99 protein-coding genes and 1 pseudogene (2 of these 100 running past the window's edge) are annotated in these 114855 nt (G+C 71.3%); 39 read left to right on the top strand and 61 right to left on the bottom strand.

The window, feature by feature from the left end; all coding sequences use genetic code 11:
• From M4V62_RS38200 to M4V62_RS38185, 4 genes and pseudogenes are all read right to left on the bottom strand, one after another.
• On the bottom strand, positions 1 to 158 hold the 5' portion of the coding sequence (locus M4V62_RS38200; RefSeq protein WP_249591768.1) for a PIG-L family deacetylase. It extends 676 nt beyond the left edge of the window; the window shows 158 of its 834 coding nt (coding positions 1–158); it begins with the start codon at positions 156 to 158; the stop codon falls past the left edge of the window.
• Positions 159 to 510: 352 nt separating this feature from the next.
• Positions 511 to 1452, bottom strand: coding sequence for an endo-beta-N-acetylglucosaminidase H (locus M4V62_RS38195; protein WP_249591767.1), 942 nt, complete (start codon positions 1450 to 1452; stop codon positions 511 to 513).
• 165 nt (positions 1453 to 1617) lie between these two features.
• Complete coding sequence (locus M4V62_RS38190; RefSeq protein WP_249591766.1) at positions 1618 to 2283, bottom strand: NUDIX domain-containing protein; 666 nt, start codon at positions 2281 to 2283, stop codon at positions 1618 to 1620.
• A 44-nt stretch (positions 2284 to 2327) separates the two neighbouring features.
• Positions 2328 to 2414, bottom strand: a pseudogene (locus tag M4V62_RS38185) (DUF4406 domain-containing protein); the annotation flags it as partial.
• A 49-nt stretch (positions 2415 to 2463) separates the two neighbouring features.
• Here M4V62_RS38185 and M4V62_RS38180 point away from each other — a divergent pair.
• Complete coding sequence (locus M4V62_RS38180; protein WP_249591765.1) at positions 2464 to 3237, top strand: DeoR/GlpR family DNA-binding transcription regulator; 774 nt, start codon at positions 2464 to 2466, stop codon at positions 3235 to 3237.
• Here M4V62_RS38180 and M4V62_RS38175 read toward each other — a convergent pair.
• The 3 genes from M4V62_RS38175 to M4V62_RS38165 form a co-directional block, all read right to left on the bottom strand.
• Positions 3208 to 4014: a class I SAM-dependent methyltransferase gene (locus tag M4V62_RS38175; RefSeq protein WP_249591764.1), complete on the bottom strand. Its 807-nt coding sequence runs from the start codon at positions 4012 to 4014 to the stop codon at positions 3208 to 3210. The two genes, M4V62_RS38180 and M4V62_RS38175, sit on opposite strands and share 30 nt — an antisense overlap.
• 177 nt (positions 4015 to 4191) lie before the next feature.
• Positions 4192 to 4623, bottom strand: coding sequence for a DUF4267 domain-containing protein (locus M4V62_RS38170; RefSeq protein ID WP_249591763.1), 432 nt, complete (start codon positions 4621 to 4623; stop codon positions 4192 to 4194).
• 68 nt (positions 4624 to 4691) lie between these two features.
• Positions 4692 to 5138 (bottom strand): anthrone oxygenase family protein, encoded by a 447-nt coding sequence (locus M4V62_RS38165; protein ID WP_249591762.1) that lies wholly within the window; start codon positions 5136 to 5138, stop codon positions 4692 to 4694.
• Positions 5139 to 5228: 90 nt separating this feature from the next.
• On the opposite strand from M4V62_RS38165, the gene M4V62_RS38160 reads away from it, so the two are divergent.
• From M4V62_RS38160 to M4V62_RS38145, 4 genes are all read left to right on the top strand, one after another.
• Entirely contained in the window at positions 5229 to 5807 is a 579-nt protein-coding gene (locus M4V62_RS38160) for a TetR/AcrR family transcriptional regulator (protein ID WP_249591761.1), read from the top strand.
• A gap of 141 nt (positions 5808 to 5948) precedes the next feature.
• Positions 5949 to 7418 carry a sensor histidine kinase gene (locus M4V62_RS38155; protein WP_249591760.1) on the top strand — a complete coding sequence of 490 codons (1470 nt, stop codon included), beginning with the start codon at positions 5949 to 5951 and terminating at the stop codon, positions 7416 to 7418.
• A 12-nt stretch (positions 7419 to 7430) separates the two neighbouring features.
• Positions 7431 to 8075, top strand: coding sequence for a response regulator transcription factor (locus M4V62_RS38150; RefSeq protein WP_249591759.1), 645 nt, complete (start codon positions 7431 to 7433; stop codon positions 8073 to 8075).
• Positions 8076 to 8244: 169 nt separating this feature from the next.
• Entirely contained in the window at positions 8245 to 9669 is a 1425-nt protein-coding gene (locus M4V62_RS38145) for a PP2C family protein-serine/threonine phosphatase (protein WP_249591758.1), read from the top strand.
• Positions 9670 to 9753: 84 nt separating this feature from the next.
• Here M4V62_RS38145 and M4V62_RS38140 read toward each other — a convergent pair whose 3' ends face one another.
• Complete coding sequence (locus M4V62_RS38140) at positions 9754 to 11253, bottom strand: DNA-binding protein NsdB (RefSeq protein ID WP_249591757.1); 1500 nt, start codon at positions 11251 to 11253, stop codon at positions 9754 to 9756.
• 234 nt (positions 11254 to 11487) lie between these two features.
• On the opposite strand from M4V62_RS38140, the gene M4V62_RS38135 reads away from it, so the two are divergent.
• Positions 11488 to 12627, top strand: coding sequence for an aminoglycoside phosphotransferase family protein (locus tag M4V62_RS38135; protein WP_249591756.1), 1140 nt, complete (start codon positions 11488 to 11490; stop codon positions 12625 to 12627).
• 78 nt (positions 12628 to 12705) lie between these two features.
• On the opposite strand, the gene M4V62_RS38130 is transcribed toward M4V62_RS38135, so the two are convergent.
• From M4V62_RS38130 to M4V62_RS38105, 6 genes are read right to left on the bottom strand one after another with little or no spacing between them, the layout of a single operon-like run.
• A complete protein-coding gene (locus tag M4V62_RS38130) occupies positions 12706 to 15849 on the bottom strand; it encodes a ThuA domain-containing protein (RefSeq protein ID WP_249591755.1) in 3144 nt (1047 codons plus the stop codon).
• A gap of 53 nt (positions 15850 to 15902) precedes the next feature.
• On the bottom strand, positions 15903 to 16775 hold the full coding sequence (locus M4V62_RS38125; RefSeq protein ID WP_249591754.1) for a sugar phosphate isomerase/epimerase family protein: 873 nt from the start codon (positions 16773 to 16775) through the stop codon (positions 15903 to 15905).
• Complete coding sequence (locus M4V62_RS38120; protein ID WP_249591753.1) at positions 16772 to 17989, bottom strand: substrate-binding domain-containing protein; 1218 nt, start codon at positions 17987 to 17989, stop codon at positions 16772 to 16774. Before M4V62_RS38120 ends, M4V62_RS38125 begins: the two co-directional genes overlap by 4 nt.
• A gap of 11 nt (positions 17990 to 18000) precedes the next feature.
• Positions 18001 to 19029 (bottom strand): ABC transporter permease, encoded by a 1029-nt coding sequence (locus M4V62_RS38115; protein ID WP_249591752.1) that lies wholly within the window; start codon positions 19027 to 19029, stop codon positions 18001 to 18003.
• Positions 19026 to 20045 carry an ABC transporter permease gene (locus M4V62_RS38110; RefSeq protein WP_425575157.1) on the bottom strand — a complete coding sequence of 340 codons (1020 nt, stop codon included), beginning with the start codon at positions 20043 to 20045 and terminating at the stop codon, positions 19026 to 19028. The genes M4V62_RS38115 and M4V62_RS38110 overlap by 4 nt, the downstream gene beginning before the upstream one ends.
• A complete protein-coding gene (locus tag M4V62_RS38105; RefSeq protein WP_249593179.1) occupies positions 20042 to 21571 on the bottom strand; it encodes a sugar ABC transporter ATP-binding protein in 1530 nt (509 codons plus the stop codon). The genes M4V62_RS38110 and M4V62_RS38105 overlap by 4 nt, the downstream gene beginning before the upstream one ends.
• 191 nt (positions 21572 to 21762) lie before the next feature.
• Here M4V62_RS38105 and M4V62_RS38100 point away from each other — a divergent pair, with 191 nt between their 5' ends.
• Positions 21763 to 22956 carry an ROK family transcriptional regulator gene (locus M4V62_RS38100; protein WP_249591751.1) on the top strand — a complete coding sequence of 398 codons (1194 nt, stop codon included), beginning with the start codon at positions 21763 to 21765 and terminating at the stop codon, positions 22954 to 22956.
• Between the two features lie 117 nt (positions 22957 to 23073).
• Positions 23074 to 23910 carry an alpha/beta hydrolase gene (locus M4V62_RS38095; RefSeq protein WP_249591750.1) on the top strand — a complete coding sequence of 279 codons (837 nt, stop codon included), beginning with the start codon at positions 23074 to 23076 and terminating at the stop codon, positions 23908 to 23910.
• 79 nt (positions 23911 to 23989) lie between these two features.
• Here M4V62_RS38095 and M4V62_RS38090 read toward each other — a convergent pair whose 3' ends face one another.
• Together M4V62_RS38090 and M4V62_RS38085 are read right to left on the bottom strand one after the other, a co-directional pair.
• On the bottom strand, positions 23990 to 24151 hold the full coding sequence (locus M4V62_RS38090) for a hypothetical protein (RefSeq protein WP_249591749.1): 162 nt from the start codon (positions 24149 to 24151) through the stop codon (positions 23990 to 23992).
• On the bottom strand, positions 24148 to 24690 hold the full coding sequence (locus tag M4V62_RS38085) for a hypothetical protein (protein WP_249591748.1): 543 nt from the start codon (positions 24688 to 24690) through the stop codon (positions 24148 to 24150). Before M4V62_RS38085 ends, M4V62_RS38090 begins: the two co-directional genes overlap by 4 nt.
• A gap of 479 nt (positions 24691 to 25169) precedes the next feature.
• Between M4V62_RS38085 and M4V62_RS38080 the strand changes: the two genes are divergently transcribed.
• Positions 25170 to 27167, top strand: coding sequence for an N-acetylmuramoyl-L-alanine amidase (locus tag M4V62_RS38080; RefSeq protein WP_249591747.1), 1998 nt, complete (start codon positions 25170 to 25172; stop codon positions 27165 to 27167).
• A 68-nt stretch (positions 27168 to 27235) separates the two neighbouring features.
• Here M4V62_RS38080 and M4V62_RS38075 read toward each other — a convergent pair whose 3' ends face one another.
• From M4V62_RS38075 to M4V62_RS38065, 3 genes are all read right to left on the bottom strand, one after another.
• On the bottom strand, positions 27236 to 29578 hold the full coding sequence (locus tag M4V62_RS38075; RefSeq protein WP_249591746.1) for a glycoside hydrolase family 95 protein: 2343 nt from the start codon (positions 29576 to 29578) through the stop codon (positions 27236 to 27238).
• A 136-nt stretch (positions 29579 to 29714) separates the two neighbouring features.
• Positions 29715 to 30215 carry a hypothetical protein gene (locus M4V62_RS38070; protein WP_249591745.1) on the bottom strand — a complete coding sequence of 167 codons (501 nt, stop codon included), beginning with the start codon at positions 30213 to 30215 and terminating at the stop codon, positions 29715 to 29717.
• Positions 30216 to 30299: 84 nt separating this feature from the next.
• Positions 30300 to 33203: an ATP-binding protein gene (locus M4V62_RS38065; protein ID WP_249591744.1), complete on the bottom strand. Its 2904-nt coding sequence runs from the start codon at positions 33201 to 33203 to the stop codon at positions 30300 to 30302.
• Positions 33204 to 33361: 158 nt separating this feature from the next.
• On the opposite strand from M4V62_RS38065, the gene M4V62_RS38060 reads away from it, so the two are divergent.
• The gene (locus M4V62_RS38060) at positions 33362 to 34093 is read left to right on the top strand and encodes a leucine-rich repeat domain-containing protein (RefSeq protein WP_249591743.1); all 732 of its coding nucleotides are present in this window, start codon (positions 33362 to 33364) and stop codon (positions 34091 to 34093) included.
• A 24-nt stretch (positions 34094 to 34117) separates the two neighbouring features.
• Here M4V62_RS38060 and M4V62_RS38055 read toward each other — a convergent pair whose 3' ends face one another.
• From M4V62_RS38055 to M4V62_RS38030, 6 genes are all read right to left on the bottom strand, one after another.
• Positions 34118 to 35047 (bottom strand): universal stress protein, encoded by a 930-nt coding sequence (locus M4V62_RS38055; protein WP_249591742.1) that lies wholly within the window; start codon positions 35045 to 35047, stop codon positions 34118 to 34120.
• Between the two features lie 169 nt (positions 35048 to 35216).
• On the bottom strand, positions 35217 to 35480 hold the full coding sequence (locus M4V62_RS38050) for a DUF397 domain-containing protein (protein ID WP_249591741.1): 264 nt from the start codon (positions 35478 to 35480) through the stop codon (positions 35217 to 35219).
• A gap of 107 nt (positions 35481 to 35587) precedes the next feature.
• The gene (locus M4V62_RS38045) at positions 35588 to 36754 is read right to left on the bottom strand and encodes a thiolase domain-containing protein (RefSeq protein WP_249593178.1); all 1167 of its coding nucleotides are present in this window, start codon (positions 36752 to 36754) and stop codon (positions 35588 to 35590) included.
• 8 nt (positions 36755 to 36762) lie between these two features.
• Positions 36763 to 37851 carry a thiolase domain-containing protein gene (locus M4V62_RS38040; protein WP_425575158.1) on the bottom strand — a complete coding sequence of 363 codons (1089 nt, stop codon included), beginning with the start codon at positions 37849 to 37851 and terminating at the stop codon, positions 36763 to 36765.
• Positions 37852 to 38799 (bottom strand): Zn-ribbon domain-containing OB-fold protein, encoded by a 948-nt coding sequence (locus M4V62_RS38035; RefSeq protein ID WP_249591740.1) that lies wholly within the window; start codon positions 38797 to 38799, stop codon positions 37852 to 37854.
• 111 nt (positions 38800 to 38910) lie between these two features.
• The gene (locus M4V62_RS38030) at positions 38911 to 39711 is read right to left on the bottom strand and encodes a crotonase/enoyl-CoA hydratase family protein (RefSeq protein ID WP_249591739.1); all 801 of its coding nucleotides are present in this window, start codon (positions 39709 to 39711) and stop codon (positions 38911 to 38913) included.
• 214 nt (positions 39712 to 39925) lie between these two features.
• On the opposite strand from M4V62_RS38030, the gene M4V62_RS38025 reads away from it, so the two are divergent.
• Positions 39926 to 41545 (top strand): acyl-CoA synthetase, encoded by a 1620-nt coding sequence (locus M4V62_RS38025; protein WP_249591738.1) that lies wholly within the window; start codon positions 39926 to 39928, stop codon positions 41543 to 41545.
• Between the two features lie 158 nt (positions 41546 to 41703).
• On the opposite strand, the gene M4V62_RS38020 is transcribed toward M4V62_RS38025, so the two are convergent.
• Together M4V62_RS38020 and M4V62_RS38015 are read right to left on the bottom strand one after the other, a co-directional pair.
• On the bottom strand, positions 41704 to 42273 hold the full coding sequence (locus M4V62_RS38020) for a chorismate mutase (RefSeq protein ID WP_249591737.1): 570 nt from the start codon (positions 42271 to 42273) through the stop codon (positions 41704 to 41706).
• A gap of 64 nt (positions 42274 to 42337) precedes the next feature.
• Positions 42338 to 43183, bottom strand: coding sequence for an alpha/beta fold hydrolase (locus M4V62_RS38015; RefSeq protein ID WP_249591736.1), 846 nt, complete (start codon positions 43181 to 43183; stop codon positions 42338 to 42340).
• A 177-nt stretch (positions 43184 to 43360) separates the two neighbouring features.
• Here M4V62_RS38015 and paaK point away from each other — a divergent pair, with 177 nt between their 5' ends.
• The gene (gene paaK, locus M4V62_RS38010) at positions 43361 to 44647 is read left to right on the top strand and encodes a phenylacetate--CoA ligase PaaK (RefSeq protein WP_249591735.1); all 1287 of its coding nucleotides are present in this window, start codon (positions 43361 to 43363) and stop codon (positions 44645 to 44647) included.
• Between the two features lie 11 nt (positions 44648 to 44658).
• On the opposite strand, the gene M4V62_RS38005 is transcribed toward paaK, so the two are convergent.
• Positions 44659 to 46158 (bottom strand): acyl-CoA synthetase, encoded by a 1500-nt coding sequence (locus M4V62_RS38005; RefSeq protein WP_249591734.1) that lies wholly within the window; start codon positions 46156 to 46158, stop codon positions 44659 to 44661.
• A 140-nt stretch (positions 46159 to 46298) separates the two neighbouring features.
• On the opposite strand from M4V62_RS38005, the gene M4V62_RS38000 reads away from it, so the two are divergent.
• The gene (locus M4V62_RS38000) at positions 46299 to 48719 is read left to right on the top strand and encodes a penicillin acylase family protein (protein ID WP_249591733.1); all 2421 of its coding nucleotides are present in this window, start codon (positions 46299 to 46301) and stop codon (positions 48717 to 48719) included.
• A gap of 74 nt (positions 48720 to 48793) precedes the next feature.
• Here M4V62_RS38000 and M4V62_RS37995 read toward each other — a convergent pair whose 3' ends face one another.
• On the bottom strand, positions 48794 to 49198 hold the full coding sequence (locus M4V62_RS37995) for a MarR family winged helix-turn-helix transcriptional regulator (RefSeq protein WP_425575182.1): 405 nt from the start codon (positions 49196 to 49198) through the stop codon (positions 48794 to 48796).
• A gap of 157 nt (positions 49199 to 49355) precedes the next feature.
• Between M4V62_RS37995 and M4V62_RS37990 the strand changes: the two genes are divergently transcribed.
• Positions 49356 to 50264: a nitroreductase/quinone reductase family protein gene (locus tag M4V62_RS37990; RefSeq protein WP_249591731.1), complete on the top strand. Its 909-nt coding sequence runs from the start codon at positions 49356 to 49358 to the stop codon at positions 50262 to 50264.
• Between the two features lie 97 nt (positions 50265 to 50361).
• On the opposite strand, the gene M4V62_RS37985 is transcribed toward M4V62_RS37990, so the two are convergent.
• Together M4V62_RS37985 and M4V62_RS37980 are read right to left on the bottom strand one after the other, a co-directional pair.
• On the bottom strand, positions 50362 to 51927 hold the full coding sequence (locus tag M4V62_RS37985) for an acyl-CoA synthetase (RefSeq protein ID WP_249591730.1): 1566 nt from the start codon (positions 51925 to 51927) through the stop codon (positions 50362 to 50364).
• A gap of 24 nt (positions 51928 to 51951) precedes the next feature.
• Positions 51952 to 53055, bottom strand: coding sequence for an NAD(P)H-dependent flavin oxidoreductase (locus M4V62_RS37980; RefSeq protein ID WP_249591729.1), 1104 nt, complete (start codon positions 53053 to 53055; stop codon positions 51952 to 51954).
• 175 nt (positions 53056 to 53230) lie between these two features.
• Between M4V62_RS37980 and M4V62_RS37975 the strand changes: the two genes are divergently transcribed.
• Positions 53231 to 55036: a serine hydrolase domain-containing protein gene (locus M4V62_RS37975; protein ID WP_249591728.1), complete on the top strand. Its 1806-nt coding sequence runs from the start codon at positions 53231 to 53233 to the stop codon at positions 55034 to 55036.
• Between the two features lie 58 nt (positions 55037 to 55094).
• Here M4V62_RS37975 and M4V62_RS37970 read toward each other — a convergent pair whose 3' ends face one another.
• From M4V62_RS37970 to M4V62_RS37935, 8 genes are all read right to left on the bottom strand, one after another.
• Positions 55095 to 56645: a phytoene desaturase family protein gene (locus M4V62_RS37970; RefSeq protein ID WP_249591727.1), complete on the bottom strand. Its 1551-nt coding sequence runs from the start codon at positions 56643 to 56645 to the stop codon at positions 55095 to 55097.
• Positions 56646 to 56765: 120 nt separating this feature from the next.
• Positions 56766 to 59003 carry a serine/threonine-protein kinase gene (locus tag M4V62_RS37965; protein WP_249591726.1) on the bottom strand — a complete coding sequence of 746 codons (2238 nt, stop codon included), beginning with the start codon at positions 59001 to 59003 and terminating at the stop codon, positions 56766 to 56768.
• A complete protein-coding gene (locus M4V62_RS37960) occupies positions 58985 to 59938 on the bottom strand; it encodes an oxygenase MpaB family protein (protein ID WP_249591725.1) in 954 nt (317 codons plus the stop codon). The genes M4V62_RS37965 and M4V62_RS37960 overlap by 19 nt, the downstream gene beginning before the upstream one ends.
• 42 nt (positions 59939 to 59980) lie before the next feature.
• Positions 59981 to 61024, bottom strand: a complete 1044-nt coding sequence (locus tag M4V62_RS37955; RefSeq protein ID WP_249591724.1) for a 2-hydroxyacid dehydrogenase — start codon at positions 61022 to 61024, stop codon at positions 59981 to 59983.
• Between the two features lie 48 nt (positions 61025 to 61072).
• The gene (locus M4V62_RS37950) at positions 61073 to 61699 is read right to left on the bottom strand and encodes a histidine phosphatase family protein (RefSeq protein ID WP_249591723.1); all 627 of its coding nucleotides are present in this window, start codon (positions 61697 to 61699) and stop codon (positions 61073 to 61075) included.
• On the bottom strand, positions 61696 to 63210 hold the full coding sequence (locus M4V62_RS37945; RefSeq protein ID WP_249591722.1) for an FGGY-family carbohydrate kinase: 1515 nt from the start codon (positions 63208 to 63210) through the stop codon (positions 61696 to 61698). Before M4V62_RS37945 ends, M4V62_RS37950 begins: the two co-directional genes overlap by 4 nt.
• A complete protein-coding gene (locus M4V62_RS37940) occupies positions 63203 to 64765 on the bottom strand; it encodes an FGGY-family carbohydrate kinase (RefSeq protein WP_249591721.1) in 1563 nt (520 codons plus the stop codon). Before M4V62_RS37940 ends, M4V62_RS37945 begins: the two co-directional genes overlap by 8 nt.
• A gap of 13 nt (positions 64766 to 64778) precedes the next feature.
• Positions 64779 to 66095, bottom strand: a complete 1317-nt coding sequence (locus M4V62_RS37935; RefSeq protein ID WP_249591720.1) for an MFS transporter — start codon at positions 66093 to 66095, stop codon at positions 64779 to 64781.
• 277 nt (positions 66096 to 66372) lie between these two features.
• Between M4V62_RS37935 and M4V62_RS37930 the strand changes: the two genes are divergently transcribed.
• Positions 66373 to 67185 (top strand): DeoR/GlpR family DNA-binding transcription regulator, encoded by an 813-nt coding sequence (locus tag M4V62_RS37930; RefSeq protein ID WP_249591719.1) that lies wholly within the window; start codon positions 66373 to 66375, stop codon positions 67183 to 67185.
• Here M4V62_RS37930 and M4V62_RS37925 read toward each other — a convergent pair.
• The 5 genes from M4V62_RS37925 to M4V62_RS37905 all read right to left on the bottom strand — a co-directional run bounded on the left by M4V62_RS37925 (position 67139) and on the right by M4V62_RS37905 (position 73491).
• Positions 67139 to 67816, bottom strand: a complete 678-nt coding sequence (locus M4V62_RS37925; RefSeq protein WP_249591718.1) for a TetR/AcrR family transcriptional regulator — start codon at positions 67814 to 67816, stop codon at positions 67139 to 67141. The genes M4V62_RS37930 and M4V62_RS37925 overlap by 47 nt on opposite strands.
• A 100-nt stretch (positions 67817 to 67916) precedes the next feature.
• A complete protein-coding gene (locus M4V62_RS37920) occupies positions 67917 to 69749 on the bottom strand; it encodes a bifunctional sugar phosphate isomerase/epimerase/4-hydroxyphenylpyruvate dioxygenase family protein (RefSeq protein WP_249591717.1) in 1833 nt (610 codons plus the stop codon).
• A gap of 27 nt (positions 69750 to 69776) precedes the next feature.
• Complete coding sequence (locus tag M4V62_RS37915; protein WP_249591716.1) at positions 69777 to 70637, bottom strand: shikimate dehydrogenase; 861 nt, start codon at positions 70635 to 70637, stop codon at positions 69777 to 69779.
• A gap of 88 nt (positions 70638 to 70725) precedes the next feature.
• A complete protein-coding gene (locus M4V62_RS37910) occupies positions 70726 to 72099 on the bottom strand; it encodes an MFS transporter (protein ID WP_249591715.1) in 1374 nt (457 codons plus the stop codon).
• A gap of 201 nt (positions 72100 to 72300) precedes the next feature.
• Positions 72301 to 73491 (bottom strand): acyl-CoA dehydrogenase family protein, encoded by a 1191-nt coding sequence (locus M4V62_RS37905; RefSeq protein ID WP_249591714.1) that lies wholly within the window; start codon positions 73489 to 73491, stop codon positions 72301 to 72303.
• A 289-nt stretch (positions 73492 to 73780) separates the two neighbouring features.
• Between M4V62_RS37905 and M4V62_RS37900 the strand changes: the two genes are divergently transcribed.
• Positions 73781 to 74680, top strand: a complete 900-nt coding sequence (locus M4V62_RS37900) for a hypothetical protein (protein ID WP_249591713.1) — start codon at positions 73781 to 73783, stop codon at positions 74678 to 74680.
• Between the two features lie 80 nt (positions 74681 to 74760).
• Here M4V62_RS37900 and M4V62_RS37895 read toward each other — a convergent pair whose 3' ends face one another.
• Positions 74761 to 76980 carry an NADP-dependent isocitrate dehydrogenase gene (locus M4V62_RS37895; protein WP_249591712.1) on the bottom strand — a complete coding sequence of 740 codons (2220 nt, stop codon included), beginning with the start codon at positions 76978 to 76980 and terminating at the stop codon, positions 74761 to 74763.
• 227 nt (positions 76981 to 77207) lie between these two features.
• Here M4V62_RS37895 and M4V62_RS37890 point away from each other — a divergent pair, with 227 nt between their 5' ends.
• Positions 77208 to 78521, top strand: coding sequence for a cytochrome P450 (locus M4V62_RS37890; RefSeq protein ID WP_249591711.1), 1314 nt, complete (start codon positions 77208 to 77210; stop codon positions 78519 to 78521).
• Here M4V62_RS37890 and M4V62_RS37885 read toward each other — a convergent pair.
• Both M4V62_RS37885 and M4V62_RS37880 read right to left on the bottom strand, forming a co-directional pair.
• Complete coding sequence (locus tag M4V62_RS37885; protein WP_249591710.1) at positions 78511 to 80094, bottom strand: phosphodiester glycosidase family protein; 1584 nt, start codon at positions 80092 to 80094, stop codon at positions 78511 to 78513. The genes M4V62_RS37890 and M4V62_RS37885 overlap by 11 nt on opposite strands.
• A 142-nt stretch (positions 80095 to 80236) precedes the next feature.
• Complete coding sequence (locus M4V62_RS37880; RefSeq protein WP_249591709.1) at positions 80237 to 80770, bottom strand: CGNR zinc finger domain-containing protein; 534 nt, start codon at positions 80768 to 80770, stop codon at positions 80237 to 80239.
• 26 nt (positions 80771 to 80796) lie between these two features.
• Here M4V62_RS37880 and M4V62_RS37875 point away from each other — a divergent pair, with 26 nt between their 5' ends.
• The 3 genes from M4V62_RS37875 (at position 80797) to M4V62_RS37865 (ending at position 82906) form a co-directional block, all read left to right on the top strand.
• Entirely contained in the window at positions 80797 to 81288 is a 492-nt protein-coding gene (locus tag M4V62_RS37875; RefSeq protein WP_249591708.1) for a GNAT family N-acetyltransferase, read from the top strand.
• Entirely contained in the window at positions 81285 to 82553 is a 1269-nt protein-coding gene (locus M4V62_RS37870; RefSeq protein ID WP_249591707.1) for an MFS transporter, read from the top strand. Before M4V62_RS37875 ends, M4V62_RS37870 begins: the two co-directional genes overlap by 4 nt.
• 104 nt (positions 82554 to 82657) lie before the next feature.
• Entirely contained in the window at positions 82658 to 82906 is a 249-nt protein-coding gene (locus tag M4V62_RS37865) for a hypothetical protein (RefSeq protein ID WP_249591706.1), read from the top strand.
• Positions 82907 to 82951: 45 nt separating this feature from the next.
• On the opposite strand, the gene M4V62_RS37860 is transcribed toward M4V62_RS37865, so the two are convergent.
• Entirely contained in the window at positions 82952 to 83350 is a 399-nt protein-coding gene (locus M4V62_RS37860) for a VOC family protein (protein WP_249591705.1), read from the bottom strand.
• A gap of 147 nt (positions 83351 to 83497) precedes the next feature.
• Here M4V62_RS37860 and M4V62_RS37855 point away from each other — a divergent pair, with 147 nt between their 5' ends.
• The 6 genes from M4V62_RS37855 to M4V62_RS37830 all read left to right on the top strand — a co-directional run bounded on the left by M4V62_RS37855 (position 83498) and on the right by M4V62_RS37830 (position 89048).
• A complete protein-coding gene (locus M4V62_RS37855) occupies positions 83498 to 84238 on the top strand; it encodes a hypothetical protein (RefSeq protein ID WP_249591704.1) in 741 nt (246 codons plus the stop codon).
• 258 nt (positions 84239 to 84496) lie between these two features.
• Positions 84497 to 86293: a sensor histidine kinase gene (locus M4V62_RS37850; RefSeq protein WP_249591703.1), complete on the top strand. Its 1797-nt coding sequence runs from the start codon at positions 84497 to 84499 to the stop codon at positions 86291 to 86293.
• A gap of 116 nt (positions 86294 to 86409) precedes the next feature.
• Entirely contained in the window at positions 86410 to 86829 is a 420-nt protein-coding gene (locus M4V62_RS37845) for a roadblock/LC7 domain-containing protein (RefSeq protein WP_249591702.1), read from the top strand.
• Complete coding sequence (locus M4V62_RS37840) at positions 86826 to 87191, top strand: DUF742 domain-containing protein (RefSeq protein ID WP_249591701.1); 366 nt, start codon at positions 86826 to 86828, stop codon at positions 87189 to 87191. The genes M4V62_RS37845 and M4V62_RS37840 overlap by 4 nt, the downstream gene beginning before the upstream one ends.
• A complete protein-coding gene (locus M4V62_RS37835; RefSeq protein WP_249591700.1) occupies positions 87172 to 87786 on the top strand; it encodes a GTP-binding protein in 615 nt (204 codons plus the stop codon). The genes M4V62_RS37840 and M4V62_RS37835 overlap by 20 nt, the downstream gene beginning before the upstream one ends.
• Positions 87783 to 89048: a cytochrome P450 gene (locus M4V62_RS37830; protein ID WP_249591699.1), complete on the top strand. Its 1266-nt coding sequence runs from the start codon at positions 87783 to 87785 to the stop codon at positions 89046 to 89048. The genes M4V62_RS37835 and M4V62_RS37830 overlap by 4 nt, the downstream gene beginning before the upstream one ends.
• A 49-nt stretch (positions 89049 to 89097) precedes the next feature.
• Here M4V62_RS37830 and M4V62_RS37825 read toward each other — a convergent pair whose 3' ends face one another.
• From M4V62_RS37825 to M4V62_RS37815, 3 genes are all read right to left on the bottom strand, one after another.
• Positions 89098 to 90324: a cytochrome P450 gene (locus tag M4V62_RS37825; protein ID WP_249591698.1), complete on the bottom strand. Its 1227-nt coding sequence runs from the start codon at positions 90322 to 90324 to the stop codon at positions 89098 to 89100.
• Between the two features lie 195 nt (positions 90325 to 90519).
• On the bottom strand, positions 90520 to 91260 hold the full coding sequence (locus M4V62_RS37820) for a chitinase (RefSeq protein ID WP_249591697.1): 741 nt from the start codon (positions 91258 to 91260) through the stop codon (positions 90520 to 90522).
• A gap of 217 nt (positions 91261 to 91477) precedes the next feature.
• Positions 91478 to 92245, bottom strand: a complete 768-nt coding sequence (locus M4V62_RS37815) for an aminoglycoside adenylyltransferase family protein (RefSeq protein ID WP_249591696.1) — start codon at positions 92243 to 92245, stop codon at positions 91478 to 91480.
• Positions 92246 to 92635: 390 nt separating this feature from the next.
• Between M4V62_RS37815 and M4V62_RS37810 the strand changes: the two genes are divergently transcribed.
• Entirely contained in the window at positions 92636 to 94111 is a 1476-nt protein-coding gene (locus M4V62_RS37810) for a UDP-N-acetylmuramoyl-L-alanyl-D-glutamate--2,6-diaminopimelate ligase (RefSeq protein WP_249591695.1), read from the top strand.
• A 179-nt stretch (positions 94112 to 94290) separates the two neighbouring features.
• Positions 94291 to 95832: a purine-cytosine permease family protein gene (locus M4V62_RS37805; protein WP_249591694.1), complete on the top strand. Its 1542-nt coding sequence runs from the start codon at positions 94291 to 94293 to the stop codon at positions 95830 to 95832.
• A gap of 48 nt (positions 95833 to 95880) precedes the next feature.
• On the opposite strand, the gene M4V62_RS37800 is transcribed toward M4V62_RS37805, so the two are convergent.
• Positions 95881 to 96384 (bottom strand): SRPBCC family protein, encoded by a 504-nt coding sequence (locus M4V62_RS37800; RefSeq protein WP_249591693.1) that lies wholly within the window; start codon positions 96382 to 96384, stop codon positions 95881 to 95883.
• Positions 96385 to 96503: 119 nt separating this feature from the next.
• Here M4V62_RS37800 and M4V62_RS37795 point away from each other — a divergent pair, with 119 nt between their 5' ends.
• Positions 96504 to 98552 carry an ATP-binding protein gene (locus tag M4V62_RS37795; RefSeq protein ID WP_249591692.1) on the top strand — a complete coding sequence of 683 codons (2049 nt, stop codon included), beginning with the start codon at positions 96504 to 96506 and terminating at the stop codon, positions 98550 to 98552.
• 42 nt (positions 98553 to 98594) lie between these two features.
• Here the strand turns inward: M4V62_RS37795 and M4V62_RS37790 are convergent, their stop codons facing one another.
• The 3 genes from M4V62_RS37790 to M4V62_RS37780 are packed head-to-tail and all read right to left on the bottom strand — an operon-like array spanning position 98595 to position 100170.
• Entirely contained in the window at positions 98595 to 98942 is a 348-nt protein-coding gene (locus M4V62_RS37790; protein WP_249591691.1) for an Asp23/Gls24 family envelope stress response protein, read from the bottom strand.
• Positions 98939 to 99592, bottom strand: coding sequence for an Asp23/Gls24 family envelope stress response protein (locus tag M4V62_RS37785; protein WP_249591690.1), 654 nt, complete (start codon positions 99590 to 99592; stop codon positions 98939 to 98941). The genes M4V62_RS37790 and M4V62_RS37785 overlap by 4 nt, the downstream gene beginning before the upstream one ends.
• Positions 99583 to 100170: an RNA polymerase sigma factor gene (locus M4V62_RS37780; RefSeq protein ID WP_249591689.1), complete on the bottom strand. Its 588-nt coding sequence runs from the start codon at positions 100168 to 100170 to the stop codon at positions 99583 to 99585. The genes M4V62_RS37785 and M4V62_RS37780 overlap by 10 nt, the downstream gene beginning before the upstream one ends.
• Positions 100171 to 100396: 226 nt before the next feature.
• Here M4V62_RS37780 and M4V62_RS37775 point away from each other — a divergent pair, with 226 nt between their 5' ends.
• From M4V62_RS37775 to M4V62_RS37760, 4 genes are all read left to right on the top strand, one after another.
• The gene (locus M4V62_RS37775) at positions 100397 to 100915 is read left to right on the top strand and encodes an Asp23/Gls24 family envelope stress response protein (RefSeq protein ID WP_249591688.1); all 519 of its coding nucleotides are present in this window, start codon (positions 100397 to 100399) and stop codon (positions 100913 to 100915) included.
• 68 nt (positions 100916 to 100983) lie between these two features.
• A complete protein-coding gene (locus tag M4V62_RS37770; RefSeq protein WP_249591687.1) occupies positions 100984 to 101169 on the top strand; it encodes a hypothetical protein in 186 nt (61 codons plus the stop codon).
• Positions 101166 to 102146 (top strand): DUF6286 domain-containing Asp23/Gls24 family envelope stress response protein, encoded by a 981-nt coding sequence (locus M4V62_RS37765; RefSeq protein ID WP_249591686.1) that lies wholly within the window; start codon positions 101166 to 101168, stop codon positions 102144 to 102146. Before M4V62_RS37770 ends, M4V62_RS37765 begins: the two co-directional genes overlap by 4 nt.
• Positions 102143 to 102727, top strand: a complete 585-nt coding sequence (locus M4V62_RS37760; RefSeq protein WP_249591685.1) for an alkaline shock response membrane anchor protein AmaP — start codon at positions 102143 to 102145, stop codon at positions 102725 to 102727. The genes M4V62_RS37765 and M4V62_RS37760 overlap by 4 nt, the downstream gene beginning before the upstream one ends.
• Positions 102728 to 102752: 25 nt before the next feature.
• On the opposite strand, the gene M4V62_RS37755 is transcribed toward M4V62_RS37760, so the two are convergent.
• The 6 genes from M4V62_RS37755 to M4V62_RS37730 form a co-directional block, all read right to left on the bottom strand.
• The gene (locus M4V62_RS37755; protein WP_249591684.1) at positions 102753 to 103319 is read right to left on the bottom strand and encodes a rhodanese-like domain-containing protein; all 567 of its coding nucleotides are present in this window, start codon (positions 103317 to 103319) and stop codon (positions 102753 to 102755) included.
• Positions 103320 to 103451: 132 nt separating this feature from the next.
• Positions 103452 to 104810 (bottom strand): cryptochrome/photolyase family protein, encoded by a 1359-nt coding sequence (locus tag M4V62_RS37750; protein WP_249591683.1) that lies wholly within the window; start codon positions 104808 to 104810, stop codon positions 103452 to 103454.
• A gap of 36 nt (positions 104811 to 104846) precedes the next feature.
• Entirely contained in the window at positions 104847 to 105602 is a 756-nt protein-coding gene (locus M4V62_RS37745; protein WP_249591682.1) for an anti-sigma factor, read from the bottom strand.
• Positions 105599 to 106183: a sigma-70 family RNA polymerase sigma factor gene (locus M4V62_RS37740; RefSeq protein WP_249591681.1), complete on the bottom strand. Its 585-nt coding sequence runs from the start codon at positions 106181 to 106183 to the stop codon at positions 105599 to 105601. Before M4V62_RS37740 ends, M4V62_RS37745 begins: the two co-directional genes overlap by 4 nt.
• A gap of 73 nt (positions 106184 to 106256) precedes the next feature.
• A complete protein-coding gene (locus tag M4V62_RS37735; protein ID WP_249591680.1) occupies positions 106257 to 107774 on the bottom strand; it encodes an SDR family oxidoreductase in 1518 nt (505 codons plus the stop codon).
• A gap of 67 nt (positions 107775 to 107841) precedes the next feature.
• On the bottom strand, positions 107842 to 108831 hold the full coding sequence (locus tag M4V62_RS37730; RefSeq protein ID WP_249593176.1) for a LacI family DNA-binding transcriptional regulator: 990 nt from the start codon (positions 108829 to 108831) through the stop codon (positions 107842 to 107844).
• 278 nt (positions 108832 to 109109) lie between these two features.
• On the opposite strand from M4V62_RS37730, the gene M4V62_RS37725 reads away from it, so the two are divergent.
• The 5 genes from M4V62_RS37725 to M4V62_RS37705 all read left to right on the top strand — a co-directional run.
• Entirely contained in the window at positions 109110 to 110036 is a 927-nt protein-coding gene (locus M4V62_RS37725) for a carbohydrate ABC transporter permease (protein WP_249591679.1), read from the top strand.
• Between the two features lie 4 nt (positions 110037 to 110040).
• Positions 110041 to 111009, top strand: coding sequence for a carbohydrate ABC transporter permease (locus M4V62_RS37720; protein ID WP_249591678.1), 969 nt, complete (start codon positions 110041 to 110043; stop codon positions 111007 to 111009).
• 68 nt (positions 111010 to 111077) lie between these two features.
• Positions 111078 to 112418 (top strand): ABC transporter substrate-binding protein, encoded by a 1341-nt coding sequence (locus M4V62_RS37715; RefSeq protein WP_249591677.1) that lies wholly within the window; start codon positions 111078 to 111080, stop codon positions 112416 to 112418.
• A 59-nt stretch (positions 112419 to 112477) separates the two neighbouring features.
• Positions 112478 to 114526, top strand: a complete 2049-nt coding sequence (locus M4V62_RS37710) for a beta-galactosidase (protein ID WP_249591676.1) — start codon at positions 112478 to 112480, stop codon at positions 114524 to 114526.
• 106 nt (positions 114527 to 114632) lie between these two features.
• Positions 114633 to 114855, top strand: the 5' end (the start) of a protein-coding gene (locus M4V62_RS37705) for an RICIN domain-containing protein (protein ID WP_249591675.1). 1817 nt of this gene lie beyond the right edge of the window; the window shows 223 of its 2040 coding nt (coding positions 1–223); the start codon lies at positions 114633 to 114635; its stop codon lies beyond the right edge, outside the window.

The raw sequence follows: 114855 nt of genomic DNA, 5'->3' as shown, positions 1-114855 counted from the left end.
ACGCCTCCCGGTCCATCACCGCAACCGCCGTCGGTACAGGTCACGAGAACCGTGCGGATTCCTTCCGCCGCGTACCGCGCGAGGACGCCTCCCGTTCCGGTGGCCTCGTCGTCGGGGTGTGCGTGTACTGCCATGAGCGTCAAGGGCCGGTCAGTCATGAAAAACAGTCCTCCTGCGGAAATACGTCGTGCTTCGAGTGCGCGGCGGGCGTACCGCGCACTTGGGGCCCGAATCCCGGCAGGGGGACGACCTCGCGGCCTCCGTGTTCCCCGCCGTGCGGCGCCGGTCCCTCGGTCGATGCAACAGCGCCGACCGGACCAGCTGTTCCCGACTCGGCCCCCGGCCTTCCAGGCATCGACGCTTCAGCGCGAACGAGGGTGCGTCGCAAGGCTCGGCCGCCCCGCACCGCGCCTCCGACATCGTTGTCGAAGGCGCGGCCCGCGCGGATCTCGGCCCTACGGGATGCGGCAGGTCCAAAGGGAGCGCCGCGCACCGGGGCGTGCGGTCGCCTTACGGCTTGTAGACGGCGTCACTGCCGTACAGCTCCCTGGTGAAGGCGGAGACATCGGCGCTGCGGTCGGAGCCGTCGAGGTTGTACGTCAGAAAGACGCCGTACCCCTCGCTGACGGTGCGGCGGGCGAGGTCGGCGACCGTGCTCTGCGAGGTCCCGCCGATCTCGACGGCCGCCGGCGACAGCTTCGACTTGGGCAGTGCGATGCCGGGGACCTGCCAGGAGCCGTAGTACGGGTTCCAGGCGTAGTCGAACTTGGACGAGACGTCGACACCGCCGTAGGAGAGGCGCGACGCGGCCGGGCCGATGTTGTAGAGACTGATGATCTTGTCCGGCATGTTCGCGCGCAGCGCCGTCACCAGGTGCACGAACGAGCTGGCGTTGGGCTGGCCGGTGCCGTTGTTCCCGTACTCGGCGTACTCGTCGTCGAAGTCGATGCCGTCGAGACCGTACTTGGTCACGGTGTCCGACATCTGCTTCGCGAACCCCGAAGCCGCCTGCTGGGACGGGAAGTTGGCGAAGCCCGCGCCCTGGTGGTTGCCGAGCACCGAGAGGACGACCTTGATGCCCTTCTCCTGCAACGGCCGTATCTGTGTGTCGGCGTTGTCGAGGACTCGCTGCACGTTCTCGTTGAAGTGCAGATACGCCTCCTTCTTGCCCGTGTCGTAGTTGATGTTCGCCGCGAAGATCACGGCGACGTCGAAGACGTTGTCGCCGCCGTTGGCGAGGGTGTACTTGCCGACGTTCAGCATGCTGTTGTTGTTCACCTCGACGTACGCCACCGAGGTCGGCCCCTGTTTCGCGGAAGCGGGCGCAGGGGCGGGAGCGGGGGCGGGGGCCGCTGCCGCGCCGGCCGTGGCGGTCGTGCCGAAGGCGAGGGCAGCGACGGCCGAGAGCGCGAGCGCGGCCGTCCGTGCTCTGCTCCGTACCAGAGTGAACATCGTTGATCGGTCTCCCATCACATGGGTCGGCGCCCGACCTGTTCGAAAGCGCCGAGTGAGCCTCAGAGTTTTCCTCTCCCGTGACCGAATCCCAAGAATCATGCGCAAACTCTTTACGACTCCTGCGCACATCGCGTCACAGCACCGGCCGGTTGAGGAGCACCTTCACTGCCGGGCGAAGGGCCCGTCGAGGGCCGCCCATTGCAGGAGCAGGATGGTCTTGCCGTCGGTGATGCGTCCGTCGCGGGCCATGGTCAGGGCCTCGGTGAAGGGCAGTTCGAGGACCTCGATGTCCTCGCCGTCTTCTTCGAGTCCTCCGCCGGTGCCGGTCCGGTCGGCCGGGGTGTAGGGGGCGGCGAAGAAGTGGAGGCGCTCGGTGACGGAGCCCGGGCTCATGTAGGCGTCGGTGATGTGGGTGAGCGGGCCGAGTGTGACGCCGAGTTCCTCGGCGCTCTCGCGGCGGATCGCGGTGTGCGGGTCGTCCGCGTCGAGCAGTCCCGCGGCGGCCTCGATGAGCATGCCGTCGGGGTGGTCGTTCACGTAGGCCGGGTAGCGGAACTGGCGGGTGAGCAGGACACAGCCGCGTGCGGTGTCGTAGGGCAGGACGACGGCGCCGTTGCCGCGGTCGTAGGTCTCGCGTTGCTGGGTCTCCCATCGTCCGTCGCTGCGCCGGTAGTCGAAGGTGGTGCGGCGCAGGACGTGCCAGCCCCGGGAGGTGAGCTCGACATCACGCACCCGGACGTCGGGGTTGCGGTCCAGGCCGCGTCCTGCCCGGTCGAGACCGGTGCGACCTCGGTGGTCGGGGGCGTCGATGCCAGGACGGCTCGTCACGCGGTCCCCTGCGGGGCGTGGCGCGGGATCTCGGCGACGTCGTGGAGGTTGGCGGCCATGGCCTGCGGGTCGCCGTTGGTACCGGAGCGGTAGGGCCCGGCGATCAGGATGAGCATGGGCTTGTCGGTCATGAAGGGCTACGATACATGCAGAAACGTGCAAGAACAGGAGAGAGTGTGCATGCTGGCTGCTGAACGACGCGACCACCTGCTCGATCTGCTCGCCCGCGAGGGCAAGATCGTCGCCAAGAACGTCGCCACCGAACTGGGCATCTCCGAGGACAGCGTGCGCCGCGACCTGCGCGATCTCGCCGCCGAGGGACTGTGTCAGCGGGTCTATGGCGGCGCGCTGCCCGTGTCGCCGGCGGTGGTGGACTACGCGGCGCGCCAGGGCGTGGCCACGGACGGCAAACAGAAGGTCGCTTCGGTGGCCGCGGGGCTGGTCCGGCCGGGCGGCACGCTGATCCTCGACGGCGGCACCACCGCCCTCGCGGTGGCCCACGCGCTCCCGCGGAACCTCGCCTGCACCGTGATCACCCACAGCCCGACGATCGCCGCGGCCCTGCTCGACCATCCGCAGGCCGAACTCTTCCTGCTCGGGGGGCGCGTCTTCAAGCATTCCGCGGTCGCCTGCGGTGCCGCCGCGGTCGAGGCCGCGCAGAACGTCTCCGCCGACCTCTGCCTGCTCGGTGTCACCGGCGTGCACCCCGAGGCGGGGCTGACCACCGCGGACGCCGAGGAGGCGGCGATGAAGCGCGCCCTGTCCGCGCGGGCCGCGGACACCTACGTCCTCGCCTCCTCCGAAAAGATCGGCACGGCCTCGCAGTTCCGTGTCCTGCCCTGGGAGAAGGTCAGCGGTCTGATCACCGACGCCGATCCCCATGGCACGGTCATCGAGCAGCTCAAGGCGCTCGGCGTGGAGGTCCTAGGGGGTGGCGCGCAGGAGGACGAGTGATCCGTCGTAGGTCGGGCGGTTGCGCAGGTGGCCGAAGGCTTCGTCCCAGGCACCTGAGCCCAGGGCGCGGCGCAGGGAGGTGTCGAAGTCCTGGCGGGCGCGGTCGTCGATGAAGCTCCAGGCCGAACAGGCCTGGCGGACGGCGGGGTTCAGGAGGAGTTCGGGGCGGCCGTAGTACGCCTCGTTGAAGCCGTCGGTGCAGTCCAGCGGTACGGGAACGGGCTCGACCGCGGTGGTTCCGCCGAGCGCGGTCGTGAGCCGGTCGAGGGACGGGTAGCGCCGGGCTTCGGCCTCCAGGACGTCGGGGGCGTATTCGTAGAGCCAGAAGTCGCGTACGCGTGCGGGGTCGCAGGTCAGTACGGCGACGGGGCCACGGGTGACCCGGCGCATCTCGCGCAGCCCGGCCTCGACGTCGGACCACTGGTGGACGCTGAAGAGGGTCATCGCGGCGTCGAACTGCCCGTCGGCGAAGGGGAGGTCTTCGGCGACGGCGTCGATGGCGGTGGCGAGCCGGGCGGGACGCCGGGCTCGCATCGCCAAGGAAGGTTCGACCGCGGTGATCGCGTGCGCCGCGATCTCGTACGATCCGGTGCCCGCACCGACGTTGAGGACGGTGCGCGCGCCCCCGAGGGCCTGGGCGATGACGTGGGCGATGCGCTCGTCGGGGCGGCGGAAGGCGGTGTACGCGGGGCCGACGCCCCCGTGGCCGACGCCCGCGTGGTCGACGCCCGCGTGGTCGACGTCACCGGCGCTGCCGTCGTAGGTGCGCATGACCATGGGGGACCTCGCCTTTCGGGCCTGGCCGGAGCTGCCGTATCCGCGCCCCGATCAACGGATTCCATCTTGCATCTGCGGCACGCAAACTCATAGCCGCCTGGCTAATGCTTGGCAGATCGACCAAAGAGTGCTGCATGTGCGTCGCTGCGCTTGGAGGTTGTGTCGGCCGAGGCGGCGTCAGGCGGGCTGCGGGGCGGGGGCGGGCGCTGCCGGAGCAGCCGCGACCTTGCGGGTCTCGCGCAATATCAGCAGGCCGTTGACCACCATCAGCGTCGCGGTCAGGGCGTGGACGCCGAGCGCGGTGGCCACGGAGCCGTGGTGGGCCAGCACGGTGGCCATGTCGCCGTACGCGACGAAGGCCTCCACCACCAACACCCAGCCCAGCGCCCGGCGGTGGCCCGTCACCAGCAGGACGCCCAGACCCAGGGCCATCATGACATCGCGGATCCCCTTGACGATCAGGAAGCCGCCGCCGTCGCCGGACGGCCAACTCGGCAGGCCGAAGCCCGGCGCCGTCGTCTCCGGGCTCAGGATGAACTCCGTCCCGAACCAGAGGATGAAGAGGATGAAGGCGGCGGTCATCACGGTGTTGATCTTCTTCAGCGACATTGGTCTTCTCCTTGCGAGTCTTCGTGAGCTTGCTGAGCTTGGTGAGCTTCTGGAATGAGCCCGCAGGCTCAGGCGAGGGCGGCGACCAGCAGGGCGAAGGCGGCGATGATGACGGCGACGCGGACGTAGTGATAGCGGTCCCAGCGGTTCATCTGCTCCTTCCAGTCCTCGGGCCGGTTCTCGGGGGTCCACGTCTTGCCCTGGTTGTTGATCGGGACGAGCAGCAGGAGCGACATGACCACGCTGAGGATGAGCAGCGCGCCGGCGGTGACGACCAGGCCGGTGCCGTCGTGGTGCCACCCGGCGACGGCCCAGACCGCGACGAGGACGAGCGAGCCGATGTACCAGAAGGGCATGACGGCGCCGAGCATCCGGCCGCCGTGGGCACGGGCGAGTTGGTCACTGTCCTCGGGGAGGGCGTCGAAGATCCGGTTCATGACGAAGGCGACGGAGAACTCCACCCCCACCATCACGCCGACGATCACGGTGGTGACGATCTCAAGTGCGTTGAGCATGACGACCTCTCAGGAATCTAGCGCCGCTAGGTGATGAGGCAACGCTAGTACTACTGCCGCTCGCTTGTCTAGCGGTGCTAGGATCGAATCATGTCGGTAAAGGAACGCAAGGAGCGTGAACGGGCGGCCCGCGAGCGCCTCATCGTGGCGACGGCCCGCGAACTGGCCGAGCAGCAGGGCTGGGACGCGGTCACCACCCGCAAGCTCGCCGAGCGCATCGAATACAGCCAGCCCGTCCTCTACAGCCACTTCCGCGGCAAACGCGAGATCATCGGCGCCGTCGCCCTGGAGGGCGCCGCCGAGTTGGCCGTGGCGGTGCGCGCCGCGACCGGCGCCGCCAAGGGCCCGCGCGAGCGGGTCACCGCGCTTGCCCGCGCCTACCTCGACTTCGCCGCAGGCAACCCGGCGGTCTACGACGCCATCTTCCAGCTCGACGGCGGTCTCCCGTACGCGCAGGAGGACACCCCGGAACCTCTCAAGGACGCCTTCGCCGCGCTGCTGGAGTGCCTGGGCGAGGTCGCCGGGGACGGCGTCCACCCGGGGCTGTACACCGAGGTGTTCTGGGCGTCCCTGCACGGGGTGGCCACCCTGACCCGGTCGGGCCGGCTGCCGCCGGAGGAGACCGGGCGGAGGGTGGAGCTGCTGGTGGACCGGCTCGCCATGATCTGACGGACCGTCCTGGCGGGAGCGCGGGCGCCCGACGTGGGCCGGCTTTGCCATGATGTGCCTGTACGCCGCTCTCGCCCTCGGCGCGGGATGGCGCACGCTCGCCCGCCGTGACGCCTGACAGGGCAGTGGACACTGGACACCATGCACGTCACACGTCCGAAGGCTGCCGGGACCACTGGCCCAACCCCCACCGGCACCCCCACCGGCACGGCCACTACCCCCGGCACGCCGGTGCACCCCGGGACAGCGGGCGGCACCCGAGGGGCGCGCGCGCTCGTGCGAGCCGTGGGGCGCGCCCCGCTCACCCGGCGGGCGTGGGCCGAGGCCGCGTACTGCCTGATCGGGTTCACGCTCGGCCTGGTGGGTGGCGTGCTGCTCGCGGTGGCGCTGGCCCTGGGCGCGGGCTTCACCGTGTCGGTGGTGTTCGCCGTGCTGGGCGCGCTTCTGTTCATCACAGGGCTCCAGCTGGCACGCGCGCTGGGCGGCGTCCACCGCCGCCTCGCCGCCCTGTTCCTCGGGGACCGGACGCCGGCGCCGGAGCCGCTTCGTCCGAGCGGCCGCCTGGTCAGCCGCCTCGACGCCCGGCTGTGGGACGGGACCGGCTGGCGGTCGGCGGCCTATGTGCTGGCGAAGCTGCCGGTCGGCCTTCTGGGGGCGTACGCCGTCCTCTGGTGGCTGACGGGGCTCGTCAACCTCACCGCACCACTGCGGTGGGCGGTGTTCGGACAGCACCCCGAACCCGGTTCCCCCGAGGGCATGACGGTGCTCACGCCGATTCCCTTCGGCGGCAGCCCGGACGCGGACACCTTCGCCGGCACGTTCCTCGCGGTGGCCATCGGTGCGGTCACCCTGCTGTGCGCGCCCTGGGTGACACGGCTTGTGACCGAGGCCGACCGCCGGCTCATCGGAACCCTGCTCGGACCCGGACAACTTGCCGATCGTGTAAGGGACTTGGAGGAGACGCGGGCGCTCGCCGTGGATGACTCGGTGGCGTTGCTCCGGCGCGTCGAGCGCGATCTGCACGACGGAGCCCAGGTCCGCCTCGTCGCGGTCGCGATGAGCCTCGACATGATCAGACAACGGCTCAACGAGCACGAGACCGAGGGCGCGGGCAAGGGCGCGGGCAGCGGGCCGCTGGATGTCGCCCGCCTGCGTCAACTCGTCGACGGGGCGCACCACAACGCCACCGAGGCCCTGACCGAACTGCGTGATCTGGCCCGCGGCATCCATCCCCCGGTCCTCGACGACGGCCTGCCGGACGCGCTCGCCACGCTCACCGCACGCAGCAGCGTCCCCGTCGACCTGGTGACGGACATACCGGAGCGTCCGACGCCTGCGATCGAGACCATCGCGTACTTCTGCGCGGCCGAACTGCTGGCGAACGTCATCAAGCACAGCGGGGCCGGGCGGGCGGCCATCACGGTGGCGCGGTTGGACGGAAGGCTTCTCCTTCAGGTCGGTGACGACGGGCACGGCGGCGCGGACGCCGGCGCGGGGAGCGGCCTGACGGGACTCGTGCAACGCGTACGTACGGTCGATGGGCGGATGAAAGTCGAAAGTCCTGCAGGCGGGCCGACGGCGGTCACCGTCGAGCTGCCGCTGCACGCGTGAGAGCATGCCGCCATGCGCGTCGTGATCGCTGAGGATGCCGCGGTACTGCGGGAGTTGCTGGGCCAGATGCTCGTGGAGCGCGGGCATGAGATCTGTGCGTCGGTGAGCGACGCGAGCACCTTGCGCGCCGCGGTCGCCGAGCACCGCCCGGACGTCACGGTGACCGACATCCGGATGCCTCCGACGCACACGGACGAAGGCCTTCGTGCGGCCATCGACATCCGGCGGGACCACCCCGGCACGGGAGTGCTCCTCTTCTCCCAGTACGTGGAGACGAAGTACGCCACGCGGCTGCTCGCCGCGGGTTCGGCGGGCGTCGGCTATCTGCTCAAGGACCGCGTCGCGAACATCGCGGAGTTCACCGACGCCCTGGAGCGGGTGGCCGCGGGCGGGACGGCGCTGGATCCCGAGGTCGTCACGCAGCTGGCCGGGGCCGGTCGCCGGGCGGAGGAGCTCGCACCCCTCACCGAGCGCGAGCGCGAGGTTCTTTCCCTGATGGCCGAGGGTCGGTCCAACGCGGCGATCGCGCAGAGCCTGGTCGTCTCCGCGGGCACCGTCGAGAAGCATGTGGCCGCCGTCTTCGACAAGCTCGGACTGCCCGCGTCACATGACCACAACCGCCGCGTTCTGGCTGTGATCCGTTACTTGCGCGGGTGATCGGCACCGTGCCGCCGGAATGCACTGCTCCGAAGGACATAGGCATATACCAGAGACATGACCGCGTCGTGTGTTGCCAAATCCCTTACGGGGCACCCCCGGCTGTGCGAAAGTCATTAGCGGTCCATCCCGCCCGTTTGGTCGCACCGCATCCTCAACGGAGCACCTCATGCCGTCCCATGTCTTCGCGGACCGCCCTTCCGCCCAGCCGCCCGAGCGCGGCTCGGTCGAAGCGCTGATCACGCAGACGCGTCGGCTCCGCGGCGAAGTCGACGCCGTGCGCCGTGACACCGGGGCCGACGACGGCGACCCGCAGGATCGCTGGCAGCGCGCCCTGTGCGACCTGGCGGTCCATCAGCTGAACGATCTGGACGACCACCTCGCACAGTTGAGGGACGGACCCGTGCCGTCGGCCGCGGCACCCGCCGCCCCGGCTGTGCCCGCGCCCCTCGAACCGCAGCGCGGTTCACTGCTCAGCCGGGTCGGCAGCGCGGAGTGGAACCTCCTGAACGACGAGGCGAGTTGGTCGGGCGAGCTCTACCAGATCCTCGGGCGGGACCCGCAGGCTCCCCCGCTCTCCCTCGACGAGCTGCCCTCCCTGGTGCACGTCGACGACCAGCCGAGGCTGACGGCCATGGTCACGGACTGCCTGATCGACGGCAAGCCGATCGACGGCGAGTTCCGTATCGTGCGGCCCGACGGCGGCGTACGACAGGTGCACATGATGGGCGAGCCCGTGCTCGCCGCTGATGGCAGCACCGCCTCGATGTGGGCGGTCTTGCGGGACGTCAGCGAACTGCGCCGCAGCCAGCGAGTGGTGCGCGAGACCCGTGACTCGTTGCAGCGCCAGCGGCACATCGCGCAGACAGAGCACCGGCTCGCGGTCGAACTGCAGGAGGCTGTGCTGCCGCCGTGGCGCGGCTCCCTGCGGTTCCCGCACGGCGGACCCGCGGCGCTCGACCTCGCCGCGCACTACCTCCCGTCCTCGACGAGCTCACTGATCGGCGGTGACTGGTACGACGCGATGGAGCTGCCCGACGGCCAGTTCCTGCTCAGCATCGGCGACCTCACGGGGCACGGCGTCACCGTCACGTCCGGCATGGCGATGCTGCTCGGCGCCGTACGCGGCATGGCGGTCGCCGGAGTGCGGCCGGGCCAACTCATGGGCTGGCTCAACCAGTTACTGGACACCACCACGCAACCCGCACTCGGCAGCGCCGTCTGCTGTCAGTACACCCCCACGACCCGCACCCTCACCTGGGCGCAGGCAGGCCACCCCGCCCCGCTGCTGTTCCGCGACGGGACGGGGCGCGCGCTGACGCCACCGGGAGGAGTGATCCTCGGGGCGACCTCCGGAGCCACGTACGAGCAGGCCGAAGTGCAACTCGAGCCCGGCGACCTGCTGTTGCTGCACACCGATGGCCTTGTCCCCCGGCGCTCCAGGGACGCGGCCACGAGCCGGCTGCTCGCGCTCGCGCCACGCTTCACGGAGACGCGGGGTGCGCAGGACTGTGTACGGACGGTCGTCGAAGAGTTCGGCGTGGCCCCACGTGAGGACGACGCCTGCCTGTTGATCGCACGGATCAATTCCTGACCCTCGCCCGAGTGACACGCGGCCCACGCGACCTGAGTGACAGGCGGTCCGAGTGGCGCACGCCCGAGCGAGCCGTGCCGGGTCCTATGCGCGGACCCGGCTGCCACCTCCGGACTTGGCCGTCGCCTTGGGCAGGGCCAGCTTGATCTCCTCACGCAGATCCTGGATCTTCGGGTAGCCCGAGTACTGAGCGGTCAGGCGGTACATCTCCCGCAGGCGGTCCCACGTGCGGTGCGAGGAGTTCGACCCCATCGAGACCAGCGCCAACCGTGCGTACCGATCGGCCTGTTCGGGGTCGTCGCCGATGAAGCAGGCCGACGCCAGCGAGATGTAGTCGAAGATCTGCGAGCGATCGCGGCCCTTGGACCGCAGGTCGATCGCCTCCTTGGCATGACGCTGGGCGGTGTTGGCGGCGGACGAGTCGTGATCGGCGAGGGTGCGGAAGGCCAGGGCCTGCATGCCGTGCATGTCCGCCTCGTCGAACATCTGCATCCAACTGGGCGGCGGCACATCCCCCTTGTCGGAGACGAACAGGTCCTCCGCGATGCCGAGCGTGCGCCGCATCGCCTGGCCCTTGCCCATCGACGCCTGTGCCCAGGCCTCGATGGTGTAGAGCATGGCCTGCGTGCGCGGCAGCATCTCCTCGCCCGATCCCGACTGGGCGAGCTTCATGAGGTCCAGGGCGTCGTCGGGCCGCCCGAGATGCACCATCTGGCGCGCGGCCCGGGACAGGGCCTCACCGGCGCGCGGCCGGTCGCCCCCCTCGCGAGCCGCGTGCGCGGCGATCACGAAGTACTTCTGAGCCGTGGGCTCCAGGCCGACGTCGTGCGACATCCAGCCCGCGAGGACGGCGAGATTGGCAGCGACGCCCCACAGGCGCCGCTGGAGATGGTCGGGGTGTCGGTAGGCGAGCATGCCGCCCACTTCGTTGAGCTGTCCCACCACAGCCTTGCGCTGCAGTCCGCCACCACGGGCCGCGTCCCAGGCCCGGAACACCTCGACGGAGGTCTCCAGTTCCTCGATCTCCTGCGACCCGATGGGGGCGGCCTCATAGCGGTCGAACCCAGCGGGGTCGGCGTGCAGGGGATGGTCGGTACGGGGGGCGTCGGCAGCAAGGGCCGGATCGGTGTGCAGCCAGTCGTGCATGGCGCCGGTCAGTGCGGAGCCGGCGGCGAGCGCGGCACCCGCGCCCACCAAGCCGCGTCGGTTGAGCATGAGGTCCATTCCCGTGAATTCGGTGAGGACCGCGGCTGTCCGTTCGGGCGCCCACGGCACGCCGTCGGGGTGCTCCACACCACCGTCGCCACGCCGTTTCCCCACGCGCCCGTGCCGGACCAGACCAAGATCCTCAATGGTCACGACACGGCCGAGACGCTCGGTGAACAGAGCCGCCAACACCCGGGGCACGGGATCGCGGGGGATTTCTCCCATGTCGATCCAACGCCGTACCCGCGAGGTGTCGGTGGCCAGTTGCGGATGGCCCATGGCCGCCGCCTGCCGGTTCACCAGTCTCGCGAGTTCCCCTTTTGACCAGCCTGCCAGGCCGAACAGGTCCGACAGTCGGGTGTTGGGTTGTCCGTTCACGTCAAGCCCCCAGGTTCTCGGCTGAGTTGACAGTAACCCTCTGTCAGTTGCTGAGCGACTATTCGCCACGGTTCGCCAGGGTGCGCCACATGGTGTGCCAGGGGACGCCGGGTGTCAGGTAGGAATGCGCCACCCCGACCCGGCCCGCCGCGGGACATTCCCCAGGGTGCTCCCAAGGGGGCCGGGGCGGGAGGCGCAGCAACTCGCAGGCACACGAAGGGATCTGTATCGCCCATGTACACAGCATCGTCCTCCGTGTCCGCCCCGCCCCGGCCACTGCACAGCCGACAGCCCGGCAGCGGCCCGTATCTGGAGCCCGCGCGCCCCGCGGCCGGGTCGCTCGGCGCCGGCCGAACGCGACGCGTTCCGGGGCCCGGCACGCAACCGCTCAGCGGGAGACTCGACTTGTCAGGCCCCCAGGGGGCGCAACTGCGCACCGCGATCGCCTCGGTGCACCGCATCTGTCCCGAGTTCAATCCGGTACAGGTGCTCCGCCGCAGCGGACGCACCGTGCTGCTCGTGGGGACAACAGGACGCAGCACCGCGATCGCCAAGTGTTTACTCGACCACTCGCCGGTGTGGGCCGAGCGGATCCGGCACGAGATAGCTGCCTACCGCTCGTTCGTCCGGCACCGTCCTCCGGTCCGGGCCCCGCGGCTGATCGCCGCGGACCCCGAGGACTGCACGCTGGTGATCGAGCGGATGCAGGGACGCGTCGCCGCGCTGTCCCGCCACCCCGTGGAGCCGCCGCCGCGCGCGGACGTGCGTCTTGCGCTCAACGCGATCCGTCACCTCAACCGGTGGCGCCCGCCGCAGGAGTTGTTCGGCAGGCCCATGGACTACGGCAAGCGAATCTCCCGCTTCCACGATCTTGGCCTGCTCACCGACCGGGACATGGGCGACCTGCAGAAGCTTCTGCACGGCATCGCGCACTCGGCCGGACAGCACGGCACATGGCAGTTCTGCCACGGCGACGCGCTGCTCTCGAACATCCTGCTGTCCCCCGCGGGCCCGGTGTTCGTGGACTGGGAGCACGCGGGCTGGTACCTGCCGGGCTATGACCTGGCGACGCTGTGGTCGGTGCTCGGTGACGCGCCGGTGGCGCGGCGCGAGATCAGCCAGCTGGCGCAGGAGCAGGGACCGGCGGCGCGTGACGCGTTCCTGGTCAACCTGATGCTGGTCCTGACCCGTGAGATCCGTACGTACGAGATGGCCGTGCAGCGATCGATGCACGACGCGGCCCCGGCGGCACCGGGCCCGGCCCATCCCGGTGCTGCGCCGTCCGGTGAGGAACAGCGGCTGCTGCTGAGGCGGTTGCACGACGACTGCCAGCTGGCCCGTCGGGCCGTGCGCGCGGCGGTCGGTACTCGCTGACGGGGATGACGGTCCGCAGTGCGCCTTGGACAGCGGCGCACTGCGGGCCTTCGTATGCCCCCGGCGACTACCGAGTGACTATGACGTCGTGAACTGCACGGCGTCCAGGTCGAAGGAATTGTTCTGTGGCGACTTGAAGACCACGTACAGCTTGTGGGTGCCTGCCAGTGCTTCGACCGGCACGTCGGGTGTGGCCTGATAGGTGTCCCAGCCCCCGGTGTTGGGGACGGGTGTCGTGGCGAGCAGCTTGCCGTCGGGAGCGTCCGCGCGCAGTTCGACCGAGCCGACGCCGTAGGGCGAGGACAGCTTGTAGCTGACCTTGCTGACGCCTTCGACGCTCATCGGGCTGTACGCGATCCAGTCGCCGTCGCTGACGTCGCCGATGCGTTTGCCGTTCTCGGCGCCCTCCTGGGAGACGATGCGGGTTCCCGACTGGTCGTCGTGGTACTCGGCCTGCTTGTGCTTGGGGTGCAGGACGGAGCGGCCGTAGCCGGTGAGGGCGCTGACGCCGTCGCCGCCCTTGTCGGTGTACTTCGCGTTGAGGACGTACGTGAGGTCGGCGCCCTCGGGGTGTCCGCCGAGGTCACCGGTGTCCACGGTGCCTTCGCAGCCGGGGATGTCGGTGGTGGGGTGCTCGTGGTCGTCGTGGCCGAGGGCCGGGTTGACGGTGACCTTGGAGCAGTCGATCGTGCCGTCCTCGGGGTCGGTGACCGTCACCTTGTAGGGGATCTTGTCGCCGAACTCGATGAGCTTGCCGTCGACCGGGGTCTCGACCTTCACCTTGGGTGCCGTGTTGCCCGCGGTGACGGGCACGTTGGCGTAGCCGGACTTGCCGGTGGAGTCGGTGACTTTCAGCTGGGCGTTGAAGTCTCCCTTGGCGTCGTACGTGTGGGAGGGGCTGGCCTCGGTCGAGTCGTACGTGCCGTCTCCGTCGAAGTCCCAGGAGAAGGTGAGCGGATCGCCGTCCGGGTCCTTGCTGCCCTCGCTGGAGAAGTCGACCTTCAGCGGGGTCGGGCCGTTCGTGGCGGACGCCTTGGCCTGGGCGAGCGGGGTGCGCTGGCCCTGGGCGTAGTCGATGCGGTAGAGCCCGGAGTCGTTGTTGCCGCCGCCGAACTCGCTGCCCCACTCCAGGACGTACAGCGAGCCGTCGGGCCCGAAGGTCATGTCCATGGGCTTGGCGAACTTGGCCGACTTCAGGAAGTCGTTGATCTTCAGGAGCTTGCCGTCCTTGTCGAAGCGGATCTCCTTGACCGAGTCGCGGGCCCACTCGTAGAAGAAGCTCGCCTTGTCGAAGTAGGCGGGGAACTTCGTCTTGGAGGGGTTCTTGGCGTCGTAGTGGTAGACGGGTCCGCTCATCGGGGCCGAGCCGCCCGCGCCCATCTCCGGGAACTCCTTGGACTCGCCGTAGCCGTACCAGATCTCGGGCTGCTGGATGGTGGGCAGGTCCCCCAGGCCGGTGTTGTTCGGCGAGGGGTTGGTGGGCTTGGTGCAGTCGAACTTGGCGCCGACTTCCTGGGTGTCGGGGTTGTAGGGGGCGTACGCCTGGTTGTTGCCGTGGCAGAAGGGCCAGCCGAAGTTGCCCGCCTTCTTGATGACGTTGTACTCGACGAGGCCTTCCGGACCGCGGTTGGTCTCGGGCGCGCCGCGGTCGGGGCCGTAGTCGGAGGCGTGGACGTAGCCCGTCTTGGGGTCGACGGTGAAGCGGAAGGGGTTGCGGAAGCCCATGGCGTAGATCTCGGGGCGGGTCTTCGCGGTGCCCTTGGCGAAGAGGTTGCCCTTGGGGATGGTGTAACCGCCGCTGTCCGTGGGCTTGATGCGCAGGATCTTGCCGCGCAGGTCGTTGGTGTTGCCCGCGGTGCGGGCGGCGTCGAGGCGCTCCTTGCCGGGGCGCCAGTCGATCGGGGCGTAGCCCTGCCAGTTCGGGTCGAGGTTGGGCGGCACGTCGTCGCCGACGCCGAGGTAGAGCGTACCGTTCGGGCCGAACTCGACGGCGCCGCCCGTGTGTCCGGGCTCGGGGAAGCTGCGGTCGCGGTAGGCGGGGACGTCCAGGAGCTTCTTCTCGCTGGCCAGGTCGAGGGTGTTGTCCTTCTTGACCGTGAAGCGGGAGAGGCGGTTGACGTCGTCCGTCGCCTTCGCGGGGGCGTAGTAGAGGTAGATCCAGCGGTTGGTGGCGAACTTCGGGTCCAACTCCATGCCGACGAGGCCGTCCTCGCCGCCGGTGTAGACGTCGAGCTTGCCCGCCGTGGACGTGGAGTGGCTCTTCGGGTCGAAGATCTTCACCTCGCCGCTGCGCTGGACGTAGAAGACCTTGCCGTCCTTGGCGACGTCCAGCTCCATCGGGTCGGCGGTGTTGTCGTCGAGCGCCGTCTTCTCGTAGCCGGACCAGACCGTGCCGCCGCAGTCGCCGGGCTTGTTGCCCGCTGCCCACTGGATGCCGCCGAGCACGTGCTCGCGGAAGGCGGGCTCGGTGTACGACGCCTTGTCGTGGCCCATGGCGGTGGCCCAGACCTTGCCGCCCTCGGCGTTGCGGCACCAGGAGATGGGGTGGTCGGCGCCCATCTTGGAGCCGCCCGGGTCGTACGTGGTCTCGTCGGCGGTGACCAGGACGTGCACGTCACCGCGGGGGTTCTTGTCGAAGTTGTACCACTCCTCCGGGCGCTCCCAGCGCTCGGGAAGACCCTTGGTGGAGGGGTGCGCGCGGTCGGCGACCTTGGCGGTGCCCTTCAGGACGCCCGGTGAGTGGGCCGGCATGTGGGCACCGGCGTTGATGAGGTCGTCCCACCAGGGGAAGGAGTCCTCGACGCCCATGTCCAGGGTGTTGTGCAGGGCGACGACGCCCTTGCCGCTCTTCACGTACGCCTTCATGGCGTCGCGCTGGGCCTCGGTGTCCCAGACCATGCCGGAGTTCTGCAGCATGATGATGACGTCGAAGTCCTTGAGCTTCGCGTCGTCGAAGACCGTCGCGTCGTCGGTCGTGACGAGCTCGAAGTTGTTCGCGGCTGCCTGCTCCTTGACCATCTGGACGCCGGCCGGGATGGAGTCGTGGACGTAGCCGACGGCCTTGGTGAAGAGCAGTGCACGGAAGGCGGGGGCCTTGTCGGCGGCGCTCGACGTGGCGGGCAGGAACCCGACCGCGAGCAGCAGTGCCGCGACGAAGGCGATCACCGTTCTTCGTAGACCTTTCGCGTCATGCGGTCTCCTGTCACGCACATGACAGTCCATGGGGTGGTCCTCTCTGCTGGGAAGGACGGACGGACGTGCGGGATTGCCGGATGTCAGAGGGCGGCCAGGGCGCGGCGCAGAAATGCGAGCCCGTCGGTCGCGAGGGCGTCCTGGGTGGGCGCGAGGGGCCGCCAGACGGAGGCGGCGACGGCGATGGCGTCGTTGTGGGCCGTGAACGACTCGATGCAGAGCGCCCCGCGGTAGCCGGACTCACCCAGGGCGCGCAGGAAGCCGGGCCAGTCGAGGTGGTCGGCGCCCGGGGCGCCGCGGTCGTTGGCACACACCTGGACATGGGCGATGCGGTCCGCGGCCGTGCGGACCGCTTGCGGCAGGGAGTGTTCCTCGATGTTCTGGTGGTACGTGTCCAGGGCGATGCCGATCGACGCCTCGGGGAGACCTGCCAGGCCCTCCAGGGTCTGCGCGACCGTGTTGAACAGGCTGGTCTCGTAGCGGTTGAGGGGCTCGACGGCGATACGGACACCGGCGCGTGCCGCGTACTCGACGACCGGTGCGATGTGCTCGCGCCACTCCTCGTACGCCGCCGCGCGCGCGGCCCGGTCCATGCGCCAGGTGCGGCCGACCGCCGCGTAGACGGGGCCTGCGACAACGGGGGCGCCGATCGCGTGGGCCGCGTCGACGCACCGGCGCAGGTAGTCCTGGGTGGCGCGCAGCGTGCCCTGGTCGGCGCGGACCAGGTCGCGTCCGTCGGGCATGACGGCGACGACGGCCGCGGGCGTCAGGCCCGTGGCGTCCAGGAGCTTGGCCGCCGCGGCGGGCTCCCAGTCGTCGGGCTGCTCCAGGGGCAGTTCCACGGCGTCGAAGCCCCATCCCGCGAGGCGGGGCAGCGTCTCGCCGAGCGCCTCGGTGGTGACCGGCGAGTGCCAGATCCAGGGGTTCGCGCCCAACTGCCAGGCCGTGTACGTCACTTCTTGCCTCCCCAGTCCTTGGGGAAGCCCGGCATGTCCTGGCAGCCGCACATCGCGTAGTGCAGCGGCGGCATGCCCTCCTGGAGGTACTCGTCCAGGTTGGCCTGCGTGACCGTGGGCTGCGGCAGCTTCCACTCCTTGGGGACCTGCTTGCCGTCGAGGATGCGCAGGGCCGCGATGACCGGTGTGCGCCACTGGAAGGTCGGGTAGGTGGGGGCGATCGCGGTGAGGTCCTTGTCCTTCCATGCCTGGAGGAAGTCCTGCTGGTCCTCGCCGGTGATCGGCGGCACGTCGACGCCCGCGTCCTCGAAGGCCTCGACGGCTGCGACGGCCGTGGCACCGGAGTCCATCCAAACGCCGTCGATGGAGCCGTGCCGGGAGATCGCGTCGGAGACGATCGACTTGGTCTTGGCAGGGTCGCCGTCGGTGAACTTGGCGTCCACGACGTCGAGTTCGCTCTTGTCGAAGGCCAGCTTCGCCGCCGACCAGCGGGTCTCCAGGACGTCCACTCCGGGCGAGATGCGCAGGGCGAGGATCTTGCCCTTGGGCTTGACCTTGTCGACGAGGAAGTCGGCGGCGACCGCGCCGTAGCCGTACCCGCCGATGGGGTTCACGAAGGTGACCGCGCAGTCGGTCTCCACGCCGCGGTCGAAGACGATCACGGGGAGCTTGCCGCAGGCCTCCTTCACCGCGGGGGTGAGGGTGGCGGTGGTGTTCGGCGAGACGATGAGCGCGTCGCAGTCCTTGTTGCCCGCGAGCTCCTGGATGTCGGAGATCTGCTTGTCGTCCTTGCCCTGGGCGTCCAGGACGGTGAAGTCGCTGATCTCCTTGTGGAGTTTCACCTCGGCCTTCATGTTCTTCAGGCCGACCTGGCGCCAGGGGTTGAAGACACCGGCGTTCGAGAAGCAGAGATGGGTGCCGCCCGAGCCCTTCTTCTCGTACTGGGCGGTGTCGGTCATCTCCGGTTCCAGCATCTGCTCCCAGGGCTTGGCGGCAGGGCCCTGCGGGGTCTCCTTGCCCAGCTTCAACTGGCGCTCGTACTCGGCCTGTTCGAAGAACTTGGACGGCTTGTCCCCGCCCTTGTCGGACTCGGCGGCCTGCGAGGCCCCGGCGGGCGAGTCGGGCGGTGTGTCGCTGGAGCAGGAGGTGAGCAGGGCGCCCGCGAGGAGGGCGACCGCGGGTACCAGCGCGCGCCTGCGCGTCAGAGGGTTCATGGGGCTGTGCATCACGAGGGTCTGCCTCCCGAGGAGTGGATACGACGGCGGCGCAGCCGGGACCAGTCGGCGGCCCCGAGCCCGACCGCGGCGATGACGATGACGCCCTGGACGGTGGACTCCAGGGCGCCCGATACGCCCTGGAGGTTGAGCAGCGTGAACAGTGCCTGTAGCGAGAAAGCGCCCGCCATCGCGGCGACCACGCTGCCCCGGCCGCCGCCGAGCACGACCCCGCCGAGGACCACGGCGGTGATCGCCTCGAACTCGTAGCCGCGGCCCGCTTGCGCGGAGACCCCGGAGAAGCCGCCGACGAGGACCGCGGCGAGTGCGGCCGCCGCGCCGGACAGGACGAAGGCGATGACGCGGGCGCGGTGCACGCGGACTCCCGCCAGGGCGGCGGCGCGTTCGCTGTCCCCGGTCGCGATCAGGGTGCGGCCGAAGTCGGAGCGCATGAGCAGGACGGCGACCAGGCCCGCGACGAGGCAGGCGAGAACCGCCCAGGGCAGCCAGCCCATGGCGGTGCCGCGCCCCATCTGGCGGAATCCTTCGGCCAGTTGGCCGTGCGGGGAGCCGCCCGTCCAGAAGAAGACGGCGCCCTCCAGGATCAGCATCATGCCGAGCGTGGTGATGAAGGAAGGCACTTTGAGGCGCGTGGTGATCAGCCCGCTGACGAGGCCGGTGGCCGCCCCGGCGAGCAGCAGTCCCGCCGTGATGAGCGGCCAGGGCGCGTCCGGGAACGAGCCGTACACCTCGGCGGCCGCGACGACGCCCGCGGTGACGATCGCCCCGACGGACAGGTCGAACTCGCCGCAGACGATGACCAGATACTGGCCTGCGGCGAGGATCACCAGGGGCGCCGCGCGCTTGACGAAGGCAAGGAAGCGGTCGGGCTCGTAGAAGCCGGGGTCGGTGGAGGCGAGCGCGACGAGCAGAATCACCAGGAGCGCGTAGACGGGTGCCCCGGTGCCGAGCGAGCGGACAACGCGCTTGTACGGGGCGGCCGTTGACGCCTGGGCCTTCTCGGCCGTCTGGCTGCTCATGCGGACCTCCTGCTGCCGCGCCGGGCGTAGATCGCGACGGCAGCGATGATCACGATGCCGCGGACCACGTTCTTGAAGAACGGGTCGACGCCGAGCTGGTTGAAGACGGAGTCGAGCACCGCGAGCACCAGGACCCCGCCGAGGGTGCCCGCCACTCCCCCGCGGCCGCCCGCCAGGACGGTGCCGCCGAGCACGACGGCGGCGATCGACTCCAGGTCGTAGCGCGCTTCCGTACCCGCCCAGGGGGCGCCCGCGCCGAGCCGTGAGGCGAGGAAGAGGGCGGCGGCGCCCACGCACAGCGAGCACAGGACGTGGGCGGCGATGATCGTGCGGCGGGTGCGGACGCCGGAGAGCCGGGCCGCGTGTTCGTCGCCGCCCGTCGCGTACAGGTGGTGGCCGAAGCGGGTACGGCGGGTGATCAGCCACATCGCGGCGGCGACGGCGGCCAGCAGGAAGAGCGAGACGGGGATCGGGCCCATCCGGTCGTAGCCCAGATGCTGGAAGGAGGCCGGGACCTTGCCCGCCGGGCCCGTGTAGTTGTCCTCGATCCAGCCCCGCAGGATGAACGCGGTGCCGAGCGTCGCGATGAACGCGTTGACCTTGAGCCCGGTGACGATCAGGCCGTTGGCGAGCCCGACGGCCGCCGACAGGGCGAGGACGGCGAGCACCGCGGTGACGACGCTGCCGTCCTCCATGGTGGTGGCGGCGACGAGCGTGCCGAGGCTGATCAGATACGCCACCGACAGGTCGAGGGAGCCGGTGAGGATGACGGCGGTCTGCCCCACGGCGACCAGGCCGAGGGCGACGCAGTTCTGCAGGATGCCGACGACGTTCGAGAGCGTGAGGAAGTCGCCGCCGCGCGCGGCGACCACGATCCACCCGAGCGCGGTGACGCCCGCCGCCGCGAGCCAGACGCCGACGGCGGGATCGGTGAGCCTGCTGCGGCTCGGCGCACGGGTCTTCACGGCGGGCGGTGGTGCGACGGTGGTGCCGGTGGTACCTGTAGTACCGCTCACGCGGCGGGCTCCTCTCCGGACGGGGCGCTCGTGTCTGCGGACGGGGCGCTCATGTCTGCGGACGCGTCGGTCGTGGCGAGCCGCATCACGTCCTCCTCGGCCGCCCCCGGCGGGAGTTCGCCGGCGATGCGGCCTTCGGACATGACGAGGATGCGGTCGCTCATGCCGATGAGTTCGGGCAGTTCGGAGGAGACGATCAGGACGGCGATGCCCTCGCGGGCCAGCTCCCGGACGAGGGTGTGGATGGCGGCCTTGGCGCCCACGTCGACGCCGCGGGTGGGTTCGTCGAAGAGCAGGATGCGGGGGCGGGCGGCCAGCCACTTGGCGATGACGACCTTCTGCTGGTTGCCGCCGGAGAGGTACTGGGCCTGCTGGTCCTCGCCGCGCGCCTGGAGGCGTACACGCTCAAGGAGTGCGGTGAGTTCGCGGGCGGCGGGCGGTCCCCCGCGGGCCGGTACGGCGCGGGTCACGAGCAGGGCGTTGTCCCGCACGGACTGCCGCAGCGCGAGCCCCTCGGCCTTGCGGTCCTCGGTCACCAGGGCGATCCCGGCGCGGATGGCCTGCCGCGGGGTGGTGGGCCGCAGAGCTTCGCCGCTCACCGTCATCGCCCCGCTGGTGAACGGCGCGGCTCCGAACAGGGCCCGCGCGAGCGACGTACGGCCGGAGCCCTCCAGGCCCGCGATGCCGGTGACCTCGCCGGCGCGCAGCGTCAGGTCGATGCCGCGCAGGCGGTCGTTGCCGCCGCCGGTGACCGTGAGGCGTACCTCGCCGATGTCGTCGGGGTGGGCGCGCGGCGGGTAGTAGGCGCTCAGCTCCCGGCCGACCATCGCGCGTACGACCTGGTCGGTGTCCGTGTCCTGGGTCCGCACCGTGGTGACGTGGCGGCCGTCCTTCAACACCGTGATCCGACGGGAGAGTTCGAAGACTTCCCGCAGGCGGTGCGAGATGTACAGGATGCCGAGGCCGCGGCCCGCGAGGCGGCGCACGAGGTCGTGCAGGAGGCCCGCCTCGTGGTCGGCGAGCGGCGCGGTCGGCTCGTCCATGACCAGGACGCGGACGTCGGAGGCGAGCGCCTTGACGATCTCGACGGTCTGCTGCCGGGCCACGGACAGATCGCGGATGTACGTGCGCGGCGTGATGCCCGATACGCCGACCTCGGCGAGGAGTTCGGCCGTGCGGGCCTCCATCGCGCGGCGGTCGACGAGGCCGTAACGGGTCGGTTCGCGGCCCAGGAAGACGTTCTCGGCGACCGTGCGGTGCGCGAGCAGCGCGAACTCCTGGTGGATGATGCCGATCCCGGCGGCCTGGGCCTGTGCGGGATGGCTGAAGGCATGCTCCGTTCCGTCGAGCACGATGCTGCCCTCGTCCGGGACGTGTTCGCCCGCGAGGACCTTCATCAAGGTGGACTTGCCGGCGCCGTTCTCGCCGACCAGCGCGTGCACCTCGCCCGCGGCGAGGTCGAGGGACACCCCGTGCAGCACACGCACTCCGAGAAAGCTCTTGGAAACCCCGCGCATCGCCAACATCTCTTGCGTCGCCTGCATCGCCTGCACCCTCGGCTCCTTCGGCAGCGGTCTGCAGAGCAATGTGATGAGGGAGCTTTGACCTGTCAAGGGCTCAAGCAGCTTTCTACACAAGCAAGTTGATGAGTACTTAGGTCGATCGTCGAACAGCATCAGCCTTGTGAGCAGCCAAACTCGTCCCTAAGGTGGCTGCCATGTCTGGAGCGCCGGATCACCCCGTTTCCCTGCCGTCGTCACCCGGCGAAGTCCTCGCCCTGCTCCGCACGGGGGCGGCGGAGACCCGCGCCGACATCGCCCGTGTGACGGGTCTCGCGCGGTCCACGGTGTCGCAGCGGGTGGACGCGCTGATCGCGCACGGCTTCCTCACCGAGGAGGCGGACGGCGGGTCGACGGGCGGTCGGCCACCACGCCGCCTCCGCCTGCGCACCCGCGAACACGCCGTCGCGGGCGTCGACTTGGGCGCGTCGCACTGTCGGGTCGCCCTGCTCGACATCGGCGGCGAGATGCTCGCCCTGCGCGAGGACCCGCTCTCCATCGCGGACGGCCCGCAGGAGGTTCTCGGCCATGTCGAGCGCACGCTGCACGCCCTGCTGGAGGAGGCCGGGCGCGATCCCGCGTCGCTCCAGGCCATCGGGGTCGGGGTGCCCGGACCGGTGGAGTTCTCGACGGGCCGCCCGGTGGATCCGCCGATCATGCCGGGCTGGCATCAGTACCCCATCCCGGAGTTCTTCGCCGAGCGGTTCGGCCCGCGGGCCCTCGTCGACAACGACGTGAACGTGATGGCGCTCGCCGAGCAGCGCCGCGCCTTCCCCGACACGCGCTATCTGCTCTACATCAAGGTGGGCACGGGCATCGGCTGCGGCATCGTCGCCGACGGCCGGCTGCACCGGGGTGCGCAGGGCAGTGCGGGCGACATCGGGCACATCCGGGTCGGCGACATCGAGGAGCCCTGCCGGTGCGGCAACTCCGGCTGCCTGGAGGCGGTGGCGGGCGGCGCGGCGATCGCCCGCAAGCTGGCCGGGCTCGGCCTCGACGCGACCTCGGGCAGCGATGTCGTACGCCTGGTGAAGTCCGGCAACCGCGATGCCGTACGCATGGTGCGCGAGGCGGGCCGCGCGGTGGGCGAGGTGCTCGCGGGCCTGGTGAACTTCTTCAACCCGGACACGGTGGTGGTAGGCGGGGCGCTGGCCGCCGTCCACGACCAACTCCTCGCGGGGGTACGGGAAGCGGTGTACCGCCGCTCGCACCCGCTGGCCACCCATGTGCTCCGGATCGAGCCGAGCCGCACCGGCGAGAACGCGGCGGCGATCGGTGCGGGCATCCTCGCGGTCGAGCACGCGCTGTCCCCGCGGCAGGTGGACCGGGCCCTGTCGGGCGCGGTGCGCTGAGAAGCCCCCCTCTACACGCGCCCCCGGTCCACGCAGACCGGACAAGCACCATGCAACACCGGCCATACCGCCGACGGCCCTATATCGCAGGGGGACTTACGCCCATAACGTCGGGCTATGTCCCTCAATGACGCACAGCAGATCGACCGTGCCAACGCCGCCCCCGAGCGCGTTCCGGTCGTGTTCGTGCACGGTCTGTGGATGCTGCCCAGCAGCTGGGACCTCTGGACGGCCCACTTCGAGGCCGCCGGATACATGCCCGTCGCCCTGTCGTGGCCCGACGACCCGGACTCGGTCACCGAGGCGAGGCAGCGCCCCGACGCCCTCGCGGGCAAGACGGTCGGGCGGATCGCCGATCACCTGGCCGGCCTGATCGACGGCCTTGAGCGCAAACCGGCCATCATCGGACACTCCGTCGGCGGGCTGCTCACGCAGATCCTCGCGGGGCGCGGTCTGTCCGCCACCTCGGTGGCGATCGACCCGGTGCCGTTCCGCGGCGTCCTCGCGCTGCCCCTCTCGACGCTGCGCTCCCTGCGCCCCATCATCGGCAACCCGGCCAACCGCAAGCGCGCGCTGCCGCTCACCTTCGAGCAGTTCCGCTACGCCTACGCCAACGCCGTCAGCGAGCAGGAAGCCAAGGAGCTCTACGAGAAGTACGCGGTCCCTGCCCCCTGCGCACCGCCCTTCCAGGCGGCCGGGGCCAACATCAACCCCCGGACGGAGATGAGGGTCGACTGCCGCAACCCCCGGCGCGGGCCCCTCCTGATCATCTCCGGGGAGAAGGACAACGCCGTGCCCTGGGCGCTCGCCAACGGCGCGTACAAGAAACAGCGGGAGAACTCCGGCGTCACCGAGATCACGGAGATGGCCGGCCGCGACCACGCGCTGACGATCGACAGCCGCTGGCGGGAGGTCGCGGACACGGCACTGACCTTCGTACGCCGCTTCGTCTGACGGACGTCTCATCGGTCACGCCCCCCACACAGCGCGTGCTCGATCGGTGTGCTGTCCGGGCGACTGCGCGCCCGAAACGTCACCCGGCCTTCAGTACCTTCGTGGCGGCCTCGGCCTCCCGCTGGCGCAGGGAGCGCCATTCGATCGCCGACTGTGGGTTGGCGTCGAGCCAGCGCTGTTGCAGCACGGCGAGCCTGGCGTACGCGCGCTCCAGGTAGCCGGTGGCGTGCTTGCAGGTCACGTCGGCGCGGGCTGCGGGTTGTTCGGCGAGGGGGTGTCCGGGCGTAGCGCCGCCGCAAGCCGCTGTGGGTCCTTCGCGGCGGGGAATCCCGCCTGCCGCATGCAGGAACGCCAGCGTGCCGTCGCTCCGCGGAACGCGCGATCCTTTCCCAGCGTGCGCAGTGCGTCGCGCTCCCCCTGGTCGAGCCGCAGCTGCAGAGTGAGAGCGCGTCGCGGCCCACCCGCGCCCAGGAGCCGTCGCTCGGCGTCAGCCAAGCAGCCTGTGGCGGGCCGACTTACGGTGATCTCCTTGTTGCGGGCGGAGATCTTGCGTTGCGGGTCCCCATAGAGCGCCCGGCCGAATGCCTTCCCACGGGGTCGTTCTGCGGGCTGCGTGACAGGCCGGCCGGCCGAGTCCGGCAGGTTGAGGGCCTCGATGCCGAACTGCGCCGGGCCTGAACCGGCGTCTGCCGAGGGCGTGGCATCGACGGGAGGTGCCTCGTAGCGGAAGCCGCGCTCGGTCATGCAGTGGGTAATCAGGCGTTGCCGGGCCTCGTGCACGCGGCGGGAGGTGGCGGTCGGTGCGTGCAGCAGGGGAGGGAAAGGGAGCCGGGAACGCAGTACGGCAGGCTCGGGACGGGACTGCTGTGCGGACTGTCGGGACGATCCGACCGACCAGCGGAGCACGCGTATCCACAGTCTGTCCACCATCCTTGCTGACCGCATCGCAGAGGCCGGCGCCCGCAAGACCCCGTAGGCAGCGAGGGCCTGCCGCCCGTTGCGCACGCGAGGTGGACCGGACCTCTGACGTCCCGGGCGGTCCGCCAACCCGTCGGCATGGTGTTCGACCTGCTCATTGGTCCAATCCACTGACGCGTCGCAGGCCGTGCGGCCTCCCGGGGCGAAACCCGCCGGGACCGGCGCTGACGTGCGAAATCCCGTCTCCTGGGCATGATTGACGGATCGTCGGAGAGCCGGTACCACTGACGCACGCCCGGCCCCGCACGCCCCATCACGCTTCACCGTCCCAGGAGGCTGCATTGCGAGGATCCGCCACCGCCCGCACCCCTGCCGCGCGCAGACGCGCCGTCAGGACCGCAGGCGCTCTTGTCTCCGCCGGTCTGCTGCTTCCGCTGCTCGGTGCCGCCCCGGCCGCCCCTCCCTCGACGTCGTCAGACGAGGGGCTGCAGGGCGCCTTCGCGGCAGCGGCCGCCGAGTACCGCGTACCGCAGAGCGTGCTGCTCGGAGTGTCCTATCTGCAGTCCCGCTGGGACGCGCACGGCGGCGCGCCGAGCGTGACCGGTGGCTACGGCCCCATGCACCTCACCGACGCGCGCACCGCCGTCGCCGGCGCCCCGCATCACAGCGAGGGCGATGAGGACCCGCGCGGCGACGCGTCACGGGGCGTCCTCAAGCCGAAGGAGTTCACGGCCAAGATGCCGAAGAACTCCCAACTGCCCGCCCGGCTCAAGACGTTGCCCCGCGCCGCCGAAGTCAGCGGGCTCTCCGCCGAGCGGCTGCGCACCGACCCCGCGGCCAACGTACGCGGCGGCGCCGCCCTGCTCGCCGCCGCACAGCAGAAGCTCGGCAAGCCGCTGAGCGAGAACCCCGCCGACTGGTACGGCGCGATCGCCCGCTTCTCCGGCGCGGACGACCAGGCCACCGCGGCGACGTACGCCAATGACGTCTTCGCCGTCATCCACGACGGTCAGGAGCGCACCACGGACGCGGGCCAGCACGTGGCCCTGCCCGCGGTCAGCGGTCTGAAGCCGGACGCCGCACAGGTGCGGGGCATGGGGCTACGGAAGGCCCCGAAGGGCGAGACCGAGTGCCCCTCGACCGTGTCGTGCGAGTGGATCCCTGCGCCGTACGAGGAGTTCAAGGACCCGAACGGCAACGACGACTACGGCAACCACGACCTGTCGGACCGGCCGGGGAGCCAGAGCATCGACACCATCGTCATCCATGACACCGAGGGCCGCTGGGAAGGCGTCCTCAACATGGTGCAGGACCCCACGTACGTGTCCTGGCAGTACACCCTGCGCTCCACCGACGGCCACATCGCCCAGCACGTGAAGGCCAAGGACGTCGCCTGGCACGCGGGCAACTGGTACGTGAACTCCAAGTCGATCGGCCTGGAGCACGAGGGCTTCCTCACGGCGCCCGACACCTGGTACACGGAGGCGATGTACCGCTCGTCGGCGCGCCTGGTGAAGTATCTGTCGAAGAAGTACGACATCCCGCTGGACCGCCAGCACATCATCGGCCACGACAACGTGCCGGGCACGCTGCCGTCGACGATCGCGGGCATGCACACCGACCCAGGCCCGTACTGGGACTGGCAGCACTACTTCACCCTGATGGGCAAGCCGTTCAAGCGGACGGCGGGCCCCAGCGGCGGTCTGGTGACGGTGGCGCCCGTGTACTCCAAGAACCGCCCCGAGTACACGGGCTGCGTCAAGCCGGGCGAGAAGTGCGAGACGCACGGTTCGGCCGCGGTGCGCGTCCACACCGAGCCGCGTGACGACGCGCCGCTCATCAAGGACATCGGCCTGCGGCCCGGTGGCGGCGACTCGACGACCGGCGTGAACGACACCGGCGCGCGCCTGTCCACCGGCCAGCAGTACGCGGTCGCCGACCGCAAGGGCGACTGGACCGCCGTCTGGTACCTGGGCCAGAAGGCATGGTTCAAGAACCCGAAGAAGCAGCCGACCGCCGTCGACGCGTCGGGGCTCGTGGTGACGCCGAAGGGCGACGCCAAGGAGGTCCCGGTGTACGGGCGCGCCTATCCGGAGAAGGAGGCGTACCCGGCGGGCGTTCCGGTGCAGCCGGTCACTCCGCTGCCGTACAAGCTCCTCGCGGGCCAGGAGTACGCGATCGGCGACAAGGTGCCGGGCGAGTACTTCTACGCGCCGACGTTCGACACCGCGCCGCACAAGGTGGTGCGCGGCAAGGACACCTACTACGAGGTCCAGTTCGGGCACCGCGTTGCGTATGTCAGGGCGGCCGACGTGAAGGTGGTGCGCTCGGGCTCCTAGAGCCGTCGAGGCCGTTCGGGGCCGGGTCCGCGTGGGGCGGGCCCGGCCCCGACCGATGAGGTGCCTGCTCAGTCGAAGACGTACCGCTGTCCTGCCCGCGCCTTGAAGGTCTTCTCGCCTCCCTTCAACAGGCCGCTGCGCAGGGTTAGTTCGCGGGTGCGTGAAGCGGTGAGCACGATGCGTGTGGCGCGTCCGCCCTTCCACTCGATGTCGAGGCGTGCCCCGCCGCGCGCCCGCAGGCCGCGCACCGAACCCTCGGGCCAGCTCGCGGGCAGGGCGGGCAGCACTTCGACGACGTCGAACTGGCTCTGCAGGAGCATCTCCACGATGCCCGACGTCGCGCCGAAGTTGCCGTCGATCTGGAACGGCGGGTGGGTGTCCCAGAGGTTGGGCAGCGTCGAGGACTTGAGCTGCTCGCCGAGCATCTTGTGCGCGTGGTCGCCGTCGCGGAGCCGCGCCCAGAAGTTGACCTTCCACGCCTTGGACCAGCCGGTGCCGCCATCGCCGCGTGCGGTGAGGGAGACCTTCGCGGCGTCGGCCCACTTGCTGCCCGGCTGGATCTGGCGTCCGGGGTGCAGGGCGTAGAGGTGCGAGACGTGCCGGTGGTCGTCGGTCTTGTCGTCCAGGTCCGCCTTCCACTCCTGGAGCTGGCCCCAGGACCCGACGCGCAGGCCGGGGTCGAGCTTGCCCAGGGTCTTCTCAAGATCGGCGCGGAAGGCGGCCGAGTCGCCGAGGATCCGGGCGGCTTCCAGGGTGTTGGTGAGCAGGTCGTGGACGATCTGCTGGGCCATGGAGTCGCCCGCGGTGAAGTCGCCGTGCTCGGGCGAGTAGCTGGGGGTGACGACGAGGGTGCCGTCGCGCGGGTCGGTGCGGAGGTTGTCGAGCCAGAACTCGGCGGCCTCCTTCATCGCGGGATAGGCGGTGGAGCGCAGGTACTGAGTGGAGCCGCCGAAGCGGTAGTGCTCGTAGAGCTGCGCGGTGAGCCAGGCCGCGGCCTCGGGGAACCAGAAGGCGGTCGACCAGTCGTGGACGCCGGTGAAGCCGTAGGGGTTGGTCTCGTTGTGCACCACCCAGCCCCGCGAGCCGAACATCTCCTTGGCCGTGCGCCGTCCCGGCGCGCGCAGCGCCTCGACGAAGCGGTCGTAGGGGGCGGTGGTCTCGGCGAGGTTGGCGGCCTCGGCGAGCCAGTAGTTCATCTGGAGGTTGATGTTGGTGTGGTAGTCGGCCGACCAGGGTGGCGTGGTGCTGTTGTTCCACACGCCCTGGAGGTTGGCGGGCAGCGAGCCCGCGCGGGACGAGGCGATGAGGAGGTAGCGCCCGTACTGGAAGAAGAGGGCTTCGAGGGCGCGGTCGGCCGCGCTCGCTCCTGTCCCGTACCCCTTGAGCAGCTGGTCGGTCGGGACATCGGCCGGCGCGCTCTGGCCGATGTCGAGGGCGACCCGGGCGAACAGGTCCGCGTGGTCGCGCAGGTGGCGGGCGCGGAGTGCGCCGTGCCCCTGGGCGACGGCCTGGTCGACGGTGCGTACGACGTCGGCGTGCGGGTCGTCGCCGCGGTAGTCGGGGTAGGTGTCGGCGTAGTCGGTGCCCGCGGCGAGCGCGAACCAGACGTGGTCGGCACCGCTGACGGTGATGCTGCCGTCCGCGTTCGCCGTGCGGGTACCGCCGTGGTGCACGACGCGCAGCTGTGCCTCGAACTTCAGTCCGTTGTCGGCGAGTTCACCGCGTACGGCGATCCGGTCGCCGTCGGCCTTCGCGGTGAAGTCGGCGCGGGGCGAGGTGTGGCGCAGGGTGCAGCTGACGCTCGCGGGGCGGTCGGCGGTGAGCCGCCCGACGATCACGCCGTCGGGATACGAGGCGAAGAACTCCCGCTCGTGGCGCACTTGCCGGTGGGTGTACGTGACGGTCGCGAGGCCCGTGCGCAGATCGAGGGTGCGGCGGTAGGTGGCGTCTGGTGCTTCCGGGGCGTCCGCCATGTCGAGGTGCAGATCGCCGAAGGTCTGGTGGGCGCCGTAGCCGCGGCGGGACTGGCCGAGCTCGGCGGCGACCGCGTCGGGGGCCAGGGCGCCCTTCTCGTCCAGCTGCTCGCGCACCGCGTCGAGGGCGCCGGGCCTGGCCTCGCGCCAGTCGCCGTGGTCGTAGCCCTCGCGGGAGCCGGGGCCGCCGGTCCACAGGGTCTTCTCGTTGAACTGGAGCCGCTCGGAGGCGAGGGTGCCGAAGACCATGGCACCGAGTGCGCCATTGCCGATGGGCAGGGCCTCGCGCTCCCAGTCGGCGGCAGGCGCCGCGTACCAGAGCAACGATTCATCGGATGTGTCGCTTACGTCGTGCCGTCCCTCGGCTGCGGCCGCGACACCGGAGAGAACCCCTCCGCCCGATGCCAGTACGGCTGCTCCGCCTACGGCAGTCTTCATCGTGGTTCTTCGCGAGATCCCGGGAGTCATGACCGGTCACGTTAAAAGTCCGATGACTGGCCTGGCAAGGCGCATGACAAAACCCACCCCTCCGGCAGAAGGGGTGGGTGCGTGGCGTGCGGTGGTCCGGGGTGGGTCAGCCCTGCTGGAAGAGCTCGGCGGGCAGCGGCTTCAGAAGGGCGTACAGATCGTCGGTGATCGGCCGGTCCCAGGCGGCGATGGTGACCAGGACGCCGTCGCTGCGGTCGAACTGCACGCAGGAGATACGGCTTTCGGAGAGCTTGAGGCGGCGCACGATGAGGAGGTTGTCACCCTGCATCACCGGCATGTCCTCGGTGGTGACGACGGTGATCTCCTCGTCGTTCTCCAGCGCGAGCATCAGCTGGGCCACCTCGAAGGGCACCTCGTCGTCGGCGATCTCGCGTGCCGGGGAGCCCTCGGGCAGATTGCCGATGATCATCGCGGGGCCGCGCCCGCCGAAGAGGTCGTAGCGCAGGAAGACGCCCTGGCAGCTGCCGTCGGGGGCGGGCAGCAGGCCCGCGCCGAGGTTGCCGGGCCAGTCACCCGGGTCCATGGCCAGGACATCGAAGTCCGGGCCAGCGGGAGTGGCGGAGCTGCGGCGGCGGAGGAAGGACATGCGCCAATGGTACGTGGCCCGCGGTGCTTGTCGGCGCGGGGGCGGCGCCGGTCCGCGCGGGGCGGCCACGGCGCGGTCCGGCGTTCAGCGCGAGGTCAGCGGGGGTGGCGGGACACCGAGCGCGGCGGCAAGACCGGAGTGATCCGTTCCCACTTTCCGGTACACGGCGGACAGCAGCCGGACGACGGCCGCCTCGTCGGTGTGCAGCTCCTCGGCGATGCGGGCGGCCGGCTCCCCGCGGACGGCGAGCGCGGCGGCGCCGCGCTCGCGCGCGGTGAGCGTGTCCCTCTCGGTGCTGTGCAGCAGCCGGGGGCGAAGACCTGCCGCCGCCAGCTCCTCGCGGGCCCGCTCGACCAGGCCGTCCGCGCCGCACTGGACGGCCGCTTCGAGCCCGCGGTAGAGGGGGTCCGCCGCGTCCTTCGGGCGGCCGACGCGACGCAGCTCGGCGCCCAGGCAGACCAGCGCACAGGCGAGTTCGTACGCCGCGGGCGACCGCTCCAGATGGCTGACGGACTCCTCCAGGAGCTTGACGCGCGCGGAGCCCGGCGCGACCTCGGCGGTGATCCGCAGCGCCTGGCCGATCGCCGAAGCGGTGGCGAACCTGCGGGCGCGTCGGACCGCTTCGTAGGCGGTGGTGAGCGCGCGCTCGGGGGCGTCGTCGGCCTCGGCGAGCGCGAGGTGGAGCTGCCAGGGGCACCAGGCGGGGTTGCGCATGCCCCGCGGGTCGAGGCGGCGGCCCGCCGCGGCGAGTTCGGCCGCCGCGTCCTTGGTGAGGCCGCGGGCGAGGAGCAGTTCGCCGTGCACGGCCTGCGCGTCGGGGAAGACGACCGCCGAGGGGAACGGCTCCCCGAAGCCGTACGCGTCGGCGGTGCGCGTGGCCTCGGCGACACGGCCGCGGGCCAGCAGGATCTCGATGAGGATGCCGACGGCGTACCAGTGCGCGGGCGTTCCCGACCCCACTCGCTCGGCGATCCGCAGCCCGGCGCGCACGAAGTCCTCGGCTTCGGCGAGGCGTCCGCGCCGGAAACGTACGTACGCGAGAAGGGTGTACGCGAACGACAGATGGGCGCCGCGCCAGCCCTGGCGCTCGAAGTCGGCGATCCCGGCGGCGAACAGCTCCTCGGCCCGGCCAGGACGGTCGGCGTACAGGAAGGTGAGCGCGACCAGGACGGGGACTTCGAAGCCCCGGTCCTCCTCGGCCCAGCCGAGCCCGCCGACCAGGGCCCGCTCGGCGTGCCGGACGGCGGTCCGGGCCGGCTCGGCGCGCAGCGTCGCGTCCCAGGCGCGGAGCCCGATGATGTACCGCTCGGTGAGATCGCGGCCGGGCAGCCGGTCGGCGAGCCGGGCGAGGCGCCGTGAACGGGCGGGCGAGTCCGGCTCGTCGGCCCGGAAGGCGTCCCACATGAACTGCTCGGCCTGCATCCGGATCCGCACCCGTGGCTCGGTGGTCACCCGGATCTCGCGGGCGAGGGTGTCCGAGGCCTCGCCCAGGCGGTCGGAGTGGGCGAGGACCTGGGAGAGGCGGTAGACGATGCCGTTGCGCAGGACGGGGTCGGTGATGGGCTCTTCGAGTGCGGCACGCAGGTGGTTGACGGTCGTCGCCGGTTCGGTGAGGTAGGACGCGCAGCCCAGTTCGTAGAGGACCGCGGCGCGGTCCTCCCAGGGCGGGGGTTCGCGCAGGGCGCGGGCGAGATAGCGGCGGGCCGCGTCGGGGGCGCCCGCGCGGACGGTCTCGCGGGCGGCGGCGCGCAGTTGCTGCACGACCCAGGTGTCGCCGTCGGGGTGGACCTCCAGGAGATGCCGGGCCGCGGCGGACGCGCCGAGTCCCGCGTTGACCACGCACCAGGCCGCCTGACCGTGCAGGGCGACGCGGACACCGCCGGGGATGGCGCGGTAGACGGCGGTGGCGATCAACGGGTGCACGAACTCCAGGGTGTGGGCGCCGGTCAGGACGCGGGCGCGGCGCAGCCGGTCGGCGCAGTCGGCGGCCTCCCGCTCGCCGATGCCCGCGACGGCGGCGGCGAGCGCCGGGGGGACCGAGATCCCGAGGACGGCGCAGGCCCAGGCGAACCGGACGGTGGAGGTGCCGAGCCGCTCCAGGCGGGCGACGAGGCCACTGCCCTTCACGGCTGCGGCGAGATCGCGCAGCAGATGCGCACCGGCCTCGTCGGGGGTGAGCCCGCGGTCGTGCACCTTCGCGGCCAGCTCCACGGCCTCGAACGGGTTGCCCGCGGTGACCGCCCAGCATTCGCGGCAGAACGCGTCGTCGGCCCGGGTGCCGAGCGCGTCGCGTACGAGGCGGGCGACGGCGGTGGCGCTGAGCGGTTCGAGTCCGATGGGCCGCTGCCCGGCACGTCCGGGCAGGCCCCTGAACTCCTCTGCGTGGTCGGGCAGTTCCTCGGGGCGGTAGGCGACGACGAGCAGCAGCGGCAGGGCCTCCGCGCGGGGCGCGAAGGCGGACAGCCAGCTCAGCGACTCGGCGTCGGCCCAGTGCGCGTCGTCGATCACGACCACCAACGGGGCACGCTGCACGGCGAGATGAGTGAGCACCCAGTCAAGACCGTCGCGCAGCCCCTGCGGGTCGGGCGGCGCGCCGTCCGGCGGGGCACAGAGCCCGAGGGCGGGGCCGACGATGGCGTACCAACTGCCCAGTACGTCCCGCAGTTCCGCGTCGGGGACGGAGGCGAGCAGGGGCTGCACCAGCTGCCGCGCCACGTGGAAGGCGACCCGCTGCTCCTGGTCACCGCCGCGTGCCGATGCCACGGTGCAGCCCTTGACGGCGGCGCGGCGGCGCGCCTCGGCAAGAAGGGAGGTCTTGCCGAGGCCCGCGCGCCCCGCGAAGGCGATGAGTGCTCCCCGGGGCCTGTCCGGGGGCTCGGAGCCGTCCCGCGACAGACCGCACAGTTCACTCAACGCCTCGTCGACTGCCGCGAGTTCGCTTTCCCGCTCGAAGAGGGTCCGCTTGCCATGGGGAACGTGATGCACCATGGGACACCCTCCGCCATGGTGGTGCGCCGGACGCTTCCTGCTGCGCGTGCCTTGACCTTCAGGCACCTCAGATTACGCCCGCAGGGCCCGCCGGGAGCCGATTCGGTCACAGCGATGCGGTTGGCTGTGGCATCCACCCCGGACGAAGGGACCCTCACGTGGCGGTCGGCACCGAGAACGTACTCAACTACTGGCACGGCGGCCTGCGCGAGGTGCCCGACGAGGTGTGGCACCACCCGTCCCTGGAGGTCCTGCTCCTGCCCGACAACGCGCTCACGCATCTCCCCGCGCGGATCGGCTCCTTGACCTCACTGCACACACTGGACCTGGGCCACAACCAACTCAGCGCGATCCCGGTCGAGTTGGGAGACCTGACGGCTCTGAGCCGCTTCCTCTACCTCCACGACAACCGCCTCACGTCACTGCCTCAGTCGCTGGGCAACCTGAAGCGGCTGACGTACCTCAACGTCGGCGAGAACCGGCTGACGGCGCTGCCGGACACCCTGGGATCACTGGAGGCCCTGGTCGAGCTGCGCGCCCAGCACAACCGCCTGGACTCGGTCCCCGCGTCGCTCGGCGGCCTCGCGGCCCTGCGCGAACTGTGGCTGCGCGGCAATCGCCTCACCTCGCTCCCCGCCCCGGTCGGCCACCTGGGCAACCTGCGCGAACTGGAGCTGCGCGAGAACCGGTTCACGACGGTGCCGGAGGCGCTGCGCGGTCTGCCCTTGCTGCGGAGGCTGGACCTGCGGGCGAACCTGCTGCGCGAACTCCCGCCCTGGATCGGCGACCTGCCCGCGCTGGAGAAGCTGGACCTGCGCTGGAACGACGTCACCGTGCCGCGGGAGCTGCTGGTGAGGCTGGAGGGGCGGGGGTGCGTGGTGCTGCGGTGAGCCATGGGACTCGTACCTGTGGCCCTACCGGGACTCCAGAGGCACCACGGCCACCGCACCCCGCGCATGCAACAGCACCGCGTTGGTCACCGACCCCATCAGCCTCCCCAGCGGCATCCGGGTCTGGTGCCGCCCCACCACCACGAGCTCCGCGTCCCGTGACGCCTCCACGAGCAGCCCCGCCGCGTCCCCCGGCAGGATCTGCTTCTCGACGTTCACCTGGGGATACCGCTCCTGGAAGGGCGCGAGCTGCTCGCCTGCGAGTTCCGTGTACCGCGCCGATGTCGCCGCGTCCGCCTCCGCCGACGTCACGAAGTCGCCGGTGGCGGTGTAGACGAGGACGGGCCCGGGATAGGCGCAGACGACCCGGAGCACCGCGCCCCGCAGCGCCGCCTCCTCGAAGGCGAAGCCGATCGTCTCGTCGTGCGGGGAGAGCGCGTCGAGGCCTAGGACCACGCACGGCTCGGCGCCCGCCGCCAGCTCGTCGCCCGCCGTCAGCTCGTCGCCCGCCGTCAGCTTGTCACCCGGTCGCACCACCACCACGGGGCACGCCGCCTCCCGCGCGCTCGCGAGCCCCTTCGAGCCGAGCAGCAGACTGGCGAAGCCACCCCGCCCGCGTGAGCCGAGCACCAGCAGCCGCGCCCCGTCACCGAGCCTGGGGACGTCACGCCCCGGGGCGCCCTCCACTACGGCGAAGTCCAGGGGAGGCAGTTCCGGGCGGCGTTCCAGGGCCCGGCGTGTGCGGTCGATGACCGGGTCGGCGTCGAGCCGGTGGTCGATGGTCGGCATGTGCGGACCGTCGGCCAGCGGCATCGCGTACTGCCGCACATGCACGATCCGCAGCGGCGTTCCCCGCAGTCGCGCCGCGGTCAGCGCCCATTCCAGGGCGTGGTCGCTGCCTGCCGAGCCGTCGACGGCCACCACAACAGGTTCAACGGGCGCGTCGCCACTCATGGCTTTCCTCGTCTCCGGCGCAAGGCCAAGGTCGACCGGCTCTGCTTGTGGTCCCGGCCTCGCCCAGGAGGCGGGCCGGGGGCAGAGTCCAAAGTCACCAGGTCAGCACGGCAGGGGCCGTGAGTGGTGGCGACAGCCGGAGACGAGGGTCCACAACGCCCCACACGGCCTACGTCAGGTCGAACTCCCCCGCACGCGCGCCGTGCACGAACGCTCCCCACTCCGCCGGAGTGAAGATCAGGGACGGGCTCTCGGGGCGGCCCGCGTTGCGCATCGCGATGAATCCTTCGACAAAGGCGATCTCCACATCACCCCGACCTTCACTGCCCGATTGCCAGTCTGCTGTGCTGAGGTCGAGCTCCGGCTTGTCCCAGCCTGCGAGCGGGCGCTGCTGACCTGCGAGCGGATGCTGCTGAATGGTGCCTTCGGCCACGTCCGTGCTCCTCCCGATGCGTCGTCCGCCCGCCAGCCTAGCTTTCGGTTCCGATGCCGGACAGGCCGCGGAAGGAGGACGGCCGCCTGTCCGGCCCGGCGGCCCCCTCACGTGGTGGGCGGCTCCGCGCCGACCAGCCACATGGAGAAGAACTGCGAGCCGCCTCCGTAGGCGTGCCCGAGCGCCCTGCGGGCCCCGTCGATCTGGTGCTCGCCCGCCTGGCCGCGCACCTGAAGTGCCGCTTCGGCGAAGCGGATCATGCCCGAGGCGCCGATGGGATTGGTGGACAGGACACCGCCCGACATGTTGACGGGCAGATCGCCGTCCAGCTCCGTCACGCCCGACTCGGTCAGCTTCCAGCCCTCGCCCTCCGCGGCGAAGCCCAGGTTCTCCAGCCACATCGGCTCGTACCAGGAGAACGGCACGTACATCTCGACGGCGTCGATGTCGCGCCGCGGGTCCGTGACCCCCGCCTGCCGGTAGACGTCGGCGGCGCAGTCCTTGCCCGCCTGCGGCGACACGAAGTCCTTGCCCGCGAAGAGGGTCGGTTCGCTGCGCATGGCGCCGCCGTGCATCCAGGCCGGCGGCCGGGGCGAACGGGCCGCGCCCGCACGGTCGGTGAGGATCATCGCGCAGGCCCCGTCGGACGACGGGCAGGTCTCGGAGTAGCGGATCGGGTCCCAGAGCATCGGCGACGCCTGGACCTTCTCCAGGGTGATGTCCTGCTCGTGCAGATGGGCGTAGGGGTTCTTCAGGGCGTTGCGCCGGTCCTTGTAGGCGACGAGCGAGCCGACCGTGTCGGGGGCGCCGGTGCGCCGCATGTACGCGCGCACGTGCGGGGCGAAGAAGCCGCCCGCACCCGCGAGGAGCGGCTGCTGGAAGGGGACGGGCAGGGAGAGCCCCCACATCGCGTTGGATTCCGACTGCTTTTCGAAGGCGAGGGTCAGGACGGTGCCGTGGACCCGGCCCGCGACCAGGTTCGACGCGACCAGTGCCGTGGAGCCGCCGACGGAGCCCGCCGTGTGGACGCGCAGCATCGGCTTGCCCACCGCGCCGAGCGCGTCGGCGAGGTACAGCTCGGGCATCATCACGCCCTCGAAGAAGTCGGGCGCCTTGCCGATGACCACGGCGTCGATGTCGGCCCACGTCAACTCGGCGTCCGCGAGGGCGGCTTGAGCGGCCTCGCGGACGAGTCCCGCGATCGAGACGTCCCGCCGGGCCGCGACGTGCTTGGTCTGGCCGATACCGACGACGGCCACGGGCTCCTTGCCCACCCCATTCATCACGAATCTCCTTCGAGGACGGCGACCAGGTTCTGCTGGAGGCAGGGGCCGGAAGTGGCGTGCGCGAGGGCCCGGTCCGACTCGCCCCGGTGGATCCGGGCGGCGGCCTCACCGAGCCGGATGAGCCCGGCGGCCATGACGGGGTTCGCGGCGAGCGCACCCCCGGAGGGGTTCACCGCGACATCGGCGCCCAGTTTCAGCGCCTTGCGCAGGACGACCTCCTGGGAGGTGAACGGCGCGTGCAACTCGGCGGTGTCCACGGGCCGTTCGAATGCTCCGGCCCGCTCGGCGGCCAGGCGGCTCGACGGCGAGTCGGTGAGGTCGCGCACGCCGAGGCTGTGCGCCTCGACGCGGTGGTCGATCCCGCGGATCCACGCGGGCCGCTCGCACAGGTCACGGGCCCGCTCCCCTGCCGCGAGGATCACGGCGGCGGCCCCGTCCCCGATGGGCGGGCAGTCGCCGGTGCGCAGCGGACGTACGACGTAATCCCCTTGGGCGACCGAACCCCTCAGCTGCGCATGGGAGTTGGCGGAGGCGTCCTGGCGGCTGCGCGCCGCCACCCCGGCGAGCGCGGGTTCGTCGGCGTCCCCCGCGTCGATCAGGGCCTGCGCCTGGAGGGCCGCGAGAGCGACCGAGTCCGGCCAGAGGGGCGCCACGTAGTACGGGTCGAGCTGCCGGGTCAGCACGTCACGCACCGACCCGGGGGACGACTTTCCGTAGGAGTACACGAGCGCGGTGTCGGCCTCGCCGGTGAGCAGCTTGGTCCACGCCTCGTACAGCGCCCAGGCCCCGTCCATCTCGACGTGCGACTCGGAGATCGGCGGCCAGGCCCCCACCCCGTCGAGCGCCATGGTGAAGGAGAAGGCGCGCCCGGCGAGATAGTCCGAGGAACCGGAGCAGGTGAAGCCGATGTCGCTCGTCTTCAGGCCGGTGGCGGCGAGGACCTGGTGCAGGACCGGCATGAGCATCTCCACCTCGGAGAGCTCGTCGGTGGAGCGCAGATGGTCGGTCTGCCCGAAGGCCACGATGGCGATGTCGCGGACGGGCCGCATCACGGACGGCCTCGCGGACGGCTTCGCGGACGGCATCTACACCAGCTCCTTGTACGTGTCGTAGGCGGCGTCCGGCTCGCCCGTGGGCCGGTAGTGATCGGGGAAGCGGCCGCCCTCGGTCCACACCGGTTCGACGCGAAGGCCCATCCGCACCTGGTCGTAGGGGATGCCCGCGATGCGGGCGTGCAGGGCGAGGTCGGCGCCGTCGAGGGCGATGTGCGCGTAGACGTAGGGCACTTCGATGTCGAGGTTCTTCGCCTTGATGTTGACGATGCAGTACGTGGTGACGGTGCCGCGCGGCCCGACCTCGACCCGCTCGGTCGTGGCGACGCCGCAGGTGGGGCAGGCGCCGCGCGGCGGGACGTAGACCTTGTGGCAGGAGGGGCAGCGCTCGCCGACGGTCTTTTGGTCGGAGAGGGCGTTGATGTAGGCGGTCTGGGCGCGGCCCGGCGCGTAGGTGTAGTCGAGGCGGGCGTGGGCGACGATGCCGGTGACGAGGTCGCTGAACTCCCCGTCGTGCGGCCCCACTTCACCTCCCACCGCCCCTTCGTACGCCTCGAAGCAGGCGATGTCGGTGATGGCACCGGTGCGCTCGGCGGCCCAGCGGATCCGGACCCGCATGCCGGTCCTAACCTCATCGGGGCCAGGGGCGTCCAGGGCGTGCAGCAGAGCGGTGTCGGCGCCGTCGAGCCGCACCAGGACCCAGGCGAAGGGAGTGTCCAGGGGCTGGCCCCTGCGGGGTTCGTGGTTCCAGGCCCAGGTGGTGACGGTGCCGGTGGCACCGACCTCGACGAGGTCACGGATCTCGTCGGCGGTCACGGGGTCGTACTCGACGGGCGGGACGAGTGTCCTGCCGTCCTTGGTCTTCACGCCCAGCACGGTGCGTTCGCGCAACCCGGTCAGGAACGCGCTCTGCACCGGCCCGAGGGACCGGGTGAAGGGAAACTCGACCACAAGAGGGGCACGCAGCACTTCGGTTGGCATGGGACGGACTCCGTTTCTCGGCGACGATGGGGACGGAGAGGGAGGGTCGCCCCGTCAGGGGCGCGGGGAACTGCGCGACCAGCCACGACGGACCCGCAGGCGAAACGAGACCTAGGCGCGCCGAAACTCCGGGGGACGCTTCTCCGCAAAGGCTCTGGAGCCCTCCTTCGCATCGGCGGTGTCGAAGATGGGCCACCCCCGCTTCAGCTCGGCCGCCAGGCCGTCCGCCTCCGTCATCTCGGCGGCCTCGTACACGGACGCCTTCACCGCCTCCACGGCGAGTGGCCCGCAGGCGTTGATCTGCTCGGCGATGACGAGCGCCTTCTCCAGGGCGGTGCCGTCCGGGACGACGTGGCCGACGAGGCCGATCGAGGCGGCCTCGGCCGCCGAGTAGGGCCGCCCGGTGAGCAGCATCTCCAGCGCGTGCGTACGAGGAATCTGGCGCGGGAGCCGCACGGTCGAGCCGCCGATCGGGAAGAGGCCGCGCTTGACCTCGAAGAGCCCGAACGTCGCGGACTCGCCCGCGACGCGGATGTCGGTGCCCTGGAGGATCTCCGTGCCACCCGCGACGCAGTACCCCTCGACCGCGGCGATGACCGGTTTGCGGGGGCGGTGGTGGCGCAGCATCGCCTTCCAGTGCAGATCGGGGTCGGCCTTCATCCGGTCCCGGTACTGCTCGCCGTCCATCCCCTTGCCCGCGAGGGCCTTGAGGTCCATGCCCGCGCAGAACGCGCCGCCCGCCCCGGTGAGCACGACGGAGCGGATCGTGTCGTCCTCGTCGGCGGCCACCCAGCCGTCGTAGAGACCCACCAGCATCGGCAGCGAGAGCGCGTTCTTCGCCTCCGGCCGGTTGAGCGTGAGTATCAGTGTGGCGCCTTCGCGCCGTACAGCGAGATGTTCCGTCCCACCCATGGCCGTGCTCCCTCTCGTGACGGCTCGTCGACGGCCGGCCCGCGTCGGCCATCTGCTGTCGGCTTCGGACCTGGAACAGGTTGCAGTAGGCGGGGAGCCAGTTCAATAGTTTTCTGACAGTCAGTCAGATTTCTTGAACGAGCACCCTTCCCACTTGTGGGTGCCTCTGCTCTGATGACCGCCAGAAGAGATGACTCCGGGGTCAGGAGGAGCGGTGGAGTACAACCTTGCCGACCTGTTCGAGTCGGTCGTCGACGTGGTCCCCGACCGCGAGGCGCTCGTGTACATCGATCACCCCGGCACCGGGGCGGAACGCAGGCTGACGTACGCCGAGCTCGACCGGGCCGCCAACCGCCTCGCGCACCACCTGATCGACAGCGGCCTCAAGCCGGGCGAACACCTGGGGCTCCACCTCTACAACGGCGTCGAGTACCTCCAGACGGTGCTCGCCTGCCTCAAGGCTCGCCTCGTCCCGGTCAACGTCAACTACCGCTACGTGGAGGAGGAGTTGGTCTACCTCTACCGCGACGCGGACCTCGCCGCCCTCGTCTTCGACGCGGAGTTCACCGAGCGGGTCGCGGCCGCGCTGCCGCGCGCGGAGAAGCTGCGGCATCTGGTGCGGGTGGGGACCCCGCCGGCCGACGCGCCCGCGCTCGACGTGGTGGCCTTCTCCGAGGCGGAGGCCGCAGGTTCGCAGGAGCGCGGGTTCCCGGCGCGCTCGGCCGACGACCTGTTCATCATCTACACCGGCGGCACCACCGGCATGCCCAAGGGCGTCATGTGGCGCCAGGAGGACCTGTTCTTCGCCGGGCTCTTCGGCGGCGAACCCGCGGGCGAGCCGGTGAAGCGCCCCGAGGAACTGGCCGAGCGCGTCGCGGCGGGCGGCCCCGGCATCACGTTCTTCCCCGCTCCCCCGCTGATGCACGGCACGTCGACGCTGACGTCGTTCATCGCCTTCAACTACGGCCAGCGGGTGGCCATTCACCGCAAGTACGTCCCCGAAGAGGTGCTCCGCACCATCGAGCGGGAGAAGGTCTCCAGCGTCTCGCTGGTGGGCGACGCGATGCTCAGGCCCCTCATCGACGCCCTGCACGGCCCGCTCAAGGGAACCGACCTGTCGTCGCTCTTCAGCGTCTCGTCCTCCGGGGCGATCATGTCGGAGACGGTGCGCGCCCAGTTCCAGGAACTGGCCCCGAACGTCCTGCTCCTGAACAACTTCGGCTCGTCCGAGTCGGGTTCCAACGGCAAGGCGACGGACGACTCGGGCCCCGAGAAGGGCTTCCGCCTGGAGGTCAACGAGCGTACGCAGGTGGTGGATCTGGTCACGCACGATCCGGTGCCGGTGGGCGTACCGGGCCGCCTGGCCCAGCGCGGCCATGTGCCGCTCGGCTACTACAACGACCCGGTGAAGACCGCCGAGACCTTCTTCCAGAAGGGCGACGAGCGCTGGGTGCTGCTCGGCGACATGGCGACGGTCGACGAGGACGGCATAGTCACCGTCCTCGGACGCGGCTCGCAGTGCATCAACACCGGCGGCGAGAAGGTGTATCCGGAGGAGGTCGAGCAGGCGCTCAAGTCCCATCCGGACGTGTACGACGCGCTGGTCGCCGGAGTCCCCGACGAACGCTGGGGCAATCGGGTGGCCGCGGTGGTCCAACTCCGGCACGGTGCCGCCCCGTTGGACCTGGAGGCCATCCAGACCCACTGCCGTACGCGCCTGGCCGGCTACAAGATCCCGCGAGCGGTGGTCTTCACCACGGAGATCCAACGCTCACCGAGCGGCAAGGCGGACTACCGGTGGGCGAAGGCGGTGGCGGCGGGGGCGGGCCACTGAGATCGCGGGCAATCGGGCAACGCCCCTCCACCCCCCACCAACATCGCCCCTGTGCATCGGGCAACCCCACCCACCCCCGCCCCAACCGACTCCACCACGGGGCAATCGGGTGGGTGGGCGGGAGAGAATCCGCCGCGAAGCGGCGGCCCGGAAGCGAGTCAGCCCGCACACACAGACCGAAGCGCACGCTCCAGAGCCACGGTGTGCAGCAGGTCAAGCTGCCGCTCATGGCGAACCCGTACGCCCGCCACGGTCACAAGCCCACGGCAGGACGGCGCCGAACGCGCGGCAGCAGAGTCGGCGATCCCCCGCACCAACTCCCCGTTCACCCGGTTGATCTCCTTGCGAACCTCCCCGAGGTCCGGCTTCTCCGCAGGCACCTGCGAAGGATCGGCGTCCCACCGCCGGTGCAGCTCCCGCTGCACCACCTTGTTGGCCTCGATCTGGTCCCGGAAGATCCGCACGGTCGCCTCGGGATCGGCACCCAACTCCCGTGCCTGCCGCGCGACATCGTCAAGGACCTGCTTCTCACGGGCAGGGTCGTCGACGGGGCTGCCGGTGCCGTACTTCGCGGCGGCGACGAGATCGGCGGTGGCCAGCCGCTGGGCGGCGAGATCGACCAGCGGATGGAGCCGCTCGTACGACCCCGCGGGGGCTACGGCCGCGGACCGCGGCGACGGAGCGGCAACGGCAGCACCCCCGCTTCCGGCCAGCAGAGCCACACCCACGGCCCCAGCGGTGAACAAACGCCCCACGGACGCGGAAAAACGCACTGTGCTCTCCTCGGTCTTCTCAGTCCTGCGCGAGGAATCCTGCCACGCGCCGCGCGAACCACTCCGGATCGTCCAGCCACGGGAAGTGCCCACCGCCCGGCTGCACTTGGCGCACGCCGCCCGGGAAGTACCCGGCGAACTCCTCCGCGTGCGCGGGGTTGGGCGCACCGTCGTACTCACCCGCGAGCACGAGCACCGGCGCCGCCAGACCGGCCAGGGCTTCGCGCGTGGCGGGCGGGTCGAACGCGCCGTCGCCGTAGAACAGGGCGGCCGCCTCGGCGTTCTTCTCCCTCGCGCTCGCCGCCTGGTGCGCCCGCGCCGCGTCGTCCCAGCGGCCGTAGGCGAGGGGGACGATCGCGTCCCACACCTCAAGGGGGCTGCGCCCGCCCTCGATCTCCTTCAGGGCGGCCTCGGCGGCCGGGTACCAGGGCTCGCCCTTGTGCGCCGCCGCGGCGTCACGGTGATCCCGCGCGCCCGGCGTGAGGCCGAGCGACTGGGTGGCCGGGGTGATCAGGACGAGGCGGCGGACCCGCTTCGGATGGCGCGCCGCGTACAGCGTGGCGATGTTGCCCGCCGCCGAATGGCCGAGCAGGTCGATCTCGTCGAGGCCCAGATGCTCGCGCAGCGCCTCGACGTCGTCCACGAGCCGGTCGCAGCGGTACGTCGCCGTGTCGGCGGGCACCGCGGAGTCGCCCGTGCCGCGCAGATCGAGCAAGATCAGGCGGCGGTGCGCCGTCAGGCCGCCGAGGTCGCCGAAGTAGGCGGAGGCGCGCATGGGGCCGCCCGGAACACAGAGCAGCGGCTCGCCCTCCCCCTTCTCGTGGTAGGCGAGCTCGGTCCCGTCGTATGCGGTGAATGTCGGCATGGGGGTGATCATCACATCTCGCGCCGCACCCGGACAATGCCGTTCGGAGACAGCGCCCCAGCTCAATGCGGCCCTGCGCGATCTCTTGACGGCCGCCCCCGGGGCTGGATTACTGACCTCGACAGAAGATCCACGACCGAATGATCGGTCGCCCGTTTGGGACGGGAGAGCATCCATATGACGGCCATGCTGGACGCGGCGGAGCGCCTCGGGCGCGAGGAGCTCGAGGCGCTGCAGCTGGAACGCCTGCAGGACACCTTGCTGCACGCGTACGAGAACGTGCCCTTCTACCGGGCGGCGTTCGACAAGGCGGGACTGCGCCCCGACGACTGCCGTTCACTCGGCGACCTGGCCCGCTTCCCGTTCACGGCCAAGACCGATCTGCGGGACAACTACCCCTTCGGTATGTTCGCGGTCGAGCAGTCCGAGGTGCGGCGCCTGCACGCGTCCAGCGGCACCACGGGGCGGCCCACGGTCGTCGGCTACACCGAGCAGGACCTGTCGATGTGGGCGGACGTCGTCGCCCGCTCGATCCGCGCGGCGGGCGGCCGCCCCGGCCACAAGGTCCATGTGGCGTACGGCTACGGCCTGTTCACCGGCGGCCTCGGCGCGCACTACGGCGCCGAGCGTCTGGGCTGCACGGTGATCCCGGCGTCCGGCGGCATGACGGCGCGCCAGGTCCAGCTGATCCAGGACTTCCGCCCCGAGATCATCATGGTGACCCCGTCGTACATGCTGACGCTCCTGGAGGAGTTCGAGCGCCAGGGCGTCGACCCGCGCACGACGTCCCTCAAGGTCGGCATCTTCGGCGCCGAGCCGTGGACGGAGGAGATGCGCCGCGAGATCGAGGAGCGGTTCGCGATCGACGCCGTCGACATATACGGGCTCTCCGAGGTCATCGGCCCCGGTGTCGCCCAGGAGTGCGTGGAGACCAAGGACGGCCTGCACATCTGGGAGGACCACTTCTATCCGGAGGTGGTGGACCCGATCACCGGTGAGGTGCTGCCGGACGGCGAGCGCGGCGAGCTGGTCTTCACCTCCCTCACCAAGGAGGCCATGCCCGTCGTCCGCTACCGCACACGCGACCTGACGCGCCTCCTGCCCGGCACCGCACGCACCTTCCGCCGGATGGAGAAGGTCACGGGCCGCACGGACGACATGGTGATCCTGCGCGGCGTGAACCTCTTCCCCACGCAGGTGGAGGAGATCGTCCTGCGGACCCCGGGCGTCGCCCCGTACTTCCAGCTGCGGCTGACCCGCGAGGGCCGCATGGACGCGCTGACGGTCCGGGCCGAGTCCCGCGCGGACACGACGCCCGAGCGGCGCGAGGCGGCGGCACGGGAGATCGCGTCGGCGGTGAAGGACGGCATCGGCGTCTCGGTGGCGGTCGAGATCGTCGATCCGGAGACGATCGAGCGGTCGGTGGGCAAGTTCAAGCGGATCGTGGACCTTCGGGACAAATAGACCAGGAGCGCCTACGACGCGCTGAAGCGGTCCCGCAGCTCCCGCTTGAGGATCTTCCCGCTCGCGTTGCGCGGCAGCTCGTCCACGAAGAGGACCCGTTTGGGCGCCTTGAAGTGGGCGAGCTTCTCGCGCGCGTGGTCGATGAGTTCGGCTTCGGTGACGTCTCCGTTGCGTACGACGACGGCGGTGACCGCCTCGATCCAGCGCTCGTCCGGCAGGCCGATCACGGCCGTCTCGGCGACCCGCTCGTGGGTGTAGAGCGCGTCCTCGACCTGGCGCGACGCGACGAGGACGCCGCCGGAGTTGATGACGTCCTTCACCCGGTCGACGACCGTGAAGTAGCCCTCCTCGTCCCGCACGGCGAGGTCCCCGGAGTGGAACCATCCGTCACGGAACGCCTCCTTGGTCTCCTCGGGCTTGTCCCAGTAGCCCTCGCACAACTGCGGCGAGCGGTAGACGACTTCGCCCTGCGTGCCGTCGGGCACCTCGGCGCCACGCTCGTCGACTACCCGTGCCTCGACGAAGAGGACCGGCCGCCCGCAGGAGTCCATCCGCCCCTCGTGCTCCTCGGGCCCGAGGACCGTGGCGAGGGGGCCGATCTCGCTCTGCCCGAAGCAGTTGTAGAAGCCGAGCGACGGCAGCCGTGCGCGCAGCCGCTCCAGGACAGGGACGGGCATGATCGACGCCCCGTAGTAGGCCTTGCGCAGGCCGGCGAGGTCACGGGTGGCGAAGCCGGGGTGGTTCGAGAGGCCGATCCACACCGTGGGCGGCGCGAAGAGGCTGTCGGCGCGGCCCGCCTCGACGAGCTCGAAGATCCGCTCGGCGTCGGGCGCGTCGATGATCGTGTTCTCGGCGCCCACCGCGAGGTACGGCAGCAGGAAGACGTGCATCTGTGCCGAGTGGTAGAGCGGCAGCGAGTGGACGGGCTTGTCCGTCTCCTTGAGATCGAGGGCGGTGATGGCACTGACGTACTCGTGCACGAGGGCGCGGTGCGTCATCATCGCGCCCTTGGGGAGCGCGGTGGTGCCGGAGGTGTAGAGCAGCTGGGCGAGGTCGTCGGCGCCGGGTGCCTCTCCGTCGTACGCCGCCGCGCCCGCGAGCCGCGCGAGCAGCGAGTCGTCCGTGTCGCGCAGGGGGAGCACGCGGACGTCGCCGGGAAGGCGTGGGGCGAGGTCCGGATCGGCGAGGACCAGGGAGCTGCCCGACTGCCCCACGATGTACGCCAGGTCGTCCCTGACGAGGTTCTGGTTGACCGGCACATGGACAAGGCCCGCCCGCGAGCAGGCCAGGAATCCGATGAGATAGGCGTCCGAGTTGTGCGCGTAGGCGGCGACGCGGTCACCGTGGCCGAGCCCCTCGGCGCACAGCGCCTGGGCCGCGCGCGAGACGGCTTCGTCCAGCTCCGCGTACGTCCAGACCCGCTCCCCATAGCGCAGAGCCACTCGCCCCGGCACGCGCCGCGCGCTCCGCCGAAGGACCCCGTCGACCGTATTGCTGCGTACACCCGTCATGGCGTGATCCTGTGCCGCGCGCGACGCGGTGGTCAAGGCTCCGGACGGGGCACGAACTGGTCCGGTTTCGGTACTCGATCAAGTGACATACCGGTTGGTACGCTCAACCGCCCCTTCCCTCACTCCAGTTGGGAGGCACCATGCGTACCCGCACGAGACGCCTGACGGCCCTCGGCATCAGCCTGTTGACGGCCACGGCTCTCCTGCCGTCGTCCGGCGCCATCGCCGGAGCGGCGGAGGCGCGCGACGCCCGCCCCTCCGCCGGCGGCCTGTCCGCGACCGTCCGCTACACCCAGTACGGCATTCCGCACATTCTCGCCAAGGACTACGAGAACCTCGGCTTCGGCACCGGCTGGGCGCAGGCCGCCGACCAGGTGTGCACCCTCGCCGAGGGCTACGTGACCGTGCGCGGGGAGCGGTCACGTTACTTCGGCCCTGACGGCAAGCCCGACGGCTCGCTGTCGTCGGCCACCACGAACATCTCCAGCGACCTCTACTTCGGTGGCGTCCGCGACACGCGCACGGTGGAGAAGCTCCTCAAGCAGCCCGCACCGGCGGGGCCGAGCGCCACTTCGAAGGAGTTGATGGCCGGATTCGCCGCCGGCTACAACGCCTGGCTGAAGCAGAACCGCGTCACCGACCCGGCCTGCAAGGGCGCCAAGTGGCTGCGCCCGATCAGCGCCCTGGACGTGGCTCGGCAGGGCTTCGCCGTACAGGTCCTGGGCGGTCAGGGACGCGGCATCGACGGCATCACCGCCGCGCAGCCGCCGACCGCGAAGGCCCCGGACCGTGCACCGGACCCCGAGCGCACCGCCAGGGAGGCGCGCAGGCTCTTCTCGGCCGACGAGGCCGTCATGGGCTCCAACGCCGTTACCTTCAGCGGGAAGACCACCGCGAACGGCAAGGGCCTGCTCCTCGGCAATCCGCACTACCCCTGGCAGGGCGGCCGCCGCTTCTGGCAGTCGCAGCAGACCATCCCCGGCGAGCTGAACGTCTCGGGCGGTTCGCTGCTCGGCACGAGCGTGGTGAACATCGGCTTCAACGGCGATGTGGCGTGGAGTCACACGGTGGCGACCGGCGTGACCCTCAATCTGCACCAGCTCACGCTGGATCCGGCCGATCCGACCACCTATCTGGTGGACGGGAAGCCGGAGAAGATGACGAAGCGGACCGTCGAGGTGCCGGTCAAGGACGGCAAGCCGGTGACCCGCACGCAGTGGTGGACCCGGTACGGCCCGGTCACCACCGGCCTCGGCGCACAGCTGCCGCTGCCGTGGTCGGCGAAGACGGCGTACGCCCTGAACGACCCCAACGCCACGAACATGCGCGGCAGCGACACCGACCTCGGCTTCGGCAAGGCCCGCTCCACCGACGGGATCCTGAAGGCGCTGCGCGACACCCAGGGCCTGCCGTGGGTCAACACGGTCGCCGCGGACCGCAAGGGCCACTCGCTGCTCAGCCAGTCCCAGGTGCTGCCCCGCATCACCGACGACCTGGCCGGGCGCTGCTCCACGGACCTGGGCAAGGTGACGTATCCGGCGTCGGGTGTCGCCGTGCTCGACGGATCGCGCGGTGACTGCGCGATCGGCTCGGACAAGGACGCCGTGCAGCCCGGGGTCTTCGGGCCGTCGAAGATGCCCACCCTCAAGGACGCCCCGTACGCCGAGAACTCCAACGACAGTGCCTGGCTCACCAACGCGGACCGGCCGATCACGGGTTACGAGCGGGTCTTCGGGACGATCGGCACGCAGCGCTCCCTGCGCACGCGCGGCGCCGTCGAGGACGTCGCGGCGATGGCGAAGCAAGGAGGTCTGACGGTCAAGGATCTCCAGGAGCAGCAGTTCGCGAACCGTGCGCCGGCGGGCGACCTGGCCGCCGACGACGCGGCACGCGCGTGTGCCGCGCTGCCCGGAGGCACCGCGACCGGCAGCGACGGCAAGGCTGTTGACGTACGCAAGGCCTGTGACGTCCTCAAGGCCTGGGACCACAGCATGAACACGGACAGTAGGGGCGCGCTGCTCTTCGACCGGTTCTGGCGGGGGCTCGTCGCCGCCGTGCCGAACGCCCAGCTGTGGAAGGTGCCGTTCTCCGCCGCCGACCCGGTGCGCACCCCGAACACCCTCAACACGGACGCCCCTGGCTTCGCGACCGCGCTCGCCGACGCGGTGACGCAGCTGAACGGGGCGGGCATCGCCCTCGACGCGCCGCTGGGCAAGAACCAGTTCGTCGTACGCGGCTCCGAGCGCCTTCCGATCCACGGCGGCACCGAGTCGATCGGCGTGTGGAACAAGGTCGAGCCGGTCTGGGACGCGAAGGGCGGCGGCTACACCGAGGTCGCGCACGGTTCGAGTCACATCCAGGCGGTCGGCTGGGACAAGGGCCGCTGCCCGAAGGCGCGCACGCTCCTCACCTACTCGCAGTCGTCGAACCCGAACTCGCCGTACTACAGCGATCAGACGCGGCTGTACGCCGATGAGCGCTGGGTGACGTCGCGGTTCTGCGAGAAGGACATCATGGGCGATCCGAAGCTGAAGGTGGTCAAGGTGCGCGAGCGCCGCTGAGGACACCCTGACCGGAGCCGGGCCGCACCGCGTCCGCATGACGTGCGGCCCGGCTCTGTCGTGTCCGGGGGCGCTCAGCCTTCGGCGAGGCCGAGGCCCTCCTCGTATGCCGTGAGCGTGTCGATGAACAGCTTCCTCTCGGCCCCCGTGAGCGGCGCGAGCGCCTTGCGCCAGGCGACCGCGCCCCGGCCGAGCCAGCCGTCGATCGACGCGCGGTGCGCGTCGGCGATGCCGACGATCCTGCGTCGGCGGTCGGCCGGGTCCTCCTGCCGCTCCAGGACTCCCTTGCGGCTCAGCTCGCCGACCATCAGGCTCACCGTCGTCGGCGCGACCTCCAGGCGGGCGGCCAGTTCATTGACGCTCATCGGGCCGTCGAAGAGCAGATAGGCGAGCAGCGAGAGATGGCGGGGCGCGAGCGACAGCGACTGCAGCTCTTCGGGGATCTTGATCCGCTTGACGCGTCCGACCATGCGCGGCATCAGCAGGAGCAGGGTCCGGACGGCGTCGTCGACCTCCGGACCGGCCTGGTCGCCGGTTGACACTCGCCACCCTCCTTAATAGCTTTGAGGTCAAAGCTATTTTGCTTTCACAGCAAACGCACCTGCGGTGCCGATGCTATCGAAGGGGTACACAGCCATGCCCGAAGAGCCTGAACAGCCCGCGCAGCTCCCCTCCCCCGCCGAGTTCAACCGACAGCTCATGGCCGACTTCCGGGCGAACGGAGGCCAGGTCGGCGGCATGTTCGCCGGCGCCCCGCTCGTCCTCCTGACCACGACCGGCGCCCGCAGCGGCCACCCCCGGAGCAATCCCGCCGTGTATGCCCGCGACGGCGACCGGCTCCTCGTCTTCGCCTCCAACGGCGGCGGGGACAAGAACCCCGACTGGTACCACAACCTCCTTGCCGACCCGCGGCTCACCGTCGAGATCGCCGACGGCACGGGCGGCGTCGACCGCTTCCCGGCCACGGCCGAGCCGCTCGCCGGGGAGGAGCGCGACCGCCAGTACGCGGCGCAGTGCGAGCGCGACCCGGCCTTCGCCGCCTACCAGCAGGGCACGGACCGCACCATCCCCGTCATCGCGCTGCACCGGCTGAACGCAGCCGACCCCGCACGCCACCGGGCGATCGCCGATCACCTGGTCCGCGTCCACGCCGAACTGCGCGACGAGCTGGCCGACTTACGCAAACAGGCAGCCGCCCGCCAGACGGCATCCGGCACCCCGCGCCCCGCGCCGCCCCTCGGCGAGCAGCTCACCCGCCACTGCCTCACCCTCTGCGGCGCGCTCCACGAGCACCACACCAACGAGGACGGCGCCTTCACCGAACTGGAGCGCCAGTTCCCGGAGTTGGCCCCGGGTATCGCCAGGCTCCGCGAGGAGCACAAGACGGTCGCGCGGACCCTGGCCGAACTGGAGGCGCTCATCGCCGATCCGGACCCGGCCGCCGACCTGGTCGGCGAACTCGACCGGCTCACGTCGGGTCTTGAGGAGCACTTCGCCTACGAGGAGGAACAGCTCCTGCCCGCGCTGTACGGCCGGGGCCGCTGAGCGCTCGGCGGGAAGTGCCGCGAGGTGCCGTCGCTCGCCTGCGACTGGTTCGTGGCCGGTCGCGCAGTTCCCCGCGCCCCTTCGGGGCGCCGGCCGCTCAGAGCGCGCGCTCCCGGCCCTCCCAGTACGGCTCGCGCAGCCGTCGCTTGTAGAGCTTTCCGTTCGGGTCGCGGGGCATGACCTCGATGAAGTCGACGCTCTTCGGCCTTTTGTAGCCCGCGAGTTGGCGCTCGCAGTGGCCCAGGATGTCCGCGGCCAGGGCGTCGCCCGCCGTGTGGCCGTCCGCCACCTCCACGACCGCCTTGACCTGCTCGCCCCACTCGTCGTGCGGGATGCCGAACGCCGCGGCGTCCGCGACGGCGGGGTGGGTGAGCAGCGCGGACTCGATCTCTGCGGGGTAGATGTTAACCCCGCCCGAGATGATCATGTCGATCTTGCGGTCGCGGAGGTAGAGGTAGCCGTCCTCGTCCAGGAGGCCGAGGTCGCCGACGGTGAAGAAGTCGCCGATGCGGTTCTTCTTCGTCTTGGACTCGTCCTTGTGGTAGGAGAATCCGCCGGTGCTCATCTTCATGTAGACGGTGCCGAGTTCACCCGGCGGCAGCCGGTTGCCGTCGTCGTCGAAGACGGCCAGTTCGCTGATGGGCCAGGCCTTGCCGACGGTGCCGGGCCGCTTCAGCCAGTCCTGCGCGGTGGCGAACGCGCCACCGCCCTCGCTGGCCGCGTAGTACTCCTCGACGCACTCGCCCCACCACTCGATCATCGCCCGCTTGACGTGGTCGGGGCAGGGCGCGGCGCCGTGGATGGCGTGACGCATCGACGACACGTCGCACGCGGCCTTCGTCGCGTCCGGCAGGGCGAGGAGGCGGTGGAACTGGGTCGGCACCATGTGGGTGTGCGTGCACTTGTACGTATCGATCAGGCGGAGCATCTCCTCCGGGGTCCACTTGTCCATCAGGACCAGGGGGTGGCCTATGTGCAGGGCGGCGCCCGCGAATTGGAGGACCGCGGTGTGGTAGAGCGGCGAGCAGACCAGGTGCACATTGCCGTCGAAGGGCTTGACGCCGAAGATGCCGAGGAAGCCTCCGAGGTACGACTCCTCGGGGAGCTTGCCGGACAGCGGGCGGCGGATGCCGCGCGGGCGTCCCGTCGTGCCCGACGTGTAGTTCATGACCCAGCCGAGCGTGCGGTCGTCCGGCACGGACTCCGGCTGTCCGGCGAGGAGTTCGGCGTACGGACGGAAGCCTGCCACCTCGCCCACGGCGTACCGGTGCGTGGCCGGGAGCTTCGCCTCGTCGGCGGCGTGGGTCGCCGCCTGCGCGAACCGCTCGTGCGCGACGAGCACCTTCGCACCGGAGTCGGCGACGATCCAGGCGATCTCGGGTCCCACCAGGTGGTGGTTGACCGGGACGAGATAGAGACCGGCCTGCGAGGCCGCGAGATACGCGGTGAGGAACTCGACGCCGTTGGGCAGCACGACGGCGAAGGCGTCGCCGCGCTCCAGGCCCGCGGCGCGCAGCCCGTGGACGAGTCGATTCGTCGCCGCGTGCAGGCGCCGCGCGGTCCACTCCTCTCCGTCGGGTGCGATCAGGACCGCACGGTCCGGGTCGGCCTGGGCCTGCGCCCAGAAGCCGTTGGGGGGCATGCTGCTCGGCGTGCTGCTCATGGGGACCTCTCCTCCGTCGTCTCGTCAGCCGCGTCCGGCGACGCGGTTCACGCGGTCGATGGCGCGCTCGAAACCGCGGGTCAGCTCGTCGAAGACGGCCTGGACGCTGCGTTCGCTGTTCATCCGGCCGACGATCTGCCCGACGGGTGTGCCGAGCAGCGCCTGGACCTCGTGCTTCTGGATGCGTGAGACCGCCTCCGCGACCAGGAGCCCTTGCAGGGGCATGGGCAGCGTGCCGGGCCCTGCCGGGTCGTCCCAGGCATCGGTCCACTCGGTGCGCAGCTGGCGTGCGGGCTTGCCCGTGAGGGCGCGCGAGCGGACCGTGTCGCCCGAACCCGCCGCCAGGAGCTTCTCGGTGAGCGCCCGCGAATGCAGGTCGGCCTCCGTCGTGGTGAGCCAGAGGGAGCCGAGCCACACGCCCTGCGCGCCGAGCGCGAACGCGGCCGCGATCTGCTCCCCGCTGCCGATGCCGCCGGCCGCGAGGACCGGCAGCGGCGCGACGGCCTCGACGGCTTCCGGCGTCAGGACCATGGAGGCGATCTCGCCGGTGTGGCCGCCCGCCTCGTAGCCCTGCGCGACGACGATGTCGATGCCCGCCTCCGCGTGCTTGCCCGCGTGCCGTGCGCTGCCCGCCAGGGCGGCCACGAGTACGTCGTGGTCGTGGGCGCGCTTGATGACGTCGGCGGGCGGTGAGCCGAGCGCGTTGGCGAGCAGCTTGATCGGGTAGTCGAAGGCGACGTCGAGCTGATTGCGGGCGACCTGCTCCATCCACCCGGTGATGCGCCAGCCCGACGCCTCGCCCTCGGCGAGCTCGGGTACGCCGTACTTGCCGAGGGTGTCCTTGACGAACTGCCGGTGCCCTTCGGGGATCATCGCCTCGACGTCGGCCTCGCTCACCCCCTCGACCTTCTTCGCGGGCATCACGACGTCAAGGCCGTAGGGCCGGTCGTCGACGTGCTCCTGCATCCAGTCGAGATCCCGGGCCAGCTCGTCGGGAGCCGTGTAGCGGACCGCGCCGAGCACACCGAATCCGCCCGCCCTGCTGATGGCGGCCGCCACCGCCGGGAAGGGCGTGAAGCCGAAGATGGCGTGCTCGATCCCCAGTTTCCTGCTCAGATCTGTCTGCATGGCCGCAGGATGCCGCAGCCGTCCGGACGACGGAAGAGATTTTCTGATGCAGTGTCAGATCTTTGCCGGGCGCCCTCGGTTGACAGGGCCCGGCGGTGACATGAAAGTTTCAGCAGTCTCTTGTGATCCCGAAAGATAATTTCAGCTCTGGAGAGTTTCAGGAGGGGGCACGGTCATGGCCGAGGACAGCGGGGCGGCGGACAGAGCGGGCGGCGGTCTCAGCCGACGCCAACTGGGGGCGCGGGCCGTGGCGTTGGGCGGTGCGCTGGCGCTCGTGCCGTTCCCCGCGGGCCCCGCGGCGGCAGCGGACTCCGCGGCCGGCGGCGGGCATCCGACGCTGCGGCCCGGCACCCCCGAGCGGGCCGGGCTGCTCGCCGGACATCTGCGGCAACTGGTCGCCGACGCCGAGCAGTTCCTCGGCCCATCACCCAAGCACCCCTGGTACGCGGGCGCCGTCCTGCTCGCGGGCCGCGGCGGCACGGTCGCCCTGCACCAGCCCATCGGCAAGGCGGTGCGCTACGCGGCGTACGACGAGAAGACCGACACCGGCGTCGAGCTGCCCGCCGACCGGCAGATCACGATGGCCAAGGACACGGTCTTCGACCTCGCCTCCGTCTCCAAACTGTTCACCTCGCTGCTCGCGGTGCAGCAGATCGAGCGCGGCAAGCTGGAGCTCGAGGCGAAGGTCGCCTCGTACCTCCCCGATTTCGGGGGCGCGGGCAAGCAGGACGTCACCATCCGCCAGCTCCTCACCCACACCTCGGGCTTCCGTGCCTGGATCCCGCTCTTCAAGGAGCCCACGCGCGAGGGTCAGCTGCGCCTCATCTGGAACGAGGCACCCCTCAACCCGCCCGGCACCAAGTACCTCTACTCGGACCTGAACCTGATCTCGCTCCAACTGGTCCTCGAAGAGATCACGGGTCGTCAGTTGGACGCACTGCTCCACGACGAGATCACTGCTCCGCTCGGGATGCACCGCACGCGCTTCAACCCGCCCGCGTCCTGGCAGCCGAAGATCGCCGCCACCGAGGACGCCCGCCTGCCGTGGTCGGGCCTCGACCGCGGCATGGTGTGGGGCGAGGTGCACGACGAGAACGCCTTCGGCCTCGGCGGGGTCGCCGGGCACGCGGGCGTCTTCTCCTGCGCCTGGGACCTCGCGATCCTCGGCCGTACGCTGCTCAACGGCGGGGCCTACGGCCGCTCCCGCATCCTCTCCGCCGAGTCCGTGAAGCTGATGTTCACCGACTTCAACACCGGCTTCCCCGGCGACGAGCACGGCCTGGGCTTCGAGCTCTACCAGCACTGGTACATGGGCGCGATGGCGACGCCGCGCACCGCGGGCCACACGGGATTCACCGGCACGTCCCTGGTCCTCGACCCGACGACCGACTCCTTCCTCGTGGTCCTCGGCAACTCGGTTCACCCGGTGCGCAGTTGGCGCTCCGGTTCCGCCCCCCGGGTGGCGGCGGCGAACCGCATGGCACGCGCCGTTCCGGTACGTCCCGCACACGGGCGCACCGCGTGGTTCTCCGGCATGGCGAACGCGACGTCGGCCACCCTGACCCTGCCGCCGCTCACCCTCACCACGGACCGGGCGCGGCTGCGGTGCGCGCTGTGGTGGGACACCGAGCCGGGATCGGACGTGCTGGCGCTGGAGGCCTCGCGCGACGACGGCGCGACGTGGCAGCCGGTGCCGTTCACGACGGAGCGCAAGGGGTCGGACCCTCGGCAGCACCCCGACGGCACGGCTTCGGGCTGGTCGGGGCGCGTCTGGCACCAGTTGACCGCGGACCTCTCGGAGCTGCGGGGCGAGGGGGTGCGGCTGCGCTGGCGGTACGCGACGGACCAGCTCTACGTGGGGCGCGGTGCGTACGCCGACGGGCTGCGGGTCGAGGACGGCGCCCGTACGGCGTTCGACGAGGCACGGCCCGACGACGCGGCACGCATCGAGGCGGTGGGGTGGGCCCCTTCGGCCGACTGAGGGGCGGGGGCGGGCGGGCCCCGGAGCCTGCCCGCCCCCCACCGTCGGGCCCTGGCCCCTACTCCCCCAGGGCCGCCATCGCCGCGTTGTGCCCGGGGATGCCGCTGACCCCGCCGCCGCGCACGGCACCCGCGCCGCAGAGCAGGACGTTCGCGTGCCGTGTCTCCACGCCCCAGCGGCCGGTGCCCTCCTGGGCGTAGGGGAAGGCGAGGTCGCGGTGGAAGATGTTGCCGCCGGGCAGCCGCAGGTCGCGCTCCAGGTCGAGCGGCGTCTTGGCCTCGATGCAGGGGCGCCCTTCGGCGTCGGTGGCCAGGCAGTCGGCGAGCGGCTCGGCCAGGTGCGCGTCCAGCTGCGCCAGGGTCGACTTCAGGAGTTCGGCCCGTACGGCGTCGTTGTCGTGGGCGAAGAGACGCGCGGGCGTGTGGAGTCCGAAGAGGGTCAGCGTCTGGAAACCGCGCTCGACCAGGTCGGGGGCGAGGATGCTGGGGTCCGTGAGGGAGTGGCAGTAGATCTCGGACGGCGGCGCGGCGGGCAGCTCACCGGCCGCGGCCTGCGCGTAGGCGGTCGCCAACTCCCCGTATCCCTCGCCGATGTGGAAGGTCCCGGCGAAGGCCTCGTGCGGGTCGACCGACGTGTCGCGCAGCCTCGGCAGCCGTTCGAGCAGCATGTTGACCTTGAGCTGGGCACCTTCGGCCGGGGTGGGCGCGGTGTCGCCGACGAGGGCGGCGAGCTCCTGCGGTGAGGCGTTGACCAGGACGTGCCGGGCGGCGACGGTGGCTTCGCGCTCGGGCGTGCGGTAGGTGACCTCGGCCGTCTGTCCGTCCGACTCGATCCGGGTGACCTCGTGGTCCGTGGCGAGCTCGGCGCCCGCCGCCCTGGCCGCGGCGGCCAGGGCGCCGGTGAGCGCGCCCATGCCGCCGACGGGCACGTTCCAGTCGCCGGTGCCGCCGCCGATGACGTGGTAGAGGAAGCAGCGGTTCTGGCGCAGGGAGGGGTCGTGGGCGTCGGCGAACGTCCCGATGAGGGCGTCGGTGAGCACCACCCCGCGCACCAGGTCGTCGTCGAACCGCTCCTCGATGGCGGCGCCGATGGGCTCCTCGAAGAGCGCCCGCCAGGCGGCTTCGTCACCGACCCGCTCGCGCAGTGCCTCGCGCGTGGGCAGCGGTTCGGTGAGCGTGGGGAACACCTCCTTGGCGACCTGCCCGGTCATGGCGTAGAACGCACGCCACGCCTCGTACTCCCGCGGACCGCCGGTGAGCCGCTCGAACGCGTCCCTGGTCCGCGCGTCGCCCCCGCCGACGAGCAGCCCGGCGGGCTGCCCCTCACGCTCGGTCGGGGTGTAGGAGGAGACGGTGCGGGTGCGCACCCGGAAGTCCAGGTCGAGGTCCCGCACGATCTTCCGCGGCAGGAGACTGACCAGGTACGAGTAGCGCGAGAGCCGGGCGTCCACTCCGGCGAAGGGCCGGCTGGACACCGCGGCGCCGCCGGTGCCGGAGAGCCGCTCCAGGAGCAGGACGGAGCGTCCGGCGCGGGCGAGATAGGCGGCGGCGACGAGTCCGTTGTGACCACCGCCGACGATGACGGCGTCGTATCGATCGCGAGGAGGCATAGACCTTGGTAACACGAGAGCGCCCCGAAGGGGCGCGGGGAACTGCGCGACCAGCCTCAGCGCGCCCGCAGACGCCCCGCACGCCGTAGCACAACGGCACCGCTCGACGCGCCCCGCGAGTCAATGCCCGCCCGACGCCCGCTGCTGGCGCAGCGCCGCAACCCGGCGGTACAGCTCCACCGCTTCCGTCCCGCGGCCCAGCTGCTCCAGGCAGTGCGCCTCGTCATTGCGGCTGGCAAGGGCGTCGGGATGGTCGGCGCCAAGTACCTGCTCACGCGCGGCGGCGACCCTGCGGTACTCGGTCAGGGCGTCGGCCCAGCGGCCGAGCCAGCCGAGGCCCACGGCCACCTCGCGGCGGCTGACCAGGGTGTCCGGGTGATCTCCGCCTAGGACGCGCTCGCGTATCGCGCAGACGTCCCGGGCCTCGGCCAGGGCTTCCTCCCAGCGGCCCTGGCGGCCGAGGTTGACGCCGAGGCCGTGCCGGGCGCGCAGCGTCTCGGGGTGGGCGGGGCCGTTCACGCGGGTGCGGTCGTCGATCAGGTCGCGGTACAGCTCAAGGGCCTCGCCGCTGCGGCCGAGCCGGCCGAGGCTGATGCCCACCTCGTACCGTGCGGCGAGGGTGTCGGGGTGGTCGGCACCGAGCGCCCGCACCCGCGCTTCGGCGACCTCGCGGTACGTCTGGAGCGCCTCGGGCCAGCGTCCCAACTGTCCTAGTGCGTAGGCGACTTCGTAGCGGGTGACGAGCGTGTCGGGGTGCGTGGCGCCCAGGACGCGCGCGCGGGCCGTCGCGACCTCGCGGGCCAGTCGGTAGGAGTCCTCCAGGCGGCCGAGCCTGCTGAGGTTGTACGCCAGGTTGTGCCGGCAGCGCAGGGTGTCGGGGTGGTCGACGCCCGCGGTGCGCTCCCGCACGGCAAGGACCGACGTGTACATCTGGTGGGCCTCGAAGTGCCGACCCAACTGCCCCATTACGTAGGCCATTTCCTGCCGGGCGGCGAGCGTGTCGGGGTGCTCGGGGCCGAGCGTGCGCTCCCTGCCCTGGGCGACGCGGCCGTACTCCCGCAGAGCGTCCGCCGCGCGGCCGGTGCGGCTGAGCGTGAAGCCCACTTCGTACCGGCTCGCGAGGGTGTCCGGGTGGTCGGGGCCAAGGGCGTGCTCCCGCTCGGCGGCCACCGCGCGGTGCACCTCGCCCGCCTCGGCCCAGCGGCCCAGGCGCCCCAGGCTCAGGCCCGCGTTGTGGCGGCTGACGAGGGTGGCGACCACTTCCGGTGACGGCGTGGGCCGTTCGGGCCTGAGCGGCGTCGCGGTCCGGCGCGCGTCGGTGCGCGGGATCCACTCGCCGGTCAGGCCCGCTGCCGCGTCGGGCGGGGTCGTGCGCAGCTCGGACGCGCCGTTCGCCTTGTGCCCGGTCGTCATGCCGCGGGTCCACGAGGGCAGCCGCGGCTCGCGCGAGGGCGGCTGCTCCGGGCGGCGCACGGGCGGGGTGACGACGGTCGGGACGTACGTGGGGACGGTGCGGCCCGATACGATGCGGCGCCCCAGCTCACGTGCGTCGCTCGGCCGCTCGTCCGGCTCCTTGGCGAGCAGGTCGAGGACGATCCTCTCGAAGTACTCGGGCAGCTCGTCGCGGTGACTGCGCGGCGGCTCGGGCGCCGTGTCGCGGTGACCGACGAGCACCGCCCAGGCGTCCTCCAGGTCGAACGGCGGCGCCCCGGTGGCGATCTCGTACAGCACGCACCCGAAGGAGTAGAGGTCGCTGCGCTGGTCGACCTGGGAGCCGCTGATCTGCTCGGGCGACATGTAGTGCGGCGTGCCCATCGCGATGCCCGTGCCGGTCAGGCGCGAGGTGAAGCCGATGTCGTGGCCGAGCCGGGCGATGCCGAAGTCGCAGATCTTCACCGTGCCGTCCGTGAGCCGCATGATGTTCGCCGGCTTCAGGTCCCGGTGCACGATGCCCTGTTCATGGGTGTACGCGAGCGCGGAAGCGACCTGGTCGGCGATCTCCACGACGTCCGCGACGGGCAGCGGATGCTGTTTGTTGTCCTCCAGGAGCTGACTGAGGTTGCGCCCTTCGAGCAGCTCCATGACCAGATACAGGACTCCGTCGTGCTCCCCGAAGTCATGGACGACGGTGACGCCTCGGTGCTGAAGCGCCGCCGCGACGCGTGCCTCGCGCCGGAACCTCTCGCGCAGCACGCGCGTGAAGGACTGGTCGTGCTGGGGCCCCATGGGCTTGAGGCACTTGACCGCGACTCTCCGCCCGAGGGACTCGTCGCGCGCACGCCACACCTCGCCCATGCCGCCGCGCCCGATCAGATCCAGCAGCCTGTACCGGCCCTGGATCAGCCTGGTGTCCGCCATCTCCCGCCGTCGCCCCCGTTGCCTCGCTCTGCCCTCCCCGGCCCGTCCAGTATGGCTGCCCGCCTGTCGAGTTTGTACGGGGCAGGCCGGGCGCCGGGCCCGAGTCTGGCCATGGCGCGCAGAATGTGCTTCGGCGGAAGTTGCCAGCGTAGACGTGCGGGAACGGTGCGCAGGATGGTGCCGGTGGTGACGAGCCGCCGGGTCACGGTGGCGGGCGGCGGTGCCGTCCTGCCGTACAGCTCGTGGGCGTACGGCGGCAGCGAGGCGTACGCCAGATTCGCCACGCGCCGCCACAGCAGGGCGCGCGCCGGAACCAACAGGGGGTGGGTCGGCGGGCGTTGGAGGAAGTCGTCGACGTCGCGCGCCTCGGGTCCCGCGGCCAGTTCGGGCCGGACCCGCTCGAAGTACGCGGCGAGTTCGGCGGTCGATGCCGGTACGTCGGCGGGGTCGAGGCCGACCAGGCGGGCGCTCTCCCGGTGCTCGGCCACATACCGGTCGGCGAGCGCCTCGGTCAGCCGGAACCCCGACCGGCGTGCCACGTGCAGATAGGAGTCGATCTCGGCGCAGTGCACCCAGAGCAGCAGGCCGGGCTCGTCGACGCCGTACCGCTCCCCCGTGTCGGGGTCGGTGGCCGTGAGCATCGTATGGATCTTGCGGACTCGGGCGCCCGCCTGCTCGGCGACCTCGGTGGTGCCGTACGTGGTGGTGCCCACGAAGCTCGCGGTGCGCATGAGGCGGCCCCAGGCGTCCTTGCGGAAGTCGGAGTTCTGCATGACGCCACGGACCGCCCGAGGGTGCAGAGCCTGTAGGTACAGGGCGCGGATCCCGGCGACCCACATCATCGGGTCGCCGTGCATCTGCCAGGTCACGGACGAGGGACCGAAGAGCCCCGGGTCACCCGCCCCCAGGCGCCCCGTTGAGGATGCCTCGCGCATACAACCACCTCCTGACCGCAGGCTACGCCGCCGACGGTGGCCTCAACCCGCCTTGAGCACCTCGGGGTTGGCGCAGTGCTCCAGCGGCTCTCCGCGCAGGAAGCGGCCGACCTCGGCGGCCACGATGTCCGCGGCCTTGTGCGCGACCTGCTGGCTGCCGCCCGCGATGTGCGGGGTGAGGACGACGCCGGGTGCGGTGAGCAGCCGGGAGCCGGCGGGCAGCGGCTCCTCGGGGAAGACGTCGAAGCCCGCGCCGGAGAGGTGGCCCGAGTCCAGTGCGTCGCAGACCGCGTCGTAGTCGAGCAGCGCGCCGCGGGCGCAGTTGACGATGATCGAGCCGCGGGGCATCGCGGAGATCTGCGCGCGGCCGATCATGCCCTTGGTCTCGTCGGTGACCCGGGCGTGCAGGGAGACGATGCGCGAGCGGCGGAGCAGTTCGGCGAGGGAGACCTGTTCGGCGATGCCCGCCAGCGCCTCGGGGCGTACGTACGGGTCGTGCACCAGGACCTCGGCGCCCAGGGCGCGCAGGACCTTGGCGACGCGGCTGCCGATGGCGCCGTAGCCGATCAGGCCGACGGTGGCGCCGTCGATCTCGATGCCGCAGTTGTCGTAGTCGTAGTAGTCGCCGCGCCAGGTGCCCTTGCGCAGGTCGGTGTGGGTGTCGCCGACGCCGCGGGCGGCGGCGAGCAGCAGGGTGAGGGTGTGCTCCGCGGTGGCGGTGGCGTTGCGCCCTGGGGCATAGCAGACGGCGACGCCGTGCCGGGTCGCTGCTTCGAGGTTGGCGTTGACCGGGCCGCCTCGGCTGGTGCAGAACAGCTTCAGATCGGGGCAGTTGGCGAGGATGCGCTCGGTGAGCGGGCCGTGCTCGGTGACACAGATCCGCACGCCTTGGAGCGCCTCGATCATCTCGTCCTCACTGCCGGACGCCTCGATGACCTCGGCGACCGGGCCGAACGGCGTGTGCGGCCAGGGGAATTGGAGCTCGCGGACGTCCAGCGGCAGCTCCCCGGCGGCGGCTCGCACGGCCTCGGTGAACAGGCTCGGGCGGATGAAGTGGTTGCCGGCGGCGAGGACGGTGGTGCTCATGGGCGGGTGTCTCCTGAAGGCGGTGCGGGCGGGTGGCCGGTCGGTGGGTCAGTGGACGTCGGGGATCCGGGTCGTCGCGGGGGTGTTGAGACGCAGGAGTGCGGTCTGCCCGTCCTCGATCCGGATCTCCGTGAGGGCGCCGTTGAGCAGCTGGGGGAAGACCCGGCGGTAGTCGGCGAGCGGAATGCCGAGGAGATGGCAGAGCGTGACCCGGACGAGGGTGGAGTGGGCGACGAGGAGGACCCTGCCGTTCGGCTGTTCGCGGGCGATGTCGGCCAGGCAGTCGGCGGCGCGTGCGGCGGCCTTGCGCGGGTCCTCGCCGCCGGGGAGGTGGTGGGCGACCGGGTCGTCGAGGAAGGCCGCGAGTTGCTCGGGGAAACGCTGTCGCATCTCGTCCCTGGTCAGGCCGTCGCCCTGGCCGAAGTCGAGTTCGCACAGCCGCTCGTCGACGCGCGCGGTGAGGCCGCAGGCGTCGGCGGCGGGGGCGGCCGTGAGCCGGGCGCGGGAGAGCGGGGAGCTCCAGACGGCCGTGAGCCGCGCGGTGACGGCCCACTCGGCGAGCGCGGCTGCCTGCTCGCGGCCGTGCGGGGTGAGGGGCACGTCGGTGCGTCCCGCGTAGCGGTTCTCCGCGTGCCAGGCGGATTCGCCGTGGCGTACGAGGATGAGGTCGGTCACTGTGCTGCCCTCCTGCGGGCGTGGTCGGCCACGGTCTGGTCGAGCCAGCCACGGCGGGTGAGTTCGTCGACGAAGCGGAGGTAGACGGGAAGGTAGCGGGCGGTGCGGGCCGGTGTCGGGTGGATCTCCTCGCCGATCCGGACCATGGCAGCGGCCGCCTCCTGGAGGCTCGCGCCACAGGACGTGGCGGCGAGCACCGCCATGCCGATGGCGCCCTCGGCCTGTTCCGGCAGGCGTACGGGACGTCCGATGGCCTCGGCGCGAAGGCGGCACCAGTAGCGGTTGCGGGCGCCGCCGCCGGTGAGGGTGAGTGGTCCGTCGACGGGGGCGCCGAGGTGGTCGAGGTAGTCGAGGCAGAGCCTCTCCAGGCAGGCGACGCCGAGCAGTTGGGCGTGGAACTCGGTGGCGCGGTCGGGGACGGGCCCGAGGGTGAAGGGCTGGGCCTGAGGGGCGCGGAAGGGGAAGCGTTCGCCGCCGGTGGAGACCAGGGGGTAGGTGACCGCGTCCGGGTCGAGCGCGGCGGCCCGCTCGGTGAGCGCGTCCAGGTCATCTCCGTGGAAGTGCCGGGAGATGACACCGGCGCCGCTGCTGGACGCGCCGCCCGGCAGCCAGTTGTCGCCCGGTCCGCGGTGGCAGTACACGACGCCCGCCGGGTCGCGGACCAGGTGCGTGCTGGTGCCCTTGAGGACGAGGGTGGTGCCGAGCACCGAGTTCCACGCGCCGGGTTCCAGGGCTCCGGCGCCGATCTGGGCGGCGCAGCCGTCGGTCATTCCGGCGACCAGGGCGGTGCCTTCGGGGATGCCGGTGGCTTCCGCGGCCTTTGCGCACACGGTGCCGAGTACCGTGCCGGGGCGCACGACGTCCGGCAACAGGCTCTCGGGGACGCCTAGTTCGGCCATGGCCTTGTGCGGCCAGCTTTCCTCGACCAGGTGGTAGCCGGTCTTGAGCGCATGGCTAGCGTCGGCGGCGACCTGGTGTCCGGCCAGACGCCAGGTGATCAGGTCGACCTGGTGAAGGAGCCGGGCCCCCGCTGCTGTCGCCGCCGCGTCGTGGTCAAGGAGCCAGCGCAGTTTCGGCAGCGCCCAGGACGGCTGCATGCTGCGGTAGCCGAGCTCCCGCCAGACCTCGCAGCCCGCTTCGTTGACGGTCGCCGCCTGGTCGGCGGCGCGCCCGTCGTCGTACATCAGGGCGGGGGTGAGCGGGCGGCCCGTGGCGTCGGCCAGCAGGATCGTGCCGGAGGTGCCGTCGATGGCGAGCCCGCGGACGCGCCGCGCGTCGAGTCCGCTCAGGGCCTCGCGGCAGGCGGCGGCCAGCGCGGTCCACCACTGCTCGGGGTCCTGCTCGTGGCGTACGCCGTCGCGGTGGCTCGTCAGCGGCCGGGAAGCGGCGGCGAGCAGTTGGCCGGTGCCGTCGACGGCGACGCAGCGGGCGCTCTGGGTGCCGAGGTCGAGGCCCAGCCAGATGCCGTCGAAGGAAGCCGGGGCGTGGTCGGGGGAACGGGTGTCAGACATCGATGCCTCCGGGGGCGGTGCGGTGGTCGTCGTCTCCGTGCGGGGGTGCGCCCGACCCCGCCGCACCACTCCCCTGCCATATCGCGCCGCCCCGCCAGCCGGCCTCGCGGGAGATGGTCCGCAGGCCGGTGAAGTCCTCGTACAGGGCGGCGTAGAACTGCGCGCGCTCCGGGTCGGGTTCCCAACTGCTCTGCATCCGGACGTATTTGGCGGCAGCGGTGTGCATGCTGCTCTCGGCTCCGGAGCGGACGAGGCCGGTGAGGAAGGCGCCCTTGGCGCCCAGTTCGGTGTCGCCGGAGCGGGCGGTCGGCACTCCTGTGGCATCGGCGATCAGCGCGCACCACGCGTCACTGTTGGCGCCGCCGCCGCACAGCCGCAGCTCGCTCACGTCCGTGCGGGCAGCGGCCAGCGAGTCGCGCAGGACCAGCGAGAGCCCGTCGAAGACGGCGCGGGCCAGGTCGGCGCGCGAGTGCTCGAGGGACAGACCCCAGAAGGACCCTCGGGCGCGCGGGTCGAGGAACGGCGCGCGTTCCCCGGCCGGGGAGAGATAGGGCAGGAACATCAGCCCGCGGGCGCCCGGCTCCGACTCGAAGGCCAGTTGCGCAAGCTCCGGCGGCCCGGACGTGCCCAGCATCCGCGCGGCCCAGCCGAGGACTTCGGCGCCGTTGAGGGTTGGGAAGGCACGGAGCACGCGTTCGCGGCCGCGGTAGGCGATGTTGATGCCGGACGGTTCGCCGCTGGTGTCGACGTCCGTGCGGACGATCTCCGTGCACAGGGTGGTGCCGAGGATGCTGCATGCCTGGCCGGGGTTGACCACGCCGACGCCGCGGGCGGTCGCGGCGATGTCGTACGGGGACATGACGACCGGAAGCCCGGCGGGAAGGCCCAGTTGGCCCGCGGCGTCGCCGGTGATCTCGGCGATCCGCTCCGACTCACCGAGGACGGTCGGCAGGAGCCGGCGGTAGGCGCTCAGGCCGAACAGGTCGAGGATCCGCGGGTCGTAGTCCCCGGTGGTGTGGTCGAGGAACGGGGCGGAGGCGTCGGACTCGTCGCAGGCGCGGACACCGGTGAGGCGCAGGAAGAGCCAGCCTGCGGCGGTGAGCGAGGTGGCGGAGCGCGCGAGGCGGTCCGGGTCGTGGGCGGCGAGCCAGCTGAAGAGGGCGTTGGGCATGCCGGCGCAGGTCAGCGAGCCGTTGCGGCGGAAGGCCGCTTCGAGGACTCCCTCGCGCTGCCAGGCGGTGAGCAGGTCACCGGCCCTGCCGTCGGACCACAGGATCGCGGGCCCCGTGGGGCGGCCGTCCTCGTCGACGAGCCAGGCGCCGTCGCCCTGGGCCGTGAAGGACACCAGCCAGACGGGGTCGGCGAGGCCGGAAAGGACGCTGCGGACGGTGTGCACGACGGCGTTCCATACGGCGTCCATGTCCTGTTCCGCCCAGCCGGGGTGGGGCCGCAGGACTTCGGTGGCGAGCCGCGCGACCGCGATCTCCTTGCCCTGGTCGTCGAAGACGACCGACTTGATCATCGTGGTGCCGACGTCAATGGTCAGTACGGACATCAGGTGGGTCCTTTCACGCCGGGGCCGAGGCGGTGGCGGGCGCGGCGTCCGGCGAGGCACTGGCCTTCTCCGCCTCCGCCGCACCCGCGTCGTCCGGCAGCTTCAGGAAGAGCGCGAGCACGGTGCTCACCGCATGCATCCCCGCGAAAATCCAGACCACCCCTGTGACACCGAGCGGCCCGACGAAGACGGCGACGACCGCGGGGCCGACGAAAGTGCTGGCTCCCGCGCCCAGGTTGAGCGCGGCGAGCGCCTGCCCCTTGTGCCGCGGCTCCAGCGAGGGCACAAGGGCCGAAAGCGGTACATATCCGGCCAGAGTAGCGCCGTAGAAGGCGGCGGCCAGCAGGGCGAGCGGGAAGTTGTCGCCCGCCGCGTTCGGGACGTAGAAGAGCAGCAGCGTGCTGACGGTGCATCCGGCGCCGCCGAACCAGGCGATGGTCCTGCGCCAGCCGAACCGGTCGCCCACCACGCCGAACAGCAGGTTGGCGAAGATGTTGGTCGCGAACATCGCGCTGAGCAGATGCAGCCACTCGGTGAGGCTGAAGCCGACCGTCTTCGTGAAGTGGATCGGCATGATCACGAAGAAGCCGAACTGCGAGGCCGTGTTGATGACACGGGCGAGCGAGCCCGCGCCGACCCGGGGATTGCGCCACAGGACGGTGACGCTGCCGACGAGCGTGGCGAGCGGCCCTTCGCCCTCGCCGCGCGGCCGCTTCCCGCCCAGGTCGTCACGGACGAGGAGCAGGGCGATCAGACCGCCCGCGGCCACCAGGGCCAGCGCGGACCACAGGGTGGCGTACGCGCCGATCTGCGGGATGAGTCCGCTGGCGACCAGCGAGCCGAGGGTGGGCAGACCGCCGGTGAAGGCGAACCAGAACCAGCCCATGGCCGTGCCGAGCCGGGCACGGGGAGCCACCGAGGCGATCCAGACCAGGAAGCCGTAGGCGAAGAGCGGGTAGCCGAGGCCGCGCAGGCCGTACCCGAGCACCATCAGCGGATAGCTGGTCATGGGGATGGCCAGGACGAGGAAGAGCAGTTGGAAGACGCCCCAGATGCCAAGCCCTGTCCACATGACGCGGCGCGGGCCCCACAGGTCGGACAGCACTCCGGAGAGCCAGGCCGCGATGGCCGCGGCGCCTCCGTAGACGGTGAACAGGAGCGCGACCCGGGGCTGCGAGATGCCCTCGTCGATCAGGTAGGGCGAGAGATAGCCGGACTCGACACCGTCTCCGATCATGAAGAGGAGCAGCCCGAGGTAGCCCCAGGCGAGGGTCGGCGGAATGCCCAGGCGTGTGATCAGCGAACGCGGAGGAGGGGGCAGAGAAGTCATCATCGACTCTCCCCTTTCTGCGGCAGGGGCAGGAGGGACGGACGAGCTGATGGAACAGCTGGCCGGAAAGGCGAGTCAATGGCGGCTGAAATCTTCCCATCAGGGCGGCTACCTGCCGTGTTGCGTCGCACCGGAGCCGCTCGCGGACGCCGCACTCGCCCGGCGGCGCGCGTTAGGTCCGTGCGAACATAACGCGGCGAGTTCACACGCGTGCCGCGCACGGCACAGGCAGAGCCCTGGCACCGCACAGGGCGCGGACACCGGAGGGAGCGCTGCGATGGACCGGGTCGAGGCGCAGGAGGAACGGCGACGGCAGATGCGTGAGGCCGTCATCGGCCGCGGCTTCGTACGGACCGCGGACCTCGCCGAGGAGTTCCGTGTCAGCCTGATGACCGCGCACCGCGATCTGGACGCCCTCCAGGCACAGGGCTGGCTGCGCAAGGTGCGGGGCGGTGCGACCGGGCTGCCGTCGGCGCAGTTCCACGGCAGTGTCGCGGAGCGGATGGCCACCATGGCGCCGACCAAGCAGCTCCTGGCGCGGGCCGCGGCGACCCTCCTCGTGCCGGGCCAGACGGTACTGCTCGACGACAGCACGACCTGCCTGCTGGTGGCGCACCAGGCCACCGAGCACACCCCGCTGACGGTGATCACCAACTCGCTGCCGGCCATCACCACGCTCGCGAAGGAACCCGGCATCTCGCTGATCACGCTGGGCGGCGCGTACTTCCCGGCGTACGACGCGTTCATGGGTCTGCACACCGCGGACGCGGTCCGGGCCTTTCGCGCCGACGTCCTCTTCATGTCCACGACGGCCGTCACCAACGGCCGCTGCTATCACACATCGCCGGAAACGGTGCAGGTCAAGCGGGCGATGATGGAGTGCGCGGCGCGCCGGGTGCTGGTCGCGGACCACACCAAGTTCTGCAAGGACGGTCTTTACGCGCTTGCGCCGCTGACCGACTTCGATCTGCTGATCGTGGACGACGGCCTCGCGGCGGAGCAGGTGCGGGCGGTGCGGGCGGCCGGGACCGAGGTGATGGTGGTCAACTCCGGCCCACGCCAGGCAGATCCGAGGTCAGATAGGAGATGACCATGTCCCCCAGCATCGTCCGGTAGTGCTCACGGCGGGGCGCCTCGGTGAGGTCGCGGCCGAAGAGCGCGCGGAACGTGTGCCGGTTGGAGACCCGGAAGAAGCAGAACGAACTGATCATCGCGTGCAGGTCGACGGCGTCCACCTCGGCCGTGAACACGCCCTGCTCGCGCCCGGTCTCGAGGATCGAGGCGATGACGTCGATCGCGGGGGAGCTGAGCGAGGCCAGACTCGGCGAGGCGCCGATGTGCTGCGCCTCGTGGATGTTCTCGATACTGACGAGGCGGATGAAGTCCGGATGCGCCTCGTGGTGGTCGAAGGTGAGCTCGGCGAGGCGGCGGATGGCGGACACCGGGTCGAGATGCCCGACGTCGAGCTGCTGCTCCTCGTGCCGGATGACCTTGTACGCGCGCTCCAGGACCGCGGTGAACAGCTGGTCCTTGCTGCCGAAGTAGTAGTAGATCATCCGCTTCGTGGTCCGCATGCGGGCGGCGATCTCGTCCACCCTGGCCCCCGCATACCCCATGCGGGCGAACTCCTCGGTGGCCACGTCGAGGATCTCCCCCTGCGTACGGGCCGCGTCCCGGGTGCGCTTGGCGGGCGGTGACGACGGGGGGACTGCGGCGGCCATGCGGCTCCTCAGGGCGGACTCATCGGCGCCGGTCAGTCTAACCTCGGGCCGCCCCGGGGCTTTTGTGGCCGGTCGCCGATGTCCCCGGAGATCCAGGAGGTCACACCCCCTGCTGGTGAAGATGCTGGGCGGCGAGCCGTACGGCCGCGTTCTGGGCCCCGTATCCCCGGTAGCCGCCCGTGCGCTGCACCAACTCGAAGAAGACCCGCCCGACCGTGGCGGTGTAGCAGTGCAGGAACTCCCCGTTCTCGTCCCGGTCGTAGAGGATGCCGAGCTCCGCCAGCGTGGCCAGGCGCTCCGGCTCGAGATCGTGGCGTGCTTCGAGGTCGTCGTAGTAGTTGGCGGAGATCGGCAGCAGGCTCGCGCCGCTCGCCAGGATGCGCCGGGCGGCGCCGACGATGTCGTCCGTCGCGAGCGCGATGTGCTGCAGGCGCGGGCCATCGGCGTCGGGCGCCGGCGCGATGTTGAGGACGATGCGCACTCCGCCGTCGGGGGAGGCGACCGCCCGGCTGCGCACCAGGCCGTAGGGGTCGGCCAGGTCGAGGCTGCCGTCCGCCTCCAGGCCGAGGACGCCGCGGTGGAACAGCGACGCCTCGTCGAACTGGTGCCAGGGCTGGGTGAGGGCGATGTGGTCGATACGGCGGATGGCGGCCGCGGACGGCTCTCCCCGCTCCCCCTGCTCTACCCGCTCTTTTGGAAGAGCCCGCGAGGGCAGTTCGGTGAAGTCCCCGGTCCAACTGATGTGGTCGGCCTGCTCCGTGCGGCAGAAGAAGATCTCCGTGCCGTCGGGTGCGGCCACCGCGTCAAGGGGTGCGTCGAGCTGGGCACGACGGCGCGGCACCACGGGGGCGAGCACGGCCTCGGCGCGCCGCGCGGCCCGGTCGGGCTCGGGGGTCTCCACGCCGATGGCGGTCAGCGCCGGATCCTGACGGCGGCCGCTGACACCGGTGTTGAGCAGGATCCGGGCATCTCCCTGTTCCCACAGTTCGACCGGCTTCCAGGTGTGCCGTGCGGTGTGGGCGAAGCCGAGGGCGTCGAGTACGCCGCGCAGCGGTTCGGTGTCGGCCGCGGTCAACTCGGCGAAGGCGAAGCCGGAGGGCGCCGACGCGGCGGGGAGAACGGACAGACCGGCCGACTCCTCCAGGAGGAGCAGCGAGCGGAGCGCGTCGACGGCGGTGGAGGCCGCCCCTGCCTGCCGGAAGACGTCGTTGAACACTTCGAGCGACAGGGGCCCTTGGTACCCGGCTGCCACCGTCGCGGCCACCAGCGGGGCGAGGTCGAAGCCGCCCTGGCCGGGGAAGCAGCGGTAGTGGCGGCTCCACTGGAGGACGTCCATCGCCATCAGCGGTGCGTCCGCCAGCTGAAGGAAGAAGATCTTCTCGCCGGGGATGTCGGCGATGCCCTTGGGGTCGGAGCCGCGGGAGAGGATGTGGAAGCTGTCGAGGCAGGTGCCGAGGGCGGGATGGTCCGCCTGCTCGACGATCCGCCAGGCGTGGTCGTACGTGCTGACGTGCCGCCCCCAGGCGAGTGCCTCGTAGGCGATACGGATGCCGTGGTCGGCCGCCCGGTCGGCGAGCAGCCGCAGTTGCTCGGCCGCGAGCGCGTCGTCGTCGACCGACTCCGGGGCGACGCTGGAGCAGACGAGGAGCAGATCCGCACCGAGGCGCTCCATCACGGCGAACTTGCGTTCCGCGCGCCGTAGATTGCGGGCGAGAGTGTCGGCGGGGACGGCCTCGAAATCGCGGAACGGCTGGTAGAGGTCGATGCTCAGGCCGAGGTCCGCGCAGCGCAGCCGGACTTCCTCGGGGCTGAGCGGGCTGCCGAGGAGATCGTTCTCGAAGATCTCCACACCGTCGAATCCGGCGGTGGCGACGGCGGTGAGCTTCTCGGACAGCGGACCGCTGAGCGAGACAGTGGCGATCGAGGTGCGCATGGTGTCCTCCTGTCGGGTCAGGGCCGGTCAGGCCGGGAAGGCGGCCAGATCGCCGAGGTCGGCGAGCATCGGTCCGGTGTGCGGTTCGAGTCCGGTGAAGAGCCGGAAGGCGTCGGCCGCCTGGAAGACGGCCATGCCGCCGCCGTCGAGGGTGCGGCAGCCGATGGCGCGGGCCTCGCGCAACAGCTCGGTCTCCAGCGGCCGGTAGACGACCTCGGCCACCCACAGGCCGGGCCTGAGCAGTGAGACCGCGAGGGGCAGGCCCGGGTGGGCGACCATGCCGGTCGGTGTGGCGTGGACGAGGCCGTCTGCGGCGGCGAGGCGCTCGGCCAGCTCCCCGGCCGGTGCGGGCCGCGCACGGCCAGGCCCGAAGCGCGCGGTCAGCGCGGTGGCCAGGGTGGCGGCACGGGCCGGATCGGTGTCGACCAGGGTGACCCGGTCGACGCCGAGGTTCAGCAGGGCGTGTGCCACGGCGGCGCCCGCCCCGCCCGCGCCGAGCTGGACGACGTCGCCGGTCGGTGCGTCGGCCAGGCCGCGGGCGAAGGACTGGGCGAAACCGGTGGCATCGGTGTTGTGCCCGACGGCGCGTCCGTCCCTGAAGACGACGGTGTTCACGGCGCCGAGCTCGGCGGCCTCGGGGGCGAGCTCGTCCAGGTGCTCGATGACCAGCTGCTTGCAGGGGTGGGTGATGTTCAGGCCGTCGAAGCCGAGGCGGTGGGCGGCGCGCACCAACTCACCTACGCCCTCGGGCGCTACGCCCAGGACGTCGATGTCGAGGGTGCGGTAGATGAGGCGCACACCGTGCCGGTCCGCCTCGCGTTCGTGCAGGGCGGGGCTCAGGGAGGGGCCGATACCGGAGCCGATCAGGCCGGTGAGGTACGAGGTCATCGAGTCTTCCTGTTGGTCGGCCGGGCACGGTTGATCGTGGCTCGGCGGAGCGCCCCCGGCGCGGCAGCGCTCCCCCGGCGTGTCCGGCTCACAGAGCGGCGGCCTCGCGGGCCTTCGCCGGTGTCTTCGCGTCCCCGGGGCGCAGGCCCAGATCGGCCGTGGGCACGCGGTGCGTCTCGCGCCCGGTGGCCACTGCGATCGCGCAGATCGCGCAGAAGGCGGCGGTGAAGATCGCGACGCCGACCCACTGGTCACCGTCGGGGCCGTCGATCTGCGCCGCGAAGGTCACCGCGAAGCCCGCGATGGCGAACCCGATCTGGGTACCGATGGCCATGCCGGAGAGCCGGACCCTGGCGGGGAACATCTCTCCGTAGAACGAGGGCCAGATGCCGTTGGCCGCGCTGTAGACGACGCCGAACAGCAGCACTCCGGTCACGAAGACCAGCGGGTAGCTGGCGGTCGAGATCGCCCACAGATAGACGAAGATCATCACTCCGCTGCCGATCGCCCCGACGAGGAAGACGGGCCTGCGGCCGATCCGGTCGGAGAGCCTGGCCCAGAGCGGGATCGCGAGGAGAGCCACCGCGTTGGCGCTTCCCGCGACCCAGAGCATGCCCGTCTTGTCGAGGCCGACCGCGTCACTCGTGGCGTACGAGAGGGCCCAGACGGAGAAGATCGTGCTGACCGTCGCGATGAGCGCCGCCGCGACCACCCGCAGCACGTCGGCCCAGTGGTTCCTGAGCAGGTCCGCGAGGGGCATCTTGGCCACCGCCCGGTCGGCGGAGACCTGCTGGAAGACGGGGGTCTCCTCCAGGGTGCGGCGGATGACGTACCCGGCGACCGCGACGAGGGCGCTCAGCAGGAACGGGATGCGCCAGCCCCAGGTGTAGAGCTGCTCGTCCGGCAGCGCGGCGACCGGCAGGAACACCAGGGTCGCGAGGAGCTGACCGGCCTGGGTCCCGTTGAGGGTGAAGCTCGTGTAGTAGCCGCGCCGGCCCTCCGGCGCGTGCTCCAGAGTCATCGCGTTCGCGCTGGCCTGCTCACCGGCCGCGGAAAGACCCTGGAACACCCGCATCAGCACGAGCAGCACCGGAGCGACGGTGCCGACCTGCGCGTACGTGGGAAGACAGCCGATGAGGAAGGTGGAGAGCCCCATGAGGATCAGCGTCCACACCATGATCTTCCGACGCCCGAGCCGGTCGCCGAAGTGGCCGAGGACGAGGGCCCCGAGGGGGCGGGCGGCGTAGGCGACGCCGAAGGTCGCCAGGGAGATCAGGGTGGCGGTGGCCGGGTCGTCCGGGTCGAAGAAGACCTTGGGGAAGACCAGGGCCGCGGCGCTGCCGTAGATGAAGAAGTCGTAGTACTCCAGCGCGCTGCCGATCCAGGCGGCGAAGGCGGCCTTGCGTGGCCTGCCCTGAGGCGGCACGGCCGACGGCTTGGAGGCATGCGGGTGAGCGGACACGTGAACTCCTCGGGGACGGAACGGGTGGCGAGCGGTGCACACCCGTGGCACGTGCAGTTAACGCACTAGATAGTTAATTAACTTGGCAGTGATGTTCGCCCGCCCCTCGGGCCGTGTCAATAGCTCTGGCCGTAACACCGAAGGGGTGGCTCCGAAGACCTTGAGCGGGGCCTTCGGGGCCACCCCCGGGAGCAGGCGGCGTCAGCGGCGCACCCGCGGCATTCCGAGCCCGATCCAGGAGATGATCTCGCGCTGGATCTCGTTGTTGCCGCCGCCGAAGGTGAAGATGACGGCGCTGCGGTAGCCGCGCTCCAGCTCGCCGTGGAGGACCGCGCCCGCGGAGCCCTCCTTGAGGGAGCCCGCCGAGCCGACCACCTCCATGAGCCAGGCGTACGCGTCCCTGCGCGCCTCGGAACCGTAGACCTTCACGGCGGAGGCGTCCTGGGGAGTGAGGGTGCCCTCCTGGACGGCGTTCACCATCTGCCAGTTGAGGAGCTTCATCGCATCCAGCTTGGTGTGCGTCCTGGCCAGGCGCTGACGGACCCAGCTGAGGTCGATGACCCGGCGGCCGTCGGCGAGCTTGGTGTCGGCGGCCCAGCGCTGCACGTTGTGGAAGGCACGGATGGCCATGGTGCCGTGCGCGGCGAGCGTGACGCGCTCGTGGTTGAGCTGGTTGGTGATGAGCCGCCAGCCCTTGTTCTCCTCGCCCACACGGCGCGCGACGGGGACGCGGATGTTCTCGTAGTAGCTCGCCGTCGTGTCGTGCGAGGCAAGGGTGTTGATGATGGTGCAGGAGTAGCCGGGGTCGCTCGTCGGTACGAGGAGCATGGTGATGCCCTTGTGCGGCGGGGCGTCCGGGTCGGTGCGGACGGCGAGCCAGACCCAGTCGGCGGTGTCGCCGTTGGTGGTCCAGATCTTCTGGCCGTTGACCGTGTAGTGGCCGGTGGCCTCGTCGCCTTCCCTGACCGCCTTCGTCTTGAGCGCCGCGAGGTCGGTGCCCGCGTCCGGCTCGCTGTAGCCGATCGCGAAGTCGAGTTCACCGGAGAGGATCTTCGGCAGGAAGTACGCCTTCTGCTCGTCGGTGCCGAACTGCATCAGGGTCGGCCCGACGGTGTTCAGGGCCATGAGGGGCAGCGGGGCGCCGGCCTGTGCGGCCTCGTCGAAGAAGATGAACTGCTCCATGGGCGAGAGTCCACGCCCGCCGTACTCCTTGGGCCAGCCGACGCCGAGCCAGCCGTCGGCCCCGAGCCGGCGGATGGTCTCCCGGTAGAACTGCTTCTGCGCCGCGGGGTCGGCGTACCGGGCGTACGCGTTGTCGGGCACCAGCTCGGCGAAGTACGTGCGCAGCTCGGTGCGCAACTGCCGCTGCTCAGGCGTGTATTCGAGGTGCACGGCCCCTCCTGCTTTCGCTGGCTCTCCGGGCTTGGGCTTGACGGCGCACACAGTAGAACGCGTTTCAGTAATAGGGAATGGCACTGACGCGTGACGGTGGCGCGAGTGCCCGCGCATGTCCGCGCATGCCCGCGTGCGTCGTCCGGATGAGATCGCAGTTTAGACATTGTCTCGGTTTGGTATCGGTCGCGATATCGATGAGCGCTGGGCCGAGCGGCGTCCGTATTCACGCTTCGAACGCACCAAAGCGACCCGAAGTGATCTGAACGCCGATATAGGGAGATCTCTGATGCTCAGCAAGAACAGCCGCAAGAGCACCGCCTTCTTCGCCTCCTTCGCCACGGCGGGAGTCCTGCTGCTCTCCGCCTGCGGCGGCGGGGACACCAAGCCCTCCGCTTCGGCGCCCGCCGCCGGCGGCTCGATGGACCTGGCCCTGAAGTCGGGCACCGCGCAGCAGAACAACGCGCCCAAGAAGACCGGGGACTGGGCCAACCCGCCCGGCAAGGCGGCGTCACAGCCCGTGCAGCGCAAGTGGGTCCAGCTGTCGGCGTCCAGGGCGGGCGACCTGGACCCGGTCGTCGTCAACGGCTCCGGCTTCACCCTCTACCGCTTCGACAAGGACACCGCGTCGCCCTCCAAGTCCACCTGCAACGGCGCCTGCGCCACCACCTGGCCGCCGGTCCTCGTGGACCCGGGGAGCAAGATCTTCGTCGACGGCGTGAACGCGTCGGACGTGGGCGTGGTCAGGCGGGACGACGGGACCCGCCAGGTCACCGTCGACGGCTGGCCGGTCTACCGCTTCAGCAAGGACCTCAAGCCCGGCGACACCAACGGCCAGGGCGTGGGAGGCACTTGGTTCGGCGTCCAGCCCGACGGCCAGAAGTCCGGCGCACCGGTCGAAGCCGAGCCGACCGAGGCCCCGGACCAGGCCCAGGCCGCGCCCGCGAGCAGCGCCATCCTCTTCGACGACGCCAACTTCTCGGACAACGGCCCCGCGCAGGGCGTCGCGGGCCAGGGCTGCCAGAACGTCGCCCGCCCGAAGGTGACGTCGTCCATCTCCGTGAGCGGCTCGATGAAGCTCTGGACGGCACCGAACTGCAAGGGCACGTCCAAGGTCGTCAACGGCGACGTGGCGGACCTCTCCACCATCGGCTTCGACAACAAGATCAGCTCGGTGACGTTCGGCTGAGGCGCATCACCACCACTGACATGGGTCCGCCCCGGCAGCGATGTCGCTGCCGGGGCGGACCCATGTCAACCGAAGCTCACTCAGCCAAGCAGGCCGAGCGCCTTGTTCAGCGTGGCCGAAGGGCGCATCACGGATGCGGCCTTGGCCGAGTCGGGCTGGTAGTAGCCACCGATGTCGGCGGGCGAGCCCTGGACCGCGTTCAGCTCGTCGACGATCGTCTGCTCCTGCTCGACCAGCGTCTTGGCCAGCGGGGCGAACGCCTCGGCAAGCTTGGCGTCCGCGGTCTGCTTGGCCAGCTCCTGGGCCCAGTACGTGGCCAGGTAGAAGTGGCTGCCGCGGTTGTCGATGCCGCCGACGCGACGGGTCGGCGACTTGTCCTTCTCCAGGAACGTCGCCGTCGCGCGGTCGAGGGTGTCGGCCAGGACCTGGGCGCTGGCGTTGTCCGTGGTCTGCGCGAGGTGCTCGAAGCTGGAGGCGAGGGCGAGGAACTCGCCCAGGCTGTCCCAGCGCAGGTAGTTCTCGCGGACCAGCTGCTGGACGTGCTTGGGGGCGGAGCCGCCCGCGCCCGTCTCGAAGAGGCCGCCGCCGTTCATGAGCGGAACGATGGAGAGCATCTTGGCGCTGGTGCCGAGCTCCAGGATCGGGAAGAGGTCCGTGAGGTAGTCACGCAGCACGTTGCCGGTGACCGAGATGGTGTCCTCGCCGCGGCGGATGCGCTCCAGGGAGAACGCGGTCGCGTCCACCGGCGACATGATCTCGATCTGGAGGCCCTCGGTGTCGTGCTCGGGCAGGTACGCCTTGACCTTCTCGATGAGCTGCGCGTCGTGCGCGCGGGTCTCGTCGAGCCAGAACACCGCCGGCGAGCCGGTCGCACGGGCGCGGTTGACGGCCAGCTTGACCCAGTCGCGGATCGGGGCGTCCTTGGCCTGGCACATCCGGAAGATGTCGCCGGTGGAGACGGCCTGCTCCAGGACGACGTCGCCGGCCTCGTTCAGGACGCGCACCGTGCCGGGCGCGGCGAGCTCGAAGGTCTTGTCGTGGCTGCCGTACTCCTCGGCCTTCTGCGCCATGAGGCCGACGTTGGGCACCGAGCCCATCGTCGCCGGGTCGAAGGCGCCGTTGGCGCGGCAGTCGTCGATGACGACCTGGTACACGCCGGAGTAGCTGGAGTCGGGAAGCACCGCGAGGGTGTCGTGCTCGCCGCCGTCCGGGCCCCACATGTGGCCGGAGGTGCGGATCATCGCGGGCATGGAGGCGTCGACGATGACGTCGGAGGGCACGTGCAGGTTGGTGATGCCCTTGTCGGAGTCCACCATCGCGAGCTCGGGGCCCTCGGCCAGCTCCGCCTCGAAGGACGCCTTGATCTGCTCGCCCTCGGGCAGCGCGCCGAGGCCGTTGAGGATGCCGCCGAGACCGTCGTTCGGGGTCAGGCCCGCGCCGGCGAGCACATCGCCGTACGCGGCGAACGTCTTCGGGAAGAAGGCGCGCACGACGTGACCGAAGATGATCGGGTCGGAGACCTTCATCATCGTGGCCTTCAGGTGCACGGAGAACAGCACGCCGTCGGCCTTGGCCTTGGCGATCTGCGCGGTGAGGAACTCACGCAGCGGGCCGACCCGCAGCACGGCCGCGTCGACGACCTCGCCCGCGAGTACCGGTACGGACTCGCGCAGGACCGTGGTGCTGCCGTCCTCGCCCGTGAACTCGATGCGCAGCGTGCCGGCCTCGGCGATGGTCGCGGACTTCTCGGTGGAGCGGAAGTCGTCGACGCCCATGGTCGCGACGTTCGTCTTCGAGTCGGCCGTCCAGGCACCCATGCGGTGCGGGTGCGCCTTGGCGTAGTTCTTGACCGAGGCGGGCGCGCGGCGGTCGGAGTTGCCCTCGCGCAGGACCGGGTTGACGGCGCTGCCCTTGACCTTGTCGTAACGGGCGCGGATGTCCTTCTCCGCGTCGGTCTTCGGGTCGTCCGGGTAGTTCGGCAGTGCGTAGCCCTGCGACTGAAGCTCGGCGACGGCCGCCTTCAGCTGCGGGATCGACGCCGAGATGTTCGGCAGCTTGATGATGTTCGCGCCGGGCGTCTTGGCCAGCTCGCCCAGCTCGGCGAGGGCGTCGTCGATGCGCTGGCTCTCCTCGAGGAACTCGGGGAAGAGAGCGATGATGCGCCCCGCCAGGGAGATGTCACGGCTCTCCACGGCGACCCCGGCCGTCGAGGCGTAGGCCCTGACCACCGGCAAGAACGAATACGTCGCGAGGGCCGGGGCCTCGTCGGTCTGGGTGTAGATGATGGTCGAGTCAGTCACCGGGTGCTCCGCTCCACGTCTGCAACATTGCTCGACATCAAGATATCTCGTGATCGCCCCCTCCCACGAAGCGGGCCCGGTTCCGAACGTCACAGTCCGTAGCACCCGTCACCGTAGGCATCCGCTTCGGCACCGGCGGTTGCTGTCCGGTTCCCACAGGCCCGGCCCCGCGTTCCTGGCGACGGGCCCGATCCCGGCGGTGGGACCGCCGCGGCAAGGATGAGCGGGTGATCGCTTCCCTGGACCCCGCAGCCCCCGCAGACCCCGCAGCCCCCGCAGCCCCCGCCTTGGACCCCGCGGACCCCGCCTTCGCTCGCGACCCGTATCCGTACTACGCACGCCTGCGCGAGCAGGGGCCCGCCGCGCGGGTTCCCCTCGCCAACGGAACGTACGCCTGGCTCGTGACCGGGTACGAGCGGACGCGGGCCGTCCTCGCCGACCCCCGCTTCTCGAACGTGCCCCCGCAGGGCGCCGGGCGGCCGAAGGGTGACTCCCCCGCGCAGCGCGCCCGCGCCTGTCTGGCGCGGCACATGCTCAACTCCGACGCCCCCGACCACACCCGGCTGCGGCGGCTGACCACCGCAGCGTTCGCCCCGCGCCGCGTCGACGCGCTGCGGCCGCGGATCGAGGAGCTGACCGCCGGGCTCCTGCGGGAGATGGCGGTGCGGCTGCGCCGGGACGGGAGCGTGGACCTCGTGGACGCCTTCGCCTTCCCGCTGCCCGTCCTGGTGGTCGGTGAGGTGCTCGGGGTGCCGGAGGCCGACCGGGCGGATCTGCGGGAGTGGACCTACCGGGTCGGCTCGCCCGCCGACGCGCTGGAGCCGGGCTCGGTGGACGAGGCGTGGACAGGCCTGTACGCCTACTTCACCGAGCTGATCGCCCGCAAGCGACGCGCCCCCGGATCCGACCTGTTCAGCGCGCTCACGCAGGACGCGACGGAGGGCGGGCTCGACGACGGCGAGCTGCTCGCCATGGCGTTCCTCCTCCTGTTCGCCGGCTACGAGACCACGATGAACCTCCTCGCGTCGGCCTCGCTGCTCCTGCTCACGCACCCCGACGAGCTGACGGCCGCGCGGCGTGATCCCGCGCGCTGGCCGGCCGTCATCGAGGAGACGCTGCGCCACGCCAGCCCGCTGGAGGGCACGACGTGGCGGCACACGACCGAGGACGTGGACCTCGGCGAGGGCGTGGTCATCCCCGCGGGCGCGTCCGTCCTCGCGGTGCTCGCCGCCGCCAACCGCGACCCCCGGCACTTCCCGGAGCCGGACGCCTTCCGTCCGGGCCGCCATATGGCAGGGGCCGGCGGTACGCGCCCGGCGCCGCACGCCGCCTTCGGCCACGGACCGCACTTCTGCGTCGGCTCACGGCTCGCCCGTCTGGAGGCCACGATCACCCTCCCCCGGCTGCTCGCGGCCTTCCCCGGCCTTCGCCTGACGGCCGACCCGGCTCAACTCCCCTACCGGCCCGGCCTCTTGGTACGCGGTCCGCGCCACGTCCCCGTCACCACCGCTCCGCTGCCCGCCCCGGCCGTCAGCGCATGAGCAGCAGCGCGTCGCCCACCGCGCGCTCGGTGCCGTCCGACGGCGAGTTGATCACCTTGCCGTTCACGGCCATGGTGACCGAGCCGCCGCCGTCCAGGGCCATGGCACGCACCGCGCCGAGCGACTTCATCAGCTCCGCCCCTTCGTTGAGCCCGAGCCCGTCGCTGTAGCCGGGCTGCCGCCCGTCCGCACCGACCAGGAGCATGCGGCCCTGCCGGTCGACGCCCAGGAGCATGCGGGGGTTGCGCTTGATGCCCCAGGTGTACGCGAAGGAGGGGTCGCCGGGGTGCTCGATGCCGTCGGCGGCGTAGTTCACCGCGACCTTGCCGTCCCGCACCAGTTCGGGGCCGCCGTTGACGATGTCGTCCTGCGGGCCGAGCTTCAGCTCACGTCCCCGCTCGTCCAGGATCCGCTGGCGCACCGTCACGGCGCTGCCCTGCTTCGCGTGCTCACGCAACCAGGTGGCGCCGGCGCCGATGCCCGCGAGGACGCTGCCGCCCTCGGGCACGGCGCCGCCGCGCGCACGCACCTCCTGCACGCGTCCGCGCGCGTCGAGCACCGCCTCCACCCCGTCACCCGCCGGGGTGTCCGCTCCGAGCTCGTCGGTGAACCTCACGATCTCGTCGGGGTCGGTGCAGGTCACGTCGTGCTGCGGCCGCTGGGTGGGGGCATCGCCGCCGACACCGCCGCAGTTGCGCACCAGGCCCGGCACGCGGTTGACGCCGTCCACGACCGCGGACGCCGCGCCCGCGCGGACCCTCAGCTCCGTGCCGAGCTTCTTGAACTCCGGGCGCAGGCCGTCGCCGCGCAGCACCGCCGCGATCCGGCCGTCGGTCGCCGCGCTCTGCAACTCCCCGTCGTACGCGGCGATTCCGGCCGCCGCTCCGGGCACGCCGTCCTTGCCCTCCATGACGAAGAAGCCCGCGTTGACACCGAGCAGGGCGTCGCCGCCCGAGGCCATGGCGCTCACCGTCTCGCGACCGGCCACACCCTTGCCGTACGTGCCCTTCAGCGCACCGCGGTAGCGCTTCGGGTCGACGATCGCCGCCTTGACCCGGGCGACTCCGGTGCCGGGCACGCCATCGGCGCCGGTCCACTCGCTCACCGCGTCGAACCCGGCGGCGGCCAGGGCCTTGCGCTCGGCGTCGGCATCGGCCCGCGCGTCGTACTCCCCCACCCGGACCCGCACCCCGATCACACCGTGCCGGTCGGAACCCCGCGGCCACGCGACCGCCTCGGCACGCGCGCCGAACCCGGCGCCGCGCACCCGTTCCGCCAGCGCCTGCGCGTCCCGTTCGGCGGCGAGGTGGGCGCCGTTCGCGCGCACCGTGACCGTCCAGTGGTCGGCCCCCGGGCGGCCCGAGACGCTCCCCTGGTACAGGTCGACGCCGGAGGCGAGGCGTTCGTGCTGCCAGTCGGCGATCGGCCCGGGGACAGCGGCAGTCGACGCGGCAGCGGCAGCGGTGTCCCCGTACCGGTCGACGACGACACCGGGGGCGAGAAGTCCCACCGCGGCGGCGGCGACCACCGACACCTTCGCGGCGGCTCTGAACGGACGGCGTGCGAGGGCCACGGGAACTCCTAGGTCGCGTGAGGTACACCGCAGCGAACGCGAGCGCGCGGACGGCGATCGATCCCAGGAGTGAATACCAGAAGTCCGGCCGGAAAACAGGGCCCCCGCCCCGCATTTGAGGGCCGGGTTCAGTCGCCTCGCCCTACGCGGTCGCCTGGCCCAGGGAGCGCGCGCGGTGCCTGCGTACCGCGTCGCGGTTGGCGCACCGCTGGGAGCAGTAGCGCTGGCGCCCGGTGCGGGAGGTGTCGGCGAAGATCGTGACGCACTCGGTGACGGCGCACCGCCTCAGGCGGTGCATGCCCCGCCCCGCCAGGTGCAGGGCCGTACCGACGGAGATCAACTGGAACAGCAGGGCGCCGAGCGGCTGCCGGTCGTCGCGGTAGTGCAGGTGCCAGCCCGTGTCCGCGTGGTCGGTCAGGCGTGGGTGGGCGGCGGAGGCCGCCAGCATTCCGTTGAGCAGCTCGGCGCGCTCGTCCTCGCCGGTGCCGTCGACGACCTTCTCCCACGCGTCCAGTGCGTCCTGGGTGCGGTCGAGGTCCTCCGGCGTGACGGGACGCTCCAGGACGAGCCCGGCGGCACGGCAGCGGTCCGCGAGCTCATCGGCCGTCCCGGGGCGCCGGTTGGCCAGGTCGGCGGCAAGGTTCACGACCTCTTCGCCGTAAGGGTTGAGGTGCACAAGACCATTACATCAGGCTGACCGGCATGCCACAACGCACCGCGGTACACACCGACATACGTCCGGCGGCACAGGAGGACATCACCGAACTCGTGCGCCTGCGGGCCCTGCTGTTCGAGGACCTCGGCGGCGCCTACTTCAACCCGCCGTCGGGGGACGGCGGCTGGCGGGACGCCCTGGCCGTGGTCCTGAAGGACCAGTTGGCAGCGGGCAGCACGCGGATCCTCGTCGTGGACGGCGACGCGGGCCTGGCCGCGTGCGCCATCGGCTCGGTCGAGCAGCGGCTGCCGGGCCCGCACCTGCCGAGCGGCAGGGTCGGTCTCGTGATCGGCGTGGTCACCGACCCGGCGCACCGGCGACGCGGGCACAGCCGCTCGCTCCTGGCCGGCCTGCTCGACTGGTTCCGGGAGCGCGAGGTGGCCCGGGTGGACCTGTACGCCTCTCACGAGGGCGAGCCGCTCTACCGCGACCTCGGCTTCGTCGACCACCCGGATCCCGCGCTGTACTGGCGCCCGTGACCACCGTCGACGAGGTGGCCCACACCGCCTGGCGCTACCGCTGGGTCGTCCTCGGCGTCGCCACCTTCACCCAGGCCGCTGCCGGGTTCTTCGTGCAGGGCATCGGGGCGATGGGCATCCACCTGCAACGCGACCTCCAGCTGAGCACGGTCCAGGTGGGCCTGCTGGTCTCGGCGGCCCAACTGGTCCCCCTGGTCGGGCTCCTCGTGGCCGGGGAGCTGCTCGACCGCTGCGACGAGCGCTGGGTCGTCGGGGCGGGCGCCGGTGTGGTCTCCGCGGGCCTGCTCGCGGGAAGCGCGGCGCCGGGGTACGCGTCCCTGCTCCTTGTGCTGCTGCTCGTCGGCGCGGGCTACAGCACCGTCCAGCCCGGCGGCAGCAAATCGGTGGCGTCCTGGTTCGGCGCGTCCCAGCGGGGCTTCGCGATGGGCATCCGCCAGGCGGGCCTTCCGCTGGGCGCCGCGCTCGCATCGGCCGCGCTGCCGTTCGTCGCGGAGGCGTACGGCTGGCGGGCGACGCTCGTGGCCGGCGGGCTCGTCGCGCTCCTCGGGTCCTGCGTCTTCCTGGGCTTCTACCGCAGGCCGCCCGTGACCGCCGCTCCCCGCGGCGGCGGGCCGCGCGCCTCGCTCGGGACACAGCTCGGCGCCCGGCTGCGGATGCTCCGCGAACCGTCCATGGTGCGGATCATGCTCACCGGGACGAGCCTGATCTCGGTGCAGTACGGCGTGGGCATCCTGACCGTGCTGCACCTGCACGAGACGGCGTCCTTCGGCGCCGGACCGGCGGCCCTTGTCCTGGTGGCCGTTCAGGGGGCGGGCGTCGTCGGCCGTATCGCCCTCGCGGCCTGGAGCGACCGCGGCACGCACGGCCGGTACGGCTCGCTGGTCCTGTGCATGGCCGCCGTACTCATGGGAATGGCCGTGCTGATGACACCGCTGGGCAGGGCGCCTGCGATCGCCTCCTGCACGCTCGTCTGGCTCGGCTTCTTCGGCTTCGGCTGGTACGGCCCCTGGGTCACCTACGTGAGCGAATCGGCTCCGCCGGACAGGACGGGATTCGCGCTCGGTCTTGCCATGTCCGTCAACCAGGTCGCCATCGTGGCGATGCCACCCGTGCTCGGCCTGCTCAAGGACCTGTCCGGCAGCTTCGTGCCGGTCTGGGGTGTCCTTTCGGCGATGACCGCCGTCGCCCTGGCCGTGTCGGCCCGGGTGCGGCCGGGCAACCGGCCCCGCTCATGTGGCCGACACGGCGTCTGCGGTCCACCGTGAACCCGTACGAGGTGTTGCCGCGACGACGACGGGTAGCCGGGCCACCGCACCGGAAACCGCCGTGGGACCACGCGGAACGAAGTGACAAGGCACTGGAGGACACCGTGAGCCAGGAGCAGCCCGAGACCCGGGGCGAGGACGAGACGCCCGTACCGAGGGACCTGCCCGATCAGCAGGCTTCGGACGAGGAGGACCACTGGGAGCCGGACGACGCGTCGGCCACCACCGGCAACGCACAGGACGCCGACGACGACGTACCGGACACGGACGAGGCGGGCACCGGCCGGCGCGGCGCCCCGCACACGGGTGGTGTGCACCCGGACCAGCCGGTGCCGGACGAGCCCTCCGGCTGAGCGGAAACGGTCGCGGCCGGTCGCGCAGGGTCCGACGGGGCGTGCTCAGCCGGGCGCCTGTGGCCCGGCCGACACGGTCAGGGTGAACGAGTGACCGGCCGGGTCGCTGTAGGTCCGGGTGTCCCGGGAACCCGAGTTGTCCTTGGTGTCCACGGGCCGGGCGCCCAGGCCGACGGCCTCGCGCTCCGCCTCGTCGATGTCGCCGCGGGCCACCAGGATCCGCAGGTGCGCCTGCTGCGCGTCCTGAGGCCGCGGCCAGCTGGGAGGCGCGTATCCGTTGTCCCGGTGGATCGCCAGGCGGATGCCCTGCCCGTCGGAGACCTCGATGAGGTCGGGGTCCCCGCCCGGTCCTGCCGTGCCACCGAGCAACGCCGCGTAGAACTCCGCGAGCTCCTCGGGCTCCGCGCAGTCCAGGACGAGAACCGCGGTCTTCTTCACAGCCATGGATACCTCTTCCCTCGACTTCCCTCGACAACAGCGCGTGCGGCCGTATCGCCCGACCACCTCGCGAGTGACCGACTGCCCCGCGCGAACCGCCTCAATCGGCAGCCACCCGAGGGCGGTGGCCCCGGCGCAGGCGACACTGGAGCCATGCGCCTCGTCCACCAGTCCCCGCCCCCGCCCCTCTACGGCCGTCTCCGTGTCGAGCGGCGCGACCTCGAGCCCGCCCGCTGGCTGGAGCAACGCCCGCCCCACGACGACGGATTCGGCACGGTGGCAGGCGTCTGCGCACCCGGCTTCGACGCGTACGCGCGGATCCTCCACCCGGCCCTGCTCGGCACGGAGCCGGTGCGGTGGGACCAAGTGGCCTCCGCGTACGGCCGGTCGGTGTCGGCGGGGACACGCTGGCACGAGCTGATCGGTCTCGGGGACCGTCTCCTCTACCGCAACGACGACACCCCGGGCATCCCCGGCCTCTGGGACGAACACCCGCACGAGGGCCCGACACCGGCGGACGTGGCCCGCGCCCTGATCCCCGTGCTGTCCCGGCACACCCGGACGCCCGACCGCTGCTGGTACGGGCTCTGGGAGGGGTACGGAAACTACAACTGGGACGGCTACCCCGTGTTCCGCACACCGGGCCGCCACGAGATCCTGCTCGCCGGGCCTCTCGACGACGCCGACTCGCCCGCGTCGCCCGCGACCGATCGCGACATGGCACTGCCCGAGATCCCCGACCTGTGGTGGCCCGAGGACCGCGCCTGGTGCGTGGCCGGTGACGTCGACCTGGTGAGCACGTACGTGGGCGGTACGGCGGCCTGCATCGCGGATCTCCTCGCGACTCCGGGCATCGAGGCCCATGAGGTCGCCGAGACGTCGGCGGTCGACTGATCCACCCCGTGATCGCCGCTGTAGAGTCGAACTCCACTATCACGGGGCCATGTTCGAGGGGCGAGAACGCGACGAAGTGCTCTCTTGGGAGGGCTGTTCCACCTCTCGGTCCTGCGCGCCCCGCGGGGTGACTAGCATGGCGCCATGTGTGGCCCGGAAGATCACCGTCCTCTTTGGTGTTCCCGCCGGGCCTGCGACCGATGCGTAAATTCGGTCGGCTCGTTGCTCACCTGCACTCAAGGACCGAGGGACCGCTGAATGCCCGTGCCTGCTCCCCCCAGCCCGCACCGAATAGCGAAGGCGCGGCGGCCCGCGTCGGCCGTGCCCGTGGTCGTGCTGGTGGTGACCGCTGCGGCCGGTGCCATCGCGAGCCTCTCGGCACCTGACAACGCCCGGGTCTGGACGGCGACTTCCGTCGCGGTCGGCTGGCTGTGCCTGGCGATCGCCCTCGTGAGCGGTTCGCTGCTCGCCAAGCGGGTCCACACGGCCGCCGCCGCGGACCACGCCGAGGCCTCCTCGCTCAAGGCGCAGTTGGCGCGCCAGGGCGCCGAGTCCGCGCATCTGGTGAACGTCACGCTGCCGACCGTCGTGAAACGGCTGCGCGACGGGGCGAGCGCGAACGAGACCCTGGCGCAGACGGCGCCCCCGTCGGATCCCCAGCTGCGCCAGATCGTCCAGGTCTTCGCGTCCGTGGTGGAGGAGGCCGTGCGGCACGCCGCCGACGTCGAAGCCCGGCGCGACCAGGCGCAGGGGCAACTCGCCCAGGCAGCCGACGAGTTGGACCAGCTGACGGCGGTGACCCTGCCCTCCGCGATCGAGCGGCTGCGCGAGGGCGCGTCCGCTGACACGGTCCTTGCCGGACTCGAATGGCCGCGCAATCCCTTGCTGCGGGTGCCCGCCGAATCGTTCGTACGAGAGCTCGCCTACAGCGAGCGGCGCGCCGCGGCCGCACAGGCGGCATCCGCCAAGGCGCTGAGCCGCGTGCAGGCCAAGTCCGTGGGCATGCTCGCCGACCTGCGGGACATGCAGGAACGACACGGCGTCGAGGTCTTCGGCGACCTGCTGCGCCTCGACCACAGCACCTCCCAGCTGGGTCTGATGACCGACCGTCTCGCCCTCCTCATGGGTGGCCGCTCCAGCCGCGCGTGGAACAAGCCGATCGTGATGGAGAGCATCCTGCGGGGCGCGGTGGGCCGGATCTCCGCCTATCAGCGGGTGCGGCTGCACTGCTCGACGACCGTGGCGATCGCCGGTTTCGCCGCCGAGGGCGTCATGCACGTCCTCGCCGAACTGATGGACAACGCGGCGAACTTCTCCCCGCCCATCGACGAGGTGCACGTCTATGTGGAGGAGCGCAGCGCCGGGATCGTCGTGACGATCGAGGACAGCGGTCTGAAGATGGCCGACGCGGCCATGCGCCGCGCCGAGGAGTCGGTCTCCGGCCATGTGACGGACCTGGCCTCTCTGCAGGGCACGCGCCTGGGCCTCGCCGTGGTCGGACGCCTCGCCGCCAAGTACGGCATGAGCATCAACTTCCGTCCTTCCTCGCGCGGCGGCACGGGCGTGGTGGTGCTCCTGCCGCCGCAGCTCCTGGCCCAGCAGCGCGACCCCGCTCCGCAGCAGCTCGCCCCCCGCAGCATCCAGCCGGCGACCGCCCCGGCGGCCCCGGAGGCCGAGGCCGCCCCGGAGCGGCCCGCCGCCCCCGAGACGCCCGCGGCCCCCGTCCTGCCCCCGACCGCGGCGGATCCCACCCCCCAGCCCACTCCCCAGCCCGCCGCGCAGGCCCGCCCCTCGGCCGCCACGACGAACGGCCTGCCCGTGCGCGCCCCCGGCCGCACCATGGCCGAGGCGGAGCGGGAGCGGGAGCAGCGCAGGGCGGCGTCCGATGCCGCGGCAGGGGCCGGGGCGATGGCCGGCGACGCGGGTCTTTTGCCGCGTGACGCCGGCTCCCGTTTCGGTGCCTTCCACCGTGCGCGGCGGGCTGCGGGCGACGTGCCCGGCTCCCCCGCGGCACCCGATTCCCCCACCGAGTCCGGGCCGCCGCCCGCCGAGTAGATCGAAGCCACCCGCACGGCGCCCGGGCTCTGGCGCCCCCCTTCCCCGCTCAAGATCGTGAGATTGGAGGGACGGGCAGGTGACCGGCAGACCCGGCGCATCTCGCCCCGCCTACCATGCAGACCACTGACAACAGCCTGACCTGGCTCCTGCAGAGCCTCCTGAAGCGCACCCCCGGTACGCGGCACGCCCTGGTGCTCTCCCGGGACGGCCTGAAGCTGTGCTGGAGCGAGCATTTGACGCTCGACCAGGCTGACCAGCTGGCGGCGATCTGCTCCGGCATCCAGGCGCTGGCCCAGGGTGCGTCCATGGAGTTCGGCGACGGCACCGGAGGCGTCCGGCACTCCATGACCGAATTCCACGGCGGGTTGCTCTTCATCGTCGAGGCCGGCCTCGGAGCGCACCTGGCGGTCGTGGCCGAGGAGAACGCCGATCCCGGTGTGGTGGGCCATCAGATGACCGAACTGGTCGAGCAGATCGGCGAACATCTGCGCGCCGAGCCGCGCGCGCAGGACGAAGGCAGCGGCTCCTCGTGACGCCGCCGCGCAGGCCCGTGGACATCGGTGACCCCGACCGGCTGTACACGGTCACCGGTGGCCGCAGCCGCGCCGACGACGATTCGTTCGACCTGGTCACTCTGGTGGTGAGCGAGTGCGAGCCCACTGCCGGGATGCAGTCGGAGCACGTACGGATCCTCGAACTGTGCCGGCATCCGACGGCCGTGGTGGAGATCGCCGCGGAGATGAAGCTGCCGATCACGGTGGTGCGGATCCTGCTGGGTGACCTCCTTGCGATGAGCCGGATCACCGCCCGTCATCCCCGCGCGGCCGGTACGGCCGCGTCGATCCCCGATTCCGCCCTTCTCAAGGAGGTGCTCCATGGGCTCCGCAACATCTGAGCTGCCCTCCCGTACGCCGCTGTCCGACACTGCCGAGACCGGCCTGAAGATCGTCGTCGTGGGCGGCTTCGGGGTCGGCAAGACCACGCTGGTCCGGTCGGTCAGCGAGATCCGTCCGCTGAACACCGAAGAGGTGATGACGCAGGCCGGCATCGGTGTCGACGAGACGACCGACGTGGCCGCCAAGACCACGACGACGGTGGCCTTCGACTTCGGCCGCATCAGTCTCAACGAACGGGTGGTCCTTTATCTGTTCGGCGCTCCCGGGCAGGAGCGCTTCTGGTTCCTGTGGGACCGGCTCTTCTCCGGCACGCTCGGCGCGGTCGTCCTGGTCGACACGCGGCGGATGGACGACTCCTGGTACGCCATCGACCGTCTCGAACACCACAAGACGCCGTTCGTGGTGGCCGTCAACCGGTTCGACGACGACAGCTCCGCCCATTCGCTCGACGAGATCCGCCAGGCCCTCGCGCTGCCCGACCATGTGCCGCTGATCGACTGCGACGCACGGGTGAGGTCGTCGGGCAAGGACGTCCTGATCACCCTCGTGGACCACCTCTACGCACTGGCCATGGCCCAGGAGATGACACCGTGACCGAGCCGACCGGATCCCCCTACGAGCAGAGCCCGCCACCCGGGTGCCCGGCCCACGCGGGCGCGGTGCGCCTGGGCGGTCTGGAGTACCAGCAGACTCCTTCGCAGCTCTACCGCAGCATGCGCAGGGAGCACGGCGCGGTCGCGCCGGTCCTCCTCGACGGCGACGTGCCCGCGTGGCTGGTGCTCGGCTACTCCGAGGTCAGCTATGTGACCGGCCACGACGAGCTGTTCGCCCGCGACTCGCGCCGCTGGAACCAGTGGGACAACATTCCCGCCGACTGGCCGCTGCTCCCCTTCGTCGGCTACCAGCCGTCGGTCCTGTTCACCGAGGGCGAGGAGCACCGGCGGCGGGCCGGGGTGATCACGGAGGCCCTTGAGGGGGTCGACCAGTTCGAACTGGCCCGGGACAGCGCCCGGATCGCCGACCGGCTCATCGCCTCCTTCGCCGGCAGCGGCCAGGCCGAGCTGATGGACGCGTACGCGCACGCGCTGCCCATGATCGCTGCGGTCCAGATGTGCGGGATGCCGCACGAGGGCACGGACACGCAGCAGCTCGTGGACGACCTGCGGATCTCGCTCGACGCGCGTGAGGGCGACGATCCCGTGGCGGCGTACACCCGCGTCGGGGAGCGGATCCAGCTCCTGGTCAAGGAGAAGCGCGAGAATCCCGGTGCGGACGTCACGTCGCGGATGCTCCAGCATGCGGCGGGTCTCACCGACGAGGAGATCGTCCAGGACCTGATCTCCATCATCGCGGCGGCGCAGCAGCCGACGGCCAACTGGATCTGCAACACGCTGCGGTTGATGCTGACCGACGACCGGTTCGCCCTGAACGTGTCCGGTGGGCGCCTCAGCGTGGGCGAGGCGCTCAACGAGGTGTTGTGGCTCGACACCCCGACCCAGAACTTCATCGGCCGCTGGGCGGTGCGCGACACCCAGCTCGGCGGGCGGCAGATCCGGGCGGGCGACTGTCTGGTGCTCGGCCTCGCCGCCGCCAACACCGACCCGCAGATCTGGCCCGAGTCGCACGTCGGCCCGGAGAACTCGGCGCATCTCTCCTTCAGCCACGGCGAGCACCGCTGCCCCTACCCGGCTCCGCTGCTCGCCGACGTGATCGCGCGGACCGCGGTCGAGACCCTCCTGGAGCGGCTGCCCGACCTCGTCCTCGCGGTGGAGCCGCACGAGTTGACCTGGCGCCCGTCCATCTGGATGCGCGGCCTGACGTCGCTGCCGGTGCAGTTCACGCCCGCGGCGCACTGAAGCGTTGCCGGGGCGCCGCCTTGGGGCGGCGCCCCGGTGGGGTCAGGGGTCAGGCGGTGACGGGGGTGAACCGCACCGGCAGCGCCTGCGGCCCGCGGGTGAACACCCCTTGCTCGACGGGGTCGAAGCCCTCGGCGAGCCGTACGTCGGGCATCGCGTCGAGGAGTTGGCCGACGCCGATCTCCACCTCGGCCTTGGCCAGCAGGGCGCCCACACAGAAGTGGCGGCCGAGGGCGAACGACAGGTGGTCGGCGGCGGCGGAGAACGCGGTCGTCGTGGTCAGGTCGTCCCGGAAGATGTCGAAGCGGTCCGGCTCGCTGTAGCGCTGCTCGTCACGGTTGGCCGAGCCGATCAGGCAGGTGACGGTGGCTCCGGAGGGGATGGTGCCACCGGTGACCTCCACGTCGGTCGCCGACTGCCGCATGATCATGTGGACCGGCGGTGTGTGGCGCAGGGTCTCGGCGAAGGCGCGGGCGATCAGGGTGCGGTCCTGCCGGACGGCTTCGAGCTGTTCGGGGTGCATCAGGAGGTTGGCGAAGATGCTGGCGATCGCCTTGTCGGTGGTCTCGCCGCCCGCCGCGAGCAGCAGGCTGCAGAAGGCCTTGATGTCCTCGTCGCTCATGCGCACGCCGTCGACCTCGGCGGCGCACAGCGCGGAGAGCAGGTCGTCCCCCAGGTTGTTCCGGCGCTCCTGGATGATCGGGATCATGTACTCGGCGAACTCCACGCGGGTGCGCTCGCCGGCCGCCGCGACCTCGGCGTCGCCCGCAAGGTTGCCGAGGAAGGCGATGACGGTGGTGTACCAGCCGTGGAAGCGCGCGTGGTCGGACTTGTCCAGACCGAGCATGTCGGCGATCACGTTGACGGGGAAGCGCGTGGCGTAGTCCGCGACCAGGTCGACGCTGCCGGTGTGCCGGAAGGTGTCGATGAGTTCGCGGGAGTTGCGCTCGATGACCGGCAGGAACTTCTCCTGGAGGTCGCTGCCACGGAACGCCGGTGCGACGAGCGCGCGCCGCACGGAGTGCTCCCGGCCGCTGAGCTGGAGGATCGTCTTGCCGTGGACGGGCTCGATCTGCCAGTCGTAGTTGTCGGTGGTGAACTGGGAGCCCTTGTCCTTGAACACGCGCTCGACGTCCTCGTACCGCGAGATGATCCAGCTCTGCGTCGCCTCGTGCCAGAAGAGCGGGGCGTTCTTCCGCATCGCCTGATAGGCCGGGTACGGGTTCTTGGCGAACTCGGGCGAGAGGATGTCGGGGACCTGCTGCGCGGTGGACATGTAGCTCCTAGGTCAGAAACAGGCAACGCTCACCAGGCTATTGATCACTTACGGAGCCAACCAGCCCCTCCCGGTCGACGGTTGAGCACTGCACTAATGTTGGCCGAAAACCGCCCCCTGAAAAGCACCCCTCGCCCCGCGGGATCGAAGCCCGCGGGGCGAGGGGGAGCAGCGGCACCCGGCCGCCGGTGGGGCTCAGCAGCTGAGCTTGTCGCCCGGGGTGACGTTGAGGATCCCGGTGAACCGGGTGTAGTTGTTGATCCGGCTCTGCACCTGCTCGGGGTTCTTCCCGTCGCACTCCAGGCTGCCGTTGATGCTGCGGATCGTCTCGCCGAATCCCGCGCTGTTGACCATGGCGTTGTGCGGCGTCATCGTCCCCGGGCCGTTCTGCGTGTTCCAGTACCAAAGGCCCGTCTTCCACGCCACGGCCGCGTCGTTCTGCACGAGGTCGGGGTTGTTCAGGAGGTCGATGTTCAGGGCGTCGCCCGCCGCCTTGTAGTTGAAGTTCCAGCTGAGCTGGATCGGGCCGCGCCCGTAGTACTTGTCGTTGCCCGCCGGGCAGCCGTAGGGCTGGGAACTGTCGCAGTAGTGCGGGTAGTTCGCGGTGTTCTGCTCGACGACGTGGACCAGTCCGCCCGTCTCGTGGCTGACGTTCGCCAGGAAGGCGGCGGCCTCCTGCTTGCGCACGGTGTCGCTGCCGGTCCCGGTGAAGTCGGGGTAGGCGCTGAGCGCCGCCGTCAGACCGCTGTAGGTGTAGAAGGAGTTCCGGTTCGGGAACATCTGGTTGAACTGGGCCTCACTGACCGGGAATTCGGCCGCAGCAGCCTGCTTCCCCTGCTCCGCTTTCTCGGCCGAGGCGTTGGGCGCGAGGGTCAGGAGGGTGAGCGCGCCGGCGGACGCGGTCGCGGTCAGCGCGGCAAGTACACGAAGACGCATGGGGATCACTCCTCGGGCGGGCCGGCTCAGGCGTGACCGACCGCCGCATGGTGGGGGGATGTGGGGGTGTGGGGGGTGTGCGGTCGGGAGCGCGCCGGACACACCGGAGCTGCGGCTATCCGGAATAACTCCCGCCGTTGGACTAGACCATACCGAGTGACGCATTCACGTCAAGAGGTCGCCGGACAACCGCAGTTGAGAGGTACTGCCGGGCTCCTCAGGCCGAGCTCGCCCCGGCCAGAACCTCGATCACCCCGGCGACATGAGCGGCGTACGGGCCCACGAGCGGCCCCAGTTCCCGCCAGCGCTCCTCCGCCCCCGTGACGTACACGGTCCGGGCGTGGGCGAGCACGGGCCGGTGGGCCTCAGGGAGTCGGGCAAGCGCCCAGTCGGCCGCGGCGTCCTTGGACGTCACGGTCCCGGTCGCCAGAGTCATCCAGATCCGGGCCAGCATCAGGACGACGTTGCGCGTGTCCGACGCGAGGTCCGCCAGCAGATCCGGCACCCCGGCCACGATCGCGCGAGCGAGGTCCTCGGCGGGCACGGGAGCCAGCACCTCGCCCGGGGGCGGCCCGGCAAGCGGCGTGTCCGCGAGCAGCACCATCGTGATCAAGGGCGCGAGATCCGGGCTCGGCACCGGCGACGGCAGCTGCCCTCGCTCGTACTCCTCGCGCAGCCACTCCCCGTACTGGAACGCACAGCGCGGCGGGTACCTCCAGGGCGTGACCTGGCGCCGGACGACGAGCGTCAGCTCGACGGGGCGCGCCCCATCTCCCCGGGCGGGCCGGACGGAGAGATCCAGCAGGCCCTCGACGAGTGCCCTGCGCTGCCCGGTCGACAGAGGCTGCTCCACTACGGCGAACAGGTCGATGTCGCTGTGCGGCCGCAATCCGCCGAGCAAGGCGGAGCCGTACAGATAGATGCCGACGACGTCCGTGCCGAGCGTCTCGCGCACCAGGTGGACGGTGGCCTCGGTCTGGGTCACTGCGGCCCTTTCTCATGCGGCGACGTGCGGGAGCGGGGGACGAACCGGTCATGATCGTAGGAATGGTTCATGCCCCGTGGCCAGCGAGTTTCCGACACGTCTGCCGCGAGCCTTCGCGGACGTACACTGAAGCGGTGTCGGGCAGGTCCCTGCTCCGCCCGGCCATCTGTGATCAGCCCTCCACGACCCGGATCCGGTCCTTGGCGACCGGTCGTGCGGCGCACAGGTAGCGTTCCTCGGCCGTCTTGGCCCTTCGGCCCGCACGCAGATATCCCCCTGTGGGGCCCCGCTCGCCTTACGCGCATCACCGCGGACTCCGGCTGACCGTCGCCCCTGCCCCTCAGGCGGGGCGTGCGCGGCGTGCCGCGATCCGCCTTCGAGGGGACTTTTGTGAAGCTCAGCGCACTGCTCGACGGGCACGACCACCACGTTCTGCACGGTGACCCGGGCGTCCCGGTCACCGCCGGAATGACCTTCGATCCCGGGCAAGTGACGTCCGGATCGCTGTACGTCGCCGTACCCGGCCATGAGGAGGGCGGGCCCGGGGGCATCAGCCGGGCACTGGAACGAGGGGCGGTGGCGGTCCTCTCCGAGGGCGACGCGCTGCCCGGCGTGGCGGCCGCCGGGCAGGTGTGCGTGGTGCGGGTGACCGACGCGCGCGCCGCCGCCTCGCTCGTCGCCTCCCGGTACTACGGCGAGCCCGGCCGCGCGATGGACGTCGTGGCGATCACGGGTACGAACGGCAAGACCTCCGTCTCGTACATGGTCGAATCGGCGCTCAGACTGGCCGAGGGCGCGAAGGTGGGCGTGATCGGCACCTCGGGAAGCCGGATCGGCACGGAGCGGATCCCGATGCCGCGGTCGGTGCTCAGCACCCCCGAGTCGCCGGACCTGCATTACCTCCTGGGCCACATGCGCGACCGCGACACGAGCAGCGTGGTGCTGGAGGCCACGTCCATGGGGCTCCTTGAGCGGCGCCTGGACCATGTGCCCGTCTCCGTCGGTGTCTTCACCAATCTCACCCAGGACCACCTGGACGACCACGGCACCATGGAGCACTACAAGAACGCCAAGCTGCGCCTCTTCACCGGCCTGTGCGAACGCGCGGTGGTCAACGCCGACGACCCCGTCAGCGCCGAGATCATGGCCCTGATGCCGGGCGCGGTGACCACGTACGGTCTCGACGCACCGGAGGCCGACTACCGGGCGAGCGACCTGGTCGTGGACGCGGTGGGCACCCGCTTCACGCTCCACCACGACGGCCGCAAGTACCCCGCGGCGATCCCGATACCGGGCCGCTTCTCGGTGTCCAACGCGCTGGCCACCCTCGCCGCGTGCCATCTGCTCGGGCATGAACTGCCCGCCCTCGTGGCGGCCTTGGACCGGATGCCGCCCACTCCGGGCCGCCTTGAGCGCTTCACCACCGCGCAGGGTGTCTGCGTGATCGTCGACTACGCGCACTCGCCCGACTCGCTGGAGAAGGTGCTCGCCACGATCCGCGGCTTCGCGACCGATTCGGTGATCACCGTCTTCGGCTGCGGCGGCGACCGCGACACCACCAAGCGTGCCCTGATGGGCGAGATCGCGGGCCGCCACTCCGATCTGTGCGTCCTCACGTCGGACAACCCCCGCAACGAAGACCCCGAGATCATCCTGGACCAGATCGTCCCCGGCCTGACGTCCACCGGGACGCCCTTCCACCGGGTGACCGACCGCCGCGCCGCGATCGCACGCGCGCTGTCCGTCGCGCGGCGGGGAGACATCGTGCTCGTCGCGGGCAAGGGAAGCGAACCGCACCAGATCGTCGGTGAACAGCTCATCCCCTTCGACGACATGAGCGTGGTCCGCGAACTCGACGCGCTGTAGAGACGCTTGCGCGGGCGGTTGTGCGATTCATCCATCGCCTCGGCCCACGCAGTGCGAATCGGGCACTGGTGCGGTGGGGCGCATGGCGTCTACGGTCCCTGCAATTCCGCCACCGCACCGCGTACGCCGTGGTGCCGTCCCCCAGGGAGCTGCCTGTGCCCAAGGAGTCATCGCCGTCCGTGACCGAGGTCGAGACGCACGGCGTCGAACGCATCCCGGACGCGGACCGCTCGGCCGGGCCGCTCGATCTGTTCCGGCTCGCGTTCGGCGGCGCCAACACGTTCGCCACCTGTGTGCTCGGCGCGTTCCCGATCCTCTTCGGCCTCTCCTTCTGGCAGGGGCTCGCGGCGATGCTCATCGGGCTGCTCATCGGTGCGCTGCTGCTCGCCCCGATGGCGGTGTTCGGGCCGCGCAACGGCACGAACAACGCCGTCTCGTCGTCGGCGCACCTGGGCGTGCACGGCAGGATCGTCGGCTCCTTCCTCTCCCTGCTCACCGCCGTGGCCTTCTTCTCCCTGTCGGTGTGGAGCTCGGGCGACGCGCTCATCGGCGGGGCGCACCGGCTGCTCGGCGTGCCGGAGAGCGACGTGGCCTACGGCTGCGCCTACGCCGTCTTCGCCGCCCTTGTGCTCGCCGTGTGCGTCTACGGCTTCCGCTTCATGCTGCTCGTCAACAAGATCGCGGTGGTGGCGGCGACCCTGCTGTTCGTGCTCGGCCTCGTCGCCTTCGCGGGGGACTTCGATCCCTCGTACGCCGGGATCTTCACGCCGGACGCCGACCGGGCCACCCAGGACCTGTTCTGGCCCTCCTTCATCGGCGCCGCGCTGATCGTGCTGTCCAACCCGGTCTCCTTCGGCGCCTTCCTGGGTGACTGGGCCCGCTACATCCCGGCCGAGACACCCCGGCGCAAGGTGATGGGAGCGGCCTTCCTCTCCCAGGTCGCCACGGTGCTGCCGTTCGGCTTCGGCCTGGCGACCGCGGCGATCATCGCCGAGCAGGCCCCCGCGTACATGGACCCGGCCGCCCCGAACTTCGTCGGCGGTCTGCTCGCGATCGCGCCCGGCTGGTACTTCCTGCCGGTCTGCCTGATCGCGCTGATCGGCGGGATGTCGACCGGGACGACCGCGCTGTACGGAACCGGCCTGGACTTCTCGTCGGTCTTCCCGCGGCTCGGCCGCGTCCAGGCCACCGTCCTGATCGGCGCCTTGTCCATCACGTTCATCTTCGTGGGCCGGTTCGGCTTCAATCTGGTCCAGGCGATCTCCACCTTCGCCACGATGATCATCACCTGCACGGTGCCGTGGATGATCGTCATGATGCTCGGCTACGTCACCCGGCGCGGCTGGTACGACCCCGAGGCGCTGCAGGTCTTCACCCGCCGCCAGCACGGCGGCCGCTACTGGTTCGCGCGCGGCTGGAACTGGCGCGGCATGGCGGCGTGGTGGACCGGTGCGGTGACCGGCGTGCTCTTCACCAACATCCCCGGACAGTTCGTCGGGCCGCTCGGCGACCTCGCGAACGGCGCCGACATCAGCCTCCCGCTGGGAGCGGCCGTCGCGGCGGTCGTCTACGTCTCCCTCCTCGCGGCCTTCCCGGAGCCGCGCGCGGTGTACGGGCCCCAGGGACCGCGCTGGGTGCGCGCGTCGGACACACCGATCGCTCCGATCACCGGGCCGCCGAGCGGTGATCTCGACGAGGCCTCCGCGAAGGTGAAGGCATAGCCTCGGCGCGCCGCCGCCCGTCTCCGCGCGGCGGTGCGCCGCAGGGGCTCAGCGTGCCGTCTCGAGCTCCCGCTTGAGGTTCCTCAGCGTCCTGTCGATGTTGCCGACCTGGAAGGCGGCGAAGGTCTTTCCGCCCGTGGCGAGCCGGTCGAAGGCGTTGGCCACGAAGGCCGGCCAGGAGCGCCTGTCGTCCGTCCAGGTCTCGGTCACCTTGGTGGCACCGTCCTTGTCCTCGAACCGGTACTCCCAGGTGGCGATCGGGGCCCGCAGCCGGGGGCGCTTGAGCCCGATCGCGTGCACGCGGAAGGCGAAACGCCGGCCCGGATCGGCCTCGGTCACCGTGCAGCGCGTGGTCCACCGGAACGGGCCGCGCTTGTTGTGCCCGTCGAATACCAGGCCGACACCGGTGGGATCTCCGCCTCCGGGCACGGTCGCCCCGAGGTTCTCCGGGCTCCACCGCCCCATCAGATCGGGCCTGCTGACCTGCTCGTACACCGACTGCGGTGACGCCTTGACCAGGATGCTTCGGGACACTGTGAACGTGCGGGTCATGACCACTCCGATCCTCGACCCGCGACCTTACTCACCAGTAGCATAAATGTCAGCCCCCACACCTGCTCCTTTCGTGCACGTGGTCATCGGCGCCTTCGCAACTGGTGGAGACTGTCCTGATGTTGGGCAACGTTCCAGAGGAGACGGACCGCTTCGTGGGGCGGACGGTCGAAGGACAGACTCTGGCCTCGACTCTCGTGACGCATCGGCTGACCACGCTCACCGGCACCGGCGGCGTGGGCAAGACGCGCCTGGCCGTGCACACCCTGCGCTCCCTTGCCGCCGAGGACACCGCGCTGCTCGGCGACGTGTGCTGGGCCGACCTCGGCGCGCTGCCGGACGAACGCCTGCTGATCCCGGCCGTGGCCGACGCCGTGGGCCTGGCCGACCACACACCCGGCATGCCGCTCGACGCCCTCTGCGCATGGCTGTCCGACAGGCCGCGGCTGCTCGTCCTCGACTCCTGCGAACATCTCGTCGGCCCCTGCCGGAATCTGGTCACCGATCTGCTGACCGCCTGTCCACGGCTCACCGTCCTGATCACCAGCAGGCAGCCGCTCGACGTGCGCGGCGAGACACTCCTCGGTCTCCAGCCACTGCCGTGCCACAGCGACGCGCTCACCCTCCTCCTCGATCGCGCCGCGGCGATCACGCCCGGGGCACGCGCGGACCGACCGGAGCAGCGGGAGCACGCAACGGAGATCTGCAAGCTCCTCGACGGGCTCCCGCTCGCGCTCGAACTGGCATCGGCCCAGCTCGCGCACCACTCTGCGCGTGAACTCGCGTCCCGGCTGCGCTCGCACCAGGGCGAGTTGCAGGCGGCTGCCCCCATCTGGCCGCGGCGCCACCGGACCCTCCGTACGGCGATCGGCTGGAGTCACGAGCTGTGCGAGCCGCTGGAACGGCTGCTGTGGGCGAGGCTCTCGGTCTTCCGCGGTTCCTTCGACGACGACGCGGTGCGCGGCGTCTGCTCGGGAGGCCCGCTCACCGCCGACACCCTGCCTGACGCGCTCGCGGGCCTGATCGCCAAATCCGTGGTCGGCCACGACACGAGCGGCCGCTACCGCCTGCTCGACACCGTCCGCGAGTACGGGGCGATGTGGCTGGCCGAGCTCCAGGAGGAGAGCGCGGCGGCCGCCCGGCACGCCGATCACTTCCTCCGCCTTGCCCGCCTGGCCGACGAGGGCTGGATGGGCACGGAACAGGTCACGTGGTACGGGCGCGTCGCCGCGGCGCACACCGACCTGTGCGCCGCCCTGGACCATCTCAGCGGATCCGAACCCGAGCGCGCCCTCGAACTCGTCGGTCTGGTCGCGTTCTTCTGGAGCTGCTGCGGTCATCTGCGCGAGGCCCGCAGCTACTTGGGCCAGGCGCTCCTGCTGTGCGACACGGACAGCCCCGCGCGGGCCAGGGCCCGCTGGGCGCTCGGCGTCGTCGTCCTGCTGCAGGGCCGGCACGACCAGGCGGCCGAGCTGAGCCGGGAGTGCGCGCGGACCGCGGCGCGTGAGGCGGACGTGGAGGGCGGGCTCGCCGCGGCCTACCTCCTCGGCATCACCCATCTCCTGTCCGGCGAACCCCGCACCGCCCTCGACGTGGCCGACCGGGCACTCGGCCGGACCTCGGGGCCGCCCTTCACGTCGCCTTCGGTGCTCCGCTGCCACCTCGTACGGGTCTTCGCCCTCACCGGGCTCGGCCGCCTCGACGAAGCCGCGGCGCGAGCCACCTCGCTCCGGGAGGACTGCGCCGCGCGGGACGAATGCTGGACCCGCGCCTACACCGACTACCAGCTCGCACTGATCGCGCTGGCCCAGGACGCTCCCGCCCGGGCCGCCGAGCACGCCCGCGCGATGCTGGACGGCAAGCGCCGCCTGGGCGACAGCTTCGGCATCGCGCTTGGCATGGACGTACTGGCCGCAGCCGCGGCCGCCCTCGGTCAGGGGGAGACCTCGGCCCTGCTGTCGGGAACGGGCCAGACCTACTGGCGTTCGGTGGGGCACGGCCAGCGCGGTACGCCCGAGCTGCGCGACGTCCGCGAGGCGTCCTGGGGCCGGGCCCGCGCGGCCGTCGGCGACCAGACCTTCGAGCACGCGTTCCGCCGCGGCGCGGAGGCCGACCCGCGCGCCGTGCTGGCGCTGGCTGTGGAGGGGCGCTTGTTCAGCGAGGCGTAGCGGCGCGGGAGGGGAACGGGGGCCGGACGGTGGCTGTGTGCCTCAGACGCGTCCCGTGACCGTGACGGCGATCCCGGGCGCGGCCGGCTCCCCGGTCACGCGCCGGACTGCCTGCGCCACCGCCGAGCGCACCTCTCGTGTCACGTCCAGGGCCCGCCGTCCGCGGTGCAGGACGACGTACACCTCCACGCTCCAGTCCTGGCTGTCCTTCTGCCGCCGCACCTGGACTCCGGCGGAGCCCGCCGGAGTGCTGGGGAGCCCCCGCCTCAGCACGGCCGACGAGCGCAGGAGATCCGCGAGGCCCGGGCGCAGGAAGGCCACCCCCGGGGTGCCGATGACCGCCTCTATGACCGCGTCCGCCAGCACGCGGGAAACGTCTCGATCGCTCACGGCCGCCGCCCTTCCTCGGTGTCGTCGTCGATGACATCGGTGATCGTCACGTCGACGACCGCGATCCGCATGCCCAGTTCGCCGTCCACGGCTTCCCGCACCTGGTCGCGCACCCGGTCCGCGATCTCCGGCAGGTTCCACAGGAGCGGGACCTGGACCTCGACGCGGATCCTGACCGGGCCCCGCGTCAGGCGCCCCGCGGGCGCCGGGGACGCCCCGTCGTCCAGCGGACCGATGCGGCAGCTGCCCGCGCGCACGCCCGGCAGCGACTCGGCCGCCGCCCGCACCGTCCGGGCGGCAGCGGCCTCCACGATCCAGGCGTCCTCGTCCTCGTCGCCGAGCGGCAGCGTCCGGCCCGGCCGCAGTTCAAGGCGCACCACGTCCATGACACGGCCGGTCAGCGCGGAGGTGTCCGGCTCCCGCGGCGTCGTGTCGCGCGCCTCCGTGACGATTCCCTCCAGGTGCCGCAGGGCGTCCAGAGCCTGCGCGCAGTGCGGGCAGCCGTCGGTGTGGGGGTCGGGCACGCCCGCCTCCCACTGTTCCCATACGTGTGACAACTCGCGCCCGCAGGGCAGCAGTTCGTCCTCAGGCAGCACGCCGAAGCCCGCCTCCCGCTCCTCGTCCGGTACGGATTCCCCGTTCATCGCCATGCGGCCATCGCCTCCGTCAGATAGCGCCGCGCCCTGAAGACCCGGCCGCGGACCGCCTCCGGACTGATCCCGACCGTCTCGGCGATGGACTCGTAGGGCGCGCCGTCCAGCTCACGCAGCACCCAGCACACCCGCTGCTCCGGCGAGAGCCCCTCCATCGCCCGCGCCAGGTCCGCCACGGCCGCGTGCCCCTCGGCCACCCGCGCGGGCGAGACCTCGTGCTCCGGAGCGGGCGGCTCGGGCAGGCTGTCCAGGGCCACGACCGGCCGCCGCGAGCGCAGCACGTTCAGGCAGCGGTTGGTGACGATGCGGTAGATCCACGTACCGAACTGCGCGTCCCTGCGGAACTCCGGGAGCCCCCGCCAGGCGCTGACGAAGGAGTCCTGCACGGCGTCCTCCGCCTCCGGACGGCTCCCGAGCAGGCGCGTGGCCAGGCGCAGCGCCATGGGTGCGTGGCGGTGCACGAGTGCCTCGAAGGCCTCTTCGTCGCCCTCCGACGCCCGCACCGCGAGGAGGCCGTCCTCACGTCTCGACGACGCGTCCGCTTCCTCGGGTGTTCCACCCCGGTCGCCCGGCACACGCGGCTCCTCTCTCTTCGGTCGTGCTCGTACGACACACGAAGGGCCCTCCGCGTTACGCGGCCCAGGAACGCTACATGCCGACGCGAGAAATTCCCGCGAGGCGCGTAACAGGCGTACGACGTCCGGGTCGGAGCAGGAGAAGAGCCGGAAGAAGCCTTCACACGGTCCGGCACCGGCAGCACAGTCACCGAGAAATCCCTGACGACGACCAGGAGATGCCACCATGACGACGCAGGACCTCACTTCGAAAGCAGCCGTGTCCGGCAGCACCGGGAAGGATCTCTCCGGCGGGGCGCACAAGAGCCTCGGAGCCACCACCGTCACGGGCGGAACGGGCGCAGCCGAGCCGGCGGCGACACGGGGCAAGACCTCCATCGCCGATGTCGTGGTCGTGAAGATCGCCGGAATGGCGGCGCGCGAGATCCCCGGCGTGTTCGACATGGGCGGCGGCCTGTCCCGCACCATCGGCGCGGTGCGCGACCGTGTTCCCGGCGGGCGCCCGAACGTCGGCCGCGGGGTGAAGGTCGAGGTCGGCGAGCGGCAGACCGCGATCGACCTCGACATCGTCGTCGAGTACGGCGTGCCCATCACGGACGTCGCCCATGACGTGCGCGAGAACGTCATCTCGGCGGTGGAGCGCATCACCGGCCTCGAGGTGGTCGAGGTGAACGTCGCCGTCAACGACGTCCACCTGCCCGAGGACGACACCGCGGACTCCGGCGGCGAGACGCGCGTCGAGTAGCGCACCCGCCCCGCACGGACCACCTTCCGGTGGTGTCAGACGTCCCTTTCTGTGGTGTGAGGTGAGTGGTGAGCACAGCTCTGGTCGGCCTGATGGCGGGCATGGCCCTGGGATTCGCCGGGTGGTTCGGCGGCTTCGGCGCGTTCCTCCTGGTCGCCGCGCTCGGCGCGGTCGGCTTCGTCCTGGGGCGTCTCGTGGACGAGGGCACGGACCTGCGTGCCTTCCTCGGCGGGCGTGACCGGGAGCGGCGATGACCGCGCCCGCGGCGGAGCGCGGTTCGACGACCGTCGCGGACCGTGCGGTGCGCCGCATCGCGGAGCGCGCGGCGACGGAGGCCCTGGAACCCGGAGCGGTCGAGGCCGCCCGGGGGTCGGCGTCCGTGCGGGGCCGCAGGGCCCGGGTCGGCGTCACCGTGACCCTGCCCTATCCCGCCGTGCTCGACGAGGCGGGCGAGCGCGTGCGGTCGCACGTCGCCGAGCGCACCGCCCGGCTCACCGGGCTCACCGTGCCGTCCGCGCGGATCCGTGTCCGGGGTCTGTCCCCCCGCGCGCGGTCCGCCGGGCAGCTCGCGCCACCTATGACGGGCGCGGGGGCGGCCGTGGTTCGCGCGCGGCGCCCGTGGTCCCAACGGCGCCTGCCGGTCGCGGTGTTCGCCCTCGCCGCGGCCGCGGTCTGTGGAGTGCTGCTGTACGACGTGGTGTCGGTGCACGTGGCCGGGCACGCGCCCGCGCGGTGGCGGGTGGAGGCGATGGAGTGGCTTTCCACGCACGGCCCGGAGAGCGCCACGGCCTCCGGTGTCCTCGCTGCGGTCGCCGTCCTCGCGCTCGGCGTGTGGCTGCTGGTCCTCGCCGTCACGCCGGGCCGTCGCAGCGGCCTGCCGATGCGGCCACCGCTGCCGGGCGTGCACGCGGTCCTGGAACGCCGGGCGGTCGCCGGTTTCCTGCGGGACGCGGTGACGGACGTGCCCGGCGTCGGCAGGGTCCTGGTCCGGGTCGGCCGCCGCAGGGCACGGGTGCGGGCCGGTCTCGAGTTCGGTGAACAGGACGGCGCACGGCGGGCGGTGACCGAGGCCGCCGAGGCCGCGGCCGCGAAGCTCGGCCTCGCGAGGCCGCTGCGGCTGCGCGTGCGGCTGAGGACGGAACCGGCCTGGCGCGCCCCAGCGGCCACCCCCGGGTCCGGGTCCGGACACGCGAGCGTGCCCGCCGCAACGGAGAGGAGCACCCTGCGATGACCCGGCTGCGTGGCGGCGTGAACCGCTCGGCTCTGCTCTGCTTGGCGGCAGTTCTCCTGGCCGGCGGAGCCGCGCTGGCCTCCGTGACCGCCCCCGTCCGCGACCGGCTGCCCTCGACCGTGCCCCGTATCGGCGCCGACCGGGTGTGGCTGGACCAGGAGCTGCTCGGCCGCTGGCGTGATCACGGCTGGTGGCCGCCCGTCGTGATCGCCGCGCTGGCCGTCGGCGCCGTCCTGTTCCTCTGCTGGTCCCTCGCCCAGCTCCGCAGCGGCCGGCTGCGCGAACTCCCCCTCGGGCAACCCGGCGTCACCCTCTCCGCCACGGCTCTGGCCGCCGCGATGACCGAACGTGCCCGAGCCGTCGACGGCGTCGCCCGCGCCCACGTACGCCTGCTCGGACGCCCCCGGCGGCTGCGGGCCCGCATCACACTGGTCCTCGGCCCCGACGCCAGTCCGGAAGCGGTGCTGGACGAGCTCGCCCGGGGCGCCGTCGCCGAGGCACGGGCCGCCGCGGCGCCGCGCACCCTGGAGGCGGACGTACGCCTCACGGCCCGGCGGCACCGGGCGCGCCGCATCCACTGAGCGCGGGCCGCCCCACGGTCAGCGGTTACTGCTGCAGGGCTTCCAGCGTGGTGCGGAGGTCGGTGGCGCGAGGGCGGTTGTGGGGAAGCCTGGCCAGGACGGCCGCCATGCCGCAGGTGTTGGTCACGGCGGAGAAGACGAGGCCCGCGCCGATACCGGCGGCCAGCAGGCGCGCGGGCCGGTAGCGCGTTCCGGCGGCGATGCCGAGGACGACGAGGGACCCGGCGGCAAGACGGACCTGGCGTTCCATCGCCCAGGCCTTCGGAGCGCCTTCGGAGGGCTGCAGCGGGTGGCCCTGCTCGGCCCAGGCGGTGGTGCCGCCGGCGAGGGTGGCGGCGGGGATGTCGGCGGCGGCCAGCTCGGCGCACGCGGTGGCGGAGCGGTTTCCGGAGGCGCAGACCATCAGGAGCTCACCGCGGGCGGCGGCAGCCTTGAGCTCGGGCAGCGCCGTGTGCAGGTGGTCCACGGGGATGTTGTGGGCTCCGGGGATGTGGCCGGAGGCGTACTCGCCCGGCGTACGGACGTCGATGACGGTGTACCGGTCCAGGCGGGCTGCGGCCTGGGCGGGGGCCAGATCGGCGGGGAAAGTCATGTGGGGCTGTCCTTTCGTTGGTCCAAGGCTCTCACCCCGGCGGACCGAAATACCCCCAGGGGTATCGGCGGCCGGGCGGCGCCGACCGCCGCCGGAAGCCTCCGCCGCCCGGCCCTCCGGTGCCTGTGCCGGTCAGGCGCCGCGGGCCTGCTCGAAGCGGGCGCGGCCCTCGGCCAGTTCGACGATCGGGTCGGGGTAGTCGACGCCCGCGCGGTCCAGGCCCTCGAGCTTCCACGGCTCGTGGACGCACCGGTCCGGGACGTCGGCGAGTTCGGGCAGCCAGCGGCGTACGTAGCTGCCGCCCGGGTCGAAGCGCTTGCCCTGGATCACGGGGTTGAGGACACGGTTGGGCCGGGTGTCCGTCCCGGTGCCCGCCGCCCACTGCCAGTTCATCTGGTTGTTGGCGACGTCGCCGTCCACCAGGAGGCTCAGGAAATGCCGGGCGCCCACGCGCCAGTCGACGTAGAGGGTCTTGGTGAGGAAGCTCGCCACCACCATCCGTCCCCGGTTGTGCATCCAGCCCTCGTGCCGCAGCTGGCGCATCGCCGCGTCCACGAAGGGGTAGCCGGTGCGCCCTTCGAGCCAGGCGGTGGTCTCCTTCTCGTTCGTGCGCCACCGGTCACCGCGCGAGCGGTAGTCCCGGGCCGCCGCGTCGGGACGGGCCGCGAGGACCTGGTGGTGGAAGTCCCGCCAGGCCAGCTGCCGGATGAACGCCTGCGCCCCCGACGAACCCTCACGGGATGCCTCGCGGATGACCTCGGCCGCCGACAGGGTGCCGAAGTGGAGGTGGGGCGAGAGGCGCGACGTGGCATCTCCCGCGATGTCGTCGTGGCCGTCCTCGTACCCCGCGACGCCGCCGGACAGCCAGGACCGCAGCCGCCGGCGTCCGGCGTCCTCACCCCCGGCGTCGAGTCCCGGCGAGACGCCGCCGATCTCGCTGCGCGGCAGCACCTGCTCCGACGTCACGTCGGCGACCCGCACCGTGCGCGGAGCGGCCAGGACATCCCGTACGCCCGCTGCCGCCCAGCGCCGGAAGTACGGGGTGAACACGGCGTAGTGGTCGTTGCCCGCGGGGAGCAGCTCCCCCGGTGCGACCGCCGTGACCACCGCGTCGTGCACGACCAGGCGGCAGTCGGTGTCGCCCAGCGCGGCCCGCAGCCGCTCCTCGCGCCGCGTCGCGTACCGGCTCACCCCTGCCGCGACGTGCACCCGCGTCGCGCCGGTCTCCCGCGCCACCCGGTGGACCTGGTCGACGACGTCACCGCTGCGGACCACGAGGCGACCGCCGCGCTTGCGCAGCCCCGCGTCCAGGTCCGCCAGGCAGTCGGCGAGAAAGGCCAGCCGGTTGGGGACGGCGAATCCCGTGGACCGCAGCCCCTCGTCGTACACGAACAGGGGGACGATCCGGTCCGCCTCGCGCTGCGCGGCGCGCAGCGCCGGGTTGTCGTGCAGCCGGAGATCGGAGGTGAACAGGACGATCGAGACAGTCACTTTCTGCGGCTCCTCATGTTCATGTTCTGCGGCCCCTCAGGCCGTGGGGAAGTTCATCAGGGCCACCGGGTCGGACGTCGGCTCATCGGAGCCGCCCGCCGGTTCCACGGTGATGCCGATGCCGGATGCCTTGTCCACCGGGCCGTCGAGCAGCACCGCTTCGGTACTGCGGCCCGGATTCATCAGACCGGCCGAGCGCATCGTTCCGTCGTCGTTGAACCACAGTTGATAGACCTTGCCCGAGGGCGGCTCGGGCATCTTGGCCGCCACGAACGCGGCCTGGTTGAGGCTCTTGGCCACCACGACCGTGCCGGTCGCACCGTCGGTGAGCCGGCCGGTGGACGCCTTGGCGTCCGGCGCCGCGAGCACCTGGGCCAGCTGCTCGGCCTGTTGCCGCGCCTGTTCGGCACGCTCGCCCGCCTCGTCGGCCCGCTGGTTCTGCCATACGGCGACCCCGCCGAACCCGGCGGCCAGGGCCAGACACGCGGCGAGGGCGAAGCGGGACAGCTGTCGCCCGCGGCTCGTGCCACCGGTGGTCCTCGCCGGTGTGGGCGTGTGCGGCGGCAGCTGGCGGACGGTGGCGATCCGCCGCAGCACGTCGGCCTTCATCTGCGCCGGCGGGGCGGCCGACACGGCACGGGCCAACCGCCCTGCCGTCGCGGCAAGTTCGCTCACCTCCTGGGCACAGGCCTCGCACTCCTGCAGGTGCAGCTCGAACTCCGTGCGCTCCTCGTCGGTGAGGGCGTGCAGGACGTACGCACCCGTCAGCGTGTGCAGATCGGCGGCGCTCATGCGCTCACCCCCAGGCAGTCGCGCAGCCGGATCAGGCCGTCGCGCAGGCGGGTCTTGACCGTCCCCAGGGGCACCGAGAGGAGCTCGCCGACCTCCCGGTAGGTCAGCCCCCGGTAGTAGGCGAGGGTCACCGACTGCCGCTGCAGCTCGGTCAGGTTGCGCAGGCAGCGGCGCACCTGTTCGCGCTCCAGGCGGTTCTCCACCTGCTCGCTCACCTCGTCGAAGGCGGGCGTGCGTTCGAGCAGCGCCGCCTTGTGGTCGCGCTCCGCCGACGCCTGCACGGACCGCACGCGGTCCACCGCTCTGCGGTGCGCCATCGTAAGGACCCAGTTCATGACACTCCCCCGCTCCTGCCGGTAGCGCGCGGCCGTACGCCACACCTCCACCAGCACCTCCTGGGCGACCTCCTCGGACTGGGCCGGGTCGCGCAGCACCGTGCGCACGAGCCCCAGGACGGGAGAGCAGACCGCGTCGTACAGCGAGGCGAACGCCTGCTGGTCGCCGCGGGCCACCCGGCTCAGCAGTTCGGGCAGATCGGGTCCTGCGGAGGGAGCTCCGCTGATGTGCGCTACTTCGTTCACCCGGTGATCCTCCTGGACGCTGGTCGCCTTCAGAGGTGATTCGGAGCCGGTGCGCCGCGGGATTGCCCGCGGGTCACGATTTCTTCGTGGTCCCGGCGGTGCGCTGTTCGGCCGTACGTGTGATGTTGCGGGCCATGCCGCCGAAGACGAGGGCGTGGAACGGCGAGACGCTCCACCAGTACGCATGCCCCAGAAGTCCGTGGGGATGGAAAAGAGCCCGCTGCCGGTAGCGCGTGCGGCCCTTCTCGTCCTGTTCCGCGTACATCTCGAGCCAGGCGAGACCAGGCAGCCGCATCTCGGCCCGCAGCCGCAGCAGCCGTCCCGGTTCGATCTCCTCGACCCGCCAGAAGTCCAGCGGGTCCCCCACCCGCAGCCGCTGGGCGTCACGGCGGCCGCGCCGCAGTCCGACCCCGCCGACGAGCCGGTCGAGCCAGCCGCGCACCGCCCAGGCCAGCGGGAAGGAGTACCAGCCGTTGTCGCCCCCCACGCCCTCCACCACGCGCCACAGGGCCTGTGGCGAGGCGTCGACGGTCTGTTCCCGACGGTCGGTGTAGAGGCTGCCGCCCGACCAGTCGGGGTCGGTGGGCAGCGGGTCGCTGGGGGCGCCGGGTACCGATGCGGACGACCACCGGGTGGTGACCTGGGCGTCCTTCACGCGCTTGAGGGCCAGGGCGAGCGCCGTGTCGAAGCTGATCGGGATGCCGGGCTCGTCGGGAACGTACCGGGCGATGTCGTGCTCGTGGCAGACGACCTCGTGGCGCAGGGATTCGGCGAGGGGACGGGCGATCGACGCCGGTACGGGGGTGATCAGGCCGACCCAGTGGCTGGAGAGGCGCGGGGTCAGCATGGGGACCGGCACGATGAGGCGGTGGGGCAGCTTCGCCACGGTCGCGTACCGGCTCATCATGTCGCGGTAGGTGACGACGTCGGGCCCGCCGATGTCGAAGGCGCAGTTGACGTCGTCGGGCATGGTGGCGCTGCCCACGAGGTAGCGCAGGACGTCGCGCACGGCGATGGGCTGGATCCGGGTGCGCACCCAGCTCGGGGTGACCATGACCGGCAGGCGCTCGGTGAGGTAGCGCAGCATCTCGAAGGACGCGGAGCCGGAACCGATGATCACGGCGGCCCGGAGCACGGTGGTCGGTACGCCGGACTCCAGGAGGATCCGGCCCACCTCGGCCCGTGACCGCAGATGCGGCGACAGGTCCTTCTCCGGGATGCCCTCGGGGGTGAGCCCGCCCAGGTACACGATGCGCCGCACGCCCGCGGCGCGGGCCTGCTCGGCGAAGATCCGGGCCGTGGTGCGGTCCGTCTTCTCGAAGCCGGATCCGGTGCCGAGCGCGTGGATGAGGTAGTACGCGACGTCGATGTCCCGCATGGCGTCGGCGACCGACTCGGCGTCGGACGCGTCGCCCCGCACCACCTCGGCCCGCCCTGCCCAGGGGTAGTCGCGCAGCTTCTCCGGCGAGCGGGCGAGGCACCGCACCCGGTGCCCCGCGTCGAGCAGCTCGGGCACGAGCCGCCCGCCGATGTAACCGGTCGCCCCGGTCACCAGGCAGCGCAGCCCCTGCGCACCTCCGCCGCTGTCCATCGGCACCTCCGGTCTCGGGTGACGTCCTCGGGTCCACCCTCTCCCGGGTACCGCCTCTCGCGCGCGGTCAGCGCGAAGGTGGCCGGGCGGTGCTCTGCCGCAGGACGAGCCGGGTGGGCACCAGCGTGGTGCCGCGCTCCGGCGTGCTCTGCTGCATCTGGCGCAGGACCCCCTCGACGCAGCGGCGCCCCACCTCGGCGAAGTCCTGGTGGACGGTCGTCAGGGGTGGCTGGAAGGAGCCGGACTCGGGGATGTCGTCGAAGCCGATGACGCTGACGTCCTCGGGCACCTTGCGGCCGCGCTCGTGCAGGGCGCGCAGCAGGCCGAGGGCCATCTGGTCGTTGGCGGCGAACACCGCCGTGCAGTCCGGCCGGTCGGCGATGCCGAGACCGGCCCGGTAGCCGGACTCCGCCGACCAGTCGCCGCGCACGAGCGGCGGCGGGACGCGTCCGGCCTCCTCCAGCGTGGCCCGCCAGGCGTCGGCGCGGCGTTGGGCGGCATAGGAGTCCTCGGGTCCCGCGAGGTGCCATACGGTCCGATGGCCGAGGTCGAGCAGGTGCTTGACGGCGTCGCGGGTGCCGCCCGCCTGGTCGGTGTCGACCACGGTGTAGCGGTCGCCCGCGTCCGAGTCGGCCACGACGACCTGGACATGGGGCGGCAGGGAGAGGGCCGCCGCGTCGAGCAGGTGCACTTCCATGATGACGATGACGGCGTCGACGGCGAGCTCCCCGAGGCGGGAGAAGGCGCCCCGCACCTCGTCCTGGGTGGGGACGGCGACGGGGAGCAGGGTGACGGCGTACCCCTCCTGCGCGGCGGAGGTGGCGATCGCGTCGATGGTGCGTACGTTGCCCGTGGTGGAGAGGGTGAAGGTGATCAGGCCGATCGTGCGGAACTCGCCGCGCTTGAGGGCGCGGGCCGCGCTGTTGGGCCGGTAGCCGAGCTCCTTCATGGCGGCGAGCACCTGCTGCCGGGTCTCCTCGGTGACGCCCGTATACCCGTTGGAGACACGGGAGACGGTCTGCGAGGAGACGCCGGCGAGACGGGCCACGTCGGCCATGGACGCGCTCTGCCCGCGGCGCGCGGTCCGTTCGCCCGGGATGCCGCTCGCCGAGGTGCTTTCGGTTGCTTCCACTGTCTCCCTCGCCGTTGTTCTCAGTCTTCTCGGCCGACCCTTGACCGTCGCCATCGGGGCAGTGTAGACATTCCGCCACTGAATGTTTACGTAAACATAACATCCTGCGGCACTCGGCTCATCCCCTTGTCACGCCGTGATGTTTACGCAAACATCGCGGCACGTGACGACGCCGGCTCCGAGAAGGACGAGCGAGGAACGACATGACGACGCTTCACCTGCGGGGGGCCGCGGAGCGACCTCCCGCCCCACCACCGTCACCACGGAACCGCCGTTCCTGGACGGGCTGGGGCTTCATCGGCCCCTTCGTGGCGGTCTTCGCCCTGGTCTTCCTGGCCCCCCTCGCCTACTCGGTCTACCTCAGCCTCTTCCGTGACCAACTCATCGGCGGCACCACCTTCGTGGGCCTCGACAACTACCAACAGGCCCTGAGCGACGACCAGTTCTGGGCGTCCCTGGGACGGGTCTCGCTGTTCCTCGCGGTCCAGGTCCCGATCATGCTGGGCATCGCCCTGCTCGTGGCCCTCGCCCTGGACAGCGGCCGCCTGTACGGCAAGGACTTCTTCCGGATCTCGGTCTTCCTGCCCTACGCCGTGCCCGCCGTGGTCGCCTCGCTGATGTGGGGCTTCATGTACGGCACCCGCTTCGGGCTCGTGGGCGACATCAACGACGCCCTGGGCGTCTCGCTGCCCGACCCGCTCTCGCCCTCCCTGGTCCTCGCGTCCATCGGCAACATCGTCACCTGGGAGTTCGTGGGCTACAACATGCTGATCTTCTACTCCGCGCTCCGCGTCGTCCCGCACTCCCTGTACGAGGCCGCGGAGATCGACGGCGCCGGTCAGCTCCGCGTCATCACGGCCATCAAACTCCCCGCGATCCGCGGCGCCCTGGTCATCGCGACGATCTTCTCGATCATCGGCAGCTTCCAGCTGTTCAACGAGCCGAGCATCCTGCAGAACCTCGCGCCCAACGCCATCACCACCGACTACACCCCGAACCTCCTCACGTACTCGCTGTCCTTCTCCGGTCAGCAGCAGAACTACTCCGCCACGGTCGCCATCGTCATGGGCCTGATCACCATGGTCATCGCCTACGTCGTCCAGCTGCGCGGCATGCGCAAGGGAGCGTGACCCGATGACCGGACCGAGCAGCCCCGTCACCACCGCCTCCCCGACGATCCCGGCGCCCGCCCGCGCGCCGGGCACCCCTCCCCGCCTGCGCACACCCCGCGTCCGCACGCCCCGGCGGCACACCGCGGGCCGGCCCCGGCGCAGCGTCCTGCTCACCGTGCTCACCGGCCTCGTCCTGCTCTACAGCCTGATACCGCTGCTGTGGCTGGTCGTCAGCGCCACCAAGACCCAGGAAGGGCTCGCCGGTTCGTTCGGCCTGTGGTTCGGCGGGGACTTCGCCCTGTGGGACAACATCAGCGCGACGTTCACGTACAACGACGGCGTCTTCACCCGCTGGTTCCTGAACACCCTTCTGTACGTCGTCGTCGGGGCCGGGGGCGCCACCTTCCTCGCGGTGCTCGGCGGCTACGCCCTCGCGAAGTTCGACTTCCTCGGCAAGCGCGCGGTCTTCGCCGTCGTCATCGGCGCCGTCGCCGTGCCCGGTACGGCTCTGGCGGTGCCCACCTTCCTGATGTTCAGCAAGATGGGCCTGACCGACACCCCCTGGGCGGTCCTGATCCCCTCGCTCATCTCGCCCTTCGGGCTCTATCTGATGTGGGTCTTCGCCACCGAGGCCATCCCCACCGAGCTGATGGAGGCCGCCCGCATCGACGGGGCGAGCGAGCTGCGCACCTTCTTCCAGGTCGCCCTGCCGCTGCTCGCGCCCGGGACCGTGACCGTCCTGCTCTTCACGATGGTCGCGACCTGGAACAACTACTTCCTGCCGCTGATCATGCTCAAGGACCCGGACTGGTACCCGCTGACCCTGGGCCTCAAGAGCTGGAACGCCCAGGCCTCGACAGCGGGCGGCGATCCCGTCTTCCACCTGGTGATCACCGGCTCGCTGATCACCGTCCTGCCGCTGATCGCCGCGTTCCTGCTGCTCCAGAGGTACTGGCAGTCCGGACTCGCCGCCGGAAGCGTCAAGGAGTAGCACCCGCACGCCAGTTGACCCCCGTTCCACCACCCCCTGCCGGACCACGGAGAAGTGGAAGCATCGCCATGCCCCAGAACACCCGCCGCCTGCTGCGCGGCATAGGTCTCGTCTGCGCCCTCGCCCTGGGCGCGACCGCCTGCGGCGGCTCCGACGACGACGGATCCGGCCAGAAGCAGGTCTCGGCCGCGGACATCAAGGCGGCCCTGAAGAAGGGCGGCAAGGTCAAGGTGTGGGCGTGGGAGCCCACCCTCAAGAAGGTGGTCACCGACTTCGAGAAGGAACACCCCGCCGTCGACGTCGAGTTGGTGAACGCAGGCACCAACAAGGACCAGTACACGGCCCTGCAGAACGCGATCTCGGCGAAGAAGGGCGTCCCCGACGTCGCGCAGGTCGAGTACTACGCGCTGAGCCAGTACGCCCTGACCAAGTCCATCACCGACCTGACGCCCTTCGGTGCGGACAGGCTCAAGGACTCCTACTCGCCGGGCCCGTGGAACGCGGTGAAGTCCGGTGACGGCGTCTACGCCCTGCCGATGGACTCCGGCCCCATGGCCCTCTTCTACAACAAGAAGGTCTTCGACAAGCACAAGATCAAGGTGCCGACGACCTGGGACGAGTACCTCCAGGCCGCCCGCAAGCTGCACAAGGCCGACCCCAAGGCGTACATCACCAGCGACACCGGAGAGGCGGGTCTGACCACCAGCCTGCTGTGGCAGGCGGGTTCGCGCCCCTACAAGGTCGACGGCACCAAGGTGGGCATCGACTTCTCCGACAAGGGCGCCCGGACCTACACCGAGACCTGGCAGAAGCTGATCGACGAGAAGCTGGTCGCGCAGATCAACCCGTGGACCGACGAGTGGTACAAGGCGTTCGGCGACGGCACCATCGCGACGCTGCCCACCGGCGCCTGGATGCCCGCCAACTTCGCCTCCGGCGTGAAGGAGGCCGCCGGCGACTGGCGCGCGGCGCCGCTGCCGCAGTGGACCGCGGGCGCCGAGGCGAGCGCCGAGAACGGCGGCAGCTCCCTGGCCCTGCCGGAGCTCGGCAAGAACAAGGAACTCGCGTACGCCTTCGTCGAGTACGCCAACTCCGGCAAGGGCGTGCAGACCCGCATCTCGGAGGGCGCCTTCCCCGCGACCACCAAGGACCTGAAGTCCAAGGCGTTCCAGGACACCGAGTTCCCCTACTTCGGCGGCCAGAAGGCCAACAAGGTCTTCGCCGAGTCCGCGGCGAACGTCGCCGACGACTGGAAGTACCTGCCCTACCAGGTGTACGCCAACTCGGTCTTCAACGACACCGCGGGCAAGGCCTACGTCTCGGGCACTCCCCTGTCCGAGGGCCTGAAGTCCTGGCAGGACGCCTCCGTCAAGTACGGCACCGAGCAGGGCTTCAGCGTCCAGAAGTGACGCGGCCGACCGCACCGCACGGCTCGAACAATCCCGAGCACCACACCGGAAGGACCACCATGCCCCCCACCCTCCCGTCCCGGCTCCTGCGCGGACCGGACGGTGACGCCACTGACCGTCTCGCGTACGGCGCCGACTACAACCCCGAGCAGTGGCCGCGCGCCGTCTGGGAGGAGGACGTCCGGCTGATGCGCGAGGCCGGCGTCAACATCGTCTCCGTGGGGATCTTCTCCTGGGCCCGCATCCAACCGGCCAAGGACACCTGGGACTTCGCGTGGCTCGACGAGGTCATGGACCTGCTGCACGCGGGCGGCATCGGGGTCGACCTGGCCACCGCCACCGCGTCCCCGCCGCCCTGGCTCACCGCGGCGCACCTGGAGATCCTTCCGGTGACCGCCGCCGGTGAGACGGTGTGGCCGGGGGCGCGGCAGCACTGGCGGCCCACCTCGCCCGTCTTCCGCGAGCACGCGCTGCGCCTGGTGCGCGAGATGGCCCTGCGCTACGCCGACCACCCGGCCCTGGTGGCCTGGCACGTCTCGAACGAGCTGGGCTGCCACAACATCTACGACTACTCCGACGACGCGGCCCGCGCCTTCCGTGACTGGCTGCGCGCCCGGTACACCACCCTCGACGGCCTCAACCACGCCTGGGGAACGGCTTTTTGGGCGCAGCGCTACAGCGACTGGGAGCAGATCCTGCCGCCGCGTCTCGCGGCGTCGCACCCCAACCCCACCCAGCAGCTGGACTTCAAGCGGTTCTCGTCGGACGCGCTGAAGGACCATTTGCGGGCGGAGCGGGACGTCCTGCGCGCGCTCACACCGGAGGTGCCCGTCACCACGAACTTCATGGTGATGGGTGGCACCAAGGGCATGGACTACGCCGACTGGGCGGGCGAGATCGACTTCGTCTCGAACGACCACTACGTCGTGCCGGGGCCGCAGGCCAGGGACGAACTGTCCTTCTCCGCCAGCCTCACCAGCTCCCTCGCGGGCCACCGCCCGTGGTTCCTCATGGAGCACTCCACCAGTGCCGTGAATTGGCAGCCCGTCAACCTGGCCAAGCGCGAGGGCGACCTGGCCCGCGACTCCCTGCTGCACGTCGCGCACGGCGCCGACGCCGTGTGCTTCTTCCAGTGGCGCCAGTCGGCGGCAGGGGCCGAGAAGTACCACTCGGCGATGGTGCCGCACGCCGGAGCCGACAGTGATCTTTTCCGTGCGGTGACCGGTCTGGGGCGGACGCTCAAGGCGCTGGCGCCCGTCGCGGGTTCCGTGCGCGAACCGGCGCGTGTGGCCGTCCTCTTCGACTGGGACTCGTGGTGGGCCAGCGAGCAGGACTCGCATCCCACCTCCCGGCTCGACTACCACCAGGAGGCCCTGGACTGGTACTCCGCGCTCCTGGCGCTCGGCATCCGCGCCGACGTGGTCACCAAGCGGACCGAACTCGCCCCGTACGACGTCCTGATCGCGCCCGTGCTGCACGTGGTCCCCGAGGCGCTGGCCAAGGACCTCACGCGCTATGCCGAGGGCGGCGGCCATCTGATCACGACCTACTTCTCCGGCATCGTCGACGAGAACGACCACATCTGGCTCGGCGGCTATCCAGGAGCGCTGCGTGATCTGCTCGGCATCCGCGTCGAGGAGTTCGGGCCGCTGCTCGACGACGACGCGGTCGAGCTGGACAACGCCACCACGGGCACGGTCTGGACCGACCGGATCACCGTCACGGGACCGGAGGTGGAGATCCTCGCCCGGTACCGCACCGGCGCGTACGCCGAGCGGCCCGCCGTCACCCGCCGGGCGGCGGGGCGGGGTTCGGCGGCGTACGTCTCCACCCGGCTCGGCACGGACGGCCTCGCCACCCTGCTGCCGCGGCTCCTCGCGGGCGCGGGTGTCGAGAGCGAACTGCCCGCCCCCGCACGGGGACGCGTCGAGCTGGCCGTACGCCGTGATACCGAAAGCCGCTACCTGTTCCTGGTCAACCGGACGGACGGCACCGTGCCCCTGCCCGGACTGACCGGAGACGTCCTCGTAGGCGGAACCCGGGACGCCGACGGCGGGCTCGTCCTGCCGCCCAGGGGCGTCGCGGTCCTGCGCCAGACCAACCCCTGACACCTCCACCCCCTCCTGTACAGCGCCACCCGTCCCAGAGCCGTGCCGTCCTGCCCGTGTGCAGGGCGACACGGCTCCGCAGCGCACCCTGAGTTGGGAGCACACGTTGGCACCCCGCACCCGCACGAGAACCCGCACGAGGCGGCTCCTCGGCATCGTCGGCATCACCGCCCTGGCCACCGGGGCGGCCCTGGTCACCGCCCCGCCGCAGTCGGCCGCCGCGGCATCCGACGCCGTCACCGTCCGGCCCGATCCCTCCTACCAGCACGAGAAGTTCGAGGGCTGGGGCACGAGCCTGGTCTGGTTCGCCAACGCCACCGGCGACTATC

Origin of the sequence: Streptomyces durmitorensis (assembly GCF_023498005.1) — a bacterium.
Taxonomy (GTDB): Bacteria; Actinomycetota; Actinomycetes; order Streptomycetales; family Streptomycetaceae; genus Streptomyces; species Streptomyces durmitorensis.
Note: the sequence above shows the minus strand (reverse complement) of the source record. Positions and strands in the feature narration are given on the sequence as shown.

Bases quoted from the DNA above. Each gene is read 5' to 3' on its own strand.
- M4V62_RS37720 (WP_249591678.1), top strand. From the start codon at position 110,041: ATGACCGGACCGAGCAGCCCCGTCACCACCGCCTCCCCGACGATCCCG.
- M4V62_RS37855 (WP_249591704.1), top strand. From the start codon at position 83,498: ATGCGCCTCGTCCACCAGTCCCCGCCCCCGCCCCTCTACGGCCGTCTC.
- M4V62_RS37995 (WP_425575182.1), bottom strand. From the start codon at position 49,198: ATGCCGCGCATGGTCGGACGCGTCAAGCGGATCAAGATCCCCGAAGAG.
- M4V62_RS37825 (WP_249591698.1), bottom strand. From the start codon at position 90,324: ATGTCCACCGCGCAGCAGGTCCCCGACATCCTCTCGCCCGAGTTCGCC.
- M4V62_RS37735 (WP_249591680.1), bottom strand. From the start codon at position 107,774: ATGGACAGCGGCGGAGGTGCGCAGGGGCTGCGCTGCCTGGTGACCGGG.
- M4V62_RS37800 (WP_249591693.1), bottom strand. From the start codon at position 96,384: ATGACCCGCACGTTCACAGTGTCCCGAAGCATCCTGGTCAAGGCGTCA.
- M4V62_RS37945 (WP_249591722.1), bottom strand. From the start codon at position 63,210: ATGTCTGACACCCGTTCCCCCGACCACGCCCCGGCTTCCTTCGACGGC.
- M4V62_RS38065 (WP_249591744.1), bottom strand. From the start codon at position 33,203: ATGGTGCATCACGTTCCCCATGGCAAGCGGACCCTCTTCGAGCGGGAA.
- M4V62_RS37980 (WP_249591729.1), bottom strand. From the start codon at position 53,055: ATGCAGACAGATCTGAGCAGGAAACTGGGGATCGAGCACGCCATCTTC.
- M4V62_RS38145 (WP_249591758.1), top strand. From the start codon at position 8,245: ATGCCGTCCCATGTCTTCGCGGACCGCCCTTCCGCCCAGCCGCCCGAG.
- M4V62_RS38165 (WP_249591762.1), bottom strand. From the start codon at position 5,138: ATGCTCAACGCACTTGAGATCGTCACCACCGTGATCGTCGGCGTGATG.
- M4V62_RS37930 (WP_249591719.1), top strand. From the start codon at position 66,373: ATGGACCGGGTCGAGGCGCAGGAGGAACGGCGACGGCAGATGCGTGAG.
- M4V62_RS37745 (WP_249591682.1), bottom strand. From the start codon at position 105,602: ATGAGCGCCGCCGATCTGCACACGCTGACGGGTGCGTACGTCCTGCAC.
- M4V62_RS37955 (WP_249591724.1), bottom strand. From the start codon at position 61,024: ATGAGCACCACCGTCCTCGCCGCCGGCAACCACTTCATCCGCCCGAGC.
- M4V62_RS37850 (WP_249591703.1), top strand. From the start codon at position 84,497: ATGCCCGTGCCTGCTCCCCCCAGCCCGCACCGAATAGCGAAGGCGCGG.
- M4V62_RS37985 (WP_249591730.1), bottom strand. From the start codon at position 51,927: ATGAGCAGCACGCCGAGCAGCATGCCCCCCAACGGCTTCTGGGCGCAG.
- M4V62_RS37765 (WP_249591686.1), top strand. From the start codon at position 101,166: ATGACCGCGCCCGCGGCGGAGCGCGGTTCGACGACCGTCGCGGACCGT.
- M4V62_RS38195 (WP_249591767.1), bottom strand. From the start codon at position 1,452: ATGTTCACTCTGGTACGGAGCAGAGCACGGACGGCCGCGCTCGCGCTC.
- M4V62_RS37755 (WP_249591684.1), bottom strand. From the start codon at position 103,319: ATGACTTTCCCCGCCGATCTGGCCCCCGCCCAGGCCGCAGCCCGCCTG.
- M4V62_RS37965 (WP_249591726.1), bottom strand. From the start codon at position 59,003: ATGGCGGACACCAGGCTGATCCAGGGCCGGTACAGGCTGCTGGATCTG.
- M4V62_RS38055 (WP_249591742.1), bottom strand. From the start codon at position 35,047: ATGAGTGGCGACGCGCCCGTTGAACCTGTTGTGGTGGCCGTCGACGGC.
- M4V62_RS37900 (WP_249591713.1), top strand. From the start codon at position 73,781: ATGCTCAGCAAGAACAGCCGCAAGAGCACCGCCTTCTTCGCCTCCTTC.
- M4V62_RS37820 (WP_249591697.1), bottom strand. From the start codon at position 91,260: ATGCGTCTTCGTGTACTTGCCGCGCTGACCGCGACCGCGTCCGCCGGC.
- M4V62_RS38035 (WP_249591740.1), bottom strand. From the start codon at position 38,799: ATGCCAACCGAAGTGCTGCGTGCCCCTCTTGTGGTCGAGTTTCCCTTC.
- M4V62_RS37915 (WP_249591716.1), bottom strand. From the start codon at position 70,637: ATGACCTCGTACCTCACCGGCCTGATCGGCTCCGGTATCGGCCCCTCC.
- M4V62_RS37975 (WP_249591728.1), top strand. From the start codon at position 53,231: ATGGCCGAGGACAGCGGGGCGGCGGACAGAGCGGGCGGCGGTCTCAGC.
- M4V62_RS37725 (WP_249591679.1), top strand. From the start codon at position 109,110: ATGACGACGCTTCACCTGCGGGGGGCCGCGGAGCGACCTCCCGCCCCA.
- M4V62_RS37795 (WP_249591692.1), top strand. From the start codon at position 96,504: ATGTTGGGCAACGTTCCAGAGGAGACGGACCGCTTCGTGGGGCGGACG.
- M4V62_RS37875 (WP_249591708.1), top strand. From the start codon at position 80,797: ATGCCACAACGCACCGCGGTACACACCGACATACGTCCGGCGGCACAG.
- M4V62_RS38005 (WP_249591734.1), bottom strand. From the start codon at position 46,158: ATGACGGGTGTACGCAGCAATACGGTCGACGGGGTCCTTCGGCGGAGC.
- M4V62_RS37730 (WP_249593176.1), bottom strand. From the start codon at position 108,831: ATGGCCGACGTGGCCCGTCTCGCCGGCGTCTCCTCGCAGACCGTCTCC.
- M4V62_RS38100 (WP_249591751.1), top strand. From the start codon at position 21,763: ATGTCTGGAGCGCCGGATCACCCCGTTTCCCTGCCGTCGTCACCCGGC.
- M4V62_RS37845 (WP_249591702.1), top strand. From the start codon at position 86,410: ATGCAGACCACTGACAACAGCCTGACCTGGCTCCTGCAGAGCCTCCTG.
- M4V62_RS38160 (WP_249591761.1), top strand. From the start codon at position 5,229: ATGTCGGTAAAGGAACGCAAGGAGCGTGAACGGGCGGCCCGCGAGCGC.
- M4V62_RS38000 (WP_249591733.1), top strand. From the start codon at position 46,299: ATGCGTACCCGCACGAGACGCCTGACGGCCCTCGGCATCAGCCTGTTG.
- M4V62_RS37785 (WP_249591690.1), bottom strand. From the start codon at position 99,592: ATGGCGATGAACGGGGAATCCGTACCGGACGAGGAGCGGGAGGCGGGC.
- M4V62_RS37960 (WP_249591725.1), bottom strand. From the start codon at position 59,938: ATGCGCGAGGCATCCTCAACGGGGCGCCTGGGGGCGGGTGACCCGGGG.
- M4V62_RS38130 (WP_249591755.1), bottom strand. From the start codon at position 15,849: ATGGACTGTCATGTGCGTGACAGGAGACCGCATGACGCGAAAGGTCTA.
- M4V62_RS38180 (WP_249591765.1), top strand. From the start codon at position 2,464: ATGCTGGCTGCTGAACGACGCGACCACCTGCTCGATCTGCTCGCCCGC.
- M4V62_RS38070 (WP_249591745.1), bottom strand. From the start codon at position 30,215: ATGTCCTTCCTCCGCCGCCGCAGCTCCGCCACTCCCGCTGGCCCGGAC.
- M4V62_RS37860 (WP_249591705.1), bottom strand. From the start codon at position 83,350: ATGGCTGTGAAGAAGACCGCGGTTCTCGTCCTGGACTGCGCGGAGCCC.
- M4V62_RS38120 (WP_249591753.1), bottom strand. From the start codon at position 17,989: ATGAACCCTCTGACGCGCAGGCGCGCGCTGGTACCCGCGGTCGCCCTC.
- M4V62_RS38115 (WP_249591752.1), bottom strand. From the start codon at position 19,029: ATGAGCAGCCAGACGGCCGAGAAGGCCCAGGCGTCAACGGCCGCCCCG.
- M4V62_RS38170 (WP_249591763.1), bottom strand. From the start codon at position 4,623: ATGTCGCTGAAGAAGATCAACACCGTGATGACCGCCGCCTTCATCCTC.
- M4V62_RS37990 (WP_249591731.1), top strand. From the start codon at position 49,356: ATGCCCGAAGAGCCTGAACAGCCCGCGCAGCTCCCCTCCCCCGCCGAG.
- M4V62_RS38155 (WP_249591760.1), top strand. From the start codon at position 5,949: ATGCACGTCACACGTCCGAAGGCTGCCGGGACCACTGGCCCAACCCCC.
- M4V62_RS38040 (WP_425575158.1), bottom strand. From the start codon at position 37,851: ATGCCGTCCGCGAAGCCGTCCGCGAGGCCGTCCGTGATGCGGCCCGTC.
- M4V62_RS38015 (WP_249591736.1), bottom strand. From the start codon at position 43,183: ATGCCGACATTCACCGCATACGACGGGACCGAGCTCGCCTACCACGAG.
- M4V62_RS38095 (WP_249591750.1), top strand. From the start codon at position 23,074: ATGTCCCTCAATGACGCACAGCAGATCGACCGTGCCAACGCCGCCCCC.
- M4V62_RS37710 (WP_249591676.1), top strand. From the start codon at position 112,478: ATGCCCCCCACCCTCCCGTCCCGGCTCCTGCGCGGACCGGACGGTGAC.
- M4V62_RS38105 (WP_249593179.1), bottom strand. From the start codon at position 21,571: ATGTTGGCGATGCGCGGGGTTTCCAAGAGCTTTCTCGGAGTGCGTGTG.
- M4V62_RS37920 (WP_249591717.1), bottom strand. From the start codon at position 69,749: ATGCGCACCTCGATCGCCACTGTCTCGCTCAGCGGTCCGCTGTCCGAG.
- M4V62_RS37760 (WP_249591685.1), top strand. From the start codon at position 102,143: ATGACCCGGCTGCGTGGCGGCGTGAACCGCTCGGCTCTGCTCTGCTTG.
- M4V62_RS37925 (WP_249591718.1), bottom strand. From the start codon at position 67,816: ATGGCCGCCGCAGTCCCCCCGTCGTCACCGCCCGCCAAGCGCACCCGG.
- M4V62_RS37970 (WP_249591727.1), bottom strand. From the start codon at position 56,645: ATGCCTCCTCGCGATCGATACGACGCCGTCATCGTCGGCGGTGGTCAC.
- M4V62_RS38135 (WP_249591756.1), top strand. From the start codon at position 11,488: ATGTACACAGCATCGTCCTCCGTGTCCGCCCCGCCCCGGCCACTGCAC.
- M4V62_RS37775 (WP_249591688.1), top strand. From the start codon at position 100,397: ATGACGACGCAGGACCTCACTTCGAAAGCAGCCGTGTCCGGCAGCACC.
- M4V62_RS37935 (WP_249591720.1), bottom strand. From the start codon at position 66,095: ATGACTTCTCTGCCCCCTCCTCCGCGTTCGCTGATCACACGCCTGGGC.
- M4V62_RS38030 (WP_249591739.1), bottom strand. From the start codon at position 39,711: ATGGGTGGGACGGAACATCTCGCTGTACGGCGCGAAGGCGCCACACTG.
- M4V62_RS37940 (WP_249591721.1), bottom strand. From the start codon at position 64,765: ATGTCCGTACTGACCATTGACGTCGGCACCACGATGATCAAGTCGGTC.
- M4V62_RS38175 (WP_249591764.1), bottom strand. From the start codon at position 4,014: ATGGTCATGCGCACCTACGACGGCAGCGCCGGTGACGTCGACCACGCG.
- M4V62_RS37835 (WP_249591700.1), top strand. From the start codon at position 87,172: ATGGGCTCCGCAACATCTGAGCTGCCCTCCCGTACGCCGCTGTCCGAC.
- M4V62_RS38150 (WP_249591759.1), top strand. From the start codon at position 7,431: ATGCGCGTCGTGATCGCTGAGGATGCCGCGGTACTGCGGGAGTTGCTG.
- M4V62_RS37715 (WP_249591677.1), top strand. From the start codon at position 111,078: ATGCCCCAGAACACCCGCCGCCTGCTGCGCGGCATAGGTCTCGTCTGC.
- M4V62_RS38075 (WP_249591746.1), bottom strand. From the start codon at position 29,578: ATGAAGACTGCCGTAGGCGGAGCAGCCGTACTGGCATCGGGCGGAGGG.
- paaK (WP_249591735.1), top strand. From the start codon at position 43,361: ATGACGGCCATGCTGGACGCGGCGGAGCGCCTCGGGCGCGAGGAGCTC.